The sequence below is a fragment of the Georgenia thermotolerans genome (genome assembly GCF_009193185.1).
In the GTDB taxonomy this organism is placed as follows: domain Bacteria; phylum Actinomycetota; class Actinomycetes; order Actinomycetales; family Actinomycetaceae; genus Georgenia; species Georgenia thermotolerans.
Genome location: NZ_VUKF01000016.1, coordinates 1 through 94,766, shown reverse-complemented (window position 1 = coordinate 94,766; position 94,766 = coordinate 1). Strand labels below are relative to the sequence as shown.

General features: G+C 69.4%; 74 protein-coding genes, 1 tRNA gene and 6 pseudogenes. 17 read left to right on the top strand and 64 right to left on the bottom strand.

Going from position 1 to position 94,766, the window contains the following annotated elements; translation table 11 throughout:
* Positions 1-579: 579 nt before the first annotated feature.
* The 24 genes from GD970_RS09610 to GD970_RS09495 all read right to left on the bottom strand — a co-directional run bounded on the left by GD970_RS09610 (position 580) and on the right by GD970_RS09495 (position 30,115).
* On the bottom strand, positions 580-1,260 hold the full coding sequence (locus GD970_RS09610) for a nucleoside/nucleotide kinase family protein (RefSeq protein ID WP_152202666.1): 681 nt from the start codon (positions 1,258-1,260) through the stop codon (positions 580-582).
* On the bottom strand, positions 1,253-2,122 hold the full coding sequence (locus GD970_RS09605; RefSeq protein ID WP_152202665.1) for a sugar phosphate isomerase/epimerase family protein: 870 nt from the start codon (positions 2,120-2,122) through the stop codon (positions 1,253-1,255). The genes GD970_RS09610 and GD970_RS09605 overlap by 8 nt, the downstream gene beginning before the upstream one ends.
* Before the next feature lie 31 nt (positions 2,123-2,153).
* Positions 2,154-3,137: a nucleoside hydrolase gene (locus GD970_RS09600; RefSeq protein ID WP_152202664.1), complete on the bottom strand. Its 984-nt coding sequence runs from the start codon at positions 3,135-3,137 to the stop codon at positions 2,154-2,156.
* Positions 3,134-4,546, bottom strand: coding sequence for a hypothetical protein (locus GD970_RS09595; protein ID WP_152202663.1), 1,413 nt, complete (start codon positions 4,544-4,546; stop codon positions 3,134-3,136). Before GD970_RS09595 ends, GD970_RS09600 begins: the two co-directional genes overlap by 4 nt.
* Positions 4,540-5,439: a carbohydrate kinase family protein gene (locus GD970_RS09590; RefSeq protein WP_152202662.1), complete on the bottom strand. Its 900-nt coding sequence runs from the start codon at positions 5,437-5,439 to the stop codon at positions 4,540-4,542. Before GD970_RS09590 ends, GD970_RS09595 begins: the two co-directional genes overlap by 7 nt.
* A complete protein-coding gene (locus tag GD970_RS09585) occupies positions 5,436-6,806 on the bottom strand; it encodes a hypothetical protein (protein WP_152202661.1) in 1,371 nt (456 codons plus the stop codon). Before GD970_RS09585 ends, GD970_RS09590 begins: the two co-directional genes overlap by 4 nt.
* 37 nt (positions 6,807-6,843) lie before the next feature.
* Positions 6,844-7,851, bottom strand: coding sequence for a LacI family DNA-binding transcriptional regulator (locus GD970_RS09580; protein WP_152202660.1), 1,008 nt, complete (start codon positions 7,849-7,851; stop codon positions 6,844-6,846).
* A gap of 11 nt (positions 7,852-7,862) precedes the next feature.
* The gene (locus GD970_RS09575; protein ID WP_152202659.1) at positions 7,863-8,765 is read right to left on the bottom strand and encodes a sugar phosphate isomerase/epimerase family protein; all 903 of its coding nucleotides are present in this window, start codon (positions 8,763-8,765) and stop codon (positions 7,863-7,865) included.
* Entirely contained in the window at positions 8,762-9,565 is an 804-nt protein-coding gene (locus GD970_RS09570; protein ID WP_152202658.1) for an ATP-binding cassette domain-containing protein, read from the bottom strand. The genes GD970_RS09575 and GD970_RS09570 overlap by 4 nt, the downstream gene beginning before the upstream one ends.
* The gene (locus tag GD970_RS09565) at positions 9,562-10,599 is read right to left on the bottom strand and encodes an ABC transporter permease (RefSeq protein WP_152202657.1); all 1,038 of its coding nucleotides are present in this window, start codon (positions 10,597-10,599) and stop codon (positions 9,562-9,564) included. The genes GD970_RS09570 and GD970_RS09565 overlap by 4 nt, the downstream gene beginning before the upstream one ends.
* 10 nt (positions 10,600-10,609) lie before the next feature.
* Positions 10,610-11,683, bottom strand: a complete 1,074-nt coding sequence (locus GD970_RS09560) for a substrate-binding domain-containing protein (protein WP_152202656.1) — start codon at positions 11,681-11,683, stop codon at positions 10,610-10,612.
* Positions 11,684-12,166: 483 nt separating this feature from the next.
* Positions 12,167-13,264, bottom strand: a complete 1,098-nt coding sequence (gene alr, locus GD970_RS09555; RefSeq protein ID WP_249043186.1) for an alanine racemase — start codon at positions 13,262-13,264, stop codon at positions 12,167-12,169.
* A 313-nt stretch (positions 13,265-13,577) separates the two neighbouring features.
* Positions 13,578-14,192: an SRPBCC family protein gene (locus GD970_RS09550; protein WP_170297175.1), complete on the bottom strand. Its 615-nt coding sequence runs from the start codon at positions 14,190-14,192 to the stop codon at positions 13,578-13,580.
* The gene (locus tag GD970_RS09545) at positions 14,189-14,692 is read right to left on the bottom strand and encodes a (2Fe-2S)-binding protein (RefSeq protein ID WP_152202653.1); all 504 of its coding nucleotides are present in this window, start codon (positions 14,690-14,692) and stop codon (positions 14,189-14,191) included. The genes GD970_RS09550 and GD970_RS09545 overlap by 4 nt, the downstream gene beginning before the upstream one ends.
* A 1-nt stretch (position 14,693) precedes the next feature.
* Positions 14,694-15,542 carry an FAD binding domain-containing protein gene (locus GD970_RS09540; RefSeq protein WP_152202652.1) on the bottom strand — a complete coding sequence of 283 codons (849 nt, stop codon included), beginning with the start codon at positions 15,540-15,542 and terminating at the stop codon, positions 14,694-14,696.
* 545 nt (positions 15,543-16,087) lie between these two features.
* On the bottom strand, positions 16,088-18,322 hold the full coding sequence (locus tag GD970_RS09535; protein WP_170297176.1) for a xanthine dehydrogenase family protein molybdopterin-binding subunit: 2,235 nt from the start codon (positions 18,320-18,322) through the stop codon (positions 16,088-16,090).
* Between the two features lie 81 nt (positions 18,323-18,403).
* Entirely contained in the window at positions 18,404-19,555 is a 1,152-nt protein-coding gene (locus GD970_RS09530) for a M24 family metallopeptidase (RefSeq protein WP_152202650.1), read from the bottom strand.
* Positions 19,552-20,577 (bottom strand): LLM class flavin-dependent oxidoreductase, encoded by a 1,026-nt coding sequence (locus tag GD970_RS09525; RefSeq protein WP_152202649.1) that lies wholly within the window; start codon positions 20,575-20,577, stop codon positions 19,552-19,554. The genes GD970_RS09530 and GD970_RS09525 overlap by 4 nt, the downstream gene beginning before the upstream one ends.
* Before the next feature lie 72 nt (positions 20,578-20,649).
* Complete coding sequence (locus tag GD970_RS09520; protein WP_152202648.1) at positions 20,650-21,765, bottom strand: NAD/NADP-dependent octopine/nopaline dehydrogenase family protein; 1,116 nt, start codon at positions 21,763-21,765, stop codon at positions 20,650-20,652.
* A gap of 118 nt (positions 21,766-21,883) precedes the next feature.
* Entirely contained in the window at positions 21,884-23,041 is a 1,158-nt protein-coding gene (locus tag GD970_RS09515; protein WP_152202647.1) for a mandelate racemase/muconate lactonizing enzyme family protein, read from the bottom strand.
* 145 nt (positions 23,042-23,186) lie between these two features.
* Positions 23,187-24,536 (bottom strand): MFS transporter, encoded by a 1,350-nt coding sequence (locus GD970_RS09510; protein WP_226925253.1) that lies wholly within the window; start codon positions 24,534-24,536, stop codon positions 23,187-23,189.
* Between the two features lie 410 nt (positions 24,537-24,946).
* Positions 24,947-25,954: a glucose-6-phosphate dehydrogenase (coenzyme-F420) gene (gene fgd / locus GD970_RS09505; RefSeq protein WP_152202645.1), complete on the bottom strand. Its 1,008-nt coding sequence runs from the start codon at positions 25,952-25,954 to the stop codon at positions 24,947-24,949.
* A gap of 82 nt (positions 25,955-26,036) precedes the next feature.
* Positions 26,037-28,745: a pyruvate, phosphate dikinase gene (gene ppdK, locus GD970_RS09500; protein ID WP_152202644.1), complete on the bottom strand. Its 2,709-nt coding sequence runs from the start codon at positions 28,743-28,745 to the stop codon at positions 26,037-26,039.
* Positions 28,746-28,894: 149 nt separating this feature from the next.
* Positions 28,895-30,115 carry an NAD(P)/FAD-dependent oxidoreductase gene (locus GD970_RS09495; protein ID WP_226925252.1) on the bottom strand — a complete coding sequence of 407 codons (1,221 nt, stop codon included), beginning with the start codon at positions 30,113-30,115 and terminating at the stop codon, positions 28,895-28,897.
* A 134-nt stretch (positions 30,116-30,249) separates the two neighbouring features.
* Between GD970_RS09495 and GD970_RS09490 the strand changes: the two genes are divergently transcribed.
* Both GD970_RS09490 and GD970_RS09485 read left to right on the top strand, forming a co-directional pair.
* The gene (locus GD970_RS09490; RefSeq protein WP_152202643.1) at positions 30,250-30,723 is read left to right on the top strand and encodes an Lrp/AsnC family transcriptional regulator; all 474 of its coding nucleotides are present in this window, start codon (positions 30,250-30,252) and stop codon (positions 30,721-30,723) included.
* 175 nt (positions 30,724-30,898) lie between these two features.
* Positions 30,899-31,476, top strand: a pseudogene (locus GD970_RS09485) (IS1380 family transposase); the annotation flags it as partial.
* A gap of 1,415 nt (positions 31,477-32,891) precedes the next feature.
* On the opposite strand, the pseudogene moaA reads toward GD970_RS09485, so the two are convergent.
* Positions 32,892-33,954, bottom strand: a pseudogene (moaA, locus tag GD970_RS22665) (GTP 3',8-cyclase MoaA).
* 104 nt (positions 33,955-34,058) lie between these two features.
* On the opposite strand from moaA, the gene GD970_RS09475 reads away from it, so the two are divergent.
* The 5 genes and pseudogenes from GD970_RS09475 to GD970_RS22190 all read left to right on the top strand — a co-directional run.
* Positions 34,059-34,655: a nucleotidyltransferase family protein gene (locus tag GD970_RS09475; RefSeq protein ID WP_152202642.1), complete on the top strand. Its 597-nt coding sequence runs from the start codon at positions 34,059-34,061 to the stop codon at positions 34,653-34,655.
* Positions 34,648-35,766, top strand: a complete 1,119-nt coding sequence (locus tag GD970_RS09470) for an XdhC family protein (protein WP_152202641.1) — start codon at positions 34,648-34,650, stop codon at positions 35,764-35,766. The genes GD970_RS09475 and GD970_RS09470 overlap by 8 nt, the downstream gene beginning before the upstream one ends.
* 66 nt (positions 35,767-35,832) lie before the next feature.
* Positions 35,833-36,513: an IS30 family transposase gene (locus GD970_RS09465; RefSeq protein ID WP_152202640.1), complete on the top strand. Its 681-nt coding sequence runs from the start codon at positions 35,833-35,835 to the stop codon at positions 36,511-36,513.
* A gap of 34 nt (positions 36,514-36,547) precedes the next feature.
* Positions 36,548-37,019, top strand: a pseudogene (locus GD970_RS22740) (ATP-binding protein); the annotation flags it as partial.
* Positions 37,020-37,831: 812 nt separating this feature from the next.
* Positions 37,832-38,113: pseudogene (locus GD970_RS22190) on the top strand (3-hydroxyacyl-CoA dehydrogenase family protein); the annotation flags it as partial.
* Positions 38,114-38,116: 3 nt separating this feature from the next.
* Here GD970_RS22190 and GD970_RS22185 read toward each other — a convergent pair.
* Positions 38,117-38,361 (bottom strand): annotated as a pseudogene (locus GD970_RS22185) (transposase); the annotation flags it as partial.
* 578 nt (positions 38,362-38,939) lie between these two features.
* On the opposite strand from GD970_RS22185, the gene GD970_RS09450 reads away from it, so the two are divergent.
* Positions 38,940-39,704: a glutamine amidotransferase gene (locus GD970_RS09450; RefSeq protein ID WP_152202639.1), complete on the top strand. Its 765-nt coding sequence runs from the start codon at positions 38,940-38,942 to the stop codon at positions 39,702-39,704.
* A gap of 475 nt (positions 39,705-40,179) precedes the next feature.
* Here the strand turns inward: GD970_RS09450 and GD970_RS09445 are convergent, their stop codons facing one another.
* The 6 genes from GD970_RS09445 to GD970_RS09420 all read right to left on the bottom strand — a co-directional run bounded on the left by GD970_RS09445 (position 40,180) and on the right by GD970_RS09420 (position 47,422).
* Positions 40,180-40,884 (bottom strand): gamma-glutamyl-gamma-aminobutyrate hydrolase family protein, encoded by a 705-nt coding sequence (locus GD970_RS09445; protein ID WP_170297179.1) that lies wholly within the window; start codon positions 40,882-40,884, stop codon positions 40,180-40,182.
* Between the two features lie 14 nt (positions 40,885-40,898).
* Entirely contained in the window at positions 40,899-42,044 is a 1,146-nt protein-coding gene (locus GD970_RS09440) for a M24 family metallopeptidase (RefSeq protein WP_152202637.1), read from the bottom strand.
* Positions 42,041-43,825 carry an ABC transporter permease subunit gene (locus GD970_RS09435; protein ID WP_226925257.1) on the bottom strand — a complete coding sequence of 595 codons (1,785 nt, stop codon included), beginning with the start codon at positions 43,823-43,825 and terminating at the stop codon, positions 42,041-42,043. The genes GD970_RS09440 and GD970_RS09435 overlap by 4 nt, the downstream gene beginning before the upstream one ends.
* 89 nt (positions 43,826-43,914) lie before the next feature.
* On the bottom strand, positions 43,915-44,964 hold the full coding sequence (locus GD970_RS09430) for an ABC transporter substrate-binding protein (RefSeq protein WP_170297180.1): 1,050 nt from the start codon (positions 44,962-44,964) through the stop codon (positions 43,915-43,917).
* A 154-nt stretch (positions 44,965-45,118) separates the two neighbouring features.
* Entirely contained in the window at positions 45,119-46,258 is a 1,140-nt protein-coding gene (locus GD970_RS09425) for an ABC transporter ATP-binding protein (protein ID WP_170297181.1), read from the bottom strand.
* Positions 46,259-46,495: 237 nt separating this feature from the next.
* Positions 46,496-47,422 carry a ribokinase gene (locus tag GD970_RS09420; protein WP_152202633.1) on the bottom strand — a complete coding sequence of 309 codons (927 nt, stop codon included), beginning with the start codon at positions 47,420-47,422 and terminating at the stop codon, positions 46,496-46,498.
* Between the two features lie 282 nt (positions 47,423-47,704).
* Between GD970_RS09420 and GD970_RS09415 the strand changes: the two genes are divergently transcribed.
* A complete protein-coding gene (locus GD970_RS09415) occupies positions 47,705-48,697 on the top strand; it encodes a LacI family DNA-binding transcriptional regulator (RefSeq protein WP_152202632.1) in 993 nt (330 codons plus the stop codon).
* A gap of 653 nt (positions 48,698-49,350) precedes the next feature.
* On the opposite strand, the gene ppdK (GD970_RS09410) is transcribed toward GD970_RS09415, so the two are convergent.
* From ppdK (GD970_RS09410) to GD970_RS09385, 6 genes are all read right to left on the bottom strand, one after another.
* Positions 49,351-52,056: a pyruvate, phosphate dikinase gene (gene ppdK, locus GD970_RS09410; protein ID WP_152202631.1), complete on the bottom strand. Its 2,706-nt coding sequence runs from the start codon at positions 52,054-52,056 to the stop codon at positions 49,351-49,353.
* A gap of 152 nt (positions 52,057-52,208) precedes the next feature.
* Positions 52,209-53,351: a bifunctional 2-methylcitrate synthase/citrate synthase gene (locus GD970_RS09405; RefSeq protein WP_152202630.1), complete on the bottom strand. Its 1,143-nt coding sequence runs from the start codon at positions 53,349-53,351 to the stop codon at positions 52,209-52,211.
* Positions 53,352-53,389: 38 nt separating this feature from the next.
* Positions 53,390-54,298, bottom strand: a complete 909-nt coding sequence (gene prpB, locus GD970_RS09400) for a methylisocitrate lyase (protein ID WP_152202629.1) — start codon at positions 54,296-54,298, stop codon at positions 53,390-53,392.
* Positions 54,298-55,824 (bottom strand): MmgE/PrpD family protein, encoded by a 1,527-nt coding sequence (locus GD970_RS09395; RefSeq protein ID WP_152202673.1) that lies wholly within the window; start codon positions 55,822-55,824, stop codon positions 54,298-54,300. Before GD970_RS09395 ends, prpB begins: the two co-directional genes overlap by 1 nt.
* Before the next feature lie 11 nt (positions 55,825-55,835).
* Positions 55,836-56,603, bottom strand: a complete 768-nt coding sequence (locus GD970_RS09390; protein WP_152202628.1) for a GntR family transcriptional regulator — start codon at positions 56,601-56,603, stop codon at positions 55,836-55,838.
* Between the two features lie 334 nt (positions 56,604-56,937).
* Entirely contained in the window at positions 56,938-57,108 is a 171-nt protein-coding gene (locus tag GD970_RS09385; RefSeq protein WP_152202627.1) for a CsbD family protein, read from the bottom strand.
* Between the two features lie 204 nt (positions 57,109-57,312).
* Between GD970_RS09385 and GD970_RS09380 the strand changes: the two genes are divergently transcribed.
* The gene (locus GD970_RS09380) at positions 57,313-58,050 is read left to right on the top strand and encodes a glutamine amidotransferase (RefSeq protein WP_226925249.1); all 738 of its coding nucleotides are present in this window, start codon (positions 57,313-57,315) and stop codon (positions 58,048-58,050) included.
* 245 nt (positions 58,051-58,295) lie between these two features.
* On the opposite strand, the gene GD970_RS09375 is transcribed toward GD970_RS09380, so the two are convergent.
* The 9 genes and pseudogenes from GD970_RS09375 to GD970_RS09335 form a co-directional block, all read right to left on the bottom strand.
* Positions 58,296-60,872, bottom strand: coding sequence for an ATP-dependent Clp protease ATP-binding subunit (locus GD970_RS09375; RefSeq protein ID WP_152202626.1), 2,577 nt, complete (start codon positions 60,870-60,872; stop codon positions 58,296-58,298).
* 179 nt (positions 60,873-61,051) lie between these two features.
* Entirely contained in the window at positions 61,052-61,621 is a 570-nt protein-coding gene (locus tag GD970_RS09370) for an O-acetyl-ADP-ribose deacetylase (RefSeq protein ID WP_152202625.1), read from the bottom strand.
* Between the two features lie 2 nt (positions 61,622-61,623).
* Complete coding sequence (dtd, locus tag GD970_RS09365) at positions 61,624-62,049, bottom strand: D-aminoacyl-tRNA deacylase (RefSeq protein WP_152202624.1); 426 nt, start codon at positions 62,047-62,049, stop codon at positions 61,624-61,626.
* Positions 62,050-62,059: 10 nt separating this feature from the next.
* Positions 62,060-62,389 (bottom strand): DUF2516 family protein, encoded by a 330-nt coding sequence (locus GD970_RS09360; RefSeq protein ID WP_152202623.1) that lies wholly within the window; start codon positions 62,387-62,389, stop codon positions 62,060-62,062.
* A 221-nt stretch (positions 62,390-62,610) separates the two neighbouring features.
* Positions 62,611-63,051, bottom strand: coding sequence for a QcrA and Rieske domain-containing protein (locus GD970_RS09355; protein ID WP_152202622.1), 441 nt, complete (start codon positions 63,049-63,051; stop codon positions 62,611-62,613).
* A gap of 787 nt (positions 63,052-63,838) precedes the next feature.
* Positions 63,839-64,348, bottom strand: a pseudogene (locus GD970_RS22660) (FUSC family protein); the annotation flags it as partial.
* On the bottom strand, positions 64,345-65,541 hold the full coding sequence (gene ygfZ / locus GD970_RS09345; protein WP_152202620.1) for a CAF17-like 4Fe-4S cluster assembly/insertion protein YgfZ: 1,197 nt from the start codon (positions 65,539-65,541) through the stop codon (positions 64,345-64,347). The pseudogene GD970_RS22660 and the gene ygfZ, both read right to left, overlap by 4 nt.
* 1 nt (position 65,542) lies before the next feature.
* Positions 65,543-66,157 carry an FABP family protein gene (locus GD970_RS09340; protein WP_152202619.1) on the bottom strand — a complete coding sequence of 205 codons (615 nt, stop codon included), beginning with the start codon at positions 66,155-66,157 and terminating at the stop codon, positions 65,543-65,545.
* A 45-nt stretch (positions 66,158-66,202) separates the two neighbouring features.
* Positions 66,203-66,928 carry a hypothetical protein gene (locus GD970_RS09335; RefSeq protein WP_152202618.1) on the bottom strand — a complete coding sequence of 242 codons (726 nt, stop codon included), beginning with the start codon at positions 66,926-66,928 and terminating at the stop codon, positions 66,203-66,205.
* A 325-nt stretch (positions 66,929-67,253) separates the two neighbouring features.
* Here GD970_RS09335 and GD970_RS09330 point away from each other — a divergent pair, with 325 nt between their 5' ends.
* The 3 genes from GD970_RS09330 to GD970_RS09320 all read left to right on the top strand — a co-directional run bounded on the left by GD970_RS09330 (position 67,254) and on the right by GD970_RS09320 (position 70,046).
* Entirely contained in the window at positions 67,254-67,982 is a 729-nt protein-coding gene (locus tag GD970_RS09330) for a winged helix-turn-helix transcriptional regulator (RefSeq protein WP_152202617.1), read from the top strand.
* Positions 67,983-68,418: 436 nt separating this feature from the next.
* Positions 68,419-69,039: a DUF47 domain-containing protein gene (locus tag GD970_RS09325; protein WP_152202616.1), complete on the top strand. Its 621-nt coding sequence runs from the start codon at positions 68,419-68,421 to the stop codon at positions 69,037-69,039.
* A 5-nt stretch (positions 69,040-69,044) separates the two neighbouring features.
* Positions 69,045-70,046, top strand: a complete 1,002-nt coding sequence (locus tag GD970_RS09320; protein ID WP_152202615.1) for an inorganic phosphate transporter — start codon at positions 69,045-69,047, stop codon at positions 70,044-70,046.
* Positions 70,047-70,147: 101 nt separating this feature from the next.
* Here GD970_RS09320 and pstB read toward each other — a convergent pair whose 3' ends face one another.
* The 10 genes from pstB to GD970_RS09270 all read right to left on the bottom strand — a co-directional run bounded on the left by pstB (position 70,148) and on the right by GD970_RS09270 (position 83,052).
* The gene (pstB, locus tag GD970_RS09315; RefSeq protein ID WP_152202614.1) at positions 70,148-70,927 is read right to left on the bottom strand and encodes a phosphate ABC transporter ATP-binding protein PstB; all 780 of its coding nucleotides are present in this window, start codon (positions 70,925-70,927) and stop codon (positions 70,148-70,150) included.
* 63 nt (positions 70,928-70,990) lie between these two features.
* The gene (gene pstA / locus GD970_RS09310; RefSeq protein WP_152202613.1) at positions 70,991-72,037 is read right to left on the bottom strand and encodes a phosphate ABC transporter permease PstA; all 1,047 of its coding nucleotides are present in this window, start codon (positions 72,035-72,037) and stop codon (positions 70,991-70,993) included.
* A complete protein-coding gene (gene pstC / locus GD970_RS09305) occupies positions 72,037-73,020 on the bottom strand; it encodes a phosphate ABC transporter permease subunit PstC (protein WP_152202612.1) in 984 nt (327 codons plus the stop codon). The genes pstA and pstC overlap by 1 nt, the downstream gene beginning before the upstream one ends.
* A gap of 38 nt (positions 73,021-73,058) precedes the next feature.
* Positions 73,059-74,009 (bottom strand): extracellular solute-binding protein, encoded by a 951-nt coding sequence (locus tag GD970_RS09300; RefSeq protein ID WP_405002572.1) that lies wholly within the window; start codon positions 74,007-74,009, stop codon positions 73,059-73,061.
* Between the two features lie 473 nt (positions 74,010-74,482).
* Complete coding sequence (gene pstS, locus GD970_RS09295; RefSeq protein ID WP_226925248.1) at positions 74,483-75,613, bottom strand: phosphate ABC transporter substrate-binding protein PstS; 1,131 nt, start codon at positions 75,611-75,613, stop codon at positions 74,483-74,485.
* Positions 75,614-75,854: 241 nt separating this feature from the next.
* On the bottom strand, positions 75,855-76,841 hold the full coding sequence (locus GD970_RS09290; protein ID WP_152202610.1) for an NUDIX hydrolase: 987 nt from the start codon (positions 76,839-76,841) through the stop codon (positions 75,855-75,857).
* Positions 76,838-79,312: an RNA degradosome polyphosphate kinase gene (locus tag GD970_RS09285; RefSeq protein WP_152202609.1), complete on the bottom strand. Its 2,475-nt coding sequence runs from the start codon at positions 79,310-79,312 to the stop codon at positions 76,838-76,840. The genes GD970_RS09290 and GD970_RS09285 overlap by 4 nt, the downstream gene beginning before the upstream one ends.
* Before the next feature lie 77 nt (positions 79,313-79,389).
* A complete protein-coding gene (gene mshD / locus GD970_RS09280) occupies positions 79,390-80,262 on the bottom strand; it encodes a mycothiol synthase (RefSeq protein WP_152202608.1) in 873 nt (290 codons plus the stop codon).
* A 103-nt stretch (positions 80,263-80,365) separates the two neighbouring features.
* On the bottom strand, positions 80,366-82,339 hold the full coding sequence (locus tag GD970_RS09275; protein ID WP_152202607.1) for an acyl-CoA dehydrogenase family protein: 1,974 nt from the start codon (positions 82,337-82,339) through the stop codon (positions 80,366-80,368).
* Positions 82,340-82,416: 77 nt separating this feature from the next.
* Positions 82,417-83,052 (bottom strand): hypothetical protein, encoded by a 636-nt coding sequence (locus GD970_RS09270; RefSeq protein ID WP_226925247.1) that lies wholly within the window; start codon positions 83,050-83,052, stop codon positions 82,417-82,419.
* Positions 83,053-83,237: 185 nt separating this feature from the next.
* Between GD970_RS09270 and GD970_RS09265 the strand changes: the two genes are divergently transcribed.
* Positions 83,238-83,939 (top strand): hypothetical protein, encoded by a 702-nt coding sequence (locus GD970_RS09265; RefSeq protein WP_152202606.1) that lies wholly within the window; start codon positions 83,238-83,240, stop codon positions 83,937-83,939.
* A 37-nt stretch (positions 83,940-83,976) separates the two neighbouring features.
* Here the strand turns inward: GD970_RS09265 and GD970_RS09260 are convergent, their stop codons facing one another.
* Together GD970_RS09260 and GD970_RS09255 are read right to left on the bottom strand one after the other, a co-directional pair.
* Positions 83,977-84,636 (bottom strand): response regulator, encoded by a 660-nt coding sequence (locus GD970_RS09260; RefSeq protein ID WP_152202605.1) that lies wholly within the window; start codon positions 84,634-84,636, stop codon positions 83,977-83,979.
* Positions 84,633-85,814, bottom strand: a complete 1,182-nt coding sequence (locus GD970_RS09255) for a sensor histidine kinase (protein WP_152202604.1) — start codon at positions 85,812-85,814, stop codon at positions 84,633-84,635. The genes GD970_RS09260 and GD970_RS09255 overlap by 4 nt, the downstream gene beginning before the upstream one ends.
* Positions 85,815-85,973: 159 nt before the next feature.
* Between GD970_RS09255 and GD970_RS09250 the strand changes: the two genes are divergently transcribed.
* Together GD970_RS09250 and GD970_RS09245 are read left to right on the top strand one after the other, a co-directional pair.
* Positions 85,974-86,609, top strand: a complete 636-nt coding sequence (locus tag GD970_RS09250) for a hypothetical protein (protein WP_152202603.1) — start codon at positions 85,974-85,976, stop codon at positions 86,607-86,609.
* Between the two features lie 142 nt (positions 86,610-86,751).
* Positions 86,752-86,824 (top strand) — tRNA-Lys (locus tag GD970_RS09245).
* A gap of 9 nt (positions 86,825-86,833) precedes the next feature.
* On the opposite strand, the gene GD970_RS09240 is transcribed toward GD970_RS09245, so the two are convergent.
* The 4 genes from GD970_RS09240 to GD970_RS09225 form a co-directional block, all read right to left on the bottom strand.
* The gene (locus GD970_RS09240; RefSeq protein WP_152202602.1) at positions 86,834-87,328 is read right to left on the bottom strand and encodes a PH domain-containing protein; all 495 of its coding nucleotides are present in this window, start codon (positions 87,326-87,328) and stop codon (positions 86,834-86,836) included.
* Between the two features lie 54 nt (positions 87,329-87,382).
* A complete protein-coding gene (locus tag GD970_RS09235) occupies positions 87,383-88,789 on the bottom strand; it encodes an MFS transporter (protein WP_152202601.1) in 1,407 nt (468 codons plus the stop codon).
* Positions 88,790-88,867: 78 nt separating this feature from the next.
* Entirely contained in the window at positions 88,868-90,370 is a 1,503-nt protein-coding gene (locus tag GD970_RS09230) for an ATP-binding protein (protein WP_211489889.1), read from the bottom strand.
* Complete coding sequence (locus tag GD970_RS09225; protein ID WP_226925246.1) at positions 90,367-91,986, bottom strand: MFS transporter; 1,620 nt, start codon at positions 91,984-91,986, stop codon at positions 90,367-90,369. The genes GD970_RS09230 and GD970_RS09225 overlap by 4 nt, the downstream gene beginning before the upstream one ends.
* Positions 91,987-92,143: 157 nt before the next feature.
* On the opposite strand from GD970_RS09225, the gene GD970_RS09220 reads away from it, so the two are divergent.
* Positions 92,144-94,153, top strand: coding sequence for a glycoside hydrolase family 15 protein (locus tag GD970_RS09220; protein WP_152202600.1), 2,010 nt, complete (start codon positions 92,144-92,146; stop codon positions 94,151-94,153).
* An 85-nt stretch (positions 94,154-94,238) separates the two neighbouring features.
* Here the strand turns inward: GD970_RS09220 and GD970_RS09215 are convergent, their stop codons facing one another.
* Positions 94,239-94,520, bottom strand: coding sequence for a GlsB/YeaQ/YmgE family stress response membrane protein (locus GD970_RS09215; RefSeq protein WP_193314911.1), 282 nt, complete (start codon positions 94,518-94,520; stop codon positions 94,239-94,241).
* Positions 94,521-94,766 lie beyond the last annotated feature (246 nt).

Here is a 94,766-nt window from a genome sequence, read left to right as displayed (position 1 = left end):
TCTCGGCCCAGTCCTCCACGCTCAACACCCGCTCTCCTCCCGACCCCCGTCGACTGGGGGCCAGGATCTCGGCAGGGGGTCAGTTTTCGTCTGCCGTCACGGGGTCAGTTTTCACGTGCCGACGACATCCCCCACCGCCGAACCGGGCGAAGGCGCCGTATGCCTCGCCCCCGTCACCGACATGGGCCGACTTGGTCCAGGGGAGCCAGCCGTTCGCGGGCTACTTCTTCAGTTGGCGGCTGACGAGGCAGCTGGGACGTCGCAACTGAAGAAGCAAGAAATCTCGTCGCACTTGATCCGCACGACCAAGGTTCACGGTGGGCACTCGGGACTTGTCTGTATTTCTGACAGATACGGGCAATCACCAGGGAAAACCTCCAGTGCGAGCGACGACTGTCGTTGATCACGGCTGATCTCTGCTGATCTTCTTGCGGACCGTTTGCGGACCGCAGAGGTGGAGACGCTCCTCCAAGGAGGTGCCGGACGTCGGCCCTGCAGCCGCCGCCGAACCAAGCGCGTCCGGTGCGTCGTGGGGTGCCAGGCAACGCCCGCGCGCCTCAACTGTCAGAAATGACAGGTCTAGGCGAGCACCCGCCCAGTCGTGCCCGAGACGACGAGGTCCGCGCGCGGAGCCGTCGCCTCTATGAGCACCGCATTGCGGCCGTCGACCTCGCGCGCCCACGCCGCCGCGGCGTCCGTGGTGCGCCCGTGGCGCACATGCCGGTCGATGAGTCGTGCCTCGCGCTCCGAGGCCGGCGTCGCGCAGAACCACGCGGCATCCAGCCTATCGCGCACCCCCGACCACGGTACCTCGTCGACGAGGAGGTAGTTCCCCTCTACGATCACGATCGACGCCTCTGGCTCGATCGCGACATCACCGGCCACGGCCTCGTCCACAGCGCGGGCGAAGCTCGGCGCGTAGACCGTGTGCGTAGTTTCCGTGCGAACCCGGTCGAGCAGCGCGACGAACCCCCAGCCATCGAAGGTCTCCATCGCGCCCTTTCGGTCATGGATCCCAAGCCGGTCGAGGGCCGAGTTCGCGAGGTGGAAGCCGTCCATCGGCAGATGCACAGCCCGCTTCGGCTCGCGTTCGTTGATTCGTCGCACGAGCGCCCCAGCGAGCGTCGTCTTGCCGCTGCCAGGGCTACCCGTGACCCCGAGGATGTAGCGGGTGCCCCGCTCGGCAGCATCTCGGATCCGCTCGGCAAGCTCCCCGAGCGCCTGGGCGGGAGGGCCTGTCAAGGGGGCGGCGTCAGCCACGGCGACCTGCCTCGAGCTGATCCGCCATGAAGGAGCGGGCGTGCCGCGCGAGCGCGGGGCCGTTGTTCCATAGGTTCCGCCAGATTGCGAGGTCGTTTGAGAGCGTGGGCGAAACGACCGCTGACGAGAACGACTCGAACGTGATGGGGCCGGAGTAGCCGATACCGGCGAGCGCGTGGAAGAACGACGCGAAGTCGAGGTGACCACTGCCCAGGAACCCTCGATGGTTCTCGCCGATGTGGACATAGCCCAATCGATCTCCTACCAGGCGCACGGGCCGAATGAAGTCGTCCTCCTCGATGTTCATGTGGTAGGTATCAAGGTGGATGAGGACGTTGTCGTGGCCGATGTCGTCTGCGAGCCGCAGGGCGTCGGCCGCGGTGTTGACGACGTTTGTCTCGTAGCGATTGCAGATCTCGAGGCCGAGTGTCATGCCGAGGCCCTGCGCCTCGACGGCGAGATCTGCGAGTGCCGCGACGACGTTTGCACGCCCTGCCGCGCTCAAGGCGCGACCGTACTTGCCGAGGGCGCTGTAGAGCGCGCCGGTGAAGTGCGTGCCCCCCATGTCGTGCGTGATCCGCAGCGAGTCGTGCAGCAGCTGTGCACCGCGGGCGACCACCTCTGGATCTTCGCTTGACACGTCGGCGGAGAACGCCAGGCCTCGCGAGCAGACAATGTCGAGGCCCGCTCCCTCGAGCTTTGCCCTGGCGTCGGCGGTGTCGAGGTTGACGGCGTCATGCAACGACAACTCGAGGATGTCGTAGCCGGCCGCCTTCGTCTGCTCGATGATCGTCGTCATCTCGTCCGCGGTCGTGCCTCCGGCGAAGACGAGCGCGTGCACGCCGAGCGGGTTTGTAGGCATAGTTATCTCTCTACTTGGGGGCCGGTCGCGGTCAGCGACCGAGCGTGAGAATGCGGTCGAGGCAGTTCCCGGCGAAGGCTGCGCCGTCGACCTTGACCAGAACGCGGAGGTTCGGCACCGCGTCGCGCAGCGGCACCGTCTGCCCGCGTGTGAGCGTGCCGTCCCGCTCGACCCCGACCGCTAGCTCCCGGTACTCGCCGAGCTCCGGATCGGCAGCGGCCGCCACGGCGAGCGGGTCGTAGAGCACGCAACCGTCCGCCCACTCGAACATGGGGGCCTCGAGGTAGGTGTCGCAGATCTGCGCGAGCATCCCGGCGACCGCCGACGCGTCGGGGTCAATCGCCGAGATTGCGGAGGCGGAGAGGACTACGCCCTGATTTGGGTTCGTCACGTCAAGACCGACCATCGTCAGGTCGACGCCCGAACGGAACACGATGTCTGCGGCATCCGCGTCGTACCAGATGTTGCACTCCGCTACAGGCGTGACGTTCCCGCGTCCGTATTCGGGGTCAAGGCCGAGCGCCCCGCCCATGAATACGATCGAGCGCAGCCGCTCCGCGATCCCCGGGTCGAGCTCAAGCGCCTGGGCGATGTTGGTCTGCGGACCGATCGCGATGAGGGTCACCTCGTGCGGGTGTGCGTTGACTGTGTCGACGATGAACTCGGCAGCGGTGCTCGAGATTGCCGAATCGGCAAGCGACGGCAGCGGGATCGTGCCCGCACGGCCCCGCTCCCCGTCATAGCGGCTTGAAAGATCGCCGGGCAGTTCGCCGTTCAGCGCCACCGCGCTTCCTACTGCCACGGGGACGTCCGGACGACCGGCCGCATCCAGCACGGCCCGAGCGCCGCGCGCGCCGAGCTCCGGCGGGCAGTTGCCGAACGTGGTCGTCACCCCGATGAGCTCCAGCCGCGGATCTGCAAGCGCGAGGAGGATTGCGATCGGATCGTCGGCATCGGTTCCCGGGATGCCGACTCCCGGGTCGGTGTCGACGATGACCTTGGTCCTCCGGCTCATGCCTGCTCCTCTTCTGTGTCGGGGGACTGCATCACGTCCGTCGGCGCGCCGACACGGACGGGGCTCGCCAGCGCGTCGGCAACCCCTGCCCAGTCGGCGCCGTACGGCCCGTAGGCCGTGCGGATCCGCACGTCGTTAGGCAACTCAGGCCGTTCGTTCTCGCTATTGGTGCCCCAGTTGGACCACCCGGACTCGCGGCGCTGCTGGATGTCGAAGCCGCCCGACGGCTTGGACGTCCACCAGACCATCCCGTAACCGGTCTTGGTGCTGAGGGCCGCGCTGCGGTCCGCAGGACCGACGAAGATCGTCGACTGAACCGCCGCCGGGACGTCGACCCCGAGCGGGTCAACGGTCACGTTCCAGAAGCGATCCGCCGCGTCGGACGCGCGATGCGCCTCCGCACGAACGGCGGCCAACTCCTCGCGGATCCGGTCGTGGGGGAGGAAGTCCTCCCACGCGCTGAACAGCCGCCAGTACCAGTCCCAGTTGGCGGCCGTGATGTCGCCGGCGATGGCGTCTCTGTAGGCCCGCAACTCGGCGGGCGAGTCGTCGGATATCTCTGCCACGATCCGCCGGACCGAGCGCGCAAGGATGGCCGAATAGGGTGCGCCCTCCCGAAAGGTAGTGGCGCCCCACGTCGCGAACCTGTCGAACACGAGCGCGTCAGCACCTGCCTCGAACTCATCGCCGACGGTCAGCTTGTTCACGACCGACCGGCCATCGACCTCGGTCCCGAATTCGCTCAGCCGGTAGTGGCGCTCGAACCAGGGGGTGCCGGCCGTGAACGTCCAGTCAATCGTGATCCACTTCCCCCGCAGCTCCGGAAGCAATCCGTCCGGGATGCGGACGGTCATGCGGTAGTGGTGCAGGAGCGGGCCAACCTCCACGGGAACGACGTCCGCGATTGCGTGCTCCGGCGGATTGATCAGCCCGTTCTCGGGGGTGAAGAACGGTGCGTACACGCCGCCGATCGCGTTGTCGCCTCCCGGGATCAGATCGACGCCCTGAACGTTGTCCATGAAGTGGCGGATGCCCCACTTGCTGTCCGTTGTGCCGCGGGCGGTGCCGCGGCACAACTCAAGCTCGAACGCTCCAGTGTCCAGTCGTACGACCCCGTCGGCCTCGACAACCGGCCGTGCCGCGATGGCGTTGCCGGCGTCCGGTGCCGCAGCCTCCGAGAACAGCCGCATCGTCGACCGTGGGACGCCGTCCAGGTCCAGGATCGCGACGCCCCGGCCTGGATCCGCGGCGAACACCTGAACGGGGCGCCGAGGGCCGTCGCCAAGGGCCACCGAGTATTCGCGGTGCCGGCTCGCGGGCAACTCGAACGTTAGGGGCTCGGCCATGCGGGGGCGCCCGAGCCCGTCGACGACGTCGTACTTGGCGATCGGGCGGGGAGCGTTCACCATGACGGCACCTCTCCGAGGCGAGGTGGGTCGGCGCCCTCTCTCCCGACGGTGACACCCGCGCATGCGAGCGCGCCGCCGACAGCGTCGGCCATCGTGTCCTCGTCGACCCGCAGACCGTTCCGGCCGACCCTCGCGAGGAGCCGCCAGATCAGCGCGGCCATGAACGCGTCGCCCGCTCCGATCGTGTCGCGGACATTAACGCGCGCTGCCGGGGCTGCCATCTCGCCGCCCTCGAACACTGCGTGCGCCCCGTCCTCGCCACAGGTCAGCACGGCGAGGCGCGCGCCGCCGGCCAGCCATGCCCGCAGGGTCTCGCGGGGGTCGCGATCCGGATACAACAGCTCGGCGTCCTCGTCGCTTGCCTTCACGACGTCGCTCCGTGATACGTACCACTCGACTGCGGCCCGATGATCCCGCGGGTCGCCGACGACGTCGGGCCGGATGTTGGGGTCGAACGAGCGGACGACTCCCGCACTCGAGTCGTCGAACGCCCTCCGCACCCTGCTCGCGCCCGGTTCGAGCACCGCCGCGATCGATCCGGCGTGGATCCAGCGGACGTCCCGGGCGGCCTCATCGACCGGGGCGAGGGAGACGTCGAGGTCGAATTCGTACTTGGCCGCGCCGTCCGGGTCAATGTCCGCCCGCGCCGTGCTCGTATGGCCGTTGACCATCGACGCAGCGGTCAGTTCCACGCCACTCGCGCGCAGGTGGTCGAGGATCGCGCGTCCGTGTGAGTCGCTGCCAATCCGCGTGTGCAGCGCGGCGGGGACGCCGAGTCGAGCCACTCCGACCGCGACGTTGAGCGGGCTCCCGCCGGGGCGGTGGGACGGTTCCGCCCCGGCTGCGCGGACGATGTCAACGAGGGACTCGCCGACGACAAGCACCTCGGTCATCGGTCAGTGCTGGCTTCGATCACTACCGGATTCTCGAGCGATGCCGCCACCGCCCGCCAAGAGTGGGCGAATCGGCCATACGCGGCTCGGATCGTAACGTCGGTTGGCAGCTCCGGGCACTCGTTCTCGCCGTTCGTGCCCCAGTTGCTCCAGCCCGACTCGCGGCGCTGAACGATCTGAAACCGGCCGACCGGCTTCGACGTCCACCACGTCATGGCGTACCCGGTTCCGGCGTTGATCGCCGCGGTCTTGCTGGAGGGTCCGACGAAAACGGTGGCCTCCTCCGTGGTGGGCACCTCGACCCCCAGGGGCTCGTCCGTCGTCTTCCACTCGCGCGCTGGCGAGTCCGCAGCTCGGTGCGCCGCGGCGCGCACCTCGGACAGGTGCGCCCGGATCTCGTCGTGTGTGAGGAACGACTCCCACGCGCTGAACAGCCGCCAGTACCAGTCCCAGTTGGCGGACTCGATGTCGCCGCCGATCGCCTGGCGGTACGCGTGCAGCGATGGGGAGGATTCCTCCGAAATCCCGCTGGTGACCTGGTGGACGCGGTCTGCGAGGATGCCAGCGTAGGGGTCGCCCTCGCGATAGGTCGTGCCCGCCCAAGACGCGAAATGGTCGAACAGCACGTCGCCGGGGCCCGCCTCGAACTCGTCGCCGACCGTGAACTTGTTCACTGCGGCGCGGCCGTCCACCTCGGTCGCGAAGTCTGTGATCTCGTAGTGCCGCTCGAACCATGCAGACCCGGCCGTGAACTGCCAGTCGATCGTGAACCACTTGCCGCGCAGCTCCGGCAGGAGCCCGTCGGGGATGCGGCCGGTCAGGCGGTACTTGTGCAGGAGCGGCCCGCGCTCCAGGACCTCGACGTCCGCTATGACGTGCTCGGGCGGGTTGATGAGCCCGTTCTCCGGGGTGAAGAAGGGCGCGTAGAAGCCGCCAATGGAGTTGTCCCCGCCTGGTATGAGGTCGACGCCCTGCTCCTTGGACAGCAGATGCCGGATGCCCCACTTCGAGCTCGTCGTGCCCTTGCCGGAGCCTCGGCACAGCTCGATCTCGAAGGGGCCGGTGTCGAGGCGCACGACGGCGTCCTGCTCGCGGGCGGGGACCTCGGTAATTACGAAGCCGTCCGACTCATGGGCCGCCGCGACCACTGTAAGGGGGAAGGGACCAGTACCCTCTGGGACATCGAGGATCGTGACAAGCCCGCCGGAAGCGAGCCGCTGCACGGGCGCGAGCGGACCGTCCCCGAGGCGGACGGAGATGACGGAGTCCGCATCGACCGCGTCGAGGAACACCGGCTCGCTCGCGCGAGGGGTGCCGGTCGGGTTGGTGAGTCGGTACTCGGCTAGCACCGTTGGGCCGTTGATCATGGTTTTCGTCTTTCGATGAGGAATTGGGATGAATGAGTCAGGTGATGCGGAGGTCGTCGGGGCACCCGCAGCTGCCTCGACGGATCAGGGCGACGGGCAGGACGACCCGCCTGGGCTTCACGTCCGAGTCGACCATCGCCATGAGGAGGCCGACCGCCTCCTGCGCGATCCGGGCAAAAGGCTGGCCGATCGTGGAGAGTCCGGGCGCAGTGAAGGCGGCTTCCGGGATTCCGTCGAACGAGACGAGGGCGAGATCCTCAGGTACGCGCAAGCCCGCGTCCGCCGCTGCGCGGAGCACGCCGATCGCGAGTTCATCCGCAATGGTAAAGACAGCGGACGGGCGGTCGTCCGTAGCGAGGATCTCGCGGGCGGCGGCATACGCAGCGCTTCGGGCGAAACGGACGGAACTCGTCTGACGGACTCTGACATCGTCCCGTCCGGCCACAACTTCGAGCGCGCCCTCCATGCGCTCGTCGGACTCGGCGGACGGGCCAACCATAACCGTGATATCGCGGTGGCCGTGTTCGAGGAGGTGTGCCATTGCCTCGCGTCCGCCAGCCCGATTGTCCACCTCTATCGCGCTGTGCTGGTTGCCCACCGGCGACCGGTCCACGAACACGGAGGGCAGTCCCGACTCGTCGAGGAGATCGATGATGTCGGGCGAGCGGCTAGAGCTGACGATGAGAATTCCGTCGACCCGTCCATTTAGGAAGGTACTGAGGTAGGCGAGTTCCCGAGCGGGATCCTCCGCGGAGTTGCCGAGCAGCAGCGTCATCCCGTGGCTATGCGCAGCCTCCTCGATGGCGCGCGCAAGCTCCGCGAAGTAGGGGTTGCTGCTGTCGGGCACCACGATCCCGAGTACCGCCGTGCGCTGTAGCTTCAGCGCGCGGGCGAGGCCGTTCGGGCGGTACCCGAGCTCGCGCACCGCAGCCATCACCTTCGCCCGCGCCTCCTCGGAGACGACCCGCGGTCCACCGTTCATAACGTAGCTAACGACGGCAGTGCTCACCCCAGCGCGACGTGCGACGTCGTTTCGATTGACCATCGGAGCCCTTCTTACTGAAACCGGACGGCGGACGCGCCCTCGATCTGCGTCTGCATGAAGGTCCGGGCGTGGCGCGCCAGGTCGTCCGAGTCCCGCCACAGGTCCCGCCAGATCGCGAGCGTGTTCGACAGCACCGGATCCACGACGGTCGACGAGAAAGACTCGAACGTAATCGGCCCGGCATAGCCCGAGTTCGCCAGTGCCGCGAAGAAGCTGCGGAAGTCGATGCTGCCCGACCCGAGGTAACCGCGGTGGCTCTCCCCGACGTGTACATAGCCCAGACGATCGCCGCATACAGCGATCGGGGAGGCCATGTCCGGCTCCTCAATATTCATGTGGTAGGTGTCGAGGTGAACATAGACGTTTTCGCGGTCGACAACGCTGAGGAAGTCCATCGCCTGCCGCGCCGTGTTCAGGAGGTTCGACTCGTAGCGGTTGACGACCTCAAGACCGAGCCGAATGTCCGAGGCGGCGCCCGTGTCCGCGAGGCGCTGGATACTCTCCACGCTGTTCGCGTACGACCGCCGGGACGCGGGCCCCGGGTGCTTGCTCATGCTCCCGTAGATCACCCCACACAGGTAGTCGCCGCCGAGGTCCCGGACCACCGCGGCCGCCCGGTGCAGCAGGTCCTCGCCGCGCCGCCGTATCTCCTCGTCCTCACTGGAGATGTCCGTCGCGGGCGAGAGCCCGAGCGAGGCGACCATCGACAGCCCGTGCCGGTCCAGTGATCTCCTCGTCGCCTCGACGTCGATCGCATAGGGATCGAGCAACGCCAGTTCGATGAGGTCATAGCCCGCCGCAGCCGTTCGTCGGATCGCATCATCGGCCGTCTCCGGCGTCCACTCACCGGTCCACACGAGGGCGTGGATACCGTAGCGGTGGGAGGTCGACGCGACCAGGGACTCATGTGTCATGGACGAGCTTCTTTCAATTGAGCGTCTACGGCGGGACCGGGCGCCGGGGCAGCGCCCGTCATGATCGCGACCGCCTCCGCCGGCGAATGTGACTCGGGCGAGATCGTGGCGATCCTCCGCCCAAGCCGCTGGATGTGGATCCGGTCGGCGACTTGGAACACATTGGGCATGTTGTGGCTGATGAGGATGACGCCCAGGCCCGCGTCGCGCAGACCGGTCACCACATCGAGCACCTGTGCCGTCTCCCGCACGCCGAGCGCAGCCGTCGGCTCATCGAGCACGACGATGCGGCTGCCGAACGCGATGGCCCGGGCGATAGCTACCGCCTGTCGCTGGCCGCCGGACAGCGTCTCCACGACCTGGGTGATGTCCTGGAGGGTGCGGACGCCGAGTTTCGACACGTTCTCGGCCGCCAGTTGGCGCATCCGCTTGTAGTCGAGCATCCGGAGGACCCCGCCGAGCGGACTCCGGCGCCGAATCTCACGGCCGAGAAACATGTTGGAGGCGATGTCGAGGTCGGGCGCGAGCGAGAGCGTTTGGTAGACGGTCTCAATGCCCGCGGCGTGAGCGTCCTGGGGGCGGCGGAAGGAGACCTCGCGCCCCGCGACCTCGATGGTCCCGACGTCCGGGACCTCAGCACCGGTCAGGCATTTAATGAGAGTCGATTTCCCGGCACCGTTGTCGCCGATCACGGCGAGGATCTCGCCTGCATTCAGATCCAGGTCCACGCCGTCGAGGGCGACGACCGCACCGTAGGTCTTGACCAACCCCCGCGCGCGCAGGATCGGCTCGGCGGTCATCCCTTCACCCCCGCCCGGCGGATCCACTGGTCGAGGGCAACCGCGACGAGGATCAGGATGCCGATCGCGAGCGTCTGGTACAGCACGTCTACGCGGGCGAGGGAGAGGCCGTTGCGGAAGACCGCGACGGTGATCGCCCCAAGGAACGTGCCGAGCAGTGTCCCTCGGCCGCCGAAGAGACTCGTACCGCCGATCACGACCGCGGTGATGGAGTCGAGGTTGACGTCAACGGCCGCGCTGGTGGTGGCGGCATTGTTGCGGCCGATGAGGATCCATGCGGACAGGGTCACGAGGAAGCCCGCGACCGCGTACACGCTCATCAGTACCCGCCGGGTGTTGATCCCGGACAGCCGGGCGGCGACAGGGTCGCTGCCGACCGCATACACGTGCCGGCCCCATCCGGTTTGATGCAGCACGAATCCCATCCCTAGGTACATGAGCAGCATGAGGATCACGCCAATCGTGAAGTTGAACGGCCCGACGCTGAACGCCGCCGCCGTCCAGAGGAGGAATCCGCCGAGCTTCTCGCCCTGGATCGCGACGCCGTTGCTCATGAGAAGCGCGAGAGCCACGAAGATGCTCAGGGTGCCGAGCGTTGTGATGAACGGTGGGAGCCGGAGCACTGAGACGAGCACGCCGTTCAGGACACCTGCGAGGACGCCGACCAGGATGCCGATCGCGAAGGCGATGGGCCCTGGCAGGCCAGCGAGGCCCACCAGGGATCCCATCACCATCGAGACGAGGATCATCAGCGCACCGACAGAGAGGTCGATGCCGCCAGTCAGGATGACCAGCGTCTGGGCGACCGCAAGCGAGCCGACCACCGCGACCTGCTGAAGGATCAGCGAGATGTTGCCCGGGCTGAGGAATCGATCGTTCGCCAACTGGAACGCGAACATCGCGATGAGCAGCACAATCAACGGGCTGATTTCAGGATGCAGGTGCAGCACCCGATGCACCCTCTGGAGCGGGGTTAGCGGGCGCGTCTTGAAGGCCTCGGCCGCAGATAGTTCGATGGTGTTTGTAGTCGCCATTATCAGAACCTCAGGAGGTGCAGGCGTTCATCGCGTCAGCGCCTGTGACGCTCTTCAGGCCGTCGATGGGCTGGTCGGTGACGAGCTCAACGCCAGTATCGATGAACCCGTCGGCGTTGTCCGTCTTCGGCTTAGTGCCCGTGCGCACGTATTCGACGGCCGCCTTGACGCCTTCGGCGCCCATCTTGCCCGGGAACTGCTGCGAGGCTGCGCCGAACTTGCCGTCGATGATCGTGTTGATGTCCTCGCACGCGCCGTTGATTGACGTCAGGAGGGCGTCGACGTTCGCCGCCTTCAATGCCTGATAAGCGCCCAATCCCGGGGCCGTGTTCGACGTGTAGACGAGGTTGATGTTCGGGTTGAGCGAAAGGCACTTCTCCATCGCCGTGCGACCGCCGTCCTGGGCGCCGTCACTGTGCTCGTGGCACGCGATTTCATACTCGCCACCCGAGTAAGTGCCGGTCTCCGCCTCGTCGCCGATCTTCTCCGGGTCGCCTAGGGCGATGCCCATGCCGTCGAGGAAGCCCTGGTCGCGCTGGTAGTCAACCGAAACGACCTTGTCCGCAAACAGATCAATCATCGCGATGACTGCCTTCTGGCCATCGAGCGCGCCCGCCGCCCACTTCCCGATGGCCTGGCCAGCGGCGAAGTTGTCGGTGGCGTAGGTCGCGGTCGCAAGGTTCGCCGGGCTGAACGGTGTGTCCAGGGCGAGCACCAGGACCCCGGCATCCTGCGCCTTCTTGATCGCGTCGTTAACCGCGGGGCCGTTGTTCGCAATGAGGATCGCGTCGTCGCCACGAGCGGTGGCGTTTTCGATTGCCTGAATTTGACCGTCGCTGTCGCTCTGATCCTTGCCAGCCGCCACAGTGATCTCGACGTTCTGGCTCTCGGCCTCCTTCTTCGCGCCGTCAATCATGGCGACCCAGAAGGGGTCGCTGGGGTCCTTCGTGATGATGCTCACGTGGATCGTGTCCCCGCTCGCTGATCCTGACTGACCCGAGCAACCGGAGAGCAGCAGGCCCATACCGGCGAACGTCGCCGCAGCCGCCATCAGGGGCCCACGGCGTGAGAGGTTTCGATGCATCCCAACTCCTTTGGTGAGTGACGCCGTACTCGGCGTGTGCGCCGAGCTATCTACAGCAGTAGCTACAGCAGTAGATTGTCACCACCCCGCAAGTCATGTCAACAACAGCAAAGCCAAATCCTCGAACGGACGACGAGAGCGGTAGCGGCCATGGGGATATGCGATGAGCGCGCTCAGGGCTCCCCGAGATTCCCCTAGCCGCGCCGGAACCCCACGATGTCAGCGGACATGCCAACCTCCCTGTCGGCGGACATGACGTCTCCCTGCTGACGGACAGCTGATCTCCCTGTCCGTGTCCGTGGGGCTGTGTTCGTGCGGTCCCGAGCTGGTAGCACCGTCACGGAACCGCAGACCCGTCGTCGACGACGGCGCCCCTCTTACCTCTTACGCACCCGCGGTCACAGGCCAGCAAGCGACCTACAACAGCTAACCGAGGGGGTAACTTACGATCAGCGCGGAGGTGCAAGACTCAACGTTTTTGGCTTAGCCGCGATAGACGCGGGGAACGCGCGATCCGATGCGGCTGACGATCTCGTAGTGGATCGTTCCAGTGCGCTCCGCCCATTCACCGGCCGTAGGCTCACCGTGACTTCCGGAACCGAAGAGGACCGCCCCACAAGGGGCTTCCGGCGGGTCCTGTCCTAGGTCAACGACAACCTGATCCATGCAGACCCGGCCGACTATCGGGCGGCGCCGTCCAGCTACTAGCACCTCACCATTGTTGCTGGCCGCGCGCGGGACACCGTCGGCGTAGCCGAGCGGCACTATCCCGAGGTGTGTCCGACGCTTTAGCACGTGGGTATGACCGTAAGAGACGCCGGCCGACGCCGGTGCGGTCTTGATACTTGTCAGGGTCGCTTCCAGGGTCATAGCAGGCCGCAGCGCCACTGCTGGATCGATGCCGAGCAGGGGGTTAAGGCCGTAGATCGCGATACCGGCCCGCACCATGTCGAGGCGGGCCTCGGGCGTGGCAAGCGCAGCGGCAGAGTTGGCGGCGTGCACCACCTCAGGACGCAGGCCGCTACGCGCGGCTAGCTCGCGGACGGCCTTGAGCTCGCGAAGTTGTGCGACGGTGGCGGAATGGCCTGGTTCGTCGGCGCGGGCAAGATGGGTGTAGATCCCCCGGACCCATATCGCCCCGGTCTGCTCCTCCGCGTGGGCCGCTGTCATCATCGCCGGCCACTGCTCGCGGGTGGCACCACCGCGCCACATCCCTGTCTCGATTTTCAAGTGCACGGGCACGGTGCGGCCGGCGGCTCGGGCCGCCGCGGCCGTTGCCGCGAGCTGATCGACAGTATGCACACCGAGTTCAAGCCCCTCGCTAGCGGCACGGGCGTAGTCCTCGGTGGGGCTGGTCAGCCAAACCATGATCGGGGCGGTGATGCCGGCAGCCCGAAGGGCGAACCCCTCGGGCAGGGTCGCCGCCCCGAGCTGATCCGCACCTGCGTCCAAGGCTGCCCGCGCGACCGGGACAAGGCCGTGGCCGTACGCGTCCGCCTTGACCACAGCCATGAGGCGGGCCGGGTGGACGTGGCGCTTGAGCACACGGACGTTGGCCGCGATCGCGCCCAGGTCGACCACGGCCCGTGTCAGGGGTGGGGCGGGAGCACTCATCGCAATGGCTCGAACGCCACCAGCGGAGCTGGCTGCCGGCCTGAAAAGACAGGTTGCCCGCCGGTCGCGGAGACCCGCTTCGGCCCGGTGTGGTAAGCGGTGAATGGGCCGACCATACCGGCCCCTACAACCGTGACGCGCTGAGGTGTGAGTTCGGTGGACAAGCGACCCAAGACCTCCCCGGAAAGGGCGTTGCGGCCGTGCACCGTCGTCGGTGGGCCGGTTGCTGCAGCGCCTGGGGTGTGAGGAGCAGGTTGAGGCGCCATTCGCGACGGGGCGGTCATCTGCGGGCGCGGGAGGATGCCATGGACCGATAGACGAGCGTGCCGACTAGGACAACGGCGAGGACGCCGGCCACCGCGATGGCGGCCTGCTTCTTCGGGATCAACGACAGGGCGTTCAACGAGTCCGTGGAGGCGGCGCCATTGTCTACTTGCTCGCCGCGGTAGTACGCCTCCAGCCGTCTGGCGAAGTTTGACAGCAGTGTGTGGGCGACGTCTTCGAGCATGCCGCGGCCGAATTGGGCAGCGCGACCGGAAACGTCGACGTCGGCCTCCAACGTCAGTACCGATGACGGCCCTTCTGCAACGCGGGGCCGTTGGACGGCTAGTGCGATACGTGCCGAGACGCTGCCGCCCCCACTCTTGTCCGAGGCGGCGATGTCGATGACGGCCTTGTGCTCGCCCTCGTCCTTCGCCACGAAAACGACGTCGCCGTCGTACTCGAAGCGGATGGGCCCGAGGGAGATGGTGACGGAACCCCGTCCGCCGTTCTCGGTTGGGGCACCGAGCTGGGCGCCAGGGAAGCAGGTGGCCAGCACGGCCAGGTCCGTCACACCGGCCCAGGCCTCGTCGACGGACACCTCAAGCGGGACCTCGAAACGGAAATGCATCATCGTCCTCCACAACCGGCATCGCAGCTGCCGCACGGCGACACTTGCTGCATAGCCTGTTTGATAAATGTGTAACCGGTGCATCGGCAGATATTGGCTGCCAGTCGTGTCTCCACGGACTCTTCCTCGGCCTGGTGTGTTAACAACCCGCTCTCGATGAGCAGGACGAAGCCTGGGGTGCAGAATCCGCACTGGAACGCGTCCTGATCGTCGAAGGCCTCCTGCACTGGATGCATCTGTTCGGCGCCGGTGTCTGCCGCCAGTCCCTCGACGGTGACGATCGACGATCTTTCCAGCGTGGCGGCGAAGGTCAGGCAAGACCGTACCGGCATCCCGTCGACTAGCACTGTGCAGGACCCGCAGATGCCGTGTTCGCACCCGACGTGAACGCCGGTCATTCCGAGGTCCTCACGGAGGACGTCAGAGAGGAGTTTGCGTACCGGCACCTGGCGGGAATAGGTGATCCCGTTGACCGACAGTTCGATCGTCATCTCGGTCGACATATCAGATCCTTCCCGCCGAGCCGAGGGCCTCCTGGAGCACCGACTTCACGACCGTACCTTCCGGGCGGGCTAACTCGGCGCTGGCTGCGGCGAAGTAGTCCTCCACCGCGCCGGCCACTGACTCTTGGTCTGCTCGGGTCCCAGTCAGGTGCTCCATGAGATCACTCCATCGGCACGGGAAGGAGCGGAGGTTCATGGACACGATGACGGGCGCAATCATGCGGTCCTCCGCGTCCGTGCGGTACGTCAGGAGCACGGCAGCGTCTGCGTAGTCCCCCTGTCTGTCTGCAACCTGGCTGTAACCAAAATTTGTCTCGGACCAGAGGCGCCGGTCGAACCTGATCTCGACGATCACTTCGTCTTCGCGCGCCTCGGTGTCCATATACCCACGGAAGAAGGTGTGTACCGGGACGACCCGGGACCCACTCGTGGACGCGACGACGATCTCGGCACCGAGGGCCAGGCATAGCGCAGGAAACTCGGCGGATGGGTCAGCTTGGGCGATCGCCCCGCCCACTGTCCCTTTGTTCCGGATTGGTTCAGAGGCGATGTTGCTTAGCACCTCCTTGAACAGCCGAGGCAGCGAGCCGGCTGTCGAGGCAGCAATGACGTCGCTGTAGGTAACACCGGAGCCAAGGCGGACTTGGCCATCGGTGATGGTGATGGTTTTAAGCTCGGTGACGTTGGACAGGGCGATGATCTCGGTCGGCTGTGCGACTCGGAAGTTCATCAGGGCCACGAGGCTCTGCCCGCCGGCCAGAAGCGTCCCTTGCCCCTGGAGCTTGGCCTTGGCTTGCAACGCCTCGGTCAACGATCGGGGGGTGTGCAGGTTAAACTTCGCTGGCTTCACTTGCTCACGCTCCCCAGACGTTGGATCTTTCGGGTTATCGCCGTTTTAGGCGTATATAGTGACGTCGCGAAACGTCCGGCGAGCGTCCCGGATGTGGTTGCGTACGCCAAGAGCACATCCCGCAGTTGGGACTCAACGAGTTTCTTCGTGCAGGTGGGACAGACCCCGGGCGTGGAGTATCCACAGAGCATGCCCGTCACGCTCACGGGCTCGTGCGAATCCCGTGCGAAGCCGACGGTGCAGCGGCCTTCAACTCTGGTGTGCAGGGGGACCCAGAGCACGCAGATAGGCACGGTCAATGAGCATCGTGGGAGGTCGAGCACAGGCGCCCTTGTGTGGAGCGCCACCTGGTCTCTCCGGCCGCCGTGTGCGCACTCCAGGGCTGCCGTGATAGTACGGCCGCCGATGTGCCCGACCGCGTGTCTGGAGGTGAGTAGCGCCAGCGGCTCGGTGCTGTCGCTGGCTAACTCTGCGGCGCGGATAAGCGCACGCTGGAGAGTCTTGTCGCGGATCTGTGTCGACACGCTCACGTCGAAGTACACCTATCAGGCCGTTTCTACGCTCGATGGGACCGGGAGATTTTCAAGTAACCATTCCCTCCGGACCGGGAGGGTGTCGCAAGGCACGCCTAGGGCGTCACTCACCGCGTTCGCAATAGTCGGGCCCGGTGCCAGCATTCCGGCCTCACCCGACCCCTTGACCTCGTCCGCGTCGATCGAACCATCGGTCGTGAAGGGCAGATGAACGATGTCCGGCAGTTCCGCGGCAGTGAGAAGACCATAGTTGACGAAACTTGGGTTATTGATCTGCCCTGTGGAGTCGTAGAGGATCTCTTCGTGCAGGGCACCAGAGATCGCCTGGGCTACCGCACCGCGCACCTGCCCCTCTACCACCTTCGGGTCGATTCGGATGCCACACTCATCCGCGACCGTGTAGCGAAGGATCCGCAGTGCCGCGGTGCGACGGTGGATCGCCAGAAGACAGCCGTGCGCACCGCTGGGGTGCACCGGCGCCTTGGGGTCCACCCGGGAAAACCCAATTCGGTATTTCTCCTCCAGCAGCCGCGCTGTGTGAGCGCGGGAAAGACGTACCGGCTCGTCTTGCTCGTCTTGTCCGATGACCACGCTTAGGTCGCGGCGTACCTCTACGGCATCCTTGTCGACGTTGTAGGCATTGCAGGCACCGACGGTGATGGAGTCGACGAGGTCGGTGTAGGCCTGCCGTACCCCGGTGTGGGTGATGACCGCGCTGCGGCTGGCGAACGTACCGTTACCGGACAGCGGTGCCTGGCCGGTGTCGACGTTCGGAAGCCGGATCTCGGCGGGCTCCATTCCGGTGAGAGCGTGAAGGATTTGCCCCGTTGCCGCATACACCCCTTGCCCCATCGAGGGCAGCGTCGTTTGCAGGCTGAGGGATCCGTCCTCGGTCAGCCGCAGCTCGAACTCATCGAAGCCGGCGAGCCCCACCATGCCACGCTTCTTGAATACCGCGGAGCCGCTGGCGACGTACTCGATGTAGACGCCGAATCCCTGCCCCACCAACCACTCGCCATCGAGTGTGCGCTCACACTCCGCCCGGTGGGTGGCAATGTCCTCCGTGACCCGTGCCAACGCAGTCTCGAAGTCGAAATTGTTGTATTTCTGCCCCGTCAGGCTTTTGTAAGGGCTTTGCGCAGCGTGGATGAGGTTCTGCCTGCGCACCTCCACGCTGTCGCACCGAAGGGTGGTGGCGACGTGCTCGACGAGCCGCTCGTGGACGAGTGTCGCGACCGGGAGACCTACGCCCCTGTAAGCGCCCAACGGTGCTTTGTTGGTCGCAACGGCTCGCACACGGTAGCTGTAGAAGTCGAGGTCGTAGGGTCCGGGGACCATCGCCGGGGTGCCGAGCGGCTCCAGGAGGTGGCCGTGCGCATACACGCCATAGGCACCCATGTCGACAACGATGTCGGCGTGTACGCCGCGGATGCGCCCTTCGTTGTCGACGACCGCACTGGCCGTGATGTGCTGGTCGCGGGAGTGGCAGGCCGCCGAAAGATTCTCGACACGGTCCTCGATCCATCGGAGGTTGGCCTTTAGCCGATAGGCGAGCACGGCGACGATGAGCTCTTCGGGGTAGGCGTGCGCCTTGAGCCCGAAGCCCCCGCCGATGTCCGGTACGCGCACCACGACCCGCGAAGGGGAGAGGCCAGTGTGCGCGGCGACGAGGTCGCGGAGCATGTGCGGGCTCTGAGTCGAGCACCAGATCGTGACACCATCATCGCTGCCACACGCGACAACTCCCCGGGTCTCGAGGGGAACGGCCGTCACCCGCCCCGACCTAAGCGTTGTGGTGACCGTCCGGAAGTCATCGTTGGGGTAGGAGAAGGTCTCGTCACCTGCACGGAAGTTCTCCTCGAAGAGGACGTTGGTGCCAAAGGAGGTGTGGACAAGCAGATCGTTCTCCGCCGCCGCCCGGATGGGATCTGTGACGGGTGGGACTGGCTGTGAGGTGTAGGAAACCTCGTTGATCAAATCCTCGGCAAGGTACTCGTCATCGGCGAGAACCACAGCAATCGGTTCGCCAACGAAACGATGCTCGTCGCGCGCGAGTACGGGTCGGGGCGGGTTTAGCACACCGTCCCGACTGATGGGGACAACGATGTCGTCGAGTTCAAGACTGTCCGCAGTGTAGAAGAGAGCACCTGTATTACCGAGGCTCGCTGGACGGGAGACGGACAGTTTCGTACCGCGCGCCCCCTCCGCACGCTTGAATTTCACGTGCCGGAGATTCTCGAACCTCATGTCCCCCAGGTACGCCCCCCGGCCACGCACAAACTTTCTTCCGTCCTGCGTCATAACCGCTCTCCCGCCGCGCCATCGTGCCTATCGGACAACGCAGTACTCCTTGCCGTAGCCCTCGGTGAGGTTGACCAGTCCGGAGTCGCTCACCTCGTAGACGTTCTCGATGTGCAGACCCACGCCATCGTGCTCGGTCACCGGCTCCAACGCGAGTACCATCCCCGGCTCGATAAGTTCCGTGGACCCTGGCGCGATGAAGGGCGCCTCGTGCAGGCCTAGCCCGAGCCCGTGGCCGAGGAACTTCATCGCCGGCTCTAGACCGCGCGAGGCTAGCAAGCGGACGTAGTAAGCCCACACGGCGTCCCCCGTCATCCCGGGTTCGATGTGTGCTCCGAGTTGGGCGAGCATGTCTTCGGCCTGAGACCACTGGTAGACGAGCCCTGGCTCAGCGGAGCCGATGCTGAAAGTGCGACCAGTGTCCGAGAGGTACCCGTCGAAGACGGGGAAAAGGTCAATCTTGATGGGTTGTCCCTCCCCCACCTCTATGTCCTGGGGGGTGGGATTGGCCAGGCGAGAGCGGCGGCCGGCCGCGACCTGGATGGTCTTGTACCCGTCCGCGCCCGCGCTGAAGAGGTGGCCGACCAGGAAGGAAGCGATGTCCCGCTCGGTGAAGGTGGCATCGACCGTGTCGTAAAGCGCCTTCTGAGCGGTGACCGCAGAGTTCGCGGCCCGTCTCATGAGTGAGATTTCGGGGGCCGTCTTGATTGCCCGTGCGGCGTCGAGAACGTGCAGCGCGGGCCGCATCGTCCCGTGTACGTCGGCCAAGATCTCTCGCAGCCGGTCAGCGACCTGGACGGTGACGCTGTCTTCTTCGATACCCATCCGGCCGCCGCCGATACCGGTGTCGTCGATGACCCACCGCAAGACGTCGGTGAGATCGTCCGAAAACTCGTCGTATCCGAAGACGTCAACGCCTTGCGTGCTGGACTCAATCTCGGGCACCTCGCTCCTGCTCGCGACGAGCGAGCAGCGACCATCGGCACCGAGGAACGCCAGAAACGTGCGGTGGCGCATGTCTAGCTCCTGAGACTGGATCAGGTGTCCGGTGAGGTACCGAATGTTCTCCTTGCTCTGGACGACAAGGACGTCAAGCCCCTCCTGGGCCATACGCTCTGTGAGCCGGTCGACGACGGGTCTGCGGTCCGTGACGGTGCTCTGAGTCCGGATGCGGGTCATCGCGCAGCGGCCCCTATCTGAGGTCGGGGAAGGGCGGGCAATACGTCCTTCACAAGCCGTTCCGCCGTGCTCAGTGTCTCCTGCAGCGTCGAGGTGCCGACAACGTTGATCGACGTCGCCCCGTTCTCGATGGCGTGGGACAGGATTCCTGCAACGCGCGACGCGGCTCCCGCGACGACGACCGCTGCCCGGTCGTCGTCAGTCAGCTGGTCGGCGGCCGCTCCGATATCATCCGCAGTGCGCGCTCGTCCGAGTAGTTCAATTGATCGCTCGGACACCCCTGCCAGACGCATGGCGCTCGCCGGTCCGGCCTGGATCATGCGCGCGATCCACACTTTGTGCGTCTCGTACACTGCGGACGGGTCATCGGTGATGGACACGACCTGCCACAGTCCCATGTCGAAGTCATCCACGGATACGTCAGTCTCGCGCGCGGCGAGGCCAGCTCTCACTTGCGCGACGGCGTCGGCGAAGGAGGTGCCCGCGGCGCGCGACTCGATGAGCACCCCGTTGGCCTGGCGCCCGGCCAGCCGGAGGGTTCTCGGCCCGCGGGCACCGACGTAGACCGGCGGTCTATTTTCACCGAACCCGCCCAGCTTCACCTCAGGAAGGTCGGGACCGAACCGGGTGGTCTCACCGGCCAGGAGAGCGTTCACCGTGGACAGGCCCGAGGACAGCGCGGCGAGTGGCTTGTCTGGTTGCAGCCCCAGGGGCTGAAGGACGTTCTTGACGTTCCCCGTGCCCATTCCGAAAAGGAGGCGCTCGCCGAGCAGCCGCCCGAGCGTGGCCGCGCTTCGGGCCAGATTCATCGGATGCCGAAGCAGCGGGCTGGTGATGCCAATCCCAATCTTCAGGGTTGACGTTGCTAAGCCAGCGTGTGCCGCGAGGATGAATGGGTCATCCAGGAAGTCCTGGTCCGGGATCCACAGCCGGTCCACACCCAGCGCCTCGAGTTCCCGGACCATCTCAAGGTAGTCCTCGGACGGGGTCGCGTGAACGTGACAAACACCTATGGAAATCATATTTCCCTCTTTGATCGATATGGCGAGCAAGACGGTGCAGGTGCTGCGCGCGCTCTTCTAGCTGCGCATCAGTTAGATGGGTGTGGCCTGGCGGACGCCGTTGATGAGGAACTCGCGCAGGTCATCGGGACCGCCGAGTGTGGGCGCGAGGGCGAACAGCGCCTGGGCGTCTGCCCGGTAATCGGTTCCCATCATCGAAGCCGCGATAGTGATCTGGCTGGAGATCACCGGCGTGCTGACGCCCGCCAGCGCACCCAGGTGCTCCCACGTCACCAGGCTGTGCCCAATGTCTTCGAGCACGTAGCGGTGCTCGAGACTTGGTGGGCTGCGGAAGGTGCGGTTGGCGTCACTCGCCTGCATAGCGACGTAGGCGCTACCTGTGGCCGCCGCTTCGGTGGTGGTGTACCCGGCCGCGGCGAAGAGGTCGACGAAAGGCGACGTTTCTATGTCGTACACCGCGCAGACGCGGCGGCGTTCGATGTCAGTGTCGTCGATCACCCGACCCACGGCCGGGGTGGTCCCATCGATGTAGAAGTAGAAATCACCCTTGGTCGACTCGATCCGACCGGCGTTCAGGATGACTTGCGCGGGGTGCTCGATCGGGTTGAGGTTGAGGAGCGCTGGGTACAACACGCTCTCGCCGAAAGAGGCCGTGGGATAAAGACGGTGGATCAGCTCACGCACCTCCGGAGAACGCGAGCCCGGGAAGACGCCCGCCGGCACGCCGTCGACGAGGTTCGACACGTACACGCAGCCCTTCTCGCGAACGCGGGCGGCATAACCCAGCGTCGAGAACTCTGCCACGGGGACGACAACGCCGGGCCGGTGGGCGTGCATAGCGTTGCGCAGGCGGACTGAGCCGAACGTCCCGCCGGGGTTGAGCAGGATGACGCTATTGGGTGTGACGACGTCGGCGAGCCGTCTGCCGTAGTCGTCGAGTTCCGTGGACGGGACGCACGCGACGATGAGGTCCGCGCCCGTTGTGGCATCCCGCAGATCGGTACCGACATAGGACAGTTCGACCCTGCCGGCTCCTAGGACGCCGTCGTAGGTGAGGATGCGGCTGTCTGCAAAGGTAGCGATACGTGACGGCGAGCGGCTGAAGAGCCGGACGTCGAACCCGGACGTCGCGGCGTGCACGGCCGTTGCAAGACCACCGTTGCCCGCACCAAGGACTGCAATTTTCACCGGTTCACTTTCTGTCAGCTGCTAGGGAGGATGGGCAGCGGCCTACGTGCGAGGCCGACGAACGTGGGTGTGTGGGGCCTGGCAATGCTCTGTCCGCAGCAGCCAGGTTTCCGGAGCCTTAGCTCGAATATTTACGCACCTTGTCGGTGTCGACCTCAATACCGAGCCCGGGTTCGGATGGGACGGTAAGGCAGCCGTCCGCGTATCTGAACGCCTGTGTGACGATGTCGTCCATGTAGTATCTGCCGGCGACCTTCGTCGTCGCCGCGCCCTCAGGCGCAGTGAGCGGAAGGACTGAGGGCAGGTTCGCGGCCGGCAGTACGGCTGCGAGGTGCAGGTTTGCGGCGTTTCCAATGCCGAACTCCACCGACCCGCCGATGTCGCAGGACAGGCCCATGGCCTCCGCGAATCGTCCCGAGGTAACGGCCTTCATGAGCCCACCGGCCTTCGTGACATAAAGTGAGAAGTAGTCGATCGCTCCCGCGTGATTAAGTCGAGCCACGTCGCTCACCGACCAGGCGGACTCGTCCGCCATCACGCCGACGTTTACACGGCTCCTCAACTCCGCAAGGCCGGTGTCGCTGGCCAGCGGTTGCTCGCAGATCGAGATGCCGAACTCCTCCTGCTCGCGCGTAACTCTCACCGCAGTGGCGACGTCCGGGTAGCCCTCATTCCCGTCCACTCGGAGGTCAACATCCTCGCCGAGCTCGGCGCGCAGCCCACGGACGATGCCGACGTCGTCCGCGTAGTTGCGTGCCGTCTTGATCTTCAGGGAGGTAATGCCCTCCCGGACAGCGGCGACGCCCTCTTCAATGGCGGCATCCTGAGCCATAATGCCGATCGAGTGACAGGCCCGAACGTTCTGGCGCACCGCGCCGCCGAGCAGGGTATGGACGGGGACGCCCAGCGCCTTGCCCGCAGCGTCATAGCACGCCATCTCGACCGCGGCCTTCGCGTAGGTATTTCCCTTGACCGCGCTGTCCATCGTTCGGTGGAGGCGAACTATGTTGTCGACCGGCTCTCCGAGCATGCGAGGGGCAAGGTAGTCATCGATGAGGTTCCGGGTGGCGTCGACGGTGCTGCCGTCGTACCTCCCGCCGACCCCACCCCATGTCGCCATGGGGGTGGTCTCACCCCACCCGACGATGCCATCGGAGGTCCTGATCTCCACTAGCAGGTGCGTCCCAATCGGATCACCCACGCTCGACGCCCACTCGTGCTTGCGACGCGTCGGCAGCGTGACTTTGTGGGTATTTATGGTCTCGATCTTTGACAAAACCGCTGCCCTCCGATGTTGATGTCCGATTCAGACTGTGGATGAAAACTGCTCGCCCGCACCGCTACAATACTTCTACGAACATTCTTGTCTGGACTACAGGATTGCTTCTCTGGTCACTTTGAAGTGGCGTGTTCTTAGGTCACTACCCAGCAGACCCTTGCACCACTGAAGCTGCCGCGACCTGTCGCCTAGCTTTGACCTTCTGCCGCTGCAGGATTCCGGCTGCGATGGCCGAGACAAAGCAGGACAACGTCATGTAGGCGACGATCGACCAGGATGAACCGGTGGCATTGAGGAGATTGAGTGCGATCATCGGGGCGATGGCACTACTGATCACGGTCCCAAACTGATAGCCAGCGGACAGGGCGGTGTAGCCGATCGTCGTCTCGAACGTCGTCGCGAAGAAGACAGCCATCGACCCGTAGACCGCAGCGTAAGGAATGCTGATAAGAACGTAGCCGGCGCCAGCGACCCAGTGGTTACCCGTCTCCAGTCCTGCCATCCAGGGCACCGCCATCAGCCCCATGAAGACGCAGCCGACGATGAACACTTTGTGGTAGGGAATCCGGTCGCCGAGCTTACCGAATATGAGCATGGCGATGAACGCGGCGATCTGGCCGACGACAACGAGAGTCAGCACCGCTTCCGTCGAGTAACTGAGCTCGACCTTTCCGAAACTCATGCTGAAGACGGCGACGATGTAGACAGTGACGCCAGCACCAACGTACGCCAGGCTCACGAGTGCCATGCGCAATTTGGCTTCCTTGAGGACAGCCCTGATCGGGCTGGTCTTCAGGGCCTTCTCTTCTTGCGCCGCCTCGAACTCCGGACTTTCCGCGATCTGTGTACGGATGTAGAGACCCACTGCTACGAGGATGAAACTGACGAGGAACGGGACGCGCCAGGCCCACGCCGAACCCGAGGTTTCATAGATGGTGATGAGGAAGACGGTGTTGCACAGAATCAGTCCCGCAGGGGATCCAGCCTGAACCCAACTGCCGTAGAACGACTTCTTCTTCTCGTCGGCGTGCTCGACCGCCATGAGCACCGCCCCGCCATACTCACCGCCGACCGAAATCCCTTGCAAGATTCGCAGCGTTACGAGCACTATCGGGGCCGCAAGGCCGATGGAGTCGTACGAGGGCAGGAGACCGATGACGCCCGTCGAGAGACCCATCATTAGGAGGGTTATGACGAGGACCGGCTTGCGGCCGAACTTGTCGCCCAGGTATCCGAAGATGAGTCCACCGAGAGGGCGGGCGACGAACGCGACACCGAAGGACGCGAAGGCCAAGAGTCTCGAGACGAACGGGTCGTCGGTGGGAAAGAAGACATCGCCGAAGACAAGAGCGCTGGCAGTGCCGTATAGGAAGAAGTCGTACCACTCGATCGTGCTACCGATCGATCCTGCAAGCGCGGCACGCCGTGCCGTGAAGGAACGTCGCGGTCGTGGGTCACGCACTGGAGACGAAGTGTTCATTGTCTTGACCACCTGGAGGCTGAGGGATGAAATGAGCGCACACCGCTCTGGACCACATCTTTGAGGTCGACCTGACTCACACCGACGTGAGTTGGATCACTTCCCCACACTACGGTTACGTCGACTATACAGTCAAGCATTTGAAGGGCGTGTTCGTTCGAGCCTCCCTCTATTTGCTGTCCCCATGCGAGAAAGAGCGCACAGGAGGTCGTTCTCACTATTTGGTCGGCTGTGATCTGCTTCTCGTATGCATCCTGGTCTGGCGTGTTTCAGTCTCATTCGGGAACACACCTCCGACCATCTGACTGTTGCCGGGTGGATACGGCAAATGTGCACAGCGGCGTTCTCCGGTCGAGGCACTGCAGCGCCGCGAGGATGAGATGACCAATCCAGCCGTCTGACTTCACCGACGAGCCATGAGGTCAAGCACTTACCTCAACTCGGCGGAGACGGGGAATTACCTCCTGCCCGTAGAGCTCGATGAACCGTGCCTGGTCCGGGCCCGGGGCGTGGAAGACGAGGTGACGAAAGCCGAGGTCGATATACCGCTGGATCCGCTCGACGTGCTCGTCGGGGTCGCTGGAGACGATCCACCGCGATGCGGCCCGCTCCAGGGGCAGGGCGTCGGACAGCCGCTGCATCTCGATGGGATCTTCGACTCCAGTCTTCTCTTCGGGGGAGAGAGCGAGTGCGGCCCAGTGGCGCGTGTCCTCCAGCGCACGCCGCCGGTCAGGGTCGAAGGAAACCTTGACCTCCAACAACAAGTCCAGGTCCTCTAGGGTGCGTCCGGAACGCTCGACACCCTGCCGCAGCGCGGGCATGAGCATGTCGGTGTAGAGCTCGGGTGCCTTGCCGGACGTCGTGATGAAACCATCGCCGTGGCTGCCAGCAAAGCGAGTGGCGACGGGACCAGAGGCTCCGATGTAGATGGGCACCGGCCGGTCTGGGCGGTCATAGATCGTCGCCTTGTCGGTCCGGTAGTAGGTGCCCTCGAAGGTCACCCGCTCGCCGACCCACAGCTCGCGGATGAGGCTTACCGCCTCACGGAGCCGCGCCAGGCGTTCCTTGCCCGGCGGCCACTCCAAGCCGAGGGCACCCTCGTTGAGCGACTCCCCCGTGCCGACTCCGAGGATGATCCGGCCGGGGTACAGGCACCCGAGCGTCGCGAATGCCTGCGCGATGACGGCAGGGTGGTAGCGGAACGTGGGGGTCAGCACTGAGGTCCCGAGCACGATCCGCTCTGTGCGCGCACCGACCGCCCCGAGCCACGGCAGGGAAGCTGGAGCGTGCCCGCCATCGTGCCGCCACGGCTGGAAGTGATCGGAGATGAACGCGGACTCGAAACCAGCCTTCTCCGCAAGCACCACGTAGTCGGCCAGCTCCTTCGGGCCGAACTGTTCCGATGAGGCCTTATACCCGAATTTGAGCAATGTTCTCTCCTCATAGTTCCTGTCAGATGCAACAACATGGCCGTCTAGTGGCGTGCGGCTTGGGCAAACTGGGGAATGGGGGTCAGGCGGTGGCGTCCTCCCCGGCCGTGACGGCGGCGCGGCCGGCCTCGAGGCGCGCGATCGGGACGCGGAACGGGGAGCAGGAGACGTAGTCGAGCCCGGCGTTGTGGAAGAAGTGGATGGACTCGGGGTCGCCGCCGTGCTCGCCGCACACGCCCAGGTGCAGCTGCGGCTCGGTGGAACGCCCACCGGTGGCGCCTGCGACGACCAGGGCACCGACGCCGTCGGCGTCGAGGGTCTCGAACGGGGAGATGGTGAGCACCCCGTTCTCGAGGTAGTCGGCGAAGAATGCGCCCTCGACGTCGTCGCGGGAGAAGCCCCAGGTGGTCTGGGTCAGGTCGTTGGTGCCGAAGGAGAAGAAGTCTGCCTCCTCGGCGATGCGGTGGGCGGTCAGCGCCGCCCGGGGCAGCTCGATCATGCACCCGATGGGCAGGTCCAGGACCGTTCCGGCCGCCCGGCCGACCTCGGCCAGGATGTCCTCGGCCTCCTCGCGGACGATCTGCAGCTCCCGGACCGACCCGACGAGGGGGACCATGATCTCCGGGCGCGGGTCCTTCCCAGCCTGCCGCAGTTGCACGGTGGCCTCGGCGATCGCGCGGATCTGCAGGGCGAACAGGCCAGGCACCTTCAGCCCGAGCCGCACCCCGCGCAGGCCGAGCATGGGGTTCTGCTCGTGCATGCGGTGCACGGCGGCGAGCAGCTTCTCCTCCCGCTCGGCCGGCTCGCCCTTGTCCCTGGCCAGCGCAACCTTCACGGCGAGGTCGGTCAGGTCCGGGAGGAACTCGTGTAGCGGCGGGTCGATGAGCCGGATGGTGGTGGGCAGGCCGTCCATGGCCTCGAGTAGGTCGACGAAGTCCTGCCGCTGCAGCGGCAGCAGTTCGGCCAGCGCCGCCTCCCGGGCCTGCTCCCCCTCGGCCAGGACCAGATGCTCGATGTACTCGCGCCGGTCGCCGAGGAACTGGTGCTCGGTGCGGCACAGCCCCACCCCCTGCGCGCCGCGCTCACGCGCTCGGCGCCCATCCTCGGCAGTGTCGGCGTTGGCGCGCACCTGCATCCGCCGCACCCGGTCGGCGTGGGTCAGGATCCGGTCCACGGCGAGCACCAGCTCGCGCATCGCCTCGGTCTCGCATCCGTCCAGCCCGGCGTCCAGACCGGCGGAGATGTAGCGCATCACCGGGGAGTCGACCACCGGCACATCGCCGAGGAACACCTCCCCGGTGGACCCGTCCAGGGCGATGACGTCGCCCGGGCGCAGCACTTGACCGTCCACCCGGACCTCCTGGGCGGCGACTTCAACGTCGAGCTCCTCGGCACCGACCACCGCGGTCGTGCCCATGCCGCGGGCGACGACCGCGGCATGGGAGGTCTTCCCACCCCGGGAGGTCAGCACCCCGGCGGCGACCATCATGCCCTGCAGGTCGTCCGGGTTGGTCTCCCGGCGCACCAGGATCACGTTCGCGCCCGCGTTCGACCGCTCCAGGGCCTGGGCGTTGTCCAGGACGATCTCCCCGACGGCGGCCCCCGGGGAGGCCCCCATGGCCTTGGTGAGGAGCTTGCGGTCAGCCTGGCCGTCGAACTGCGGGAACAGCAGCTGGGACAGCTGGGCCCCGGTGACCCGGGAGATCGCCTCGTCCATGGTGATGAGGTTCTCGTCCACCAGCTGGGTCGCCACCCGGAACGCCGCCCCCGCGGTGCGCTTGCCCACCCGGGTCTGCAGCAGCCACAACTTGCCCCGCTCGATCGTGAACTCGATGTCGCACAGGTCCCGGTAGTGCGTCTCCAGACGCCGCATCGCCTGCATCAGCTCGTCGTAGGACTTCGCGTCCAGCGTCTCCAGCTCAGCCAGCGTCAACGTGTTGCGGATGCCGGCGACCACGTCCTCGCCCTGGGCGTTGGGCAGGTAGTCCCCGTACACCCCGGAGTGCCCAGTCGAGGGGTCGCGGGTGAACGCCACCCCCGTCCCGGACGTCTCGCCTAGGTTGCCGAAGACCATTGCCTGAACGTTGACGGCAGTCCCCAGATCGTTCGGGATGCGCTCGCGACGCCGGTAGAGCCGGGCCCGCTCGGTGTTCCACGAGTCGAAGACCGCCTCGATCGCCATGTCCAGCTGCTGCCGCGGGTGCTGGGGGAAGTCCTCACCGGTCTGGTCGCGCACGATCCGCTTGAACTCGGCGACCAGGTCCTTGAGGTCGTCGGCCGACAGGTCGACGTCCGACTCTGCTCTGACTTCCTTCTTCTTCTCCTCCAGCGCCCCCGCGAACAGCCCGCCGTCGATGCCCAGCACCGTCTTGCCGAACATCTGGATCAGCCGCCGGTACGAGTCCCACGCGAACCGCAGGTCGCCGGAGAACTCCGCCAGCCCCTGCACCGACGCGTCGTTCAGCCCCACGTTCAGGACCGTGTCCATCATCCCTGGCATCGAGAACTTCGCCCCCGAGCGCACTGACAGCAGGAGGGGGTCATGGAAGTTGCCCAGCTGACGACCCATCTCGTCCTCCATCCGACGCATCGCGGTGGTGACCTCCACCCGCAGCTCCGGCGGGACCAACCCGCGCCGCATGTAAGCCCGGCACGCCTCCGTGGTGATCGTGAAGCCCGGCGGGACCGGCAGGCCGATCTTGTTCATTTCCGCCAGGTTCGCCCCCTTACCACCCAGCAGGTCCTTCAGGTCCTTGTTGCCTTCGCTGAACCGGTAGACGAACTTGGCCACTTTATAGTCTCCTTAGAAAGTGCATCAGCGAGCCCCGGGGCGAACGCGAGGCCCACAACTCTCGGTGCCGATGCTGAAGTCGATGCGGATTAAGCGGCGCAAGGCGGCCGGACATGCTAGCAAAATGAGGCCCGATTTCCGGTTCACATCTACCTCAACGGGTCAAACGGCGCGATTGCAGGGTCAGTCTTTCCCGTGACGACCTTTTCGGCTAATAGCTTTCCGGTGGCAGGCCCAAGAACGATCCCCCACATGCCGTGCCCACCAGCAACGTAGACCCCCGGTGCGCGGGTTTCCCCGACCAATGGGAGCCCGTCCGGAGTAACCGGCCGCGAGCCGACCCATTCGTCCTGACGCTCTTCAAAGTTGATACCTGTCAGCAGCGTACGAGCTTGATTGATTACGGCCTCGATGCGGCGTGGTTGCAGCGGCTCATCAGGGCGGCGAAACTCCATCGTTCCTGCGATCCGGAACCGGCCCTGGTATGGGGTACACGCAATACGTTGGAACGGTAAGTACACCGGATGCCGCGCTGGGTCTTCGGTTTGCACCGTAAACGAATAGCCGCGCCCAGCCTGGACTTGAACCCCAACCCCCAGCGGGCGAGCGAGTCGTGGCATCCAGGCCCCCGTGGCGATCACGACCGAGTCCGCCTCCATCTGCGCACCGTCAATCAGCGTCACCGTGGGCCGACGCCCAGAGCCCACCCTGCGCGCCTCAACCCCCGGGAGGATCTTCCCGCCCCGGGCGATGACAGCATCCGCAAGCGCTTCAACATAGGGCGCCGGCTCGATGAACCGCTGCCCATCAAGCCGGTAAGCAAATGCCACAGCTTCTGAGAGTTGAGGGGCGAGGTCACGCGGTTGGTATAAGCGCTCGAACGGCACATCCTGGCCGTGGCGGATGACCCCCTCAATTTCTCGTACGAACCCCTCGGCATGTGCCTGCTCAGTAAAGCCAATGACGAACGGCCCCTTCCGCGTCCAGGCGTTCACGCCACCGGCGGCCAGTTCGTCGAAACAGTCCAGTGCGATCTTGTCGATCGGGGTGAGCGCGGCCATGGTGCGATTCCACGCCCGCATGGTGCCGTGAGACGCGAACCTCGCGAGAAAAAGCCACAAACCAGCATCCACGCGGAACGGCACATGCAGCGCGGCATCCGGATCCAACAGTGCCCTCGGGGCATACGACCACAGACTTGGATCGGCAAGCGGAATCGCCTTGCCTGGCGTCAGCCAGCCTGCATTACCCCATGACGAACCCGCCGCGACGCCGGTGCGGTCAAGGACGGTGACTTCAACCCCGTACTCCTGCAGGTGCCATGCGGTCGCCAGTCCTACCATCCCCGCGCCGATGACGATCGATCGCACCTTCGACCCCCTCTTTGGTCGCCGACAATGGGACGAGTATGCAGAATCACGCAGTTCATGGGAGCAGATGTGAGGATCCTCCCGAGTTTGGCTACACTTCGAAGGAACCTTCGGCACGCAGAGGGGCGGCTTATATGTCGGGGCAAGGATCCTCGAACCCGCATGGCCTGGACGACATCGATCGGGCCATCCTGAGTCAACTTGAGGGGAATGGCCGGATGCCGAACAGCGAACTAGCGGCGCGCGTCGGGGTCGCCGAATCCACCTCTCACAAGCGTGTTCGCGCGCTCGTCTCATCCGGAGCCATCCGCGGCTTCTACGCTGACGTTGACCCCGCAGCGGTAGGCCTCCAACTCGAAGCCCTTATTGCGATCCGGTTGCACGCCCATGCCCGCGGCAACTTGCGACCGTTCCAGGCGTACCTGGAACAGCTGCCCGCAACTAGGCACGTCTACTTCGTCGCCGGGGACCGCGACTTCCTACTGCACGTTGCCGTGCGCGATGCCGCCGCATTGCGCGATCTCGTCAGCGACACCCTGAGTATTCGTGAAGAGGTCGCTGCCACCAATACGAGCCTCATCTTCGACCACGCCCCGGGCTTGCATTAGAGTAGATTCCCTGGAGCAGCCTCCTACCATTAGATGGCGGATCACTCAGCCTCAATCCACCGATGGGCCGGGGCTGTGGGTAGGCGCGGGAAAGCGAGGATGCCCTCCTGACCTGACCTGGGAAGATACGACTTTCTTAGAATCCGTATCGGCAGTCAAAGAAGGGCATCTCGAGATGCAACTCTCTCACACCCGACCCGTCGTCTCCCCGGTCTTCGATGAGCCCAACCTCGTGTCGGCGGTCGGACTGGTGCCGGTGATGGGCTTGGCCCGCTGTGCGGGGCTGGCCGAGCTGGGTGATGAGCACCTGAGCGCGCCGACGGACAAGGGCGCCAACGCCGGGTTGAAGCTCTCCTCGCTGGTAGCCGGCATGGCCGCCGGCGCCGACAGCATCGAGGACATGGGCCTGCTGCGCCACGGCGGGATGGGCAAGGTCTTCGCCGGCGCCTACGCCCCTCCAGGCTGGGGCAGTTCCTGCGCGCCTTCACCTTCGGCCACGTCCACCAGGCAGACGCCATCGCCTCACGGTTCCTGCGGCACCTGGCTGAGACCACCGGGCTCCTCGGCGGACCGCGGGACACCAGGACGGTGATGGTCGACATCGACGACACCATCGTCGATGTCCACGGCTACGCCAAGCAGGGCGCGGGCTTCGGCTACTCCGGGGTCCGGGGCCTGAACGCCCTGCTCGCCACGGTCTCCACCGACCAGATCGCGCCGGTGATCGCCGCCCAGCGGCTGCGCAAAGGTGCCGCCTGGTTTGTCTGTGCCGTCATGGCCTTCAACCTCACCCGCGCCGCCGCCACCCTAACCAAGGCGCGGACACTAGCCCGGGCGACCACCGCGACAATCCGCCGCAAGCTCGTCGCCCGTCCCAGCCCGGATCGCGACCTCCGCCAGGCGCCTACGCCTGCACCTGCCCACCGGCTGGCGCTGGCAAACCGCCTGGCCGACCCTCTACGACCGCTCTTCCCTCGAGCAGTCACCGCGATCGCCTGACCGTCAGTCCCCGTCCACACGAGAAGGAACCCAGTGGAAAAGCCGGTCAGACCGCGGCTGCCTCATGCCCTCAAGACCACCTCGCCCGAAATCAGGCCACCGACCCCGCTTCATCGGTGGATCGGGGCTAAGCCCCTATCCGGTTGAGGGTCAACGGGACACGCCCAACGGCTGCCTCCCGTGTTCAGAGTTCGGGCGGGTCCACGCTGACAACCATGGACCTCACCGCCGAACAGCGTAGCCGCCTAGACCGCCTCACAAGGTCTCCCCGACTGCCCCGCCTTGGCTCCGACTGGCCCGCCTGGACAGGGACTCTGCGCGAACTCGCCGAGCACATCGGCGAGAACCTAGACACCGTCAGCACTCGATACGGGCTTGACGCGCATGTGACGATCCGCACAGCGGAGCCTCTGAGTCCCGACGAAGTACGGAACCGCATGGCAAATGCGATGGCGGAAAAGTAGGCACTCGTTGCGTCTTCGGCGTACTGGTACTGATCCCCGGCGCTAGAGCAGAAGCGGCATACGCAGTTGAAGCCTCTGTGCAGACGTCCGTCACTGTACTGTTCCATCGATGCCCTCACGCCGATGAACAGCATCGGGCGAGGCGGAAGACGGAACGAAACCGGGATGGATGAGCCGCTGTCGACGGCGCTCGAAAACTGAACGGTTTCGGCGGTCGAAGAGTGAACGGTTCTTAGCCTAGGGACTCTTGAACGCTGCCCTTCTCGCTAGTCTCGCCGCGCTTGTGGTTCTCCTCGTGCGACGTGGGCGCCGCTAGTTGGCTGCGCTAGTGCGTCCGCGAGCGCGATTCCGCGGCGGGGCGTGATGGCGTGGGTGCTCACGCCGTGCGCGAAGACGTGTTACCGCTGACTCGGGGGCACGGGTTGGCGAAGGGGTGGACGGGAAAGGAAGTGGATCAGCCCGGCAAGTGACTGGCCGGCGAGGACTGCGACCCACCGGTCATGGTGACCGGGGTCGCCAGGGTGCCGGGCGCAGCTTGCCCGCACTTGGCGGGCGCGCGTCTTTTGCCGGCGGTGATTTGGAGGCCCCGCACCTCTGGGACTCAGAGTTCGAGAGGGGATTCACTTACTTCACGACAGCCCAGCCAACACCGGTTACCACGCGAGTCATAGCTAACAAGTGCGGAGTGGCAGGAATATGGCTCAGTCAGCCACCGATGTAAGACATCTCGATGCGATTGGCGGGCCGTTCGCCGAACTGGGAGCGCAACTCGGAGTACCGGTCGGCCCGGATGCTCCAGACGTCGCCCAGCGCGGCGGCGAGGTCGTCATCATCTTTTGCCGGGTCGCGCAGCAAGTCGCGAAGGTCATAGCCGTCGGCAGCGAACAGGCAGGTGAAGAGCTTGCCGTCCGTGGACAGCCGCGCGCGGGTGCAATTCCCGCAGAACGCGCCGGTCACCGAGGAGATGACACCGATCTCGCCAGACCCATCGCGATAACGCCACCTGGCGGCTGTCTCGCCCCGATAGGCGGGGGCGACCGGCTGAAGCGGCAACTCGGCGTTGATTCGTGCGAGTACTTGCGCCGAGGGCAGCACCTCCTCCATCCGCCAGCCATTCGTGACGCCAACGTCCATGAACTCGATGAACCGCACCACCACGCCCGTGCCTTGGAAGTGGCGGGTCCATGGGGACGACGTCCGCCTCGTTGGTGCCGCGCTTGACGACCATGTTGACCTTGACCGGTCCAAGCCCGGCCTCCTGCGCAGCCTCGATGCCACGCAGCACCCGCTCGACAGAGAAGCCAACGTCGTTCATGGCGGCGAACCGGACAGGGTCGAGAGAGTCGAGGGAGACGCTGACCCGAGTGAGGCCGGCGTCCTTCAAAGCTCGCGCCTTGACCGGCAACGCCGAGCCGTTGGTGGTCAGCGCAATGTCCACCGAGCGGCCGTCTGGAGTGCGCAGCGCGGCAAGGGCGGCTACCAGATCCTCGATCCCGCGCCGCAGCAGCGGCTCCCCTCCAGTCAAGCGCAACTTCTGCACCCCGTGCGCCACGGCCACCCGGGCCACCCGGGTGATCTCCTCGAACGTGAGGATCTCGGCTCGGGGCAGGAAGGCGTAGTCGCGGCCGAAGACCTCCTTCGGCGTGCAGTACACGCACCGGAAGTTGCACCGGTCGGTGACCGAGATCCGAAGGTCGCGCAGCGACCGACGGAGCCGGTCCGGCGAGAGGCCGCCCGGCTGTTCCTGCGACACCGTCATCGCAATCATCCGTTCCGCTCGAGACATCGTTCAAGTGTGATAGATCGTTTCGTGAGACTGTAGCCCGATACACAACTTGCCCCGCCCCCTTTACCAGCGCTGGAGGAGGGACCATGGTCATCGCGGACAGTGCGGGGCTCGTCCTCGCCGCGGGCGCCGGGAGCCGGTACGGCATGCCCAAGATACTTGTGCCGGGTTGGCTCGAGCGTGCGGTGGCGTCCCTGCGCGACGGCGGGTGCTCCGCGGTCCGCGTGGTCACCGGGGCCGCCCGCCCAGACCTACCCACTGGCGCGACGGAACTCCACTGTGCTGGCTGGCAGCGAGGAGTCGGCGCCTCGCTACGGACCGGGCTTCGCGCCGTCGGCCCTGGTGCGGAGCGGGTGGTGGTGCACGTGGTGGACTGCCCCGATGTCGGCCCGGACGTCGTCGCCGCGGCCGGTGATCAGCTTGCCAGGGCCGTCTTCGAGGGCCGCCCGGGACACCCCGTCGTCCTGCCGCAGGCGCACCTGGCCCCGCTGCTCGCCTCTCTCACGGACGACGACGGCGCCGGTCCTTACCTACGCAAGCACGACCACCTTGTCGTCGAGTGCGCGGACCTGGCGACGGGCCAGGACATCGACACCCCGCCGGCGCCCGTCACTGGTCGCCCGACCCATCCCGTCCGCCGACCCGTGCCCGGCACCGAGAAAGGAGACGACCGACTTGCGTGACATTCTCGAGAGTATCCGGTCCTGGACCGCCCCCTTCGCCGTCGCGACCGTGGTGCGGACCTGGAAGTCCTCTCCACGCGGCCCCGGCGCCGCCATGGCCGTCAACGCGGCCGGCGACGCGGTGGGCAGCGTCTCGGGTGGATGCGTGGAGGGCGCCGTCTACGAGGTTTGCCGCGAGGTTCTCGAGAGCGGCGAGCCGCAGCTCGTCAGGTACGGCGTCAGCGACGACGATGCGTTCGAGGTGGGCCTGACGTGCGGGGGGACGATCGAGCTGTTCGCCCAGCGCGTCGACCCGGCCACCCCCGAGCACCTGGCCGACCTGCTCACCGCCGTCGACGCCAAGCGGCCGACGGCACTGGCCACCGTGATGAGTGCGCAGGAGCAGGGGCTGGTGGGCCGCCACGTGCTCCTCGTTGACGGCGAGGCTCGGGGCGGCACGGGGAACGAGCGGCTGGATGCGGCGATCGTGGACGCGGCCAGCGGCCTGCTCGAGCACGGCCGCAACCAGATGGTGCACCTCGGTACCCACGGCGAGCGGCGCATGGACGAGCTGTCGGTGTTCGTGGAGTCCTTCGCACCCGCGCCGCGGATGGTCGTCTTCGGGGCGATCGACTTCGCCGCCGCGGTGGCCCGGGTCGGTGCCTTTCTCGGCTATCACGTGACGGTGTGCGACGCCCGCCCGGTCTTCGCCACGCGGGCCCGGTTCCCGGAGGTCGACGAGATCGTCGTGCGGTGGCCGCACGAGTACCTGCGCTCGAGCGAGGTGGACGAGCGCACAGTGCTGTGTGTGCTCACCCACGACCCCAAGTTCGACATCCCGCTGCTCGTGGAGGCGCTGAATGGGCCGGCCGCGTACATCGGGGTGATGGGCAGCCGGCGGACGCACGACGACCGCGACGCCAAGCTCCGACAACGGGGGATCACCGACGAGCAGCTGGCGCGGCTGCGCTCCCCGATCGGCCTGGACCTCGGCGCGCACACCCCCGAGGAGACGGCGGTGTCCATCGCCGCCGAGATTGTCGCCGCTCGGTGGGGCGGCACCGGCCGGCCGCTCCGTGACATCGACACCCCGATCCACCGCGAACTGCCGACGGTCGCCGCATCGGGGTGAGGACTCGGAGTTCCTGGGCGATTTCAGGTGGTCGTCGCAACACCTCGATGAGAAGAGGTGGTGCGGGTGCCGCGTCCGATGGTGTGGGTGCCGGGGCGCAGGGCGTTGTGGCGGGCGATGAGGGCCGGGGACTGGACGATCGAGTCGGCCGCGGCGGCCGGTGGCGTGTCGAAGGCCTGTGCCTGTAGGTGGCTCGCCGAGGCTGGCGGGGTGTGTCCGTTAATCCTCGGCGAGCCCACGGGCCGGCGCCTGTCCGTGCACGAACGTGACGACATCGCGGTGCGGCGCGCCGCGAGCGAGGGGGCGCGCCAGATCGCCCGCGCGCTGGGACGCTCGCCCAGCACGATCAGCCGGCGGCTGGCTCGCAACCGCGCCGCCCGGCACCCGCACCCCTACCGGGCGCACCTGGCCCAGGCCAAGGCCGACGAGCGGGCTCGGCGGCCCAAGGCGGCCAAGCTCGCCACCAACCCGGCCTTGCGCGCCTACGTCGAGGCCAAGCTGCGGCAGGGCTGGAGCCCGCAGCAAATCGCGAGGCGGCTGCGGACCGACTTCCCCGACGATGAGTCCATGCGCATCAGCTACGAGGCGATCTACCAGTCCGTCTTCGTCCAGGGCCGTGGGGCCCTGCGCAAGGATCTGCACACCTGCTTGCGCACCGGCCGCGCGGCGCGCAGGCCCCGCGGGCGGCGGCCCACCGCCCAGCGTGGTCAGATCCCCGACATGGTCCTGATCTCCGATCGCCCCTAGATCAGCACCCTCCAGGGAACCCAGGACGGTTCACATCGGCCCACCCGGGGGCGGCAAGACCCACCTGGCCGTCGGGCTGGCCCGCAAGGCCGCCGAGGCGGGCTACCGCACCTACTTCACCACCGCCGCGGACCTGGCCGCCCGCTGCCACAAGGCCGCGATCGAGGGCCGCTGGGCCTACACCATGCGCTTCTTCGCCGGCCCCACCCTGCTCGTGATCGACGAGCTCGGCTACCTGCCCCTGCCCGCTGAGGCCGCCTCCGCGCTCTTCCAGGTCGTCTCCCAGCGGTACCTGAAGACCTGATCATCCTGACCACCAACCGGGGCGTGGCGTCCTGGGGCGAGGTCCTCGGCGACACCACGTCGCCGCCGCGATGCTCGACCGGCTCCTGCACCGCTCCGTGGTCCTCAACCTCGACGGCGAGTCCTACCGCCTCCGCGCCCACCAGGCCGCCACCGACACCCTCCGGCGAACCGCCACCGGCACCCCACGACCACTACAGTGACCACCGCCCACGGGGAGGAATTTCGACGAGCAGCCCTGGGGAGTTTCAGAGAGCGCCATCAGCTCCGCGCCCGGCCGGTTCAAGACGAGTGCGTCGCTGCCGAGTGAGGGGCCGGCCTGCTTCCGAGGTGAAACGGCCGCGGCCTGGAAGGGTTCTGTACGGGGTCCAGTCCACTGACGCGCCGTGTGCGTGCAGAGGGGGCACGGGCGTCTCAGAATGGGTCGCAAAACCTCCAAACGACACGGCCGGTTCTGAGACGGGTTGTGGACACAAGATGAGGCGCCGATACCGGCTCCGCTGAGTCGTCTCAGAAACGATAGTTTCTGAGACGTGCCCGCCGGAGCCACACGGCGTGGACCGTGCCGCGGTCGTCGGTCAGCCGTGGCATCGCATAACCGCGCTCGGTCGCCGACGGCGACGCTCGGAGACGAGTCACTGCACATTGCGAATGAGTTCAGGACAAACCAACGGCCGCAGCCTGCGCTATCGCAGGTCAGCGGCCTGTGGTGGAGCTAGAGGGACTCGAACCCTCGACCTTCTCCCGCCGGTTCACAACTCCCGGCACTCCCCGAAGTCCGTTTTCACAAACGCTCACTGCGACGTCCGGACCTCCACAAACGCTGGGAGATCAACGTTTCGCAGCGAGCCGACTCCAGGTTCGCACCCCTCCTCAACATGGTCAACTACGGTCATTCGCCAGCCCCAGACGCGTGGAACTCCCGTGGAGTCCAGGCTCACGCGTGAAACTCGCGTGGAATCTGCGGCGGAGCTCATCGGCACGGCTGGTTCGGGCGTCGTACCAGGCCGACACAGAGGTCGTGATCGGCGCCCAGACCGACCCCGCCGTGGTCAAGGCGGCGAGCGCCTGGACCCGCGCACTGGAGAAGACCCCAGTAATCGTCAAGGACGCCCCGGTTTCGCCTCTCTCGCCTGGGTGCCCTGGAATCCATCCACATGGTTGCGGACGGCGTGGCCTCGCGGGAGGACATCGACAACGCGATGGTCTTGGGCTACAAGCACCCCACCGGGCCGCTGCGGACGACGACATCGTGGGCTTGGACGTGCTCTTGGGCATCGCCGAGTACCTAGCCTCCCAAGGGAATGGCGACGTCGACGGTCCCGGCGCGGCTGTCGAAATCGCGGGGCGGCAGCCGTTGCGCCGGATCGCCCGCGCCTCGCTGACCTCCCCGGTAGCCCGCCCGCACACCGCGTCGGCGTCGGCGTCGGCGGAGAGCAGGGCGTTGATGAACGTGGCGAGCATCTCGCGCAGCAGGTCCGGAGACGCCTGGGCGAGGTCCTCATGCAGGAACTGGGTGAGGTCGATACCGGAAGGTGCGGTCATCGCGTTAGGTCCTCTTCGAAAGTTCTGTGGAAGGTTCACTCGAAGGATCACGCGGTGCCCGCACCCGTCTATGACGACACGGGCTCACCGAGCTACCGATACACCACCCTGCTGGACTCCACTCGGAAGTGCCCTCTCGTGCGATGGCCTGGACTCTCGACAAGCCCAAGTTTTCCGCATCAGACGGGCACTTCCGCCTATCTACTTACCCGTGTCAACCCAGCCGCGTGGAACGCCGAGGAAGCTCGCGTAGAAGGTGTTGCTCAGGTCGGGCATGGTGAGCGAGGCTCATCAGCCTGCATTGGCCTCGGCCGGTCACCCGTCTCGCCGCAGCCTCGTCAATGCGCGGCGGAGTCTTCTCCTGCACTTTGAGGTGACCCGCAATATCGGGACACCGCAGAGTACAGAGACCCAGCCCCTTGATCCACCTCGTCGGCGTCGTTTACTCCAGCTCTTTCCCAACGGTCACCGTAGACGCGAAGATTTAGTGAGTACACGCCGTGCCGCTTTGACGGCCGGCACCCCAGACTTCTACGCTGGGTTAGCGCAATTTTGCGCGCGACATTGCGGCTGGAGAGATAATGCGAGTTCTGTTGGCAGGCGAGTCTTGGGTGAACGCGGCAACCGACTACAAGGGTTACGACGCCTTTCCCCATGCTCAGGTGGAGATTGGGTGCGCGGAGCTGCTGGACGCGCTGCAAGGGGCCGGACACGCGGTGACCCACCTGCGCTCGCATGATGTCGCGGAGCATTTCCCGTCCACGCTCGAGGACCTGGCCGCATACGACGTCGTCATCCTCTCTGATATCGGCTCGAACTCGCTCCTGCTTCCGCCCATCGTCTTCACGCATGGGCGGCCCGCACCGAACCGGCTCAAGCTCCTCGCCGAGTGGGCGCGCCGGGGCGGCGGCCTCGCTATGGCCGGCGGATATCTGAGCTTCCAGGGCTTCCAGGGCCGCGCCAACTACCACCGCACCCCCGTCGAGGACGTGCTGCCCGTGCGAATCTCGCCCTACGACGATCGTGTGGAAACCCCGGAGGGCGTCGGCGGAGTGCGCACAGCCGTCGAGCACCCCGTGACCGCGGGACTCGAGCAGTCTTGGCCGATCCTTCTCGGTTACCAGCGGCTCCAGGCTCGGGATGACTCCACAGTTCTAGCGACCATCGAGGACGAGCCGTTGCTGCTGGTTCGCGACGTCGGTGAAGGCCGCACTCTCGCTTTCGCCTCGGATATCTCGCCTCACTGGGCGCCGAGGGAGTTTCTGGAGTGGGACGGCTATGGCCGCCTCTTCGACCAGGCAGTGCGCTGGCTGGGCGCTGGCTCAGCGGTGAGCGACGACTGAGCTCGATCAACGCAGCACCTATGGCGCATGCCTCGGAGCCCATGGCAAGCCGCCCGTAGCCGTGGCGTCGCCTGTGTCGGCGGCCGTAGCCGCGTGACCCCGGTCGCTGCTACGCCGCCGGGCTCAGGGCGATGCCGACCGCCGACGCCTTCCTCGTCATCGCCGACGCGCCCAAGGACCGAGGCATTCGGCCGCGTCTACGGCGGCCATAGATAGACGAATCACAAACATCTGGGGCAATTTCGGATGGCGCCAGGGGTCACTCGCCACTTGCCGTTGACCCTGCGGCGGACGACCCGGTGATTCGGGGGTTTCCGATGACTTATCCGATCAGTAGTGCACCCGCGCGCACGGCGGATGCACTACTGATCGACGCGGCCCTACCGCACATCGGCGCCGAGTCTCCGAGAGGAGTCAGCACCTACCTGCTTGCGACATGCTGACGGCACGGCGCCCCGCCCCCTGCTTCGTGGGATTACCGAGCGACGTGGGCACGCTCGCGCGAGAGCTCGACAAACCCCGCGATCAGGCTCGCGGAGGGTGGGTCAGACTCCGTCATCACCTCTGGATGCCACTGGACGCCTATGATTCTGTGGTGGTCGTGCTCGAATCCCTCCACGAGCCCGTCTGATGCCCATGCGGTGGGCGTCAAGCCGTGCCCGAGCACCTTCACTCCTTGGTGGTGCTGGCTGTTCACCGCCAACTGACCACTCATACCGAGCAGGCTGGCGACGACCGAGCCCTCCTGCACCTGGACCGAGTGCGTGGTGCGAGTCAACAGCTCCTCCCCCGGGTTGTGCGTGATGTTCGAACCGAGTTCATGGCCTATGTCAGAATAGAGCCTCCCGCCGAAGTGAACGTTCAGGAGCTGCGCTCCGCGACATATGCCCAGAATTGGAATTTCCTCATCGATGCAGAGGGCGATCAAGGCCGACTCGAATTCGTCCCGCACCGTGTCGACGTCCTGCGCCTCGGTGAAGCTTTCTCCACCGAATGCGGGCGCGACGTCTGTTCCCCCTGAAAGAATCAGTCCGTCGAGCTGCTTGCGTCGGACGTCCGCAATGAAGTCGACATCGGCGTCCAAGATGATTGGGATGCCGCCGGCATGGGCAATGCCGGCGACCATCGCCGGCCAGGAGACGAACGTTTCCATGATCCGCCCACTGGTGGACAGTCCCACCCGAACGGCTCTGCTCATTTCTCGATCAGGTCCCTTGAGAAGTTCGTCAGGCGCTCAATTCCATCTTCTCGAACCACGATCGTTTCCGAGATGTTCAGGCCGTCGAGGACCAGGTATCCGTGCAACGTCATCCCGGACTCGAAGAGGAAGTCAGACCGCGGCGTCACCTCGATTGGCTCGTACGCTGTCGGAACGAGCATGAAACCGAGACCGTAGAACGTCTTGTTCGGGTAGTTCTCCGCGTAACCGAGATCCCGCAAACCGTCCCTGATGATGCTGTCGGCGATACGGCAGCTCACGCCATGCTTGACAGTGGCGAATGCTTCGTCCTGAAGGGCGCGGAGGTCGTTCCACTTGCGGAGCACGTCGCCACCCCTGGCACCAAGGCGGATCGAACGCATGCATCTCGCGTAGTAGTTGTGAGAGTGGGTATCCACCTCGATGAACACCAGATCCTCAGGCTCGAGGACGCGATCGGTATAACTGGCGTGGATGTGCTTCGCTGCGGCGCCACTCGAGACGGGACCGGACTCCAGTTGTCCTGAGCCGGCCCGAATGCCCACCGCCGACATGTGCGCGGCAAGATCCCGCTCGGTGATCCCGGGAACCGCGGCATCGCAGGCCGCTTGCACCATCTTGTCGGCGATCTCTCCTGCCCGACGCATGACCTGCAGTTCCTCCTCCGACTTGATCAGACGAAGGCCCGAGACGTCACAGTCGGGCACGAGGGTGCACGTTGGTGGCACGCCGTCCATGACGGCCGCGATGAGTTGGTAGGGCGCCCGCCACGAGCCCCCTTCCATGCCGATTCGCCCGCGCAGTCCCAGCTCAGAGATCCCTCGAAGGAGCACCTCAGCCACCGACTCGCCGTCGTACCACCAGATCGGCTCCGGGCACCAGGACGTCTGTCGGTACCAATACTCCTCGGCGTGCCGGATGAGCAGAGCCGGGTCTCCGGTCCTCGAGACCACCCCTGCAGCGAACGACGACGTGTACCCGGCGGTCATGTACCCGCTCAGATACGTGAGCGACTCAGGCTGCACCAAGATCAGATGGTCCAGACCATGGCGGTCCATGTACTCGCGGTGAGCGCGGAGCCTCTGCTCATACTCCGGACGACTGAACAGCAGTTGCGAGGACTGAACTTCGGTGGACGTCATAAAGACCCCTTCCTTCCGGTCGCGGCTAGCGACCTGACCTGTCGACGAAGCCCTCGTGAGCCCACCAAGACGGCAAGGCAGACCAACACCAGGACACCAATGACGAGAGTTCCTACTGCGGCAACTTCCGGGCTCACCTCTTCCCGGATACTGCGATACATCTGCCGCTCAAGCGTCGGCGTCCCGATGCCTCCCACGAACTGCGCGAAGACAAGGTCACCAAAGCCCGTGACGAAGACGAAGATGAACGCCGACAACACCGACGGCAGCACCAGCGGCACGATGACTCGTCGCATCGTCATTGCTGGCCGCGCCCCGAGGCTCGAGGACGCACGCTCATACGCCGGGTCCAGGTTCCGGAATGCCGTGGTGAGCACGATCATGGCCAGTGGAAGCCCGATCAGCGTGTAGGCGATCACCAACGCCGCGGGCCGCCCGGCGATATTAAGCGGCAGGAAGAAGTAGAGCAGCGACGCTGCAAGGACCACCTGAGGGATGACCATCGGGGCGACCATCATCAGGTAGCCGGGAACCGCCAGACCACGCCTCTTCGTACGCGCGATGCCGAACGCCGCCATGGCAGCGAGAACAATAGCGATGACGGCAGCTCCGCCTGCGATTGACAGGCTGAGCCAAGTCGAGTCCAACCACCGCGTGTTCGAGAAGTACGCCTCGAACCACCGAGTCGAGTACGCGGACGGGGGAAACCGCAGAAAGGCATCGTTCGAGAACCCGAGCATCACGATCGCGACCATCGGTGCAAGCGAGACGAACAACGCCACGACCGCGATTCCGACTGCGACAGGGAACCTCAGGAATGAAAGACGCTGCTCGATGCGCCAGACCCAGTTGCTCGGCAAGCTGCTCAGATCTGCATCGGCCGTCGAAGACGCCGGCGTGACCGCGGAGCGCTCTGGCGCGGCGCCCACAGCCACCACTGCTGTGCCGCCGTTCTTTCGTGACCGGCGACTCGAGCGCGCGCCGTCTGCCGTGCTCGAGAGCCCGAGTCCCTGCCGCAGGAAGTACGCCAAAACCAGTGTGACGATCAGCACGACCGTCGATTGAGTGGCCACTTCGCCCTGTTTCCCAGGAAGCGCCACCAGTGAATCTATTCGTTGAGCGAACAACGGTGTCGACGGCCCTTGCAGAAGGAGCGGCGTCACGTAGTAGCCCAGCGCCGAGATGAAGACGATCGTCGCTCCTGACACAACCCCGGTCATCGACTGTGGCACGAAAACCGTGCGCCAGGCAGTGAGCGGGCTCGCACCCATCGTGCGCGAAGCCAGAACCAGGGACCGATCGATCGTCTTCATCCGTGCGTAGATCGGAAGCACCATCATCGGCAGCAAGACCTGCGTCATACCGATGACGACACCGATGTCGTTGTAGACGAGCCGGACCGGCTCGGTGCTCAGCCCGAGTGTCAGTATGAGCTGATTGATGGGACCGTTGTCGGCGAGGAGTGCCCTCCATGCGAAGGTGCGCACCAACGCACTCGTAAAGAAGGGGAACATCACAAGGATCACAAGGACGAGACCCAAGATGTTTCGCGCACGCACCGCCACGTATGCGAGTGGATATCCGAGGACCAACGTCGCAACGGTAACAAGCAGAGCGATCCATCCCGTTCGGAGAAGCACCTCGGCAAAGATGTTGTCAGATCCGAAGATGCCGACATAGTTGCTGATGCCGACACTGCCGTCCACGGAAAGGCTGCTGACTATCAGCCGCCCCAGCGGGATCACGAAGAAGGCGCCGACCAGCAGTGCCGCCGGAATCATCAGCACAGCCGGACCAGATCGCAAGAGCGATGTTCTCAGGGGATGTTTCACCGGTACTTGTCCTTCCGCACTCCTAGCTGACGGGCGAGTTAGAGGTCAGCCAGCCACTCCTGCCACATCGTCACGACACGGGTGGACCAGAGCTCGCCGTTACCGGAGTCCGACCCCCACCAGGAGCTGTCCGACATGATCGTGGCGTCGACGTGCTCGGGTGCGGTCGGCAGCAGCTTCTGGCGGTCCGCGTCGATGGACTCGAAGGCGCGTGCATTGGTCGGGGAGTAGGTGATGAGCTGCGCGAACTCGGCCTGCCGGTCCGGACGTGAGGCGAACTCGATGAACCGTTGCGCGTTCTCTTCGTTCTTCGCACCCTCAGGGATTGTCCAGACATCCAGCTGCAGGATGGCCTGGTTCCAGGTCGAGGCAATGCCGGGAGCTTGTTCCTGGGCAGCCGCGACACGGCCATTCCACGCCGCAGTGGCGCCGACCTGACCATCAGTCAACAGCTGGACCGACTCGGCCCCCGTGCCCCAGAACTTGAGGATGCTCGGGGTGAGTTCCTTGAGCTTGTCGAGAGCGCGCTCCACGTCGAGGGGGTAAAGGGAGGCCGGGTCGACGCCGTCGGCCAGAAGCGCCGCCTCGAGCGTGCCAGTCGTGATGTTCATCCCCTCGCCGAGGGTGCGTTCACCCGGGAAAGTGGCCACATCGAAGAAGTCGGCCCAGTCCTCGATCTCGCCGCCCACCACCTCCGGGTCATATGCGATCTGCGCCGCGTAGATCAGGGACGGAACCGAGTACTCGTCGGCCGCGAACGGCTGCAGGTCTGCCGGGTCCGCGGACGTCCACGATTCGATATCGATGGGCAGCAGAAGATCCGCATCGACCCACTCCTGGACCGTGTTCGCGCCGATGTTCATGACGTCCATGCTCGGATTGCCGGCCTCGATGGTCGTCCTCAGAGCAGGGGGCGCCTCGCCGGCGGCCGGAATGACACGGATACCGGTCTCCTCCTCGAACGGTTCGAAATACGCGATCCGCTGCGCCTCACCCCATGCACCGCCTCCGTCGTAGACCATGACCTCTCCGGAGGCGCCTTCGTCGTCTCCGGTCGCCTCCGTGGACGAGCAGGCCGAGAAGGTCACGACAGAGAGCATCGCGGATGTTGCCACGGCTACGGACCGCAACTGGCCTCTGCGGGTTCTTGAGTTCTTCCTCGTGGAGCTCGGTCGAGTGGTGAGCATCTTGTTCTCCATTCTTCGGGGTACTTGCCGGTTTGCTTCTTGATGGTTCCGCCGGTTAGGCGGCGTCAAAGCACGTCGCGTCCTTGCGGTCCCATGTGAGATAGACACGCGCGCCTGGCCGCAGCGCCAGGGGGGCCGAGTGAGCGGGATAGACCGCGGTGACCTTGTGCCCCATGCATTCGACAACGAATTTCACGGTGGCACCGAGAAAGATGGTCTCGCACACGATGGCCGGGACCATCCCGGTCGTCGCGTCGACTCGGATGGATTCGGGCCGAATCGCGAGTACGGGGCCGCCAGTGCTGTGCGGCTCGTCCTCTCTGACGAGCACTGCAGGTAGGACATGATTTCCGACCTGCACGTGGACACCCTCGCCGGCCGTCGTGGCCGAGATGGAGCACGGTAGGAAGTTCATGTCTCCGAGGAAGCCGGCCACCACTCGGGTCTTCGGCTGCCCGTAAAGCTCTGCCGGAGTGCCCACCTGGTTGATGCGCCCCTTGTCGACCACGGCGATGCGGTCCGCAAGCATCATCGCCTCGTCCTGGTCGTGAGTGACATAGACAAACGTCGCTTCGACCTCGCGGTGCAACTCGCGAATCTCTAGCTGGACCCGCTCGCGGAGCTTGCGATCGAGCGCACCGAGAGGCTCGTCCATCAGCATGAGCCCGGGGCGATAGACCAGGGAGCGCGCTAGCGCAACGCGTTGCTGCTGGCCTCCCGAGAGCTGGTCGATGCGTCGATTGCCATACCCCGCCATGTCAACGAGCTCGAGCGCGTTCTCGACACGCTGGCGGGCTGTCTGCCGTGAAACCCTCTTGGCTCGCAAGGGGTATTCCACATTCTGCCCGACTGTCATGTTGGGAAACAGCGCGTACCGTTGGAACACATAGCCCAGCTCGCGTTCGTGAACCGGGACCTGCGTCACGTCTTTCCCGTCGAACCACACGGAGCCCTCGTCGGGCACCTCAAACCCGGCCAGGATGTTGAGCAGGGTTGTCTTACCGGAGCCGCTCGGCCCCAGCAGGGCAATGAACTCGCCTGCGGAGATCTTGAGCGAGGCATCGGTGAGCGCCTGAACTGGGCCAAACCGGCGAGTGACATGACGAAACTCGACCGCGACGCCGGTCGCCGAGTTGCCCTTCTTGATACTAGGTGCGCTCGTACTTGCTGGAGTGCTCTTAACGTCGAGTTCCACTATGCCCCTCCTTGGGCCAGTCGGGTGATTCCGATGCGATCTGCGTCGCGGCGAGCCGCTCAACCAACCAAAATGTTCATCAGAAAACTGGGTGACACTTTGTCTGGCGGGTCGTTCGCTTCCCGCGTGTTACGGCGCTGGTCGCCGACAGCGCCACCGGCCCCAGAATTCGTCGATCGCGCTGCAGGTGCGAGGCTGAGCAGCATTGACTTGGCGCGCCGGACCGGTGGCGACGTCCTACACCTCCCCGCATCGTCGGATCGCGGCGAGAACCTCATCTGCCCGTGGCATTCCAGTGGTCGCCCCCAGGGCACCGGTAGCGGTGGATGCCGCATACACGGCCCACTGCGCTGCGGCGTGAAGCGGCTCCCCACGGCTCAACGCATCAGCGAGCGCGCCGATGAAAGTGTCGCCCGCCCCAGTGGTGTCTACGACGTCGACCGCAGGTGCCGGGATCGCGCTGATGGACGGGCCGTCCGCCACTATGGCGCCACGCGCACCTAGGGTGATCACCAGCGAGCGCGGCAGGGAACCGACAGCGAGCTCGTCCGCCAGCCGGGCGAGATCTGTGCTGAGCGCGCGACCAGCGACGGCTTCGTACTCGACCTCGTTCACCACGAGGACATCGACAAGGTCGAGCAGCTCGCGCGGCAGTGCACGCGCGGGCGCGGCGTTGAGGACGAACGTACCGACGGTCGACCTCGCTGCGGCGAGTACGGTCTCGAGCGGGATCTCCAGTTGCGTGACGACTACCCGGGCTGAGGCCAGAACTGCGCTGACCGATTCGATGTGGGCGGGTCCGACACGAGCATTGGCACCAGGAATCACAACGATGCAGTTCTCCGCCCCGCTGTCTACGAGCACGACTGCGCGGCCGGTGGGCGCTGTGCTGTCTTCCCCAAGGGCCGTAACGTCAACGCCTTCAGCTTCAAGCGCGCTGCGGACCATGCGCGCCTCTTGGTCCGTACCCGTCAGGCCGATGAAGACCACTCGCCGTCCGAGTCGGGAAGCCGCGACCGCCTGGTTGCTGCCCTTCCCGCCGGGAAACTCGTCGAACGCCAGCGCGGAGACAGTTTCGCCCGGGGCCGGTAGCCGATGCACGCGCGCCACGAGATCGACATTTACGCTGCCGACGACCGCCACATCTGCTGACTGGTACCCCATGTGTTCCTCCTCCCGTCCACACTGACTCGAGGCCCTGAGAGATCGATCTCTCAGTTGAGGCACGATTAAAGAGATAACCACGCCCGTTGTCAACTATGCATCGAACATTGATGCCACGATGCGACTTCACCGCTAGATTCTGCGCAAGTTCTCCGAGAGGACCTTTCTACCAATGCCCCTTGCCACACCGCCTGTGCGCATCACCGGTCACGCTCAGTACGTGGTGCGCGCGCTACGCTCAGCGCGACTATCGGAGATCGATTTCTCTAGAGAGGTGCACCCATGGGCAGGAAGGTCACGGTAGGCGATGTCGCCGCCTCTGCTGGCGTCTCGCGCGCCACCGCGGCCCGCGTGCTCGCTGGTCACACGACAGTCAACCCCGACATGGCCAAACGGGTGATCAAAGCCAGCGAGGGACTGGGTTACAGCGCAAATGTGGTCGCTCGGGCGCTGCGCACGCAGCGCACGGACACGGTTGGCATGGTGGTCCCCTCGATCTCCAACCCGTACTTCGTCGGAGCCGTCGAGGCACTCGAAGGAGTTCTCGCAGCAAGTGGTCGGGCGTTGATCCTCTGCGACTCCCGGGACAGCGCGGACACAGAGGCTGCTCGCATCGAAGTGCTTCTAAACCGCATGGTGGACGGTCTCATCGTTATTCCGGTCTCGGCGGAAGATTCTGTGGCGGCATTGCGCACGGCCGCGACCCAGTGCCGTGTGGTGCAGTTCGACCGCCTTTCACAGGGTGCGGGCACAGACTTCGTTGGCAGCGACAACTTCGCCGGCGTCCGCCAATGCGTGGCCCATCTGCGGGACCGCGGCTGTGTCCGCATCGCCTACGTCGGCGCCGCACCCACCACGTCAACCGCTACTGAGCGCCTGCGCGCCTTCGAGGGCTCAACTGGCGGCCACCCCGACGGTCGCGTACTCCTCGGCGAGTTCACAGCGGCATGGGGCACCGAGGCTGCACTGACTCTGCTCAGAGAAGGAAGGATGCCGGACGGCATCGTGTGTGGGGCCGACGTCATCGCGGTTTCCCTCCTGGCGGCGCTGCGCGCTGCAGGTGTCGAGGTGCCCACTGATGTCAAGGTCGTAAGCTATGACAACTCGGGCCTCGGGCTGCTCACTGCGCCGAGGCTGACCTCGGTGGATCAGCCGCTCGCGGCGATGGCCGAGGAGACCGTCCGCCTCCTTGATGCCGGGCTCGATGCCGCTGCGCCGCCTCGCAAGAGCATCTTTGCGCCCAAGCTGATTGTCCGGGAGTCGACAGGCGGTTAGCGCCACGTGCGCCGCTGCTATTCAGTTTCCCACGGCACGATCGTGAGCGATGCGGCGGGCTGCCATCTGGTGCAGCAAGCAAGGAGACTGGAACCAGAATCCATGCCTGCACGGAGAAGTTCGACGCGGAGACCCGCGCCGTTGCCGTAATAGTCGCGGACCTTGCCTTCTCGCGGTCGGGGAGAACTCGAACCACCGTGCAGGCGGGGTAGCGACGATTGCGAACGAGTTGGGCTCCACAGATGGCCGCTACCCGCGTCCTTGCACGTCAACGACCAGTGGTGGAGCGAGGGGGACTCGAACCCTCGACCTTCTCATTGTGAACGAGACGGTGAATGTCAGCGACCCAACATCGACGTCAATACGCACCCCTCCCCCGTGAAGACGCTCAAGGAAGCCGCGCGACACAGCCCTCACACCAGACAGAAGTCCGTTCTGCGGCATGACGACGGATTCCTCAGTAGCGTGGACCAAATCTCGCTCGTAGCGGTCAGGTGAGCGAGCTTTCGGCCCAACTTGACGCCTTCAGCCGCATGGGGAAGGCGACGTCGCACAGAAGCGCCGCAGCCCCGGTCAGTGGAGTGCTCCTCGGCACTCGCACATCCGTCGAAATCCGCCAGACCCCCAACCCTCAGCAAACGGCTCTCGTTGCCTTACGCCGTCGCGTCCTCCCTCGATGCGGCGGCCCTGCCTGCCTCCAACCGGGCGATGGGCACCCGGAACGGCGAGCAGGAGACGTAGTCCAGGCCGGCGTCGTGGAAGAAGTGGATGGACTCGGGATCCCCGCCGTGCTCGCCACACACGCCCAGGTGCAGGTGCGACTTCGTGGACCGGCCGCCCTCGACGCCGGCGCGGACCAGGGCGCCCACGCCGTCGGCGTCGAGGGTTTCGAACGGGGAGATGGTCAGCACCCCGTTCTCGAGGTAGTCGGCGAAGAAGGCGCCCTCGACGTCGTCGCGGGAGAAGCCCCACGTGGTCTGCGTGAGGTCGTTGGTGCCGAAGGAGAAGAAGTCGGCCTCCTCGGCGATGCGGTGGGAGGTCAGCGCCGCCCTCGGCAGCTCGATCATGCACCCGATCGGCAGGTCCAGGGCGGTGTCGGAGTCCCGGCCGACCTCGCGGAGGATGCCCTCGGCCTCCTCGCGCACGATCTGCAGCTCCCGGACCGACCCCACGAGAGGCACCATGATCTCCGGGCGCGGGTCCCGGCCCTGCCCGCGCAGCTGCACGGTCGCCTCGGCGATCGCCCGGATCTGCAGCGCGAACAGGCCCGGGATCTTCAGGCCCAGGCGCACCCCGCGCAGGCCCAGCATGGGGTTCTGCTCGTGCATGCGCCGCACCGCCGCGAGCAGCTTGACGTCGCGCTCGTCCGCCTCGCCCTTCTCCTCGGCCAGGGCCACCTTGACCGACAGGTCGGTCAGGTCAGGCAGGAACTCGTGCAGCGGCGGGTCGATGAGCCTGATCGTGGTCGGCAGGCCGTCCATCGCCTCGAGCAGCTCGACGAAGTCCTGGCGCTGCAGCGGCAGCAGCTCGGCCAGCGCCGCCTGGCGGGCCTCCTCCCCCTCGGCCAGGACCACCCGCTCGATGTAGGCGCGCCGGTCGCCGAGAAACTGGTGCTCGGTGCGGCACAGCCCGATGCCCTCCGCGCCGCGCTCCCGGGCCCGGCGGGCGTCCTCGGCGGTGTCGGCGTTGGCCCGCACCCGCATCCGGCGCACGTCGTCGGCGTGGGACAGCACTCGGTCCACCGCCTGCACCAGCTCCCGGGTCGAGTCGTCCGGCGCGGCATCCAGCCCCGCCTGCAGCCCCTCGGCGATGTAGCGCATGACCGGGGAGTCCACCACGGGCACCTCGCCGAGGAAGACCTCCCCGGTGGAGCCGTCGATGGCGATCGTGTCCCCGGCGCGCAGCACCGTGCCGTTGACCCGGACCTCGCCGGCCGCCCGGTCGACGTCGAGCTCCTCGGCGCCGACGACGGCGCACTTGCCCATCCCGCGGGCGACCACCGCCGCGTGGGAGGTCTTCCCGCCCCGGGCGGTGAGCACGCCGTCGGCGACGATCATGCCCTGCAGGTCGTCGGGGTTGGTCTCGCGCCGCACCAGGATGACCTTCGCCCCGGCCTGGGTGCGCTCGAGCGCCTGGGCGTTGTCCAGGACGATCTCGCCCACCGCCGCCCCCGGGGAGGCGGCCATGGCCTTGGTCAGCAACTCCCGCTCGGCGCTGCCGTCGAACTGGGGGAAGAGCAGCTGGGTCAGCTGCGCGCCCGTGGTGCGCCCGATCGCCTCGTCCATGGTGATGAGGTTCTCGTCCACCAGCTGGGTGGCGATCCGGAAGGCCGCGGCCGCGGTGCGCTTACCCACCCGGGTCTGCAGCATCCACAGCTTGCCGCGCTCGATGGTGAACTCGATGTCGCACAGGTCCCGGTAGTGCGTCTCCAGTCGGCGCATCGCCTGCATGAGCTCGCCGTAGGACTTCGCGTCCAGCTGCTGCAGGTCCGCCAGGGACAGGGTGTTGCGGATGCCGGCGACGACGTCCTCGCCCTGGGCGTTGGACAGGTAGTCCCCGTACACCCCGGAGTGGCCGGTGGAGGGGTCGCGGGTGAAGGCCACCCCGGTGCCCGAGGTCTCCCCAAGGTTCCCGAACACCATGGTCACGACGTTGACGGCGGTGCCCAGGTCGTTGGGGATGCGCTCGCGCCGGCGGTACAGGCGGGCCCGCTCGGTGTTCCACGACCCGAACACCGCCTCGATCGCCATGTCCAACTGCTCGCGCGGGTGCTGGGGGAACTCCCGCCCGCACTGCTCCTTGACGATCTCCTTGAAGGCGCCCACCAGGTCCTTGAGGTCCTCGGCGCTCAGCTCCACGTCGGTGGCCGCCCGCACCTCGGCCTTCTTCGCGTCCAGCGCCGCGGAGAACAGCTCCCCATCGATGTCCAACACCGTCTTGCCGAACATCTGGATCAGCCGCCGGTAGGAGTCCCACGCGAAGCGCTCGTCGCCGGAGAACTCCGCCAGCCCCTTGACCGAGGCGTCGTTGAGCCCGACGTTCAGGACCGTCTCCATCATGCCGGGCATGGAGAACTTCGCCCCGGAGCGCACCGAGACCAAGAGCGGCTCGTGGAAGTCGCCGAGGCGCCGGCCGATGTGGTCCTCGATCTCGCGCAGGGCCATCGTCACCTCCACGCGCAGCTCCGGCGGCACCCGCCCGTCGCGCATGTAGGCCCGGCAGGCCTCGGTGGTGATGGTGAACCCCGGTGGGACCGGCAGGCCGATCTTCGCCATCTCGGCGAGGTTGGCCCCCTTGCCCCCCAGCAGGTCCTTCTGGTCCTTGCCACCCTCACTGAACCGGTACACGTACTTGGCCATGACCGTCCTTCCACGTTCTGGCGCACCCCCGGCGCCACCTGTGGCGAACACACTAGAGGTGGTGCACGTCACTTTACCGGGGCCGGGACGTGCCATACATCACACCGACGCCGGCGGTGCTGTGCCGCCGGGACCACCCGGCGGCCGCGGCGTCACGCCGTCGCGGGCTCCTCCATGTGTCGCTCGGCGGGCCCGACGTAGGCGCTCAGCGGCCGGATGAGGGCGTTGGCCTCGAGCTGCTCCATCACGTGCGCCGTCCACCCGGTCACGCGGCTGGCGACGAACAACGGGGTGAAGGTGGCGGTGTCGAAACCCATGAGGTGGTACGCGGGCCCGGAGGGGTAGTCGAGGTTGGGCTGGATGTTCTTGCGGGCGACCATCGCCCGCTCCAGGGCGTCGTACAGGGCGGCGAGGTCGGGCCGGTCGTAGTGGGCCACCAGCTTGTCCAGCGCCGCCTTCATGGTGGGGACGCGGGAGTCGCCGTTCTTGTAGACGCGGTGGCCGAAGCCCATGATCTTGCGCTTCTCGGCCAGCGCCCGCTCGAGCCACGCCTCCGCCTCGTCGGCCGAGCCGATCTCGTCGAAGACGTGCATGACGGCCTCGTTGGCGCCGCCGTGCAGCGGGCCCTTGAGCGCGCCGATCGCCCCGACGACGGCGGAGTACAGGTCCGAGAGCGTGGAGGTGATGACCCGGGCGGTGAAGGTGGAGGCGTTGAAGGAGTGCTCGGCGTACAGGATCAGCGAGACCCGGAAGGCGTCGACGACGACGGCGTCGGGGACCTCCCCGAAGGTCATCCACAAGAAGTTCGCGGCGTAGTCGAGGTCGTCGCGGGGCGCGACGAGCTCCTGCCCGTGACGCCGGCGCTGGTCGTAGGCGACGACGGCGGGCAGCTGGGCGAACAGGCGGACCGCCTTGGCGAGGTTGGCCGCCCGGGAGGCGTCCGCCGTCGTCGGGTCGTCGGCGCCGATGACGCTGACGGCGGTGCGCACCACGTCCATGGGGTGGGCCGTGGTGGGCAGGGCGTCGACGACGGCGCGCACGTTGGGCGCCAGCGCACGCTGGGCGCGTTCCGCGCGCTCGAGGTCCGCGAGCTCCGCGGCCGTGGGCAGCTCGCCGTGCCAGAGCAGGTGGGCGACCTCCTCGAACGAGCAGCGGGCGGCGAGCTCCTGGACGGGGTAGCCCCGGTAGAGCAGGGAGTTGGTCTCGGGGTTGACCTTGGAGATGGCGGTGGTGTCGACGACGACGCCGGCGAGCCCCTTGCGGATCTCCGGGTCTGCCTGGGTCTGCGTGGTCATGTTCGCTCCTTTGCGCTGACGTGCCCGAGCCCGGCGCCCTAGCCGCGGGCGGGGTCCGGGGTGTAGGTGAAGATCGAGGTGTCGAACCGGTTGTAGTCCTCGTAGTCGAGGAGCTCGTAGAGGCGGGCGCGGTGCTGCATCTGCGGCACCAGGCTCGCCAGGGTGCCCTCCTCGGTGAGGGTGTCCAGGGCCCGCTCGGCCGCGCCCATGGCAATGCGCAGCAGCGAGACGGGGTAGATGACGATGTTGATGCCGACATCGGCGAGCTCGGCGGTGGTGAACAGCTCGGACTTGCCGAACTCGGTCATGTTGGCCAGCACCGGGACATCGACGGCGCGGCGCACCGCCGCGAACTCGGCGAGGTCGCGCATGGCCTCGGGGAAGATGGCGTCGGCGCCGGCGTCGACGAGCGCCTTGGCCCGGTCGATCGCGGCCTGGTGGCCCTCCACGGCGCGGATGTCGGTGCGCGCCATGACCAGGAGGTTGGGGTCGCGCCGGGCGTCGACAGCGGCCCGGATGCGCTTGACCGCCGTGGACCCGTCGACCACCTGCTTGCCATCGAGGTGGCCGCAGCGCTTGGGGTTGACCTGGTCCTCGATGTGCAGGCCGGCCACGCCGGCGTCCTCGAGCTCCTGGACGGTGCGGGCGACGTTCATCGGCTCGCCGAAACCGGTGTCGGCGTCGACGAGCGCGGGCAGGTCGGTGACGCGGGCGATCTGCTTGCTGCGGCCGGCTACCTCGCTCAGGGTGGTCAGCCCGATGTCGGGCAGCCCGAGGTCCGCGGACAGCACGGCCCCGGAGATGTAGACGCCCTCGAAGCCCTTGTCCTGGACGAGGCGGGCGGACAGGGGGTTGAAGGCGCCGGGGAAGCGCAGCAGCTCGCCGGTGGCGAGCCGCTCGCGCAGGGCGGCGCGCTTGGCGGCGGCGGTGGTGGCGGCGTACAGCATCAGAAGATCCCCTCCGGGGTGGTCATCGGCGCCAGCAGCCCGGCCGGGGCCGTGACGGTGAGCTCGGCGAGGCCGGCGGCGTCTAGCTCGGGCAGGCGCTGGGCAGCGTCGAGGAACCGTTCGATCTCCGCGGGCTCCAGCACGCCGGCGGCCAGGGTGCGGAACTTTTGCACGTACTGCTCCCGGCCGAAGGGCCGGGCGCCGAGCGGGTGGGCGTCGGCGACGGCGATCTCCTCCACGACGGTGGTGCCGTCGGTCAGGGCGATCTCCACCCGGCCGCCGAAGGCCTTCTCAGCCGGCTCGGTGGAGTGGTAGCGACGGGTCCACTCCGGGTCCTCGGCGGTGGTGACCTTGCGCCACAGCGCGACGGTGTCCGGGCGGGCGGCGCGCTCGGGAGCGTAGGAGGCGACGTGGTGCCAGGCGCCGTCCTGCAGGGCGACGGCGAAGATGTACGGGATGGAGTGGTCGAGGGTCTCGCGGGAGGCGGTGGGGTCGTACTTCTGCGGGTCGTTCGCCCCCGACCCGATGACGTAGTGCGTGTGGTGGCTGGTGTGGATCACGATCGAGGCCACATTCGCCGGGTCCGCCAGCTCGGGCCGCTCCCGGTGGAGCTTGCGGGCGAGGTCGATGAGCGCCTGGGACTGGTACTCCGCGGAGTGCTCCTTGGTGTAGGTGTCCAGGATCGCCAGCTTGGGCGCGCCCGGGACGGGCAGCGGCACCTCGTAGGCGGCGTCGGGGCCGTCGAGGAGCCAGGCGATGACGCCGTCCTCGCCCTCGTAGATCGGGGTGGGCGAGGTCTGCCCGCGCATGGCCCGGTCCACCGCCTCGACGGCCACCTTGCCGGCGAAGGCGGGGGCGTAGGCCTTCCACGTCGAGATCTCGCCCTTGCGGGACTGCCGGGTCGCCGTCGTGGTGTGGAGGGCCTGGCCGACGGCCTGGAAGATCACCTCGGGCGGCAGGCCGAGGAGGGTGCCGATGCCGGCCGCGGCGGCGGGGCCCAGGTGGGCGACGTGGTCGATCTTGTGCTTGTGCAGGCTGATCGCCCGGACGAGGTCGACCTGGATCTCGTAACCGGTTGCGATCCCGCGCACGAGCTGGGCCCCGGTCAGCCCGCGGCGGGCGGCCAGGTGCTGCGCGACGGCGAGGATCGGCGGGATGTTGTCGCCGGGGTGGGAGTAGTCGGCGGCGAGAAAGGTGTCGTGGTAGTCGAGCTCGCGCACGGCCACGCCGTTGGCCCAGGCGGCCCACTCGGGGCTGACCCGGTCGGTGCGCGGGGCGCCGAAGACGGTCGCGCCCGGGGTGTAGGGGTGGGCCAGGGCCTGGGCGCGGGCGGCGACGGCGGGGGCCCGGGTGAGCGAGGCGGTGGCCACGGCGGCGTTGTCGATGACCCGGTTGACGATCATCTCGGTGACGGCCTCGGGCACGTCGACCGGGTCGGCGGCGACCTCGGCGATCTTCCACGCGAGCTGGTCCTCGCGCGGGAGCTTCTCGGCGCTGGGGTGGACGCGGACGTGGTGGACGACCATGCGATCGGTGATCATGCGGCTGCTCCTGGGTGGGGGTGGCCGACCTCGTCGGCGGGGTCGTGGGGGCCGGCCGGCTCGCCGTCGTCGGCGGGCTCATGAGGGTCGGCGGGGTCGTGGGGGCCGGCGGGGTCACCGGGGCCGGCCGCGGCGAGGCTGGCGAGGATATTCGCCAGGCTCGCGCGCAGGTGGACGGCGGTGGCCTGGGCGGCCAGCGTGGCGTCGCCCTCGGCGATGGCCTCGGCGATGAGGCGGTGCTCGTGCGCCGCCTGGGCCAGTCGCTCGGGGTTGTCGTGGGCGAGCCGGCGGGCGCGGGCGACGTGGGTGCGCAGCGTGGCGAGCGAGCGCAGCAGGTAGGGACTGGCCATGGCCTCGTCCAGCGCCGCGTCGAGCTCGGCGACGAGCCCGTAGTAGGCCACCTGGTCGGGATCGGTGGCGCTGACCAGCGCCGCGGCACCGGCGAAGCGCTCGGCGAGCCGGGCGAACACGGTGCGGTCGCCACGCTGGGCGGCCAGGCGGGCGGCCTGGCACTCCAGGGCCTCGCGCAGCTCGAACAGGTGCCGCACGTCCTCGGCGGAGAGGTTCGACACGACCAGCGTGCGCCCCTTGCCGGCGACGGCGAGCCCCTCCGCGGCCAGCCGCGCCAGGGCCTCGCGCAGCGGCGTCCGGGAGACGCCCAGGCGTGCCGCCTGCTCGACCTCACCGAGCACCGTGCCGGGGCCCAGGCGCCCGGAGACGATGTCCTCCCGCAGGGAGGCGTAGGCGGCGTCGCTGGCGAGCATGGCGTCACGCTAACCCACCAGCCCTCGTTTGTATACAAGTAGCCGAGACCTCGGTCGCGTCTGCTACGCCTTTTCTGGACCGCGTTGAGGGCGACCACCCCTACTGGACGTTCTTGCATACATTCAGCGCCCTGACGTCGAGCGCGTACACGAGGTGGAAACACTGGATGTTCCGTCTCGGGTGCGACCGTCTGGCGATTCACGTTCCGACGCGCCGGCGGGCTTCCCATCAGACGCGGGTGGGCGTCCTGTCACGGCGGGCGAGCCCGCCCCGCACACGCCGACGGGCCCCGCGGAAGGCGTTGCTCCCGCGGGGCCCGTCACATGCGTGCGACTACTTGGTGGCGTCCTTGATGTCCTCGCCGGCCTGCTTGAGGTTGGCCTTGGTCTTCTCGGCCTGCCCCTTGGCCTCGAGGCTCTCGTTGTCGGTGGCCTTGCCGGTGGCCTCCTTGGCCTTGCCCTTGGCTTCCTCGGCGGCGTTGCCAATCTTGTCGTCGAGACCCATGGCGGACTCCTTTCGTCGTCGACAGCTGAACCATTTTCACGGTACGACCGCTCGCGACCGACCGCATCCGGAAGGCCCGGGAGGGCGCACGCGGCCGACGCAACGGTCCCGCGCCGTCGTCCCATCCTTTGAGAACGGGGACCTCGAACGGTTCGCGGTGCGACAGCGCCTCCGCCGCGCGGCCCCGCGGTGTTCACTGGTCCCGTGCCCACCAAGCCCTTCGCGCTGCTGGCCTCGCGCAGCGAGGACGTCGCCGCCGACGAGGAGTACGCCAGCTTCCTGGCGCACTCCGGCCTGCGCCCGGACGAGCTGGTGCGCATCCGCATGGAGTCGGGCACCTTCACGCCGCTGAGCCTCGACCGTTACGCGGGGGTCTTCCTCGGGGGCAGCCCGTTCACCGCGTCGGTGCCGGACGAGCACAAGACGGACGAGCAGCTGCGGGTGGAGACCGAGCTGGGCGCCGTGCTCGCCGAGGTCGTCGAGCGCGACTTCCCCTTCCTCGGGCTGTGCTACGGGGTGGGTGCGCTCGGCCGCCTCACGGGCGCCGTCATCGATGGCACCTACGCGGAGCAGACCGGGGCGGTGGAAATCGCGCTGACCGAGGACGGCGCCGCGGACCCGCTCCTCGCCGGGGTCCCGGGGACCTTCCACGCCTACGTCGGGCACAAGGAGTCCTGCCGGGTGCTGCCGCCGGGCGCGACGCTGCTCGCCACCTCGGCCGCCTGCCCGGTGCAGATGTTCCGGGTGGGTCGCCACCAGTACGTCACCCAGTTCCATCCCGAGCTCGACCGGGCCGCGATGGTCACCCGCATCGACGTGTACCGGCACTCGGGCTACTTTCCGGCGGCGGAGGCCGACGAGGTGATCGTGCGGATCTCGCGCGCGGACGTCAGCCGCTCGCACCGGATCCTGCGCAACTTCGTGGAGCGGTACGCCGCCTGAGCTCGCCCGGCGGCGCGGGCCTGCGGGCGAGAGCCTGACGGCGGGCGCCTCGTCATCGAGGTCGAGGTTCTGGTCGTCACGACAACGAGAACCGCGACCTCGTTCCCCGTCGCGGCGCTCCTCGCGCTCGAGCGGTGGTCGCGGAGCTCGCCCGGACCAGCCCCCCGGCGTGCGGAAGGGCCCGGCGACCGCGTGGTCGCCGGGCCCTTCACCCGTAGGAGTGCGCTACGTGCTGCTCGGGAGCCTCAGCTCTCGGGCTGGAGCTGGCCGCCCCCGCCCGCGCCGCCGCCCTCGGGCGCCGTCGGCATGTCGCGCTGCTCCACGGTGGCGCCGTGGCCCACCTTGACCGGTTCGGGCTTCTCGATCTCCCCGGCGGGCACGCCGGTGAAGATGAACTCGCCGAGCAGGCCCTCGCCCTGCGCGTCGACCACGATCTTCTGGCCGTGCTTGACCTCGCCGAAGAGGATCTTCTCGGACAGGACGTCCTCGATCTCCCGCTGGATCGCGCGGCGCAGCGGCCGGGCCCCGAGGACGGGGTCGTACCCGCGCTCGGCCAGCAGCTCCTTGGCGGCCGGGGTGAGCTCGATCGTCATGTCCTGGTCCCGCAGGCGGGTGTCCAGGCGCGCGATCATCAGGTCGACGATCTGGACGATCTCGTCCTCGGACAGCTGCGGGAAGACGATGACGTCGTCCACGCGGTTGAGGAACTCGGGCCGGAAGTGCTGCTTGAGCTCCTCGTTGACCTTCGTCTTCATCCGCTCGTAGCTGTTGGACAGCTCGCCCTGCGCCTGGAAGCCGGTGAGCAGGCCCTTGGCGATGTCCCGCGTCCCCAGGTTCGTCGTCATGATGATGACGGTGTTCTTGAAGTCGACCACCCGGCCCTGGGAGTCGGTGAGGCGGCCGTCCTCGAGGATCTGCAGCAGCGAGTTGAAGATGTCCGCGTGGGCCTTCTCCACCTCGTCGAACAGGACCACGGAGAACGGGCGACGGCGCACCTTCTCGGTGAGCTGGCCACCCTCCTCGTAGCCGACGTACCCGGGCGGGGAGCCGAAGAGCCGGGAGACGGTGTGCTTCTCCGAGAACTCCGACATGTCGAGCTGGATGAGCGCGTCCTCGTCCCCGAAGAGGAACTCGGCCAGCGCCTTGGCCAGCTCGGTCTTCCCGACGCCGGTCGGGCCGGCGAAGATGAACGAGCCGCCGGGCCGCTTGGGGTCCTTCAGGCCCGCGCGGGTGCGCCGGATCGACTGGGACAGCGCCTTGATGGCGGCGTCCTGGCCGATGATGCGCTTGTGCAGCTCGTCCTCCATGTGCAGGAGCTTGGAGGACTCCTCCTCGGTGAGCTTGAACACCGGGATGCCGGTGCTCATGGCCAGCACCTCGGCGATGAGCTCCTCGTCCACCTCGGCGACGGCGTCCAGGTCGCCGTTCTTCCAGGACTGCTCCCGCTTGGCGCGGCGCTCGCCCAAGGTCTTCTCGTCGTCGCGCAGGCGCGCGGCCTTCTCGAAGTCCTGGTCGTCGATCGCCGACTCCTTCTCGCGGCGGACCTCGGCGATGCGCTCGTCGAGCTCGCGCAGCTCCGGCGGGGCGGTCATGCGGCGGATGCGCAGCCGCGCGCCGGCCTCGTCGATCAGGTCGATCGCCTTGTCCGGCAGGAACCGGTCGGAAATGTAGCGGTCGGCCAGGGTGGCGGCCGCCACCAGCGCCTCGTCCGTGATGGACACGCGGTGGTGCGCCTCGTACCGGTCGCGCAGGCCCTTGAGGATCTCGATGGTGTGCGCGAGCGTGGGCTCGGCCACCTGGATCGGCTGGAACCGGCGCTCCAGGGCGGCGTCCTTCTCGATGTGCTTGCGGTACTCGTCGAGGGTGGTCGCGCCGATGGTCTGGAGCTCGCCGCGGGCCAGCATCGGCTTGAGAATGCTCGCCGCGTCGATGGCGCCCTCGGCGGCCCCGGCCCCGACGAGGGTGTGGATCTCGTCGATGAACAGGATGATGTCGCCGCGGGTGCGGATCTCCTTGAGGACCTTCTTCAGCCGCTCCTCGAAGTCGCCGCGGTAGCGGGAGCCGGCCACCAGGGAGCCGAGGTCGAGGGTGTAGAGCTGCTTGTCCTTGAGGGTCTCGGGCACGTCGCCGCGCACGATGTTCTGGGCCAGCCCCTCGACGACGGCGGTCTTGCCGACGCCGGGCTCGCCGATCAGCACGGGGTTGTTCTTGGTGCGCCGGGACAGCACCTGCATGACCCGCTCGATCTCCTGGGTCCGGCCGATCACCGGGTCCAGCTTGCCCTCGCGGGCGGCCTGGGTGAGGTTGCGGCCGAACTGGTCGAGGACGGCGGAGCCGGAGGGCTGGCCCTCCTGCGGGCCGCCGGCCGCGACGGGCTCCTTGCCCTGGTAGCCCGACAGCAGCTGGATGACCTGCTGGCGCACCCGGTTGAGGTCCGCCCCCAGCTTGGTCAGGACCTGGGCGGCGACGCCCTCGCCCTCGCGGATGAGGCCGAGCAGGATGTGCTCGGTGCCGATGTAGTTGTGGCCGAGCTGCAGCGCCTCGCGCAGGGACAGCTCGAGGACCTTCTTGGCACGCGGGGTGAAGGGGATGTGGCCGGAGGGGGACTGCTGCCCCTCGCCGATGATCTCCGTCACCTGGGCGCGCACGGCCTCGAGCGAGATGTCCAGCGCCTCGAGCGCCTTCGCGGCAACCCCCTCACCCTCGTGGATCAGGCCGAGGAGGATGTGCTCGGTGCCGATGTAGTTGTGGTTGAGCATCCTCGCCTCTTCCTGGGCGAGGACGACCACGCGTCGGGCACGGTCGGTAAATCGTTCAAACATGTGCACTCCTCACGGGCGGCTGCCTCGGCCCGAGCCCGGCGGCGTCCAGGTCTGGGCAGCGTTCACCCAATCTAACGGCGGGGATGGGGCCGAACTGCCCGTGTTCGCCACAGGCGTGATGCCCTCGCGTCGGGGTGCGGGAAGGGCGCGACGGTGCTGCGCCCGCCGGAGGAAGACGCTCAGCCCAGCGCCGCGGCGAAGGCGCGCAGCAGCCGGTCGTTGAACAGGACGAAGCGTACCTCGGCGACGGTGGCGGGCCCGACGTCGGTGACGGTCAGCCCGCACACCTGCTGCCCGTCGCGGACGTCCTGGCGGGCGGCGAAGGCGCGGACCGCCTCGACGCCGGTGCGGGCGACGGCGTCGGCCTCCCAGCCGTAGGCGCCGGCGCTGATCGCGGGGAAGGCCACGGTGCGCGCGCCGATCCGCGCGGCCAGCTCGAGGGAGCTCGTGAAGCAGGCGGCGAGGAGGGCGGGGTCGGTCTCGCCGCGGCGCGCGTCGGGCCCGACGGTGTGGATGACCCAGTCGGCGGGCAGGCGGTGCCCGCCGGTGGCGACGGCGCGCCCGACCGGCAGCCCGTCCGGCAGCGTGGTGCGCCGCAGCCGCTCGCACTCCTCGAGCAGGCCCGGCCCGGCGGCCCGGTGCAGGGCGCCGTCGACCCCGCCGCCGCCGAGCAGGGTGGAGTTCGCGGCGTTGACGACGGCGTCGACCTCCTGGGTGGTGAGGTCGCCGAGCAGGGCCTCGATGCGCACGGCTACACCTCGACGAGCACGGTGACCGGGCCGTCGTTGACGAGCTCGACGGCCATGTCTGCGCCGAAGCGGCCGGTGGCCACCTCCAGGCCGCGCCCGCGCAGCTCGGCGACGACGGCGTCGACCAGCGGCTCGGCGACCGGGCCGGGCGCGGCGCGGTTCCAGGTGGGCCGGCGGCCCTTGCGCACGTCGGCGTAGAGGGTGAACTGGGAGACGACGAGGACGGGCGCGCCGGCGTCGAGTGCCGAGCGCTCCTCGCGGAGGATGCGCAGCTCGGCGATCTTGCGGGCGAGGCGCTCGACCTGCTGCGGGCCGTCGTCGTGGGTCACACCCACCAGGGCCACCAGGCCGGGGCGGGTGAGGGCGCCGACGACCTCGCCGTCGACCCGCACGCAGGCGGAGGTGACGCGCTGGAGAACCGCTCTCACGCCGTCGCCCTCACCAGCCGCCGGAGCGCGGGGGGCGGCGGCCGCCGCCGTAGCTGGAGACGGCGGGGCGCACGTCGGCGAGGTAGACGCCGGCGGGCACGACGGCGACGAACTGGAGGAAGCCGGTGAACAGGCCTAGCCCAAGCGGGGGCGGGATGGCGATGAACCCGACGGCCGCGGCGGCGCCGGTGAGGATCAGCCAGAACCTCTTCGTGCGCTTGCCGGCGGCAAGGAAGGCGTTGGCCGGCCGGCGGGCGCAGTCGATCAGCGCCCAGACCTCCACCCCGAAGAGCACGAGGGCCAGGACGAGGAAGAGGAGCAGCTGGGCGTTGGCGAGCACGGTCTGAGCCTATGACAGACCGGGTGCCCAACGACGCCCCACGCAGCGCGCGAGGCGTCAAGTAGTGCGCGAGGCGTCAAATAGTCGGTGACGCGTCAAGTAGTGCGCGAGGCGTCAAATAGTCGGTGACGCGTCAAGTAGTCGCCCACACGTCACGTGGTGCGGATGCGTCTAGTACGGCACCGGTGGCCGCGTGGGATCGACGCGCCTGCCGGGCCGCGTCAGGCGAGCACCACGTCGGCGCCCTCGACCTTCACCTTCACCTCGGGCAGCGGCCGCTGGGCCGGGCCCTGGAGCACCTCGCCGCTGGCCGTGGCAAAGCGCGAGCCGTGGCAGGGGCAGTCGAGCTCGTCGCCCTTGACGGCGACGGTGCAACCCTGGTGCGTGCACACGGCACTGAACGCCCGGACCGTGCCCTGCTGGGGCTGGGCGACGACCACCGGCTCGCCGGAGGGGCTCTGCACCACCACTCCCGATCCGACGGGGACGTCGCTGACGGCCGTCAGCCGCCCGCCGGCCCCGCCCGAGGCGGACTGGCCCGGCTGCTGGGGCTGCTGCGACGAGCCGGAGCCGCCGCACGCCGCGAGCAGCGGGATCGCGACGGCAGCGCCGCCGGCGGTGAGCACCTGGCGACGCGACGGCTGGGTGTGCTCGGTAGTCACGCGCCCATGCTGCACCAGTCGGCGGTCGACGGCAGCCGCGAGGGGTGCGAAAGATCTTCGCCGTTCCCCACCGGTCTCGCGGGCTGGCGTGCACTCCTTGACCCCTCGCGCACAACTTGACGTCTCGCGCACAACTTGACGTCTCACCGGGGGGGCGGGGGCGGGGGCGGGGTCAGGCCAGCTGGTCGAGGGCCTCGCCGCGGGACATGCCGGAGATCTGCAGGGCGTCGACCGCGAGCGAGCGCAGGAGCGACACCAGGGTCTGCTGGCGCCACCCGTCCTCGGCGTACCGCTCCGGGGCGAGCTCGCTGGCGACAGCCGCCAGGCGCCGGCGCGCGTCCTCGGGCGGGTCGCCGCGCCCCACGGCGGCGGCCAGCGAGCCGATCGCCCCGGCGAGGCTGTCGACGTGGACGGCGATCTCCGGCGCCGGCCCGCTTTCCTGGATCGCCACGACGGAGCGTCGGCTGACGACGCGCGCGTTGCGCATCGCCCGGTCCGCGAGCGTGCACGCCCGGGACAGCTCGGCGACCGTGCCCCGCTCGCTGCGCAGCGAGGGATTGACGCGCACCACCTCCCGCGCGCTGCGCGCCGCGGTGGCCCACGACTCCAGGTCCGACTCGGAGTCGCGCCCCTGGGCCAGGGCGTCGGCGGCGAGCTGGGCGTTGCCGGTGCGCAGGCCCTTGGCCAGGGTGCCGAGCAACGCCGCGATCTCCCCCAGCGCCTCGCGGGCCAGCCGGCGCAGCCGCCGGGTGACGCTGATCGGCAGCGCGGCGGTGACGAGCAGTGCCAGGGCCGCACCGACCAGGGCGTCGGACCAGCGCCCCAGCGCGCCGCCGGACAGCATGCTCGCCGGCATCGCGACGATGACGATGCTCTGCACGCCCGCCTGGGTCGTCAGCAGCACGCCCCGGTCGAGGAACTTCGCCACCGAGGCGGACAGCAGAAGGACCACGCCGATCTGCAGCACGCCGGTGCCGAAGACCCGGACGAACACCTCCCCGAGGAACACCCCGAGAGTCGCGCCGAAGCCGAGCTCGGCGACGCGCCGCAGCTGGCGGTCGGCGGTGTTGCCCAGCGCCACCCACGCGGCGATCGGCGCGAACATCGGCAACGTGTGCCCCAGGAGGAAGCCGGACACCCAGTACGCCAGCGACGCCGTCCCCGCCGCGATGAGGATGGGCACGAAGGAGTCACGCAGGCGCCGCCCGCCGATACGGGCGCGCACCTCGAGCAGCACCTTCCAGCGGCCCAGGACGGCCCCGCGCCGGTCCCCCTGGCGCACCGCCCGGTCGGTCATCTGCGCAGGTCGCGACGGCGCAACCCGGCGCCCGGCCGCTCGGCGGGGCGGGCGTCGGTGACGCCGTCGGGCCGGACGACGACCTCCTGGGCGGCCGCGACCCCGTCGACCTCGAGCGTGGCGTCGGCGGCCACCGACCGCTTGACGACGGCCAGGGCCACCGGTCCGAGCTCCTCGTGCCGCACCGAGGAGGTGAGCCGCCCGACCGCCTTCTCCCCCAGGCGCACCTCGGCGCCGGGATCGGGCAGGCGGTCGGCGGAGCCGTCGAGGTGGAGCATGACGAGCCGGCGCGGCGGGCGGCCGAGGTTGACCACGCGGGCGATGGTCTCCTGGCCGCGGTAGCAGCCCTTGGACAGGTGGACGCCGGTGCGCAGCCAGTCCAGCTCGTGCGGGATGGTGCGCTCGTCGACCTCGCGGGCCAGGCGGGGGCGCCAGGCCTCCACCCGCAGCGCCTCCCAGGCCCAGGTGCCGGCGAGGCGGCCGCGCCGGGCCGGCGCCCCGGCGGCGTCCGGCGTCCCGGCGGGCGTAGCGGCGGGTGCGAGGAAGGCGTCGACGACGTCGGCCAGGGCGTCGCGGCGCACGACGCTCAGCGCCCGGTGGATCTCGATGCCCGGGTGGTCGGCGTCGGCAGGCCCGTAGGCGGTCGAGCCCGGCGCGGTGCGCGGCCAGGGGTCCTGCCAGGTGAGCACGTGCGCGGGGTGGGCGGCCAGCCGGGTCCACCCGCCGGCGGCGGTGCCCAGGACGGCGACGTCGTCGCGGCGGGCGACCTCGACGCGCAGCATGAACCGCATCTTGTCGAGGAACTCGGCCAGGGGCGCGGCGTCGGCGGCCTCGGTGAGCAGCCAGGTGCGCTCGCCGTCGTCCTGCACCGCCGGGGCGTGCTCGACGTGCCCGTTGACGTCGAGGAGCAGCATCTCGGTGCTCGCCCCGGCCTCGAGGCCGAGGAGGAGCTGGGAGCTGAGGGTGTTGAGCCAGCTGATGCGGTCCGGGCCGGTGACGGTGACGACCCCCAGGTGGGAGAGGTCGACCAGGCCCTCCCCGCGCGCCAGGGCGCGCTGCTCGTGCACGGGGTCCCCGTAGTGCAGGGCCACGCCGGCGTCCGGGCCGGAGCCCTCCACCGCGCCGGGCCGGGCCAGCAGCGGGCTGCGGTACGCCGGGGCGTCCGGCGCCCGGGACTCGTCGACGACGCTCATCTCACTCCTCCCGGCTCAGGCGGCCCGAGGCGTAGGACTGCAGCTCGCGCCCGAAGGCCGCCAGGTCCATGGCCCAGAGCAGGTCGTGCTGGACCAGCCCGTACATGCGGGTGGCGCCGGACATCTCCGCGGCGGTGGCGGTGCGCACGACGGCGTCGGTGCTCAGGTCCACCCGCGGCCCGCGCACGTTGCCGACGTAGACGCTCAGGTGCCCGGACGGGTCGGCCACGAGCACCTCGAGGTCGGTGGCGTCGCGCCGCGGGGTGGGCGCCGCGCTGGCGCCCGAGCCGTTGCCGCTGACCCCGGGCACCGGGGCGGCGACCGGGCGCCAGTAGGACGTCTCGGTGGACCACAGCTGGCCGGCGGTCAGCGCCGCAGCGCCCTGGGTGCCGGTCATCTCCTGGGAGATCTGCCCGGACTGGTCCTTCTCGGAGAGCCAGATGGTGGCGATGGAGCGCAGGTAGGGACCGCCGTCGTGGTCGAACACGATCTCCTGGACGAACGGGTGCTCGGGCACGCCCGGGTAGCCCAGCATGCCGAACCCGCGCCACCGGCCGAGCAGCCACGCCAGCGGGTAGCACTCGGGCGCGAGGTCCTCGGGGATGGTGAAGGTCATGGGCCCAGGCTAGCTCTCGGCCCGGGACCGGGCAGCGAGGGCCGGTCAGCCGCCGAGGAGGTGGGCGACGAGGTAGATCGCCATGCCGGGCACGAGCAGCGGCAGGGCCGCGGCGGCCAGCGCCGGGCGCACCCGGCGTGAGGCGGGGAAGCGGCCGAAGAGCACGTGCAGCGCCGCGGTGAGGATGCCGACGGCGAGCCCCACCAGCAGCCCGGACAGGCCGCCGACGGCGGCGAGGGCCCACCCGGTCACCAGGCCGGCGACGCCGGCCACCACGGTGGCCAGGGCCGCGCCGAGCTCGGTGCGCACCGGCAGGGCGGTGCACACCGCCGCGGCCGCGATGCTCGCCGCGCCCGTGACGGTCAGCGACGCCAGCACCAGCCCGCCGGTCGGCGCCGACCACCCGGTCGCGGAGACGACCACCGCGCAGCCGGTGACCACCCCGGACACGGACTCCACCAGCCGGGGGCGGCCGTCGCGGCGGAGCATCTGGTGGACGAACGCCCCGATGACCGCCAGCCCGACGACGACGGCGAGGCCCGCCACGGACCCCAGCCGCACCACCGCGGTGGCCGCGACCGCCACGAGGGCGATCACCACGCCCGCCCCGCGGGTGGTGGGCAGGCCGATCAGCCGCGGCCAGCCCGCGGCGAAGACCAGGCAGAGCGCCAGGATCAGCGCGGTCAGCAGGTCCCGGGAGAGGTAGCCGGCGAGCGCGACGACGGCGGCGCCCAGGGCCGTGACCGCGGCCCGGCTGGCGGCCCCCATCATCGCGCGCTCCCGCGGGTGCGCCCCGCCCCTCGCGGGGTCCGTGCCCGGGGGCCGGGCACGGAGAGTCGTCCCGCCCGACGGCAGGGGGCGATGAAGGCGGGCACGGGCCGATTGTTGCAGATCGGTCGCGGCGAGGCCCCGGACCGCTCCGGGCGCAGGGCGGCGGGGACCGGCCGCGGTGGCCGGCGTCCGAGGCGGCGACGGCCCCGTGGCCCGGTCCCCACCGTGCGGGGTGTGACCCATGCGACTGGTTGCCCGTGGGCGACGCGTCCGGCGCGCACGGCGCGGCCACTAAAGTGAGCGAATCCGAGTGGGAGGAGGGGCGGTGGCCGAACTCCTGCTGCTCACCGCGGACCCGGCGGGCCCCGCGGCCGTGCTGCCCGCGCTGACCCTCCTGGGCCACCGCATCATGGTCGCCCCGATGACGCCGTCGGCGATGATCGACCACCCCGCCGCCGCGGTCCTGCTCGACGCGCGCCGCGACCTCGTCACCGCCCGCACCCTGTGCCGGATGCTCAGCGGGCCGCTGGAGGCGCCGCCGGTGCTGCTCGTGCTCGCCGAGGGCGGGTTCACCGCCGTCTCCACCACCTGGGGCGCCGCCGACGTCGTCGTGGAGTCCGCCGGGCCGGCCGAGGTCGAGGCGCGGCTGCGGATGGTGGCCGAGCGCACCCAGGCCCCGGCGCCCGAGGAACCCGAGCGGGTGGAGGCGGGCGACCTGGTCATCGATGCCTCGGCCTACACCGCCCGGATCCGCGGCCGCGTGCTCGATCTGACCTACAAGGAGTTCGAGCTGCTCAAGCACCTCGCCCAGCACCCCGGCCGCGTCCTCAGCCGCGCCCAGCTGCTGCAGGAGGTCTGGGGCTACGACTACTACGGCGGCACCCGCACGGTCGACGTCCACGTCCGGCGCCTGCGCGCCAAGCTCGGCGCCGAGCACGACCAGATGATCGGCACCGTGCGCAACGTCGGCTACCGCTTCGACCCGCGCGGCCGCGACACCACCATCACCGGGACGGCGGTGCCGGTGGAGGAACCGGCGGCGGTCGCCGAGTAGGCGGGGCCGGGGATCGCCGAGCGGGCCCGTCCGGCGGGGATCGCCGACAGGCGGGCCCGGCGGGGGGGCCGCAGAGTAGGCCCGTGCGGCCGCTCGCGGCGGGTGTTTCCTCAGTGCGCGAACGCCCCCCGCGCCGGCCAGGGCCCTGCCGTACAGTGGAGCGCGACGCCGGGCCGCGAAAGCCCCGGGCTCCAACACAAGCCGCTACGAGCGGCCTTCGCGCCGACAGGCGCTCTCCGGTCCGGCGTCCTTCCTTTCGGCCGGCTCCCCCGCCCGCGACGACGCGGGCATGAGCCACGCCACGGCCCCGGCGGGCGGAGCGGCGGCGTGAGCCGCACCACGACCGCGGCGTGGTCGAACGACGACGCCGGGGGCGGCCTCGGGTTCTGCTCTAACCTGAGGGGCGTTCAGGCCCTTTTCTCTCCTGGAGCAGCTGGTGCGATTCAGCCCGGTCCCCCGTGGCGCTCACTTCTTCGAGCTCTTCACCGAGTCCGCCGCGCACCTGCTCACCGGCGCCGGGCTGCTCGCCCGCATCCTCGGCGCCGACCGGACCGAGCGGGCCGAGCTCGCCAGCCAGCTCGGCGACGCCGAGCACGCCGCCGACGAGGTGGCCCACCAGGTCTTCACCGCCCTGGCGCAGACGTTCGTCACCCCCTTCGACCGCGAGGACATGTACCACCTGACGACCTCGCTCGACGACTGCATGGACGCCATGGACGAGGCGGGCGAGCTCATCGTCCTGTACAAGCTCGGGGGCCTGCCGGCCGGCGTCGGGGACCTGGTGGCCCTGCTCCAGCGGTGCGCCGAGCTGACCCACGAGGCCATGCCCCGCCTGCGCTCCTTCGACGGTCTGCCCGAGTACTGGATCGAGATCAACCGCCTGGAGAACCAGGCGGACCGGGTCTACCGGCGCGTGCTGGCCGGGCTCTTCGAGGACGGCGCCGACCCGCTCACCGTCATCAAGGTCAAGGGCGTCGTCGACGCCCTCGAGGCGGCGGCGGACTCCTTCGAGAAGCTCGCCAACGGGGTCCAGACGATCGTCCTGAAGGAGTCCTGACCCGCGTGGACCTCGTCCTCGTCCTCGTCGTGGTCGTCGTGGCCGTGGCGCTGTTCTTCGACTTCACCAACGGCTTCCACGACGCCGCCAACGCCATCGCCACCTCGGTCTCCACCCGGGCGCTGACCCCGCGGCTGGCCGTGACCATGGCGGCCGGGATGAACCTGCTCGGGGCGCTGCTGGGCACCGGCGTGGCGCAGACCATCGGCTCGGGGATCATCAGCCCGCCGACGGGCGTCTCCGGCCTGGCCGTGGTCCTCGCCGGCCTCGGCGGCGCCATCGCGTGGAACCTCCTCACGTGGTGGCTGGGCCTGCCCTCGTCCTCGACGTACGCCCTCATCGGCGGCCTGGCGGGGGCCGCCGTCGCCGCCGGCACCACGGTGCACTGGGAGGTGCTGGCGTGGCTGGTCGCCCTGCCGATGATCCTCTCGCCGCTGCTCGGCCTGGCCCTGGGCTACGCCGGCATGGTGGGCGTGCTGTGGGCGGTGCGGCGCCGGCCGTTCGCGCCGACCATGCGCCGGTTCCGGATGGCCCAGAGCGTCTCCGCGGCGGCGATGGCGCTGGGGCACGGCCTGCAGGACGCGCAGAAGACGATGGGCGTCATCACCCTGGCGCTCGTCGCGGGCGGGCTGCACCAGGGATCCTCGATCCCGCTGTGGGTCACCCTCGTCGCGGCGGTCGCGATGGCCGCGGGCACCTACGCGGGCGGCTGGCGCATCATGAAGACGCTGGGCCGCCGGGTGATCGAGCTCGACCCGGCCCGCGGCTTCGTCGCCGAGTCGGTCGCGGCGACCCTGCTCTACGGCGCCGCCTACCTCTTCCACGCGCCCGTCTCCACCACCCAGACCATCACCGGGGCGATCATGGGCGTCGGCGCCACCCGGCGCCTGTCGGCGGTGCGCTGGGGGGTGGCCGGCAACATCGCCGTCGCCTGGGCCCTCACGATCCCCGGCGCGGCGCTGGTCGCCGCCGCCCTCGCCGCGCTGTTCGGTCTGCTGGGCGCCTGACGACGGCGGCCCGGCCGGTCGGTGACCGGGCCGGGCCGTAGCCGTCGTGGGCAGGCGGTGGCCGCCGTCGTGGCGACGCGCCGCTCACCGCCCGCCCGGGCTCACCCGAAGCGGCCGGAGATGTAGTCCTCGGTCTCCTTCTTCGCCGGAGAGGAGAACATCTTGTCGGTGTCGTCGAACTCGATGAGGTGGCCGGGCTTGCCGGTGCCGGCGATGTTGAAGAACCCGGTGCGGTCGGACACGCGGGCCGCCTGCTGCATGTTGTGGGTGACGATGACGATCGTGTACTCGTCCTTCAGCCGGGACATCAGGTCCTCGATGGCCAGGGTCGAGATGGGGTCCAGGGCCGAGCAGGGCTCGTCCATGAGCAGCACCTCGGGCCGCACGGCGATCGCCCGGGCGATGCACAGGCGCTGCTGCTGGCCGCCCGAGAGGGAGGAGCCGGGCCGGTCCAGGCGGTCCTTGACCTCGTTCCACAGGTTCGCGCCGGTCAGCGCGCGCTCGACGAGCTCCTCGGCGTCGCCCTTCTTGATCTTGCGGTTGTTCAGCCGCACCCCGGCCAGGACGTTGTCCGCGATGGACATCGTGGGGAAGGGGTTGGGCCGCTGGAACACCATGCCGACCTGCCGGCGGACCATGACCGGGTCGACGTCGGGGGCGTAGAGGTTCTGCCCGTCCATGACGGCCTCGCCCTCCACGCGGGCGCCGGGGATGACCTCGTGCATGCGGTTGAGCGTGCGCAGGAAGGTGGACTTGCCGCACCCGGACGGGCCGATGAGCGCGGTGATGGACTTCGGCTCGATCGTCATGTTGACGTTCTCGACGGCGAGGAAGTCCCCGTAGTAGACGTTGAGGTTCCGGACGTCGATGCGCTTAGACACGGGCGTTCCTTCCGGGAAGGGCGGCGGTGAGGCCGAGGCGGGGGCGGGGGCGGGCGAGCGGCATCAGCGCTCACCCTTGGGGGCGAAGAACCGGCTCACGAGGCGCGCGGCGAGGTTGAGGAGCATGACGATAGCGACGAGGGTCAGCGCCGCGGCCCAGGAGCGGTCGAGGCCGACCCCGCCCTGGGCGAACTGGCGGTAGGCGAACACCGGCAGCGTCGCCATGCGGCCCTCGAGGGGGTCGTTGTTGAAGCTGGCGATGATGCCCACGGTCATGAGCAGGGGCGCGGTCTCGCCGATGACGCGGGCGATGGCGATCATCACGCCGGTGGTGATGCCCGCGATGGCGGTGCGCAGCACGACCTTGACGATGGTGAGCCACTTCGGCACGCCGAGGGCGTAGGCGGCCTCGCGCAGCTCGTTGGGCACCAGGCGCAGCATCTCCTCCACGGACCGGATGACCACCGGCGTCATGAGGACGGCGAGCGCGACGGCGCCCATGACGGCCGAGCGGTACGCCGGGCCCACGAGGATGGTGAACAGCGCGAAGGCGAACAGGCCGGCGACGATGGAGGGGATGCCGGTCATGACGTCGACGAGCACGGTGATCGCCCGGGCGAGGCGGCCCTTGCCGTACTCGACGAGGTAGATGGCGGTGAAGATGCCCAGCGGGATGGAGATCACCGAGGCGATCCCGGTGACCCACAGCGTGCCGACGATCGCGTGGGCGGCACCGCCGGAGGTCATGTCACCGAAGACCCCGGTCATGTCGGTGGTGAGGAACTCCCAGCTGAACAGCTTCAGGCCGTTCTTGAGGACGATCCACACCAGCGAGACCAGCGGGACCATCGCCAGCACGAAGGCGCCGGTGACCAGGGACGTCGCCAGGCGGTCCTTGGCGGGCCGCTGGCCCTCGACGCGGCGGTACAGCGCCCAGTTGAGGACGATGAACAGCAGCGCGCCGAGGAAGACGACGGAGGCCACGGTGGGCTGGCCGAACAGCAGCATGAGGACGAGGACGACGGCGAGCGAGCCGGCGAGCACGGCCCACGGCGTCCAGCCCGGCAGCCTGCCGGCGCGCGTGGTCAGGGACGGGGTGGTGGCGGTCATCAGTTCGCTCCCGAGAACTCGGCGCGGCGCGCGATGATCCAGCGCGCGACGAGGTTCACGCCGAAGGTGATGGCGAACAGGGCGAGCCCGGTCGCGATGAGGACGTCGGCGCCCAGCCCGGAGGCCTCCGGGAACTGGTTGGCGATGTTCGCCGCGATCGACTGGTGCTGCCCCGGCTTGAGCAGGTAGAAGTTGATGAGGAACCCGGGCGACAGGATCATCAGCACGGCCATCGTCTCGCCCAGCGCACGTCCGAGGCCGAGCATCGAGGCGCTGATGATCCCGGAGCGGCCGAACGGGAAGACGGACATCCGGATCATCTCCCACCGCGTCGCGCCCAGCGCGAGCGAGGCCTCCTCGTGCAGGCGCGGGGTCTGGAGGAACACCTCACGGATCGTGGCGGTGATGATCGGCAGGATCATCACCGCGAGCACGATGCCCGCCGTCATGATGTTCTTCGCCGGCGCCTGGAAGCCGCTCAGCGGGGGGAACCAGCCGAGGGTGTCGCTGACCCACTGGAAGGCCGGGTTGAGCACCGGCACGAGCCACGCCATGCCCCACATGCCGTAGACCACCGAGGGGATCGCGGCGAGGAGGTCGACGAGGTAGCCCAGGCCCTGCGCGGCACGGCGCGGCGCGTAGTGCGAGATGAACAGCGCGATGGCGACGCTCAGCGGCACGGCGATCAGGAGCGCCAGCGCCGAGGAGAGCAGGGTGCCGAAGATGAGCGGGGCGATGTACTGCCACAGGTTCTCCCCGCCCATGAAGCCGACCTCGGCGTAGTCGGCCTGGGAGGCGCTGATCGCGGGCCAGGAGCGCACCAGCAGGAAGCCGGCGACGGCCGCCAGGATGACGAGGATGACGATCCCCGCGCCGGTCGAGATGCCGGCGAAGACCGGGTTGCCCCACCGGCCCGGGGAACGGCTCAGCCGAAGGCTGGACGGCTCCCGGGGCGGGGCCTCGGGGGTGCTGGCGGCTACCACGGATCCTCCGCGTTGTGTCGTAGTTCTGGTCGTTCGGTTCAGGGGGCCGCGACGGCGATCTGGCCGATGGCGGCGTCCACCCGCTGGCGCAGCGCCTCCGAGATGGGGGCGGAGCCGGCGACGCTCGGGTCGGCGGCGCGCTGCTGCCCCGGCTCGGAGGCGATGTAGCTGAGCATCGCCTTGACGTTGGCGACGTCGGTCTCGTTGTCGTAGCGCGAGCAGGCGAGGGTGTAGGAGATGAGGACCACCGGGTAGGTGTCCGGCTGCGTGGTGTCGCGGGCGAGGTCCACGGTCAGGCGCAGGTCGGTCGCGTCCGGTGCGGGCGGCGAGACGTCGACGACGGCCGCGGCCGCCTCCGGCGAGACCGGCACGAAGTCCTCGCCCACGCCGACCGCGACGGTGCCCAGGGTGTCCGGGACCTGCGCGGCGTCGGCGTAGCCGATGGTGCCCTCGGCGCCCTGCAGGGTGCCGATGAGGCCGGAGGTCTGGGCGCCCGACTGGGTGCCCGAGCGCGGCCACGTCTCGCTCGGCTCGTGCGGCCAGGCGTCCCCGGCCGTCGCGGCGAGGTACTCGGTGAAGTTCTCGGTGGTGCCGGAGTTGTCGGAGCGGTTGACCGGCACGACCGGCAGGTCGGGCAGCGTTACACCGGGGTTGGTCTCGGCGATGGCCGGGTCGTTCCACCTCGTGATGTCGCCGTTGAAGAGGGCGGCGATGGTCTCCGGGCGGAGCCGGAGGTGGTCGGTGCCCAGCCCGGGCAGGTTGTAGGCGATGGCGATCGGGGAGATGTACAGGGGGAGCTCGACGACGTCGCCGCCGAAGCACCGCTCCTGGGCCCGCGCCAGCTCCTTCTCCTTCATCGCGGCGTCCGAGCCGGCGAACAGCACGGCACTGTTGAGGAACATCTCGCGGCCCGTGCCCGAGCCCACCGGGTCGTAAGACGTCACAACGTCCGGGTGGGTGTCCTGGAAGCCGGCGACCCAGGCGGTCATCGCGACCTCCTGGGAGGACGCCCCGGCGCCGGGCAGCGTGCTGACGTCGCTGCACCCGGCGACCCCGAGGGTGAGCGCGGCGACCGCGACGAGGCCTGCCCGGCGTCGTGTCGCACGCGTACCACCTTCTGTCTGGGAGCCCCGGGAGCGACGCGCCGCCCGGGCGAGACCGAGGCTAAGCACGCGCGGTGTCCGGCGGGCGGGCAGCAGGTGAACGCGAGGTGAACGAGCCCTGTCTGCTCCCTCACAGGTGTCACGGAGCTCGGGGCAGGCGCGCATGGGGATACTTCTCCACTCCGACGGGATGTGCGGCGTCGTGCCGGAAGACGTGGCGGCAGACATCGGAAGTGAAGATACGGGATGCCGGTCCCGGGTGCGCTGGTGGGCCGGTCCCGCAGGACCGGCCCACCAGCTTTCTGATCAGGAGGATCAGCTCACGCGGCGCTGATCGGGATCAGCGCGCGAGGTTTACCTCACGCGGCGGTGATCTTCTCGATCGCGGCCGTGACCTCCTCGCGGAGGGTGTCGGAGATCGGCGCGGAGCCGGCCACGCTGGGCTCGGCCGCGCGGGCCTGGCCCTCCTCGGAGGCGATGTAGGTCAGCAGCGCCTTGACGTTCTCGGCGTCCTGCTCCTTGTCGTAGGTGGAGCACGCGAAGGAGTAGGAGACCAGGACGATCGGGTAGGAGCCGGACTCCTTGGTGTCGCGGGCCAGGTCGATGGTCAGGCGCAGGTCGGTGGCGTCCTCGGTGGCCGGGGAGGCGTCGACGACGGCGGCCGCGGCCTCGGGGGAGAACGGCACGAACTCCTCGCCGACCTTCACCGCGACGGTGCCGAAGCCCTCGGGCACCTGGGAGGCGTCGAGGTAGGCGATGGTGCCCTCGGCGGACTGCAGGGTCTGGACCACGCCGGAGGTCTGCGCGCCGGACTGGCCGCCCTCGATCGGCCAGGTCTCGCCGGCCTCGTGCGGCCAGGCGCCGTTACCGGCCTTCTCCAGGTAGTCGGTGAAGTTCTTCGTGGTGCCGGAGTCGTCCGAGCGGTGCACGGGCACGATGGCGGTGTCGGGCAGCTCGACGCCCTCGTTCGTCTCGGCGATGGCCGGGTCGTTCCACTTCGTGATCTCGCCGGCGAAGATCTTGGCGAGCGTCTCGGGCGCGAGGTTGATGTTCTCCGCGTCGACGCCGGGCAGGTTGTAGGCCACGGCGATCGGGGAGATGTACAGGGGCAGCTCGACGACGTCGCCGCCGAAGCAGCGCTCCTTGGCGGCCTCGACCTCCTCGGGCTTGAACGCCGAGTCGGAGCCACCGAAGAGCACGGCGCCGTTGAGGAACATCTCGCGGCCGGTGCCCGAGCCCGTGGGGTCGTAGGAGACCTGGACGTCGGGGTTGGCCTCCTGGAAACCGGCGAGCCAGCCGTTCATGGCCTTCTCCTGGGAGGAGGCGCCGGCGCCGGGCAGGGTGCCGGACAGGGCGGCGTCACCGGAGGCCGAGGCGTCCGCGCTCGAGCCCTCGTCGGCCTTGGTGTCGCTGCTGCATGCGGCCAGGGTGATCGCCAGGGCGCTGATCGCGGCCATTCCCGCCACGCGGCGGCTACCTGCAAGCTTCACGGTCAATTCCATCCTCTGTGTCGGTGGGCCGGCGCTTAGGGGGAAAGTGGCCGACCAGACGCGACGTTAGGGACCGAGAGTGACCGCATGGCTGTCGAACGGTGAACGTCCGGTGAACCGCACGAGACGGTTACGTCACACTTTCGCAACCGGGCCCCGCACAGCCGACCTGCCATGGCGGCTGCAGCCACCGTGCCCTTCTGGTCGCAGCCAGAAGGGCAGGTTGGCTGCCGGGACCGGGTCAGGACGCCGGCCGGTGCTTCTCCAGGGCGACGACGGCGGCCCGCCGGCCCGGCCGCTGGGCCAGGTGCACCACGAGGATCTCGGCGGTCTTGAGCCACGGGTCGGACTCGGGCACCTGGCGCATGATCCGGTGCGGGGTGCGCCGGGCGATCTCCTCCACCACCGTGGGCAGCACCGGCCGGTGGGTGCACAGCGCCACGGGGACGTCCCGGCGGGTCAGCTCGCCCTGGATGAGGGCGCGGACGGGCCGGGGGTTGCGGGCGTGGGCGTCCTCGGTCAGCTCCGGCCGCAGCTCGGCGCCGATGCCGGTGGCCTCGAGGTAGGGCCGCACGGTGGCCGCGCACCGCTCCCACGGGGAGGTCATGACGTCCTCGACGCCGTAGGCGGCGAGCATCGGCACCAGCCGCTCCGACTGCAGGCTGCCGGCCGGGGTGAGCGGGCGGGTCGCCTCCCCGCCCTTCCAGGCCGAGCGCTTGCGGGCCCGGGCGTGCCGGACCACCGCCATCGTCCAGGTGCGCAGCCGCTCGTCGTGCCACTGGTCCACCAGCGCACCCAGCGGCTCGAGGTCGTGCCGGTAGGTGAGCAGGTCGGCGGCCTGGCGTACCTCCACCCACCGGGCCTCGTCGATCTCCGAGGCGGGCGCGGGGGCGACGGCGTCGCGGCCGAGCACGCTCTGCGCGCCGTCGCCGACCTCCTGCGCCGCCCAGTAGTGGGCGAGCTTCTTGCGCCCGTCGCCGTTCCTGTACGTCACCAGGGGCAGCGGCTGGCCGAGCGCGACGTGGACGCCGGTCTCCTCGGCCACCTCCCGCACCGCGCAGGCGACCAGGCTCTCGCCGTCCTCCACCTTGCCCTTGGGCCAGGACCAGTCGTCGTAGCGGGGCCGGTGGACGACCAGGACCTCGAGCTTGCGCTTGCGCACGCGCCACACGATCGCCCCGGCGGCCTGGACGATGGTCCGGGCGGCCGTCGCCGCGCGCGGGCTCACCGGCGGGCGGCGACGCGGCTGCGGGCGCGCGCCATGAGCATCTCCTGGAGGTCGTCCAGGCGCCGCCCGTCCGGGCCCCGGTTGACCCGGCGCCAGCCGTCGGTCTCCAGGTGCCAGGTGGACGTCGTGTCCGCCACCGACACGTCGAGCAGCTCGACGAGGAAGTCGATCTGCCCGGGGTCGACGATCCGGATCAGCGCCTCGACCCGGCGGTCGAGGTTGCGGTGCATGAGGTCCGCCGAGCCGATCCACACCTCGGGGTCGCCGTCGTTGCCGAACGCGTAGACCCGCGCGTGCTCGAGGAACCGGCCCAGGATGGACCGCACCCGGATGTTCTCGCTCAGGCCCGGCACCCCGGCCCGCAGCGCGCAGATGCCGCGCACGACGACGTCGACCGGCACCCCGGCCTGGCTGGCCCGGTACAGCGCGTCGATGATCGCCTCGTCGACGATGGAGTTCGACTTGAACTTCACCCAGGCCGGGCGGCCGGCGCGCTTGTTCTCGATCTCCCGCTCGATGCGCTCGATGAGGCCGGGGCGGATGGAGCGCGGCGCGACGAGCAGGCGGTGGAACCGGGTGCGCGGGGCATAGCCGGAGAGCTGGTTGAACAGGCGGGTGAGGTCCTGGCCGACGTCCCGGTCGCAGGTGAGGAGCCCGAGGTCCTCGTAGCCGCGGGCGGTCTTGGGGTGGTAGTTGCCCGTGCCGACGTGGCAGTAGCGGCGCAGCCCGTCCGGCTCCTGGCGCACCACCAGGCACAGCTTGGCGTGCGTCTTGAGCCCGACGATGCCGTAGACGACGTGCACGCCGGCCTGCTCGAGCTTGCGGGCCCAGGTGATGTTCGCCTGCTCGTCGAAGCGGGCCTTGATCTCGACGATGGCGAGCACCTGCTTGCCGGCCTCGGCGGCGTCGATGAGGGCATCGACGATCGGGGAGTCGCCGGAGGTGCGGTACAGCGTCTGCTTGATGGCGAGCACGTGCGGGTCCGCCGCGGCCTGGGCGATGAACTGCTGCACCGACGTCGAGAACGAGTCATAGGGGTGGTGCAGGAGGATGTCCTGCTGGCGGATGGCGCTGAAGAAGTCCGTCGGGTTCGCCGACTCCACCTCCGCCAGGCCCTGCGCCGTGACGGGGACGAACTTGGGGTACTTCAGGCTGGGCCGGTCCAGGTCGTGCACGAGGTCCAGGCCGGTCAGGTCCAGCGGGGCGGGCAGGTGGAAGACGTCCTTCTCCCCCACCTGCAGCTCGCGCATGAGCAGGTCCAGCACGTGCGGGCTGATCCCCTCGGCCACCTCCAGGCGCACGGCCGGGCCGAAGCGGCGGCGCACGAGCTCCTTCTCGAGGGCCTTGAGGAGGTTCTCGGCGTCGTCCTCCTCGACCTCGACGTCCTCGTTGCGGGTGACCCGGAAGGTGTGGTGCTCGATGATCTCCATGCCGGGGAAGAGCGCGTCGAGGTGGTGGCCGATGACCTCCTCCAGCGGCACGAACGCGGTGCGGCCCCCGGCGTCGGCCGGGACGTCCTCGGGGCGGTAGGGGCGGCCCTCGGAGTCGACGGCGATGAAGCGCGGCAGCAGGGGCGGGACCTTCACCCGGGCGAAGTGCTCCTTGCCCGAGGCGGGGTTGCGCACGAGCACGGCGAGGTTGAGCGAGAGGCCGGAGATGTAGGGGAAGGGGTGCGCGGGGTCCACCGCCAGCGGGGTGAGGACCGGGAAGATCTGCTTGCGGAAGAACTTGTGCAGCCGGTCCTGCTCGCTCTCGCCCAGGTCGTCCCAGTGCAGCAGCTCGATGCCGACCTCGGCGAGCTTGGGCTGGACGTCGTCGGCGAAGACGCGCGCGTGCCGGACGGCGAGCTCCTTCGCCTTGGCGCTGATGGCGTCGAGGACCTGGCGCGGGGAGAGGCCCGAGGCCGCGGTGACGGCCATGCCGGTGGCCATGCGGCGCTTCAGGCCGGCGACGCGGACCATGTAGAACTCGTCGAGGTTGGAGGCGAAGATCGCCAGGAACCAGGCGCGTTCGAGGAGCGGGAGGTCGTGGTCCTCGGCCTGCTCGAGCACCCGCTCGTTGAACGCCAGCCAGCTCAGCTCCCGGTCGGCGAAGCGGCCCTCGGGCAGCTCGGCCTCCGAGGGCGGCAGGTGGTCCTCGAGGGCCTCCGCGCGGGCCTCCTTGACCTGGCGGGAGAGCGAGGACGCCGAGGTGGACACCCCGCCGAGCATGCGGGCCATCGCCCGGGCCTGGGCGGCCAGCTCGTCGTCGGTGTCGGTCTGGAGCTGGTCGGCGAGCTCGTCCTCGGCGTCGTCGACGAGCTGGGCGGGGTCCCGGGGGTGCAGGTCCGTGCCGCCGTCGGGGCGCAGGTCCTCGGTGGTGCCGGCCCCGGCGGAGCCGTCGTGGTCCCCGGCCCGGGTCCCGGTGTCCGCGCCGCGCGGCCCTGAGTCCACTGCGCGGCCGATGGCGTCGGTGTGCTCGGAGCTCGTCATGTGCTCCATCGTCCCACCAGAAGGTGACGGGCGGGTGTCCGAGTCGGGCGCGCCGTCGCCTCCCGCACCGGCACGCCTCATCGGTACTGGACGTCGATGGCGACGCACCGGAAGCCCTCTTTCTGATACGTGCGCAGGGCGGCGTCGTTGTCGCCCTCGACGTACAGCGTGGCGCTGTGCAGCCCGCGCCGGGCGAGCTCGACCATGGCGCGGCGGGTGAGCATCCCGCCCAGGCCCTGCCCCTGGGCGTCGGGGTCGACGCCCAGGGCGTAGATCTCCCCCGAGCTCTCCCCCGGCACGACCTTGACCCACATGGAGGCCGCCGGGGCGGCGTCCGCGGCGCCGGTGGGGTAGGCGAGCCAGAGCAGGGTCGGGTCGAACCAGTCCTCGGCCTCGCGCGCCTGCAGGTCCGCGACGGTCATCCGGCCCTGCTCGGGGTGGTGGGCGAAGGCGCGGGCGTTGAGGGTGACCCAGTCCTGCTCGTCGCGGCCGGGGGCGAAGGTCCGGACCGTCACGGCGGGGTGCCCGGGCAGCGCGGCGCCGTCCAGCGGGCCGAGCGGGGCGGACATCTGGAGCAGCTCGCGCACCACCCGCAGCCCGGCCGAGGCCGCGAGCGCCTGGGCGCCGGTGAGGTTGCCGTGCGCCCACACCGCCGCGTCGGGCGCGGCGGCCCGGACGGCGTCGAGCAGGGCCCGGCCCACGCCGCGGCGCCGCGCGGCCGGGGCGACGGCGAGCTCGGCGCTCGGCGCCGCCGGGTCGAGCTGGGCATAACCGACCAGCCGGCCGTCGTCGTCGGCGAGGAAGTGGTGCACCTGGCGCACCGGGTGGCGCAGCTCGAGCAGGGTCTGCTCGGACAGCGCCGGCACCCCGTCCTCGCGGGCGACGTCCTCGGCCAGGGCGAGGACGTCGCTGCACGCCTCGCCCGCCACCCGGTCCAGCTGCCTGATCATGCCGTGTCCTCCCGCTCCCGCGTGCGCGGGTCGGGCCCATTCCACCCGGGGTGCGGGGGCGGCGGCAATTCGGGGGCCGCGAGCGGCCGCGCGGACCGGGCCGCTACCGGCCCCGCGGCGGGACCATCCGGCGGGAGACGTCGGGGACGGCGGACGGGCCCGGGGCGCCGGAGGCGATCCACGGGCCGGTGCCCTCGGAGGGGTCGAGGATCCCCGCCTCCGCCCACGCGTGGGTCCCGTCCAGCACCTCCGCCGCCAGCTGCTCGTCGGCGTCGTCGGTGTTGTCCCACAGCTCGGTGAAGAGCCGGTCCACCCGGCGGCGGGAGTGGCGGCACCACGCGGCGGCCAGGCGCACCGCCCGCTCGCCCGCCGCGCCGTCGTCGGCGCGCTGCATCTGCGCGCGCACGCACACCGCCGCCATGGCGAACAGCTCGGCGCCGATGTCGACGACCCGGCCCAGGAAGCCCTGGCGCTGCTCCAGGCCGCCCTGCCAGCGGACCATGCCGTAGAACGTCGCCCGGGCCAGGCGCCGGGAGGCGCGCTCGACGTAGCGCAGGTGGGTGGCGAGCGGGCCGTACTCGGGATACGCGGTGGGCAGCTGCCCGGGCCCGGTCAGCAGCGGCGGGAACCAGGTGGCGTAGAAGGCCCCGGCGCGGGCGGCGGCGCGGGCCTTGACGGCGGCGCCGGCGTCGGGGTCGACGAGGTCGCCGGCGACGGCCAGGTGCGCGTCGACGGCCTCGCGGGCGATGAGCAGGTGCATGATCTCGGTCGAGCCCTCGAAGATCCGGTTGATGCGCAGGTCGCGCAGCACCTGCTCGACCGGGACGGCCCGCTCGCCGCGGGCGGCGAGGGAGTCGGCGGTCTCGTACCCGCGGCCGCCGCGCACCTGCACGAGCTCGTCGGCCACCTTCCAGGCCATCTCCGAGGTGAACAGCTTGGCGAGGGCGGCCTCGATGCGGATGTCGGTGCGGCCGGCGTCCGCGAGGTGCCCGGCCAGCTCGAGGACGGCCTCCTGGGCGTACGTCGTCGCGGCCATGAAGGCGATCTTGTGGGCGACGGCGGCGTGCCGGCCCACCGGCTTGCCCCACTGGACCCGTTCGCGGGCCCACTCCCGCCCGACCTTCAGGCACCACTTGCTCGCCCCGACGCACAGCGCCGGGATGGACAGCCGGCCCGCGTTGAGCGTGGTCAGCGCGATCTTCAGGCCCGCGCCCTCCCGGCCGAGGACGTTCGCGGCGGGCACCCGCACCCGGTGGAAGCGGGTGACGCCGTTCTCCAGCCCGCGCAGCCCCATGAACGCGTTGCGCCGCTCGACGGTGATGCCCGGGGAGTCGGCCTCCACGACGAACGCGGTGATCCCGCCGCGGTGGCCCTCGGAGGCGGGCACCCGGGCCATGACCACGAGCAGCTCGGCGACGACGCCGTTGGTGGACCAGAGCTTGACGCCGTCGAGGAGGTAGTCGCCGTCCTCGGTGGGGGTGGCGGTGGCGTGCAGCCGGGCGGGGTCGGAGCCGACGTCGGGCTCGGTGAGCAGGAACGCCGAGATGGCGCCGGCGGCGCAGCGGGGCAGGAACGCCCGCTTCTGCTCCTCGGAGCCGAACTGCTTGACCGGCTCGGGCACCCCGATGGACTGGTGGGCCGAGACCAGCGCGCCGATGCTGGCGCTGACCGAGCCGAGCAGCATCAGCGCCCGGTTGTAGTGCACCTGGCCCAGCCCCAGCCCGCCGTACTCGCGGGGGATCTTGATGCCGAACGTGCCCAGCTCGGCCAGGCCCGCCACGACCTCGTCGGGGATGCGGGCGTCGCGCTCGATCTGCCGGCCGTCGACGTGCTCGGACAGGTAGGCGGCCAGGTGCTCGAGGTAGGCCTCCCCGCGGGCGGCCGTCTCGGGGTCGGTGCGCGGGTGCGGGGCGATGAGGTCGGGGCGGAAGCGGCCGAGGTAGAGCTCCTTGGCGAAGGACGGCAGCTCCCACTCCGTCTGCCGGGCGGCCTCGGCGACCCGCCGGGCCTCCCGCTCGCTCACCCGGGCGCGCCCCGCGTCCTCGTGTGCCTGACTGACCTGCGTCGGTGCCGCCATCGGACCCCTCCCCCGCGTCGTTGCCGGTACGGGGAGTATCACCTATGCCGGTGCGGCGAGGAAGGGGAACGGACGAGTCAGTCGAGCTTGCCCGCCCGGTACAGCTCGGCCGCCTCCTCGAGCTCCTCGGCGGTGGTCAGCAGCCCGCCGGCGCGCCGGGTGACCCGGAAGGCGAGCTCGTCGTCGTCCTCCTGGATCCAGTCCGCGTCGATGGCGGAGCCGGTGGCCAGGACCCGCAGGAAGGCGGCCGCGCGCTCGAGGGCGACGGCGAGGTCGGCGTCGTAGAGGCCGGCGAGGACCTTGTCGACGAGCACCTTGACGTCCTCCGGCCCCGGCGGGCTGGCGACCCCGGCGACGGCGCCGGCGACCTCCGCGCGCTGCACCCCGAGCCGGTAGCGGTCGGCGACGGTGCGCGGGTCGCGGCGGACCCACTCGCGCAGCAGGTACAGGCGCCACAGCGTCCCGGGCAGGGTGGTGTGCGGGCTGCGCGCCCACAGCGCCGCGATCTCGTCGAGGCCCTCGGTGTCGACCAGGTGCACGAGCCGCTGGACGAGCTCGGGGTCCTCCTCGGCGCCGGCGCGGCCGCCGTGCACGAGGGCCTGGGCGGTGGTGTGGGCGATCTCCGACCGGGTCGCGGGGTCCTCGTCACCCTGGATCTCCTCCGCCTGCGCCGGGTCGAGCATCGCCGGCCGGCGGAAGCGTCGCTCGGTCATCACTGCCTCCCTCGGGCTGGGTCGCGGGCCTGGTGGCCGCTGGGTCGCGGGTCTGGTGGCCGCTGTCGGACGGCGCCGGAGGGCACCGCCCCGCGATTGTCTCTCACCGCCTCCCCCGGCGCAGGGGGGCGGCGCCGGCCGCGGCGTGCTTGCGGACAGGTTCCGTCAGCACCGATGCTCGCCTGGTGACGATGGACGTGTGGGCCGCGGCGGGCGCCGGCGGGCATGGCGGGAACCCGGGGCTGATCCTCATCCCGGTCGCCGTGGCCATCACCGTGGCGACCATGTGGGTCAAGCGCCGCCGCGACGTCGCGAGCAGCGACGCCCTGCGGGAGCTGGCGCACGCGCGCGGCTGGTCCTACCTGCCCGAGGGCGACCGCGACTGGGACGACCGGTGGATCTTCCCGCCGTTCGCGACGGGGCAGTACCGCCGGGCCTATCACGTGCTCCGCGGCCAGGTCCCCGCCGGCGCCGCCCGGGAGTTCGTCGCCTACGACTACGGCTGGACCACCGGCGGCGGCCAGACCCGGATGCGGCGCCACGCCCGCGTGCTCGCCGTCCGCACGCCCTTCACCGTCCCGCCGGTGCTGCTGCGCCGCGAGGGCGTCGCCGACCGGCTCACCGCGGCGTTCGGGGCCGACGTCCGGGTCGGGGACGAGGCCTTCGACCGGCGCTTCTGGCTGACGAGCACCGACCCCGCCGTCGCCGCCGGCCTCTACCGGCCGGCGGTGGTCGCGGCGGTCGCGGCGCTCGACCCCGAGGTGCTGGTCTTCGACCAGGGCTGGCTCGTGTGGGTCGCGGAGGGGACCACGTGGGACGTCGCCGAGGTGCCGGGCGTGCTGGCCGGCGTGGCGGCGGTGGTCGACGCCGCCGGTCCGCGCGCGTGACGTCCCTGGCGTGGCCGCGTCCGACTGGACCTGAGCGTCAGGCGCCCTCGCCGGGACGGACCAGCCCGGACTCGTAGCCGAGGACGACGGCGTGCACCCGGTCACGCAGGCCGAGCTTGGCGAGGATGCGGGTGATGTGCGTGCGGACGGTCGTGGCGGAGATGACCAGCCGGTCGGCGACCTGCTGGTTGTCCAGGCCCCGCGCCATCAGCGTGAAGACCTCCAGCTCGCGCGCCGTCAGCCGGGAGAACGCGGCCGGCGGGCGGCCCGGCGGCGGGGTGGCGAGGAACCGTTCGATGAGGCGCCGGGTGATGGCCGGCGCCAGCAGGGCCTCGTCGCGCACGACCGTCCGGCAGGCATGGACGAGGTCGGGCGGGTCCACGTCCTTGAGGAGGAACCCGCTCGCGCCGGCACGCAGCGCGTCGTGGACGAGGGCGTCGTCGTCGAAGGTGGTGAGCACCAGGACCTTGGCCGTGGCACCGGCCCGTGCCAGCTCCCGGGTCGCGCCGATGCCGTCGAGCACCGGCATCCGGATGTCCATGAGCACGAGGTCGGGTCGGAGCTCCCGGGTGGCGGCGACCGCCTGCCGCCCGTCTGCGCACTCGCCCACGACCTCGAGATCTCCCTCGGTCTCGAGGACGAGCCGGAACCCGGCACGGACGAGTGACTGGTCGTCGGCCAGCAGGATCCGGATCACGCCACGCTCACGGCCCGCACCAGGGGCAGCCACGCCCGGACGGCGAAGCCTCCGCCCGGCCGGGGCCCGGCCTCGAGGTCGCCCCCGCACAGCCGGGCCCGCTCCGTCATCCCGACCAGGCCGTAGCCGGCCCGCCCGGGCGCCCCGGGCGGATGCGCCGCAGCGGGACGGGAGGCCCCGTCGTCCTCGACCGTGAGACGCACGGCGTCCTCGTCCACCACCACGAGGGCACGGGCGGTGGCGCCGGTGGCGTGGCGCATGACGTTCGTGAGGGACTCCTGGACGATCCGGTAGGCGGCCAGGTCGACCGCCGGCGGCAGCCCGGCCACCGCCCCGCTGACCGACAGCTCGACCGGCACGCCGGCGGCGCGCATGTCGGCGGCCAGGTCGCCGAGCCGGGCGAGGGAGGGACGAGGCCCGGCCGTGGGGGCGCCGTCGAGCCCCAGCAGGAACCGCAGCTCGGCGAGCGCGGACTTCGCGGTGGCGCGCACCGACGCGACCACCGAGCGGGCCGTGCCCGGGTCGGACTCCACGATGCGCTCGACGGCGCCGAGCTGGACCACCACGACGCTGACGGTGTGCGCGAGGACGTCGTGCATCTCCCGGGCGATGCGGGAGCGCTCCGCGTCCCTCGCCTCGCCGGCCCGTTCCTCCCGCTCGCGCTCCAGCTCCCGGGCCAGGCGGCGCAGCTCGGCGATGCGCAGCTGCCGGTCCCGGATGGTGCGGCCCGCGAGCCAGGGCGCGAGCGTGATCAGCCCGGTGAACGCGAAGTCGGCCACCGTCTGCGACGCGGCGAACGGGATCGCACCCCACACGAGGGCCAGCGCCGCGGCCAGGCCCGCGAGCGCCCGCCGGAGCGGGGCGTGGACGGCGACCGAGTAGACGGTGAGGACGAGCGCGATCACAACCGCGTAGCCCTGGCTCGTGACGTCCGCGCCCAGGCCCTCCGCGAGGAAGAGCGCCGACCACCCGACCAGCACGGCCGCCAGGGGCCGTCGGCGCCGCCACACCACGGGCGCCGTCATGGCTCCGGCGGCGATCAGCGCCGTGGCCCCGCCGTCCCCGGCCATGACCTGACCGGCACCGAGCGCGACGAGGACCGCGCCCACCGTGGCGTCCACGAGCCGCGGCCGGGCCCGCAGCCACTGCCGCAGGGCGCCGGCGCCGTCGTCGGTCATGGCACGAACCGTAGCGGCGGGCCGTCCCGGGCGGCGTCGGCCCGTGGGGGGAGGCGTGTACGAGCAGGCTCGTATGCGGTTCGGCGTGACCTCCGACGATTCCGGCGCCGTCCGTCCCTAGCGTCGCTGGCACCAACCACTGCTCCCCTGGAGGCCCAGATGTCGCGTCGAGGCACCGCCGTCGCCCTGCTCACCGCCCCGCTTGCCGGTCTGGCCGGCACGGTCCTGCTCCCCGCGTCCGCCGACGCCGGCGCGCAGCTCGTCCTGATCCAGGCGCAGCCCGCGCGCTGGCTAGGCGCGAACGTGCTCCTGGTCGTCTCGTTCCTGTGCTTCGCCGGCGCCCTGCTCGGGCTCACCGGGCTGTTCCGCGCCCGGGGCTCGCGGCTCGGCGTCCTGGCGGCGGTCGTCGCGGCGCTGGGGTGGGCGCTCCACGTCGGTCCGGTGGCCTACGTGCTGGCCCAGTACCCGCTCGCCCACCAGCCGGACCGGGCGGGCGCGACCGAGATCGCCGCGGCGATGTTCGCGGCACCGTCCTTCGTGGTGCTCATCGTCCCGGTGCTGCTGGCGACGGTGGCGGGCACCCTCGCCCTCGCCGTCGCCCTCTGGCGGACGCGGCTGGCACCGCGGTGGGCGGCAGCGACGCTGGTGGCGGCGCTGGCCGCCGACTTCGCGGCGCCCGACGCCGTGTCCGGGGTCGTGATGTTCGCTCTGACGTGCGTCGCGCTGGCCCCGTTGGCCGCGCGGCTGCTCGCGCCGGAGACACCGGTCGCGGCCGGGGTGGCCGCGCGGGTCTGAGCGGGCCCGGAGGCCGCCGGACGAGTCACGCGCGTCGGGCGGCCGCCGGACGCTGGCATACTTCCGGGGAGGGTTCCGCCGAGGGCGTGACTTCCGTGGAGGGTTCCGCGGAGCGTTTCGTGGATTAGAGAGTGGAACCCCCGGGCCTCTAGCTCAATCGGCAGAGCAGCGGACTTTTAATCCGCGGGTTGTGGGTTCGATCCCCACGGGGCCCACCGACCGGTCTACCGCCCCCGCACTGCCCGCACCTGCTCGTTGATCCGCAGCGACGTCTGGTGCACACGCGGGATGTCGACGAAGGTCAGCGTCCCTTGCTCGCTGGCCGCGGAGATCTTCAGCGTGCCGGCTCCGACCAGCCGGTCGAAGATGCCCTGCTCGAAGGCCACGTCGTTGATGCGGGTGAGCGGGATGTCCCGGCCCGACCGGCGCAGCACCCCGGTGCGGGTGGCGAGCCGCTCGGTGGTCAGCGTGTACGTGCGTCTGCTCCAGGCCAGGAACGGCCAGACCCCGAAGACGGCCACGACGACGGCGCACGCGACCCAGGCCGCGACGTCCAGCCAGGCGAGGACGCCCTGCTGCGGGGCGACGGCGAGGACGACGACGAGCCCCACCACCGCCGCCAGGCAGATCAGCCCGGCACCGACCAGGTGCTTCCAGTGCTCGTGCGTCTCCAGGACGATGCGCTCGCCCGGGGAGAGCTGGTCGGCCGGCAGACCCATGGGCCCCATGGTGGCATCGCGATGCCCGGCGCGGGCAGGACCGGGTGGTGCGTCTCAGGCGGACGCCGGGGCCCCGGCGGGCCGGTTCGCGGGCAGCATGGAGCCCACGATGGCCCCGATGATCCCGACCACGGCGAGCACGACCATGGCCAGGGCGTAGTTCCGGCCGGGCGTCGCCGCGAGCCCGGCGACGAGCACGGTGCCGGCGATCGCCGTGCCCAGCGAGGAGCCGAGGTTGGACACGCTGCGCGAGAGGCCGGAGATCTCCCCCTGCTGGGCCTCGGGGAAGGCGGACTGCACGACGTTGACGGACGGCGTGAGCATGACGCCGACCCCGAGGCCGATGATGAAGAGCCCCGGGGCGAGGGCCCACGGGCTGGGCGAGAGCCGGACCAGGGCGATGAGCAGCCCGATGCCGAAGCAGGTCACCACGAAACCGGTGACGATCAGCGTGCGCTGGGCGCGGCGCTGGGCGAGGCGCTGGGCCGCGAGCGACGAGAGGAGCACGCCGACGGTGGCGGCGGTGAAGATGACCCCCGTCTGGATGGCGTTGTAGCCCCTGGCCACCTGCAGGTAGGCGGCGACGACGAAGGACGTGCCCATGAGCATGAGCCACTGGGCGTTCTGGGTCACCAGGCCGAGGTTGGACGTGCGGTTCCGGAACAGCTGGGTGGACAGCAGGGGCTCCTGTCCCGCCCGCTCCTTGGCGCGGACCGAGGCGAAGAACCAGACGAGCACGAGGACGCCGGCCACGATGAGGACCAGCATGACCAGCAGGTTGTTGTCGGCGGCCAGGATCCCGGTCACGAGCAGGATGAGGCCGACGGCGGACAGGACCGCGCCCCGGACGTCGAACTGCCGCGTGGGGTCGGCCGGGAGCGGGTCCTCGACGCTGCGGCGGCTGAGCAGCACGATCACGGCGATGACCAGCGCCTGGAAGACGAACGACGCCCGCCAGCTGATGGCCTGCGTGATGAGGCCGCCGATGAGCGGGCCGGTCGCGGCGCCGATGCCGCCGGCCGCGCTGATGGCGCCGAACGCCCGCGCCCGGGAGGTGACCCCGGTGAAGAACATCGTCGCGAGGATGTACACCGGCGGGATGAGCAGCGCGGTGCCGATGCCCTCGAGGATGGAGTTGCCGAGGATGAGGATCCCCAGACCGGGCGCGGCGGCGCTCAGGAGGGCGCCGACGGCGTAGACGACCAGGCCGACGTTGAAGCACCGCTTGCGCCCGTAGCGGTCGGTGAGCTTGCCGCCGGGGATCATGAACGCCGCCATGACGAGCAGGAAGATCGTGATCGCGACCTGGATGCCCTGAACCGTGGTGTTCAGGTCCCGGCTCATGTCGTTGATCATCACGTTCATGTTCGAGCCGGCGAAGCTGCAGATGAACTGCGCCAGCGCGAGCGGCAGCAGCACCCCCCGCGCGACGGCCCTTCCCGTCACCGCTCCCTCGGCCATCCCCCCACGGTGCGGACCGGGCCGGGCGAGCCGCATCATGCGCCGGGGATGAGAGTGCGGCGGGGATGCGGCCCGTGGTCACCCGCGCCGGGCCGCCCAGGTCGCCGGGACGTCCCCGCCGCCCTCCTCGGACACGCGCCGCCCCATCTGGACGTACGCCGCCTGCGGCAGCACCTTGCCCGCCACGAGCGCCTGCCCGAGCCCGAACGCCGTCGCCCCGGCGAACAGCCCGGGCGGCACGAAGGAGAACAGCCGGCCGAGGTCGGCGAGGTCGGCGGCCGAGTTCATCCGCATGAGCACGAGGTTGTCGCACTGCGACACCACGTTCTGGTCGACCTTGTGCGGCCGCTGGGTCGAGGTGAGCAGGTACAGCCCGTACTTGCGGCCCTCGGCGGCGATCTGGACGGCGCGCTCGGTCGCCAGCCGGCTCACGTCGTCGGGCGGGGCGGCCGGGCAGATGTTGTGCGCCTCGTCGATGACGACCAGGCAGGGCCGCCGGGACAGCCGCGCCTCCCACAGCGTCGACAGGACGGCCTCGGCGACGAGGCGCTGCTCCTGGAGGGTGTCGAGGGAGCCGAGGTCGACGACGGTGCACCGGGCGGTCGGCTCGCGCAGCTCGCCGACGAGCGAGGGCAGGTCCGGACCCCACAGCCGCCACTCGAGGACGCCGAGGTTGACCGCCCGCTGGCCGAGCTCCCGCGCCCCGCGGGTCTCGGCCCGCAGCAGCTGCTCGGCGTCGGTGATGAGCGGCCGGCCCGCCTCCTGGGAGCGCACGATGTCGCTGAGCACGGCGTACTCCTCGCGGTCGCGCACCGGGTCCAGGCCGAGGACCGCGGCCCGCACGGCCAGGTCGAGGTCGGCGAAGCGCAGCCGGAGGGGGTGGTCGGCGGCGGCGTCGTTGCGCCACACCGCCACCTCGTCGAGCACGGGCGCGTAGCGCGCCGCCAGCGCCGGGTCCGCCCCCTCGCGCAGCCGGCCCAGGCCGACGTAGTCGGAGTTCGGGTCGAGGACGACCACCCGGAGGGTGGTCTCGGCCAGCAGCCGCTCGAGGAGCACCCCGAGGGAGTAGGTCTTGCCGGAGCCGGACTGCCCGCACATGAAGGTGTGCCGGCCCAGCCCGCCGCTGTCCAGGACGGCGGGGACCCCGGGCGCGAGGAGCAGCTCCCCGACGGTCAGGCCGGCGCGCCGGGCCGGGCCGCGGCCCAGGCGCTCCCCCACCTCCGCCGGGGCGGCGGGGCGGACCGTGGCGTCGTGGAAGGGGGTGCCGTCGCCGTCGAGGACGACGCCTGAGCCCATCGCGAGCCGGACGGTGACGGCGTCCGTCCCCGGCGCTCCCGCCCCGCCCGCCGGGCGCGCGGCCACGCCCAGGTCGGTGACCTGGCCGAGCCAGGCGCGGCCGGCCTGCTCCAGCACGACGTAGCCGCCGCGACGGAGCTCGAGGTCGTACAGGGAGGCCTGGACGTCGAAGGCGTGGCCGTCGATGGAGGTCGCCAGGGGCAGGATGTGGCGCTCGATCTCCGCCCGGGTGGCGCGGTAGTCGGCCATCCGGGCGGCGAGGACCGCGGCGTCGTCGAGGGTCATGGCGACCTCCCTGGTTGCCGGTCGGGGATCCGGTCGGTGAGGAAGAGGGCGACGAGCGCGAGGAGGGCGAGCGTCGCGAGCGACCAGCGCAGCCCGTCCAGCCGGGCCAGGGTGTTCTCCTGCATGATCGCGGCCGAAGTCGGCGCGTCCACCCCGGCCTCCGCGAGCCGCTGGCTCAGCTGCGCGTCGGAGATGAACGGGGCCCCGGCGGCGAGGCGGACCTCCGCCTGGGCGGTCACCTGGGCGGGGACGGCGGGGTTGTTCTGGATGCCGGTGAGGAAGGAGCTGGTCAGCACGGAGATGAGCACCGCCCCGGCCAGGGCCGTGCCGGTGGAGGCGCCGAGGTTGGTGAGCGTGTTCTGCAGCCCGCCCACCTCGCCGGTGCGGGTGTCGGGCACCGCCGAGACGGTGACGGCGCCCAGCTGGGAGGCCAGCGCGCCGATGCCCAGCCCGGCGAGCAGCAGGGGCCAGGTGACCACCTCGGGGCCCGTCCCGACCTCGAGCAGGGCGAGCAGCAGGACGATCCCGAGGAAGAGGCACGCGAACCCGACGCGCACGACCCGCCGCGGGGAGGCGCGGGGGAAGAGCCGCGGCACGCCGACCGCGGCGAGCAGCAGGGTCAGCGACAGGGGCATGATCCGCAGCCCGGTCGCGATGGCGGAGAGCCCGAGCGAGACGGACAGGAACAGCGGCACCACGAAGAAGAGGCCGGCCTGGAGCAGGTACTGGAAGAAGAACGACGTCAGGCCGCCGCGCAGCACCTTGTTGGCCAGCATCCCGGGGTCCACGAGGGGCGTGCGCCCGGTCGCCAGCCGGTGACGTTCCCAGGAGAGGAAGACCCGCAGGACGACCCCGCCGAGGACGACGAGCCAGATCGCGGGCGAGAGGCCCATGATCGACGGCGCGCCGGGCTTGGGGTTGACGAACCCCCAGGAGCCGGCCTGGAGGATGCCCAGGACCGCGAGGCTGAGGCCCAGCGTCGACAGGACCGTCCCGCCGACGTCCAGCCGTCCGGCCCGCTCGCGCCGGACGTCGTTGACCCGCCGGACCAGGAGCAGGATGCCCGCCACGAGGACCACCTCGCCGGCGAAGACCCACCGCCACGAGGCGTAGGTCGTCATCAGGCCGCCGATCAACGGGCCGACCGCGACGGCGATCGCCGCGGAGGCCGCGACCAGGCCGTAGGCGCGGGGCCGGTCCGGCTGGGCGAAGTTCGCGGCCACCAGCGCCACGATCGCCGGGAGGATCAGCGCCGCCCCGATCCCCTCGAGGAACGACCAGCCGACAATGAGCACGGGCAGGGTGGGGGCGAGCGACGTGGTGAACGACCCGGCGCCGTAGATCACGCACCCGATGGCGAAGGCGCGCTTGCGGCCCAGCAGCTCGCCCACCTTGCCCCCGGTGATCATGAGCGAGGCCATGACGAGGGTGTAGAGCGTGATCGCCGCCTGGATGCCGGTCACCGTCGTGCCGACGTCGTGCGCGACCGTGGCGATCGAGACGTTCATGACCGAGGTGTCGAGCGTCATCAGGAACTGGGCCGACGCCAGGGTGAGCAGCACCGTGCGCGGGGCGGTCCCGGCGCGCGTCGCGGGGGCGGACACGGTCTCTCCCACGGCCACCCCCTGCGGATCGCTCGGGACCGAGGGTGCCCGACCGAGCGGGCCGGGCGGGTCATCCCGTCGGGGTGATGCCCCGGTCCCCCCGGCTGCCCGACGGTGGACGACGACCATCCGGCGCGGGGACCGCGCACGGCGCGAAGGGGCGAGGATCATGGCCGACTACCCGCTGATCGCTGACCACGGGCTCATCGGGGACCTCCAGACCGCGGCGCTGGTCGCCACGGACGGGACCATCGACTGGTTCTGCTCGCCGCGGTTCGACTCGCCGAGCGTCTTCGGCGCCCTGCTGGACCACGGCCGCGGCGGGCACCTCCGGGTGCACCCGACCGCCGAGGTGGTCACCAGCAAGCAGCTGTACTTCCCCGACACCGCCATCCTCGTCACGCGGTTCATGACCGAGGAGGGCGTCGGGGAGGTCGTCGACTTCATGCCGGTGTCCTCCTCCGTCGTCCCCAGCGGCCGGCACCGCCTCGTCCGGATGGTGCGGTGCGTGCGGGGCCGGATGACCTTCGCGATCGAGCTCGCGCCCCGGTTCGACTACGGCCGCGAGGACCACGAGACGCGCGTCAGCGAGGGCGGCGCGGTCTTCCGGGGCCCCCGCACCTCCCTGGCCGCCCACCTCGTGCGGGAGCCGGGGGACGAGCAGCTCGCCGAGGTGAGGACGGACGAGGAGGGGGACGTGAACGCCCACCTCACGCTCACCGCCGGCATGATGCGCGGCGTCGTCCTCGAGACGGGCGCCACCGAGGCGCACGAGGTGCGGCCGGCCGAGGTCCGCCGGTTGTTCGACGAGACCGTGCACTTCTGGGAGTCGTGGCTGGCGCAGTCCACCTACTTGGGCCGCTGGCGGGAGACGCTGCACCGCTCCGCCATCACCCTCAAGCTCATGACGTACGCCCCGACCGGGGGACTCGTGGCCGCCCCGACCGCGGGGCTGCCCGAGCAGGTGGGCGGCGAGCGCAACTGGGACTACCGCTACACGTGGATCCGGGACGCCTCCTTCTCGGTGTACTCCCTGCTCGGCCTGGGCTTCCGGGAGGAGGCGGCCGGGTTCGCGAGGTGGTTGCGCGACCGCGTGCAGGACCAGCGCGCCGACGGCGAGGGGCCGCTGCGGATCATGTACCGCGTCGACGGCTCGAGCGACCTGTCCGAGGAGGTCCTGGAGCACTGGGAGGGCTACCGCCGGTCCAGCCCCGTGCGCATCGGCAACGGCGCGGCGGACCAGCTCCAGCTCGACATCTACGGCGAGGCGATCGACAGCGTCTACTTCGCCGACAGGCACGGCATCGAGGCCGGGCACATCGGCTGGCTCAAGGTGGTCGACGTCCTCAACTGGCTCGCCGACAACTGGGACCAGCCCGAGGAGGGCATCTGGGAGACCCGCGGCGGGCGGGAGGACTTCACCTACGGCCGGCTCATGAGCTGGGTCGCCTTCGACCGCGGCATCAAGCTCGCGACCCGCCTCGGCCGCCCCGCGCCCGTGGACCGCTGGCGGCACGAGCGCGACGCGGTCTACAACCAGATCATGCGGCGGGGCTGGAGCCGGGAGCGGCAGGCCTTCGTCCAGCACTACCGCACCCAGGTCCTCGACGCGTCGCTGCTGCGGATGTCCAACGTCGGCTTCGTCTCCCCCACCGACCCGATGTGGGACGCCACCCTCAAGGCGATGGACGGCGAGCTGGTCACCGACAGCCTCGTCTACCGCTACGACCCCGAGGCCTCCCCCGACGGGCTGCGCGGGTCCGAGGGCACGTTCTCGCTGTGCACCTTCACCTACGTCGACGCCCTCGCCCGCGCGGGGCACGTCACCCAGGCGCGGCTGACCTTCGAGAAGATGCTCACCTACGCCAACCACCTCGGCCTCTATTCCGAGGAGATCGCCCTGACCGGCGAGCAGATCGGCAACTTCCCGCAGGCCTTCACCCACCTCGCCCTCATCGACGCCGCGCTCCGCCTCAACACCATCCTCGACCAGACCAGGCCGGCGCTGCGGGCCCAGCCGCTGAGCACGATCCCCGGCCAGCAGCCGGCGCCCGCGGCGGCGACGGGCGACGGCGCGACCGGACCCGCCGGCGGCGGGGCGGGTGCCGCCGACACCGCGGACGCCACCCCCGCCGGCTGGTCGACCGTCCCGCCCGGCGACGTGCCACCCGCCGGCTGACGGGCTCCACCGAGCGACGGGGCCCCGGAGACGCAGCAGGGCCGGCCGCACCGAGGTGCGACCGGCCCTGCCGGGGTGCGTGGGGTCAGTGCATGATCCCGCGCTTGCGTCCGCCGCCGCGGATGCCGATGTAGATGGAGATGAACACGACCGCCGCGACGATGGAGATGATCCAGCGGATCCAGTCGATCCCGTTCGTCTGGCCCACACCGAGCAGGCCGGCCAGCCAGTAGCCCACCAGCGCCCCGAGGGCACCGAGGACGATCGTCCAGATGATGCCGATGTTCTGGTCGCCCTTCATGACGAGCCGGGCGAGAGCGCCGATGACGGCGCCGAAGATGATGAGGCCGATGAGCTCACCCAACATGGGACTCCCTCTCTTTCCTCCGGGCCGGACCGCCGCGGGGGTCTCCCGGGCCGCCCGGCTGTACGTAGGGAAGCGTGGCAGGTGATGGGGTGGCCCGCACGTCGAGAGGGGTTGTGCGCCGGGGTGCCGGTGTGGTAAAAGCCCGCGGCGTGGCTCAGGCGTGGCGGCCGCTCGCCGTCGCCCGGCGACGCCCGCGGGGCCGGCCGGCCGGCTCGGCGCCGGCGCGTGCCGGCCGCTCGGCCGCCG

Coding starts and splice junctions, on each gene's coding strand:
- GD970_RS09285 (WP_152202609.1), bottom strand. CDS start 79,312: ATGACGAGCTCCGAGCACACCGACGCCATCGGCCGCGCAGTGGACTCA.
- prpB (WP_152202629.1), bottom strand. CDS start 54,298: ATGCTGTACGCCGCCACCACCGCCGCCGCCAAGCGCGCCGCCCTGCGC.
- GD970_RS09215 (WP_193314911.1), bottom strand. CDS start 94,520: ATGTTGGGTGAGCTCATCGGCCTCATCATCTTCGGCGCCGTCATCGGC.
- GD970_RS09240 (WP_152202602.1), bottom strand. CDS start 87,328: ATGGGTCTGCCGGCCGACCAGCTCTCCCCGGGCGAGCGCATCGTCCTG.
- GD970_RS09575 (WP_152202659.1), bottom strand. CDS start 8,765: ATGACACATGAGTCCCTGGTCGCGTCGACCTCCCACCGCTACGGTATC.
- GD970_RS09565 (WP_152202657.1), bottom strand. CDS start 10,599: ATGGCGACTACAAACACCATCGAACTATCTGCGGCCGAGGCCTTCAAG.
- GD970_RS09585 (WP_152202661.1), bottom strand. CDS start 6,806: ATGATCAACGGCCCAACGGTGCTAGCCGAGTACCGACTCACCAACCCG.
- GD970_RS09335 (WP_152202618.1), bottom strand. CDS start 66,928: ATGATGGGGGCCGCCAGCCGGGCCGCGGTCACGGCCCTGGGCGCCGCC.
- GD970_RS09530 (WP_152202650.1), bottom strand. CDS start 19,555: ATGACCCGCATCCGGACTCAGAGCACCGTCACGGACCGCAGACCCGTC.
- GD970_RS09435 (WP_226925257.1), bottom strand. CDS start 43,825: ATGATTCCGGCGGCACTGCTGGTCGGCGCCTTCTTCGTGATCCCGCTG.
- GD970_RS09385 (WP_152202627.1), bottom strand. CDS start 57,108: ATGGGTCTCGACGACAAGATTGGCAACGCCGCCGAGGAAGCCAAGGGC.
- GD970_RS09230 (WP_211489889.1), bottom strand. CDS start 90,370: ATGACCCTCGACGACGCCGCGGTCCTCGCCGCCCGGATGGCCGACTAC.
- GD970_RS09235 (WP_152202601.1), bottom strand. CDS start 88,789: ATGGCCGAGGGAGCGGTGACGGGAAGGGCCGTCGCGCGGGGGGTGCTG.
- GD970_RS09340 (WP_152202619.1), bottom strand. CDS start 66,157: ATGACCTTCACCATCCCCGAGGACCTCGCGCCCGAGTGCTACCCGCTG.
- GD970_RS09490 (WP_152202643.1), top strand. CDS start 30,250: ATGTCGGGGCAAGGATCCTCGAACCCGCATGGCCTGGACGACATCGAT.
- GD970_RS09405 (WP_152202630.1), bottom strand. CDS start 53,351: ATGACCACGCAGACCCAGGCAGACCCGGAGATCCGCAAGGGGCTCGCC.
- GD970_RS09605 (WP_152202665.1), bottom strand. CDS start 2,122: ATGCCTACAAACCCGCTCGGCGTGCACGCGCTCGTCTTCGCCGGAGGC.
- GD970_RS09595 (WP_152202663.1), bottom strand. CDS start 4,546: ATGGTGAACGCTCCCCGCCCGATCGCCAAGTACGACGTCGTCGACGGG.
- ygfZ (WP_152202620.1), bottom strand. CDS start 65,541: ATGAGCGTCGTCGACGAGTCCCGGGCGCCGGACGCCCCGGCGTACCGC.
- GD970_RS09580 (WP_152202660.1), bottom strand. CDS start 7,851: ATGGTCAATCGAAACGACGTCGCACGTCGCGCTGGGGTGAGCACTGCC.
- GD970_RS09525 (WP_152202649.1), bottom strand. CDS start 20,577: ATGATTTCCATAGGTGTTTGTCACGTTCACGCGACCCCGTCCGAGGAC.
- GD970_RS09270 (WP_226925247.1), bottom strand. CDS start 83,052: ATGACCGAGCGACGCTTCCGCCGGCCGGCGATGCTCGACCCGGCGCAG.
- GD970_RS09550 (WP_170297175.1), bottom strand. CDS start 14,192: ATGATGCATTTCCGTTTCGAGGTCCCGCTTGAGGTGTCCGTCGACGAG.
- GD970_RS09275 (WP_152202607.1), bottom strand. CDS start 82,339: ATGGCGGCACCGACGCAGGTCAGTCAGGCACACGAGGACGCGGGGCGC.
- GD970_RS09395 (WP_152202673.1), bottom strand. CDS start 55,824: ATGGTCGTCCACCACGTCCGCGTCCACCCCAGCGCCGAGAAGCTCCCG.
- GD970_RS09420 (WP_152202633.1), bottom strand. CDS start 47,422: ATGGGGTACCAGTCAGCAGATGTGGCGGTCGTCGGCAGCGTAAATGTC.
- GD970_RS09220 (WP_152202600.1), top strand. CDS start 92,144: ATGGCCGACTACCCGCTGATCGCTGACCACGGGCTCATCGGGGACCTC.
- GD970_RS09250 (WP_152202603.1), top strand. CDS start 85,974: ATGTCGCGTCGAGGCACCGCCGTCGCCCTGCTCACCGCCCCGCTTGCC.
- GD970_RS09570 (WP_152202658.1), bottom strand. CDS start 9,565: ATGACCGCCGAGCCGATCCTGCGCGCGCGGGGGTTGGTCAAGACCTAC.
- GD970_RS09375 (WP_152202626.1), bottom strand. CDS start 60,872: ATGTTTGAACGATTTACCGACCGTGCCCGACGCGTGGTCGTCCTCGCC.
- GD970_RS09560 (WP_152202656.1), bottom strand. CDS start 11,683: ATGCATCGAAACCTCTCACGCCGTGGGCCCCTGATGGCGGCTGCGGCG.
- GD970_RS09600 (WP_152202664.1), bottom strand. CDS start 3,137: ATGAGCCGGAGGACCAAGGTCATCGTCGACACCGACCCGGGAGTCGGC.
- GD970_RS09440 (WP_152202637.1), bottom strand. CDS start 42,044: ATGACGTCCACCGAAGTTCAGTCCTCGCAACTGCTGTTCAGTCGTCCG.
- GD970_RS09590 (WP_152202662.1), bottom strand. CDS start 5,439: ATGACCGAGGTGCTTGTCGTCGGCGAGTCCCTCGTTGACATCGTCCGC.
- pstA (WP_152202613.1), bottom strand. CDS start 72,037: ATGACCGCCACCACCCCGTCCCTGACCACGCGCGCCGGCAGGCTGCCG.
- GD970_RS09475 (WP_152202642.1), top strand. CDS start 34,059: ATGGTCATCGCGGACAGTGCGGGGCTCGTCCTCGCCGCGGGCGCCGGG.
- GD970_RS09415 (WP_152202632.1), top strand. CDS start 47,705: ATGGGCAGGAAGGTCACGGTAGGCGATGTCGCCGCCTCTGCTGGCGTC.
- mshD (WP_152202608.1), bottom strand. CDS start 80,262: ATGATCAGGCAGCTGGACCGGGTGGCGGGCGAGGCGTGCAGCGACGTC.
- ppdK (WP_152202631.1), bottom strand. CDS start 52,056: ATGGCCAAGTACGTGTACCGGTTCAGTGAGGGTGGCAAGGACCAGAAG.
- GD970_RS09255 (WP_152202604.1), bottom strand. CDS start 85,814: ATGACCGACGACGGCGCCGGCGCCCTGCGGCAGTGGCTGCGGGCCCGG.
- GD970_RS09300 (WP_405002572.1), bottom strand. CDS start 74,009: ATGACCGCCTGGGTCGCCGGCTTCCAGGACACCCACCCGGACGTTGTG.
- GD970_RS09535 (WP_170297176.1), bottom strand. CDS start 18,322: ATGAGGTTCGAGAATCTCCGGCACGTGAAATTCAAGCGTGCGGAGGGG.
- GD970_RS09545 (WP_152202653.1), bottom strand. CDS start 14,692: ATGTCGACCGAGATGACGATCGAACTGTCGGTCAACGGGATCACCTAT.
- GD970_RS09390 (WP_152202628.1), bottom strand. CDS start 56,603: ATGCTCGCCAGCGACGCCGCCTACGCCTCCCTGCGGGAGGACATCGTC.